The following is a 102,635-nucleotide window of genomic DNA, read 5'->3' on the forward strand; positions in this document are numbered from 1 at the left end:
AGGTGGAGCATTGCAAAAAGTCACCGCAGGGGTGAATTTAAATAGTGTGATAAAATCGCTCAACTTACTGGGTGCCAATCCGACCGAATTAATGTCAATCCTTGAAGCACTTAAAAAAGCCGGTTGTTTACATGCTTCGTTAGAAACCATTTAGATATAAAAAATAGAATATGAATAATCTGATTAATCAATCTGTTCACCGTTTTGCCTATGATGTAAATGGACTAAATCAATTAAAGCGCAATGTGGCAAAAGGGACTAACCAAAGTATTAAACAAGTTGCCGAACAATTTGAAACGCTATTTATTAATATGATGATGCAATCAATGCGTAAAGCAGTGCCAGACAGTGGATTATTCAATCAACCTGCAACCCAACTCTTTACCTCGATGTTTGATCAGCAAATTGCTCTGCAAGCAGCAGGTAAAGGGTTGGGGCTTGCTAATATCATTACCAAGCAACTCACGCATGGCAAACCTTTGTCACCAAATGTATCGTCATCGGGCACTATTCCTATTCAACCCCAAAAATCGTCGCAACAACCTAACCTTAAACTTGCACAATCTTTATTTAGCAACGCATCAGCGACAGTCACGCCCGAAGCATTAGGACAAATGCTTTATCATAGCCATAAAATCGATAATGCTTCAAAAATAAATGCATCTGAACTCACATCGTTAAAACCTGCCGATAAAGCAAATCAAGATCATGTAACCGCATTTATCAAAGAATGGCTTATTCCTGCTCAACAAGCTTCAAAAAGTTCAGGTATACCTTACGAAGTTATCATAGCGCAAGCTGCATTAGAAACAGGTTGGGGACAAAAACTGATTAAAACCACAGATAACCAATCAAGCCATAATTACTTTGGTATCAAAGCCACGCCAACATGGCAAGGTAATGCGACCCGCTTAACAACACAAGAATTTATCAATGACCGAATGATAAAAATTCAAGATAATTTCAAAGTCTATACCAGTAAACAACATGCATTAACTGACTATATCAATCTATTAACCAAAAGCCCTCGCTATCAAGCGGTGGTCAAAGCCCCCGATGCAAGAACCGCTGCCAAAGCATTACAATCAGCAAAATACGCAACCGATCCCAACTACAGTGACAAGCTCATACAAATTATTGCGCGTATAGAACAAATTGCTCAACAAAATTCAATAACGACCGTTTCAGGTTTCAGGAAAATAGCGTTTAATTAATTTTTTTGCCAGTAAAACCCTTCAATTCCACTGTGTGATTATTGACTCATTAAAAAAAGACATAAAAAAGGAGGCTTAAGCCTCCTAAACGTGTTGGATATATATTGTTGTAGTTATAATGAGTAGAAATAAATACTATTATCTGTTTTCACTCGACTATTTCATTTGAAACAGTGACATGCTTTGCATGTTCATAAATGTATACTGTGCTGCTTGTAAGTTAGCTTGAAGCATAACGTATTCTGAAATGGCATCGTACCAATCTACATCTTCAAGTTGGCTAATTTGCGTTTCAAACTCAATATCTAGCGTTTTACCCAGTGTTGTTAATCTTTCGACTTCTTGTAATACAGTTCCACCTTTTGCTCTAAGGGTCGAAACATTATCAAATGAGTTATCAACGCCACAACTTGCTTTAGATAAGCCTTCTCGATATTGCTTAATGGTATCTTCATTATTGTCATCTAAATCGAGCTTTAATGCGTCAAGCGCATAGTCGATACTCGCAAATAGATTACTTTCTGCTGGCGAACCGTCTGGCAACTTAACGGTAGAGCCTGTCATAAAGGCTTCAAGACCGGTAAAACTGAGTGGGACTTCGCGTGAATCATCAATAAAAATATTAATTGTGGTGGTGCCACCGACATAACTCACTTCGCCAGATTCACTAACCACAAAAGGGGGCGTATCATTTTTATTACCGGCAAACAGATAATTGCCGTTAGTATCTTTTGAATTGGCTAACGCGACAAGCTGATCTTTCAAACCTTGTAATTTATTTGCCAAATCACGTCGGTTTTCATCATTTAACGTTTCATTACCAGCATAAACCAATGTTTCTTGAATACTTTGTATGACGGTATTAACTTCTTTTAAGATAGTATCTTGACGACTAAGTGACTTATCGGTGCTTTCACGCGCGGCTTGAAATTGGTCGTTTCGAGATTGCGCTTGTTTTAATATTAATGATTGTGATGCGCCCATCGGATCATCAGAAGGCGATAAAATCTTTTTACCCGTTGCTAAATGTAACCCCGATTTTTGCCATTTATTATTGGTATTTAAAATACTATTTAAATTTTTTTGATACATTGAATTGGTACTTACACGCATTTTTTATCCTTTTATCACTTCGCTAAACCTAAAATAGTGTCAAATAGCGTTGTTGCAGCATCAATAACTTTGGCATTTGCTTGATAATACTGCATATAAACTTGCATTGAGATATACTCTTCTTCAATATTTACACCCGATATTGATTGATTTTGTTCGTCAATCTGCTGCGTTATATTTTGGCTTGATTGTGCCGAAATTTTAGCGGTTTGAGTTTCACTACCAATATAGTTAACTAACGTGCTATAAGCGCTGCTTAAGGTCGTTGTACCGTTAATTAATTTTTCATTTTGTATGTCTAATAATTTGCTCACATTGCGGTTATCACCCGCACCGTTTTCTTCATCATTAATTCCGGTTGCCAATTTATTCACATCTGTCACTAACAACGCTAATGACGATGCGATATCAGCAACAGGTTTAATTAAAAACGAGTCCCCTTTTACCGCATTACCCGTTATTTCAATCGATAAACCATCAAACATTAGTTTGCCATCTTCAATTTGAGGGGTAATAGTTTGATGATCAGACAGTCTTGTCACAACCCAATCAGTACCATTAAATTCAATTTTATAATCCGAGGCTTTAACTTCGGTGACTGAATCAAAATTGATTTTAGCGGTAGCATTACCTTGATTTTTAGCATTAGTGATACTACTTGGTTGACGGTAATCAAACATTTTTTCACCGGCATGACCATTAATATCAACCCCAGACATATGCACTTCGTTGAAACGTTCGGCTAAATTAAGTGCAATTAAGCCCAATTGGTTGCGAGCTTGAGAAAGTGGTCCGTCACGAAAAGTTAATAATCCATTTAATCGGCCTGATGCGATATTTTGACTTGTCAGTTCTTGAGTCGCACCAGAATTATGCGTGTAAACAATTGTATTCATTGCAGGATCTTGTTGTGACGGTTGAACAGATAGTAAGTTCACCGACGATCCCTGCACTAAACTTAAACCGTTAGCTAACGACAGATTATATTGTCCATTTTGCTCCGTCACGGTAATTCCTATAATTTCGCTCAATTCATTGACCAGCTGATCACGCTGATCAAGCAAGGCATTAGGTTCATTACCACCACTAACGGCTTGTAATTTTGAAATTTTTTGATTTAATTCGGCAATTTGCTCTAAATAAGTATTAACCTGATCGACATTATTCGTTAATTCAGTATTGATATTGGCAATTTGATTTTTAAGATTATTTTCGGTTTTATTAAATTGTCCAACCAACGACGTCAAATTACTGATAACCGATTGTTTTGTCGAGGCATCACCCGCATTTGACGTAAGCTTATTTAAGCTAGAAAAAAGATTATTTATTTGCGATGAAATGCTGTTTTCATTTTCAGCTAAAAGATTATCAACTTTTGATAATTCATTATAATAGGATTTAATCGATCCATTTTGTGATTGCGATTGTCGCAATTGCCCAACAACAAATTGGTTAAATGCACGATTTACCGCTGTCACTGAAACCCCATTACCGACAAAACCAAAATGATGATGAGTACCATTTGCCTGCGTTAATATCTGTTGTTGCCGATTATAGCCTGCGGTGTGGGCATTACTGATATTATTGCTAATTACATTAAGCATATTTTGCGCTGCATTTAATCCACTAATTCCAGTATTCATCAATGAATTTGCCATTAAAAAACTCCTTAATATAACTTAGTTAATAACATCATGATTATTTGTAAACTTAATTTTTATATCGGCACAATTCATTAAAGCTTTAATCATTTTTACTATTTTTTTGAATTTTTATTTTCAATCAAACAGATTTCTCTTTTTTGATCTATGCCTTTCATAATATAACGATAGGATTAATTCTGTTTAACTGGCTTAGCCTGTTTTAAAAAATCAATGCCAGTCATATTGTTTTCATCCTCAATATATTGTTGTGCCGATTTATTTAGAATTAAAATACTAATTCGTCGGTTAGCATCTTTACTATAATGTGGATTGTTCAATCCCACGGTATCGGCAAGCGCAACAATACGGATAATTTTATTTTTATCTAATCCACCTGCGATAAGTTCTCGTCTTGATGAATTGGCTCGATCAGCAGATAACTCCCAATTACTATAACCTCTATCACCGGTGACATATTGACGTTCATCGGTATGACCTGATAAGGTTATTTTATTAGGTAATGAATTTAAAATAGGTGCTAAGGCATGCAAAATGCTTTGCATTTCAGGATGTATAACCGCACTGCCCACATTGAACATCGGTTTATCATCTGATGCCAGAATTTGAATACGTAATCCCATTTCAGTGAGTTCAATAATTAAATTAGGTGCTAATTTTTTTAGACGAGGATCGAGTTTAAACATTTCAAAAATTTTACGTGCTGTTTCAATCAACTGAATTTTTTCGAGTTGTTTTTTTTCAAATTCGCTTTGTTGCTGTTGATTGGCAATATCGTTTTTTTCTTCACCTAGTTGCTGAGTGACATCATCGCCACCACCAGGAATCGGGCTTTCACTATCACTGATATTTTGACCGCCATTTTGCCCCATAAGTAACGGCGTTCTAAAATATTCAGCAATTCCTTGTAGTTCTTGTGGTGTCGATTTTGCGATTAACCACATGACTAAAAACAGTGCCATCATGGCGGTCATAAAGTCAGCATAAGCGATTTTCCACGAACCACCATGATGCCCATCACCATGTCCCGACTTTTTTCTTGTTATGATTCTTACAGAGCTATCTTTCATTGTTAATTGTTTTCATTTGAGTTGGCATTCTTATCTTTAGCTTCTTGTATATATTTTTCTAATTCGAAGAAAGATGGGCGTTCATCAGAAAATATCATTTTCCGACCAAATTCAATGCAAATTTGTGGTGCATAGTCGTGCATATTGGCGATTAATATGACTTTAGTACATTCAAGTATTTTGGTCATATCAGCATTTCTTTGTTTTAATAAAGCCGCTAATGGCGATACAAACCCATAAGCCAGTAATATACCTAAAAATGTTCCAACCATTGCATGTGCAATCAGCTCACCCAATTCGCTTGCTGGTCTATCGGCTTGAGCAAGAGTATTGATTACCCCCATAACAGCAGCAACGATACCAAAAGCTGGTAAACCATCACCAATACTTGAAATAGCATTAACGGGTTTTTCAAGTTCATGCTCTAAAGTTTCAATTTCCTCACTCATTAAGGCTTCGATTTCATAAACATTCATATTGCCACTAATCATCAGACGCATGTAATCAGTGATAAAATCTAAAATTCGAGGATTGGCTAAAATAAGCGGATATTGCTTAAACAATTCACTTTCATGTGGATTATCAATATCTCCCTCTATCGATAGTGCGCCATTTTGTCGGATTTTCGTTAAAATGGTGTACATCAAATTAATCAAGGTTAAATATAGATTTTTATTATATTTAGACGATTTAAATAACTGTCCTAATGCTTTAAGCGTCTTTTTGATCACTTTTTTTTCATTACTGACAATAAAAGCACCAATAGCGGTACCGCCAATAATTAAAAATTCTAACGGCTGAAAAAGTACCGCTAAGTAACCACCACTTAATACGTAACCTAACAAAGCAGAGGCGATAACAACAATATATCCAATTATGATTAGCATTGGCTTTCTTCTTTCTCCATAAAATAACAATAAATCGGTTCTGTGCCCTGTATATTTATTTAACTCGCCACCTGCTTTGCACTCGCTAAATCAAAATTATTAGGAATTGATAATACTTGTAAACATTTAGCGTGATTCTCTTTTTGTGTCTTTTGGTTTTTTTCTGCTCTTGATGGTGGTTGGCATAAGCTACAAACAAAACTGTTGATCGGTTGGTAAGCATGAGTAATAAAATGACCATGACACTCTTTACAACAAGATTGCTGCATTACATTACTTTCGACAAATTTGACTAAAATCCAAGCTCGTGTTAATCCTAATACTGGCTCTTCATTATGAGCAGGACATTGTTCAAGATAGAGCTGATAAGCTTTTAAAATCGATTGTATTCCAGGTTTGGTGCCATGTTTTACTAAAAAATGATAAGCATTATAAAAAATACTTGAGTGGATATTCGGTTCCCATGTCATAAACCACGTTGTTGAAAACGGTAACAATCCTTTTGGTGGTGGGCAACCTTGAATTTCTTTATAAAGTTTAATTAATTTGCCTCGACTTAAATTAGTTTCACTTTCAAGCATTTGAATTCTGGCACCGAGTGAAATTAAACGAATAGCGAGTTGAATCTCTTTATATGATTGAACGATACTTGTACATCTCATCTTATTTACCTACCTACTTATTGATTGAATCTAACAGTAAACTAGATAAAAGAATTCCTGTATGCATCTGTTTAATATCGCTAATCCGAGAATCTTCAGTCAGTTTTTTAATCATATCTGAATTTTCAAATCGTAGTTGAAATGTTAATTGATTTGTTTCAGATAACACTAACATCTGTGATGCTGTTAAATTACTTATTGCGTCAGCAGTTTCTTCATCAATACCTAATCTAAACATCGCCATCGCTTTGTCTTTCTCAAGCATTCGTTGGCTTAACAATAATGTTGAAAGATTTAAATGATGTATACATTTAAGAATATCGTCTTCTAGTATATTACCCAATTTAATCACCAATCCTATTTATTTTAATTCGCAGTAAAAAAACAAAAAACAATCAAAAATTATTATTAACTGTTTTTTTACACATAAAATTACATTTTTAAACGAGAAAGGTCAATAAAAAAATCATTTCAATTTATTTTCGTTTAATTACACTTTGTTTTACGCAGTTTATTTTTATTTTTCTATAGCGTCACTTTACTTTGTATTCTTTTTATCGCTTGGCTATGTAGTTGACTGACTCGTGACTCACTAATATCCATCACTTTCCCAATCTCTTTTAAATTCAGTTCTTCTTGGTAATACAGGGCTAAAATCATTTTTTCTTTTTCGGGTAACTTATCAATTTGTCGAGCGATTTGGTCACGAATTTCGTCATTGATAATAGTCGAAAAAGGATCACTATCTTCACCATGATCGACAATAGCATCAATGTTATCCCCTAATTTTTTCTGCATTTCGTCATAAGAACAGATTTGACTACAATTTGAATCCAACAACGCTTTACGATATTCAGAAATCGATAATTGCAAATATTCTGCAATCTGGTGATCATTAGGCGTGGTACCGAGTTTCTGTTCCAGTTGATTAATGGCTTGAGTAATATCTTTGATCTTTTTTCGAGTTTGTCTTGGTAGCCAGTCTCGACTACGGAGTTCATCTAACATTGCCCCTTTTATTCTCGGTATAGCAAAAGTGGCAAACGTATTGCCTTGAGATACATCATAACGCTTTATCGTATCTAACAGGCCGATATAACCAACTTGCAGTAAATCATCAAGTTCAATAGTATTTGGCAAACGAACGGCTAATTTTAATGCTTCATTACGAACTAAATGGATATACTGTTGCCAGTCAACTTGATTAATTATGCCTTGCGAGTTATATAAGCTATCATCCATTTTTTGGAGCCAAGGTTAAAAATATGCTTAATACTATTATGTCGTTAACAAGTAGATTTAATGAGATGAATAAAGATATAAAAAATAGGTAATTATCATTATTAATAATAACGGTATTAAAAATACCGTTATTACTCTGTCGTAAAATTAGAATAAGCAGAATATCAGATAAATTTAGTCTTATTGTAATAATGAAAGTACAGATTGTGGTACCTGATTTGCTTGTGCTAAAACTGAAGTACCTGCTTGTTGTAAGATTTGACCACGAGTCATGTTTGAAACTTCAGTTGCATAATCCGCATCTTCAATTCGGCTACGAGCAGAACTTAAATTGTTTACTGTGTTGTTGATGTTAGTCACAGTTGATTCAAAACGGTTTTGCACCGCACCTAATTGACCTCGTAATCCATCAATCTTAGATAGTGCTGCATCAAGTGTTTTTAACGGATCGGCAGTTGGGGTATCAGAAACATTAAAATCCGCTAAACCAAGCTCAGTACTGTCGATTTTTTTCAAATTGATTTCAATGGTTTCACCATCGTTTGCACCCACTTGAATTTTAAGCGTTTTATCTTCTGATAATACTTTTGAACCATTGAAATCAGTTTGTTTAGAAACACGGTCGATCTCTTGTAAACGTTGATCGATTTCATTTTGGATTGATACTAAATCGCTTTGAGAGTTAGTACCATTTGCAGCTTGAACAGTTAACTCACGAATACGTTGTACGTTGTTATTGATTTCGTTTAATGCACCTTCAGTAGTTTGTGCAAGTGAAATACCATCATTAGCATTACGAGCAGCTTGAGTTAAACCACGAATATTTGATGAAAAACGGTTAGCAATAGCTTGACCTGCCGCATCATCTTTTGCGCTGTTAATACGCATACCAGATGATAAACGTTCAATTGCTGTTCCAAGAACGCTTTGTGAATTATTCAGGTTATTTTTTGCCATTAAAGACATAGTATTAGTATTAATTACTTGTGCCATTTTTTTATCTCCTTAATATGATTAGTCAAATCAACGGCATATTGAAGCACGACGTCCAATATATTTGCTGATAATTAACTTATCGGTAGCAAAATAGGAAACTTTAATAATTTTTATTTTTTGTTGTGTTATCAAACTAAAAGCAACACCCATAGTTAAAATATCTTTTTATAATTCAGTTCATTAAATTAATAAGAAAGATATTTTGTTTTTTATATTTTTTAAAAGCCAGCAATCCGTCAAAAATTTCTTCTAAACTTTTTATGCTAAAAGCCGATATAACAGCTAGATGAGTTATGGTTGATAAATAGTGATTAAATAAGGGCAAAAAATTATGGCAATGAGCATTTTAGGGATTGGTTCTGGTATCGATCTTAATGAAGTATTAAGTCAGTTAGAATCCGTTGAAAAAACACGTCTAACCCCGATCACCGCTCAACAAAAAGCAATTAATGCCAAAATCAGTGGCTTCGGTAAGTTAAAAAATGCGTTAAGCTCGTTTAATTCTGCTACAGAAAAACTACAGAAAAAAGAACTTTTTTATAGTCGAGCATCAGCAGGTAATGACAATTATTTTACCACAACAGTTAATAATAAAGCGGCATTGGGTAATTATGCGGTGACTGTTGATCAGTTAGCAACTTCACACAGTATTGCAACATCAGCCATCAATGATAAGAATACTAATTTAGGTAATGACAATGAAACAAGAACCATTACCATTGAACAAGCTAATGGTCAAAAACTTGAAGTTAACCTGTCTAAGGACGAAACATCATTAGAATCCATTGCCAACGCCATTAATAATGCCAAAGTGGTTAATGAAGATGGGACAACTAGTCATTCAACCATGAGTGCAGCGATTGTTCGCAGTGGTTCAGATAGCTATCAATTAGTTATCACATCGAAAGAAACCGGTGAACAACAAGCCATTAAGTCAATTTCGTCAGACGATGAAAAACTCAATAAGATTATTGGATTTAATCATCAGCAACCCGACACAAGTAATATGGTAGAAGTTGCTAAAGCGCAAGATGCTAAATTAACATTTAATGGTGTTGCCATAACAAGTGCTTCAAATACCATTAAAGAAGTGATTGAAGGTGTTGATATCACCTTAAAAGCAACCACCACGACCAGTCAAAATTTAGCTATTACTGCTGATAATGAAAAAGCAGAAACGGCGATAAAAGAGTGGGTTGAGGCATTTAATCAATTACAATCTACCATTTCAAGCCTGACTCAATTTACCGCTAAAGAGACCAATTCTGACGAGTTAAGCAACAATAATGGCCCACTAATTGGTGATTCTACACTACGTAATATCGATCAAAGTATTCGTTCAATCTTTGCTAAGGGTCAATCAGGTGAGTTTTCTGTTCTTGCCCAAATTGGCGTTAACATGGATAACAAAGGTTCGCTTACTATCAATGAAAATCAATTAAAAAAAGCGCTAAGTGAAAATAGTGATGCTGTTGCTACGTTATTTACCGGTGACGGTGAAACTACCGGTATTGCTAATGAAGTATTCAATAAAGTCAGTGGATTTATAGATAGTGAAGGCATGATTGATTCAGCCACCACAGGATTAAATTCAACATTGAAATCGTTAGATAAACGATATGAACAAGTGAACAATTCAATTGAGCAAACCGTCGAACGCTATCGAGTCCAATTTACTAAATTAGATGTTTTAATTAGTTCATTAGATAGCATGAGTAATTACTTAACAACCCAATTCGAAATGATGGCAAACATGAAAAAATAAGGATTAACAACAATGTATAAATTAGGATCTCAAGCTTATGAGCAAGTTAATTTAGAAACATGTGTGAGCCAAGCCTCACCACATCAATTGATCGTATTGCTCTATGATGGCGCACTGAATGCGATCAAACTTGCTAAATTATACATTCAAAAAGGAAACATAGCGGGTAAAGGAATGGCGATATCAAAAGCAATCAATATCGTTGATAACGGACTAAAAAGCTGTTTAGATTTAGAAAAAGGAGGCGAAATTGCCGAAAATTTAGAACGCTTGTATCACTATATCAGCCAACAATTAGTACTGGCTAATTTATATAACGATCAAGATAAGCTACAAAACTGTTTTGACCTACTCAACAATATTGCTGAATCTTGGCGTGAAATTGCAAAATAAAAAAGAGATGGTTATGAAAGGAACAACATTATTAAGACACTATGAACAACTTGATTATGTGACAGAACAAATGTTAATTAGCGCACATAAGGAAGATTGGAATACGTTACTGAGTTGGCAAAGCCAATACTCACTATTATCCGAAAATATTAAGGAACTTGATAGTACTTTAACCACGGAACACGTCCCCACGCAATGTAAAGATAGAGTACGAATGTATATTCAAAATATTTTGAGTTACCAACAGCAAATCAGCCAATTGGTTACCACACGGCATGCTGAATTAGGTGAATTAATCGGAGAAAAAGTCCGTCAACAATCCAAAATTGAGAATTACCAACACGTCGCTAACTTAATTTAACAGATAAATTTATTAAATATTTGCTAAGTGCAAGATTGAAAATAATGACTAGACATTAACGATCTTGCACTTATATCAATGTTTAATGCATATTAAACATTCATATTCATGATTTCTTGATAAGCCGCAACAAGTTTGTTACGAACTTGAATACCAAATTGAAGTGAAACTGTCGATTTTTGCATATTCACCATAACTTCATTTAAGGCAATATTGGGTTCACCCAGTTCAAACGCTTTTGCTTGATTTTGAGCCTGTATTTGCGTTTGGCTAATAGAATCCAACGCCATTTTTAGTTCAGTGGCAAAACTGGATTGATTGGAAATTGATTGTTTCTTTTCAAGCAGATTGGGGGCTTTTATCGATGAGAGAACGCTATTATCAAAATTATTTAAATTATTCATATGGTTAAAATATTAATCTTATTTAAATTGCTCAACTAATCCTCAATTTACCATACAACCAAAAATTTAAATGCCACAAGTAAGGGGAAAATCCTTTTCTTTTTTAGCTATTGATTTTTCTAAATACACAGATAATAAACTCTAGAATTCATCTAATTAGTTTAGAATTAGGATATTTATGACTAGCCAAACTGTCGGTAAAAAAGGCGAATCAATACTAAATAAGTTACCTTTTATCAATCAATTAAAACAAAATCCAAAAATGTTAATGCTTATTGCCGGCGTGGTGATATTAGCAATCTTAAGTATGGCTTACCTATGGATGAAAAATGACAATTATGGGGTTTTGTTCAGTAATTTAAACGACAAAGATGGCGGCGAAATTATCAGCCAACTTGATAAGATGAATATTCCTTATAAATTCACTTCATCAGGTTCAACCATCTTAATTCCTGAAGAAAAAGTTTACGATACACGTTTGCGTATTGCCCAATTAGGATTGCCAAAAGGGGGGGCTGTTGGCTTTGAATTGCTCGATAAAGAAAGTTTTGGGATGAGTCAATTCAACGAGCAGATCAATTATCAACGAGCCTTAGAAGGTGAACTATCCCGCACAATTGCAATCATTAGCAGTATTGATGATGCCAGAGTGCATTTAGCCATGCCTAAACCTTCATTATTCGTCAGAGAACGAAAATTTCCTTCAGCTTCTGTCGCATTAACCTTATTACCGGGGCGTAGTCTATCACAACGCCAAATTGATGCGATTATTCACCTTATTTCAAGTAGTGTACCGGAATTACAAGCCGACAAAGTTACCATTATCGATCAGAAAGGTAATTTACTCACCGGTGAAAATTATCGAGATAAAACATTCAATGTTGCTCATTTAGAGTTTAGTGAACAAATTGAAAATAGCGTTCGTGAGCGTGTGGAAAAAATTATTATTCCGATTTTAGGTAAAAAAAATGTCATGGTACAAGTCAATGCCGATATTGACTTTAGTCGACAAGAAACCACATCGGAAACCTTTGATCCAAATAGTGATCTGGCTAACCAAACTATTCGTAGCAAACAGCGAATCGAAAATCGTCAAGTGGGTCATAATGCTGGTGTAGGTGGTGTGCCTGGTGCGCTATCTAATCAACCTGCGCCAACCGCAAGTGCCCCAATTGATGAACAAGCCGAGTCGAAAGAACAAGATGATAAGCAAAAAATCTATAATTTACAGTCAAATAATACTTTAAATTACGAAGTTAATCGACAAGTTGTTCACAGTAAGATACCCGAAGGCAGAATCAAACGTTTATCGGTTGCCGTGTTAGTCAATTATAAATATGTTGAGCAAGATGCTAATCATTCAGATTCTGATGAGACAAACACTGTCTCTACAACATCTGAAACAGACAACAAACAAAATCAAACAAAGAACAAAACACCTCAATGGGTCAAACTGGATAATGAAGAGCTACAAAATATTGAAGCATTAGCACGTCAAGCAATGGGATATTCTGATTTACGTGGTGATACCTTAACAGTGGCTAATTTAAAATTTAGTCATCAACTTGATGATGAAGATGACGGATTGGCATTTTGGGAAACCCACCAATTTTATGAAAACACTAAATCAGGCATTAAATATCTGATCTATATTTTTATTGCGTGGATTGTTTGGCGAAAAGTATTACGTGGCGTTTGTATGAAGTTACAACGACAGTACTTCAATACACATGATAATACATCAGATGCTCAAACCGGTATCGATGAAAAATTAGATTACAAAGCGCACAGTAAACAACAACAGAAGATATTTGAAGATAATATGCAACAACAGCAATACATCCGTAAAATTGTTGAGAAGGATCCACGTGTCATGGCGTTAATTATTCGCAGCTGGATCAGTAAAGAGGACAGCAACGAATGAATTTAAATGAATCACAAAAAGCCGCAACAGTTTTAATGGTGTTAGGTGAAGAAATTGCTGCACAAGTGATGCAATATCTCAATCCTAAAGAGGTGCAACAAATCAGTAGTGCGATGATGTCTTTGCCACAGCTTTCACAAGAACAGTTAAAAGGTATTCTTAATGAATGCCAAAAAACACTCGAAGAGTGTGCGGTACTTAATACAGATACCAATGGCTACTTACGTTCAGTATTAGAAAAATCTATTGGTAGTGAAAAAGCTGGTCGTTTACTCGATGAGCTGTTAGGAAAAGATATTGAAGAAGCCACCGACGGTCTTGAAATGCTTAATTTTGTTGATGCTGCTCGAGCTGTTGATTTGGTTAAAAAAGAACATCCACAAATTATTGCCACTATTTTAGTCCATTTACACCGAGATTTAGCGGCGGAAATTCTTAATCTATTCGATGACGATTTACGTAATGATGTGATGTTACGTATTGCCACTTTTGGTGGTGTTGAACCTTCAGCACTCCGATTATTATCTACGTCATTATCAACATTATTACACGGACAAAATATTAAACTTAATAACTTAGGCGGAATCAGAACCGCAGCCGAAATCATTAACTTAATGAAGAGCCAACAAGAAGAGTTGGTTATCAATGCATTACGTGATTACGACAATGAACTTGCACAGAAAATTATTGATGAAATGTTCTTGTTTGAAAATCTGGTTGAAGTGGATGATAGAAGCATCCAACGTCTACTTAAAGATGTCGATAACGAGACGCTCATTATTGCATTAAAAGGTGCATCAATTGCATTACGTGACAAATTACTTAGCAACATGTCACAACGCGCAGCCTCTATTTTACGTGAAGATCTTGAAAACAGACCGCCGGTGCGCTTATCACAAGTGGAAACGGAGCAGAAGAAAATCTTGGTTATTGCGCGTCGCTTAGCTGAAACCGGTGAAGTGATCTTAAGTAGCGGTGACGACGAATATGTGTAATAGTTCAGATAAATTAAGCTGGGAACCCCTCTGTTTTCAGGATTTATCGTCATCAGACTTTTCACCATTAACACAACAATCTATGGCTACTCAGGTTGACGAAGTAGAAAGTGAGCCTGAGCCAGAACACATAGATGTTGTACCGGCTCCCTTTATCAGTGAAGAAGAGTTAGAACAGTTAAAGCAAGAAGCAAAATCACAAGCCTATCAAGAAGGATTCGAACAAGGTCATAAAGAGGGCTTTGAAAATGGCAAGCAATCTGGGTATGACCAAGGATATTTAGTTGGTCAACAGCAAGGTCGTGAACAGATTGAACAACAACTTGATGATGAAAAAAAGCAAGCTGTTCAAGCCATCACAGATTTAATCAACAATTTTGAGCAATCCATTAAAGAGATTGATGAATTAATTGTGCCCCAATTATTTGATTTGGCATTAGTTGCAGCACAAAAAACGGTTGGTAGCCTATCAAAAGTTAAACAAAAGCAATTAATGCACACAATTAATCAATTAGTTGAACAATGTTCCATGCTATCAGATCCGATTGTATTACGTCTTAACCCTGCTGATTTACGCTGGTTAGAACCGATGTTAAATGATGATATTAATCCACACCAATGGCAATTTATTGCTGATGCAAATGTCGAAGTAGGCGGATGTAAATTATTAACAGATACCAATGAAGTGAATAGCAATATAAATCAACATTGGCAAATGATGTCTGATCATTTACTAGGCGAGAACCATTAACGTGCGATACTCAAGCCAATGGTCAACCAAACTCCTTCAAGCAACAAAGCAGCTTAAAGATTTATCATTAATTCGTCATTATGGTCGATTAGTGAAAGCGTCTGGGCTAGTCCTTGAAGCCGTGGGATTAAAATTACCATTAGGCTCCAACTGTTATATTGAAAGACAGTGCCAAGGTCATATCGATGCCGTTGAATGCGAAGTGGTAGGGTTTAATGCACATACACTTTACCTAATGCCATTCGAATCTACTGACGGTATTTTACTGGGTGCAAGAGTGTACACCGCACAATACGATTTAGCCCATTTTAGTCACAAATTATTACCGGTTGGTATGACATTATTGGGACGAGTTGTTGACGCAATGGGAAAACCGTTAGACGGAAAACCCTTACCGGAAAATGTCGAGTATCAAGGCTTATCGAGTAAAACACTCAATCCATTACAACGCACGCCCATTCATCAAGTGCTCGATGTAGGGGTTAGAGCAATCAATGCTCTACTCACCGTTGGGCAAGGACAGCGAATGGGTTTATTTGCCGGTTCGGGCGTCGGTAAAAGTGTGTTACTCGGTATGATGGCACGCTACACCCAAGCAGATGTTATTGTCGTTGGTTTAATCGGCGAACGGGGACGAGAAGTTAAAGACTTTATCGAAAATATTTTAGGCGAAGAAGGACTGTCACGTGCTGTCGTGGTAGCAGCGCCAGCGGATGTATCACCACTCTTACGTTTACAAGGGGCGACTTACGCCACCAAAATTGCGGAATCTTTTCGTGAACAAGGGTTAAATGTCCTTTTAATTATGGATTCGCTCACTCGCTATGCAATGGCGCAGCGTGAAATTGCCTTAGCTATCGGTGAGCCACCAGCGACGAAAGGTTATCCCCCTTCAGTATTTGCTAAATTACCCGCTCTGGTTGAAAGAGCCGGTAATGATAATCATGGTAAAGGCGCGATTACCGCATTTTATACCGTTTTAACCGAAGGGGATGATCAACAAGATCCGATTGCTGATTCAGCCCGGGCTATTTTAGACGGGCACATCGTACTTTCACGCTCACTTGCTGAATCGGGTCATTATCCAGCTATTGATATAGAAGCCTCCATTAGCCGTGTTATGACGGATCTCACCGCGCCTGAAGATGAGAAAAAATCACGTCTGTTCAAACAACTGTTTTCGAGTTTTCAACGCAATCGTGATTTAATCAATGTTGGTGCTTATGTCGCCGGTACTGATCCTTTATTAGATAAAGCAATTACGCTATTTCCGGCTATGCAAACCTTTTTACAGCAAGGAATTAATGAACATTGTAGTTATCAAGAAGCCTATCAACAGCTAGTTGCAATTGTTGATCCTAACGCCATGGGATCGTAAGGAAGTATCATGAACAATAAAAATTCGACACAACATGCTTTTTTAACCTTGAAACAGTTAGCGCAAAAATCGATTGATGATAGTTTGATTCGATTAAAAAAAGCAAACGAAAGTCATCAACAAGCACAATCACAACTTAAGGTACTTAATGATTATTACGCTGAATATCAACAGCAATTAAATAGCGCTTTATCGAATGGTATTAAAGGATGCGAATTAACTAATTTTACCGCATTTATAGCCAATATTGAGCAAGGTATCGAACAACAAAAAAAATTGCTACTCACATTAGCGATTAAACAACAACAGATAACCAACGAACTTAATCAATCCAATAAAAGTTTGAATACCTATACCACGTTATTAGAAAAACAGCACAAAAAGCAGTTACAACTTCAAAATCGATTACAACAAAAAATGACGGATGAATTTGCCCAGCAACAGTTATCAAGGAGAATATTACATGAATATTAATTTAAATAGTGATATGCAATTAATATCAACGAATCTATCTAAACAACTTGATGAGGAAGCTAATGTAAATGATGCGAATCTTTTTCAGCAGTTATTGGCTGACAATGAAAAGCCGTTATCGCATCCAGAACAGCCAAATAACCTAAATCAAATTGACTATGAGGGATGTGAATTTGATGATCAAAACAATAGTCTTGATGGATTAATCTTCCCTGTTTTCCCTTATGATACCAGTATGATTCAGTCCGAAATGCGTGACAAATTACAGTCAAGTCATCTTTCATATCATCTTAATAGTGCAATCACTAACCCATTAAATGATGCAATCAATAGATTAAATTCTTTCGCATCAGACATCACTGATGAAGAGCAACGATTACCCGTTAATAGCATTGATGACTGTGAAGCAATAATCGATGAACGTTCATTGCAAATCAATATGGCAATAAAAGAGAGTAACCAAAATCATTTTAGTGCGAACTTAAATAACACTGAAACAGCAACTTTAATAAAGAGTTCAAATCATCAATTATCTACCGTAGCTAATGATAGTTTTCAACTAAATAGTGTTAAACAGGAATTACAATACCAACAACGTCCTGTCTCGACGCCTCTTATCACTAACGATATAACTTTCAATCAAGAGGCAGCAATAACCACATCGTCGCATGGACAAGACCCAGCAGGGTTAACCTTGACGCCCCCCAAAATCACTACATCGATAAACTTGCCTGTCGCCGTCACAAATCAACAGTGGTCGTCATCACTTACTGAGCAGATCATCATGTTTAATCGGCAAGGGATTCAAACGGCGAATATTAAACTTAATCCTCAAGAGCTAGGTTCATTACATATAAAACTGGATATGATAGAGGATAAAATGAACTTGCATATGATGGCTGCTCATGCCGTAGTCAAAAGCGTATTAGAATCTGCCTTACCCTATTTGAAAAGTTCGCTTGAAGAACAAGGTATCACACTAGAACAAGCCGATATTAGTGACTTCTCGATGATGAATGATGCTGATCAGTCGGCGCAATATCAACAAACAAAGAATCGTCAAACACCAATAATCGAACATTCAAACGTCATTGAGGAAATTCATCAACCTAATCAGGTTAGTAATCATTTAGCAAAATCTGGATTGAGTATATTTGCGTAAAGCTGAGTAAGGCATTGCATTTATTTTTTTAAATGATGAGAGAATAAAAAGGCTGAATAGGTGATATTTTTATCGCCTATTCTTCAAATCAATTCTGTCAGCTTGATTTATTATTCTTGTATTTTTAACCATTCAATTGGTTATTATTTTTCCAAATTTTAACTGAGATAAGAATAAACATGCCAACTTCCAAGAAAAAAGTGAGTATTTTAAACCTAATACTTATTATCATCACAATGTTAGCATTAGCAACAACTGCCTATTTATGGTTCCAAAATCAGTCTAAAAATACAATTAAAGCTAAAGAAGAGCCACCTGTTTTATCACCGGTATTTTTAACACTAAAACCGTTTACAATTTCATTACCAACTTCAGAAGATAGTACAGAAATTAACAAAGTTCTCTATGTTGGTATGGTATTACGTGTTGCTGACGAAGAACAAAAATCTGTGCTATTAGAATATTTACCAGAAGTCAGAAGCGATGTATTACTGTTAACGTCTAAACAATATGTCAATAATTTAAAGCTTGAAACAGGTAAACTTGATTTACAAGAGCAAATCAAAGTCGCCTTATCCAGAAAGTATGATCCTAAACATACGGTTAAGGTTGACGAAGTATTATTCACTGATTTTATAATACGGTGATTAACATGCCAGATAAGCACGAACCTAAGCCAGAAATAGATGATTCTTCTGATGAGTTATCACATTCAGAAGACATACTGATAACGCAAAACAAGAAAAATCCTGACAATCATTTATCTGCCAAAAAAATTGAAGTTAAACCTTATGATTTGTCAGTCAAACATAGTTTTATTCCTGAACGTTTAACTGCGTTAGAAATTGTGAATGAGCGCTTTGCTCGTCAATTTAGAATAGGTTTATTTAACTTATTAAGACGGAATACGGATGTTATTGCTTCTCCCATTGAACCTCAAACTTTTAAAGAGTTTTCACAAATTTCAGCAGCTAACCATTTAAATCTGGTTCATCTCAATCCATTACGAGGTTCAAGCCTATTTGCGTTTTCACCAGAGATTGTTTATACCGTGGTTGATACTTTATTTGGTGGTGATGGTCATGCTTCAAAACTCGATACAGAAGAACGGGAATTTACTCATACCGAACAGCAAATTATTAAACGGGTGCTCGAATTAGCATTAACGTTTTATCAAAATGCCTGGACAGATATATATTCTATTGAAACTGAATACATTCGTTCTGAAATGCAGAGCAAATTCACCAACATCACAAGTTCACCTGATGATGTCGTTTTAACATCAAACTTTAAAGTTGAGATTGGTAACTCTAAAACCACGTTCAGTATCTGTATTCCTTATTCAATGGTTGAACCCATCAAAGAGCTGTTAATAAAACCACCAATTGAACAACAATCGCATCAAGATGATAACATTTGGATGAGTTCATTAACCAGCGGCATCAAACAATCTACCATTGAATTAGTCGCTAACTTTACGACAATTCAAACAACAGTAGATAGGCTACTGGCGCTCAAAGTAGATGATATTTTAGTAATCGAAAAACCAACTCTTCTCGATGTAACTGTTGGTGGCGTACCTATTTTAAAAGGACACTACGGTAAAATTAATAAGCAATATGCTATCCAAGTAGAACAAGTAATTAATCCAGTATTAGAACAATTGAATGAAGGGGAATTCAATGACTGATAACAAACAAAATAATGACGAAAACCAAGCGAATGATACGACCAATGATGAGCTCATTACCAAAGAGGCAATCTTTGAAACGCTATCACCAAATCATGCACAAGATAACAAACAAGATATCAATCTTATTTTAGATATACCCGTTCATTTAAGTGTCGAACTTGGTCGAACAAAGATGGCAATTAAAGATTTACTCAATCTCACTCAAGGATCGGTAATTGCACTCGACGGATTAGCTGGTGAACCTTTAGATATTTTGATCAATGGTTATTTGATTGCGCAAGGCGAAATTGTCGTTGTTGGTGATAATTACGGTGTCCGTATTACCGACATTATAACACCATCTGAGCGTGTACGCAGATTGAGCCGTTAATAGCGATAAATCCGAAAAATATGACTCAGATCTCAACTAGCCAAACTATCACGAGCAATACTGTATCGTCATCATCTGAATTAAATCTTTACAGTCAAATGGGCACATCAATTGGCTCGGCGCTAATTGGTGTTATTTTTATGATTCTATTGTTAGGTTGGATAGTTAAACGTCTGGGCCATAATAAGAAACGCAATGCATATATTCATGTTAAAGCAACACATTGCATTAGCCCAAAAGAACGAATCATTTTAGTTGAGGTGGATAAGCAATTATTAGTTGTCGGTATCACTTCCCATCATATGACGTTGCTACATACCATTGATGAACAACGAGCAGAGAAATTATTATCACAATCAATATCTGTCGAAAAATCAATGGATAACAACCGGTTCAAGCAAGTCCTGCAATCAGCGTTAAAATCTAAAAAGGAGTGATCTCTTGTGCGGTTAAAAATTTTTATATTACTAACGACGTTACTAAGCTTATTGTTTTTTAGCCGATTTTGTTTTGCCGATCCTTCATCACTCCCGTTTATGACTGAAACAATTCAAAATGGTGAACATAGTTGGTCATTACCTGTTGAAACATTGGTATTTTTAACGTTACTGACGTTTATACCGGCTATTTTACTTTTGATGACCAGTTTTACCCGAATCATCATTGTATTGGGATTATTACGCAATGCGCTTGGCACGCAATCAGCCCCACCCAACCAAGTTATTTTGGGCATTGCACTATTTATGACATTTTTTATTATGTCACCGGTGATCGATAAAATTTATCAAGATGCTTATGTTCCTTATTCACAAAATCAAATCACGATGCAAGAAGGCTTAACAACAGCTGCAAAACCATTACGCGAATTTATGCTAAGCCAAACACGGGAAAATGATTTAGCCTTATTTATGAATATGTCTCATGTCAACGAAGTTGAAACACGAGAACAAGTGCCATTGAATGTACTAGTACCTGCCTTTGTCGTCAGTGAATTAAAAACAGCCTTCCAAATTGGTTTTACGATTTTTATTCCCTTTTTGGTCATTGATTTAGTCGTTGCAAGTACGTTAATGGCATTAGGGATGATGATGGTACCGCCTGCAACCGTATCACTCCCATTCAAATTAATGTTGTTTGTGTTAGCCGATGGTTGGCATTTGTTGTTAGGTTCACTAGCACAAAGCTTTTTCAGTTGAAAAGTAGAAATTAACGATTTTTATATTAAGGAAAATTATGTCACCTGATTCGATTAGTACACTTGCCATTCAAGCTGTCAAAGTCGCAGCCTCACTTGCTGGCCCCTTACTTTTAGCTGCGTTGGTGACTGGCTTGATTATTAGTTTATTACAAGCTGCAACACAAATTAACGAAATGACCTTATCTTTCATTCCTAAAATTTTAGCAGTAATTGTCGTCTTAATTGTTTTAGGGCCGTCAATGCTATCAACAATGACTGACTATATTAAAATTGTTATTACCAACATTCCAAATCTAACCAGCTAAATTTAATGGAATTTGATATTAATTATCTATTTGATATTGATTTTTTTTCTTGGGTCAAAAATGCGTTTTTACCGTTTGTGCGTATTTTATCGCTAATTATGGTTGCCCCGATTACTGGCGAAAAAGAGGTACCTAACCGAGTCAAAATCAGTTTAGCTTTACTCATTGCTCTTTTACTACCATTACCCCCTTCCAATGAGCCTTTAACACTTTATTCGTTAATGGGTATTTGGATGATTGCGCAGCAAATTATTATCGGTGTGTTGATTGGTCTTGCTATGCAACTTGCCTTTATGACCATGAGAGTAGCTGGTGAATTAATTGGTATGCAAATGGGGCTAGGTATGGCTACTTTTTTTGATCCTATTGGTGGACCGTCAACTTCAGTATTGTCGCGTTTCATCAATATTATCGCTTTATTGATTTTTCTTAGTTTAGATTGTCATTTATGGTTATTGTATGGACTAGCCAATAGTTTTGACATCATTCCAATAACAACTTTACCGTTAAAAGCAAATGGCGTTCTTACTTTGATTGATATCAGCCGATTACTATTTATCAATGGGATAATGTTAGCATTACCCTTAATGGCTTTGTTATTAATTATCAATATGGCGTTAGGGCTGTTAAATAGAATGACTCCTCAACTATCCATTTTTGTTATTGGTTATCCCCTAACCTTATTATTAGGATTAATCATGCTAACTTATTTAATGTCGATGTTACCCGCTTTTGCCGAATTTGTTTTTGAACAGATATTTGAATATATATCAACAATGCTAACAGCATTAGCTGGTTAAATAGTTTAAGCAATGTATCTTAAGGTACGGCGATGAACAGTTATTACATATTGAATTTATAAAAATGATAATTCATTCTAAGTAATAAAACTATCGGAGGGAAACCTTTTGAAGGTTGGTTAAATAAAAAAATATCCATGCGGTAGCTTAACAAATAGAATGGGTATCTTCAGTTAAATTACCGCATAAATTATCATTATTTTTATCTACTTTTAAGCTCTTCTCGAGTCATTTTTTTCATTTTTTGTTCGATTCGTTGACGTTTTAAAGGAGAAAGATAATCAACAAATAGTTTACCTTTTAAATGATCCATTTCATGTTGAATACAAATCGCAAGAAGCTCATCAGCATCAATTTGGTAAGGATTTCCATTGCGATCGAGCGCATTGATTTTAATTTTTTCTGCTCTTGGTACAAATCCACGACAATCAGGTATCGACAAGCAACCTTCTTCTATGCCTGTTTCTCCTTCTTGACTAATCACTTCTGGATTAATGATTACATAAACATTACTGCGATCTTCTGATACGTCAATCACAATAATTTGTTCATGTACATTGACTTGAGTGGCAGCAAGCCCAATACCATTTTGCTCATACATGGTTTCTATCATATCATCAATGATGGTCTGTAATTCGGGCGTAAATGCTGTGACAGGTTTTGCAATTTTGCGTAATCGCTCATCAGGAAAACGTAATACCGGTAAAATAGCCATAAATTCTTCGATCTACTCCTCAAATGTAAGATTTTTCAGATTCAAGTACATTGTAAACATTTATGATGATGGTGAATAGCATTTGTTAGCTATTGATAAAATATATCTAACCAATTCACGAAATCACATCTAATTAAAATGAATAAACACTATGATGAGTAAATATGAGTTCTTATTACGAATTTCAATGCTTGGACAGGGAAAACTCGCTATTTTTAAGAAAATTAGTCACCTTTTTTCTAAAGGTTTACCAAATACAATTAAAGATGTTGCGTTTTTTCTGGATAAACTTGGATTAAATGCAACTCAACAAGAACGTTTTTTGGCAACCTCTTACCTTCATTTTGAACCTGTACTTGATTGGCTCAATAGTAATGGTTTACCTAAAACACTTATTGCCTATTGTGATCCTGATTATCCACCACTGCTCAAACAAATTAGTGCCTCGCCTTTATTACTATTTGTTATGGGCAATAAACAGTTACTGCAAACGCCTCAAATAGCGATGGTTGGTAGTCGGCAATTTAGTGATTATGGCGCACAATGGGGACGCTATTTTGCGGGTGAATTAGCGATTAATGGTTTAACAGTAACAAGCGGTTTAGCATTGGGACTAGATGCAATCTGTCATCGAGGAGCACTTGAAGTATCAGGACACACTATAGCTGTTTTAGGTAGCGGTCTAGCTAAAATTGCGCCACGATCAAACTTAAAACTTGCCCATGACATATTGGCGCAAAATGGCGCTTTAGTTTCTGAATTTTTGCCCTTTGAAGCAGCAAGATCAGAATATTTTCCAAGACGAAACCGGATAATAAGCGGATTAAGTCTGGGTACTTTTGTTGTTGAAGCCTCAGAAAAAAGTGGTTCATTGATTACCGCCCGTTATGCACTTGAGCAAAACCGTGATGTTTTTGCCTTACCTGGAGAAATCAACAATGAAAACAGTAGTGGTACTCATGCTTTAATCCAACAAGGAGCCTATTTAGTCACTAAACCAACCGATATTTTAGAGCACTATTGTGGTTATTTATCAACTATCAAGCCGTTAACAGTCCAATCTGTCGAAACCGTTGAAACTATTTTATATCCTGAAATTTTTGCTTTGATTCATCATCAGCCTATTCCCGTTGATATTATTGCTCAACAGCTAAATATATCAATTCCTGATTTGACAATTAAATTGTTAGATATGGAACTTGCTGGTTTAATTAAAACGATAACTGGCGGGTATATACGTAATCGAACGCTTTGATTTAAACATATCATAGATTCATGATATGTTACAGTTAAGACATCCGCCGATTTATAGCGACGGATGATTACTTATGAGCGTTTTACTCTTCTCCAATTTCTAAAGCGATTTCTGACAAAATAATACCGGTATTATCAGCATAAACAAAATCACCAGAAAAGAAAGTCACACCGCCAAAATTGACTCTAATGTCTACTTCGCCAATACCTTGATCTTCTGCACCTACGGGTATCGCCGCTAACGCTTGAATACCAATATCTGCTTCTGCCAGATAATCCACTTGTCGAACTGCGCCATAGACAATGATACCTTCCCACTGATTTTGAACAGCAATATCAATCAGCTCTGCATCAATCAATGCTCGACGAACTGAACCACCACCATCAATGACTAATATTTTACCAGCACCATTAGATTGCAAGATTTCGTATAATAATCCGTTATCCTCAAAACATTTAACTGTTACGGCTTGACCTGAAAATGATGCAACCCCACCAAAATTAGTGAAAATTGGTTCTACTACGTTAACATCTTCTGGATAATAATCACAAAGAATTGAAGTATCAAACTCCATTGCCAAGCCTCCTTTAGCCTTTATATTTTAGTTTATTTAGTATAACGCTTACCTAGAATTACACGATACCGAATTTAAATAAACGTGAGCTAGTTCAAAATAATACCCAAACAATAAAGTAAATTAGTGAATAATGCAAGTTTGACCATCTGTAATAATAAAGGGATAGCATCCTTAGCCACCTTAAATCGAAAAACAGCATAAATATGATAAATAAATAACGGTAGCGTTATCAAAAATAACCATCGCCAAATGGTGTGTAACTGATGACTGGCAAAGAGTACCAACAAAATAAATGCTGTCATGATTAAAAATAAATGATAAAAGCGAGCTTTGGTTTGTCCCATTAAGACCACTAACGTACGTTTATGGCAATTTCGATCGCTATCAATATCACGCAAATTGTTGATATTTAAAACCGCTACTGACAATAATCCACAACCTAAAGCAGGTAGCATAATTGCGCCAGTTAATGACTTTGTTTGTAAATAATAACTTCCCATTACACCAATAAGTCCAAAAAATATTAAAACAGATATATCGCCAAAACCACTATAGCCATAAGGTTTATTGCCAATAGTATAGGTAATAGCGGCAATGATAGATATCAAACCTAGTATTATAAAACTCAATAGTTCATATCGGTTGTTGCAAGCTACAAGTAATAGACATAACCCGGATAAAATACAAAAAATAATATTGATGATTAACGCTATTTTTAACTGTTTTAACGTGATTAACCCGAGTTGAATACCTCGGGTGTGGGCTTTTATATTGTATTTATCGCTTCCTTTTACTGCATCCCCATAATCATTAGCTAAATTTGACAAAATTTGCAATAACGAGGCTGTAATGATAGATAATAGCATAATCCAAAAATCAAATTGTTGTTGCCAATAAGCAAGCGCATTACCAACTAATATTGCACATAAAGAGAGGGGTAAGGTTTTTAATCGAAGACTAATAATCCATGGATAATATTTCATTAACAACAACACATTATTTATTTGATAACAACAAGCTAAAGATCATAACAGGAAAAACCAATAAATCGACATTGATAATGAAAATCTTTTTTAGTGATGCATTACGCAAATTAACATTCGTTAATTGTCATCACTTTTAAGACAATTAACGAATAATTTGAGGATTGAATCTTAACAAATAAAATTCAAATAAATAAAATGAAATTAACATTAAGATTTCAGACTAGTTTTTCTCTTTCTGAAAAATTTGCGAATTCGACCTTCTCTCAATGCTGCAACAAGAATACCCATTACACTGTATATCGCACCTAATAAGAGTATCATCAATATATTATGCCAATTATCAGTTAGTCCAAGTCCCATTTGATTCACACCTGCAATCATGTTAGTCGCCCATGTTGATGGTAGTAAATAAGAGACAAACTGAACCCAATGTGGCATTGCATCGATTGGCCAAATGGTACCGGATAGATAAAAAACAGGGGTCGTCAAAAATGCTAATGTTAAATATATCATTTCGGTTTTGCGTAAACACTCAGTCAATAATTTACTCAATCCCAATGCACCGAGTAATAATGGAAATGTCATAATTAATATTTCGGTGAGGCTAGCTAACTGACGATAACCCAGTACCCAAGGCCATAATCCAAAAAGCACGATGGATAAAAATAACCAAATTGGTAATAAACCACATAAACTACCAAAAATAACTATTCTAGGCGGCCTACCTTGTGGTAATGAATTTAACGTAATATTAGTCCGAGTTGCAGCAATTAAAAATGAATGTTGCAAAAGCATAACTAGTAAACCAGGAAAAGTAATAGCCGCAAAACTAATTCCTGCATTATACAGCGGTTCTGTTTGACCTTTTATAGGTGATAAGATGATATTAATCTGTTTACCCGAAAAACCCGCATCACGCATTATTCGAGTATTATATTCAGTTAATATTTGCTGATAAATTCCTCTTATATCAACTTGTATCAAACCATTAGCTAACCGACTGGATGCATCACCGTAAGCAGGTATAGTCACTTCTTCACCATTTAATAATTTTTTCTCAAAATTTCTTGGTATGGTAAATACTGCAAATAATTTGCGATTATTTATATCATTATAGGCTTGTATTGAATTTTCATAAGTAATTACATCAATTTTTGAACTGGTATTCAATGCACGGACTAAATTTCGACTTGTAGCGGAATGATCCTGATCGACTATTGCCACCGGTAAATTAGTAATAGTGCCATTAATATAAACTAAGCTCATTAATAAAACTGATAAAAGTAACAATAACCACATTGGTCGCATCAACATGTAGAAGAAAAGTTTTATAAATGAAGACCAAAATATTTTCATCATTTAACTGACCCTTTCTTGTTGATGTAAGCGTTTAACTAAACGTTTTCTGACTAATACGGTTATAATTATTGGATAAATCATTAAAATACCGCAGGTTTTCAAAATAGAAAGATAGCTTGAATGCCGTAAAAAGAGATCAAATAATTTATTTAGTGCATAAGTTAATGGCTCAAGTGAAGAAATAAATCTGGCTATCCATGGCATTGAAAGTTCGGGCACAACAATACCTGAATAGGTCAATGCCAATCCGACTAGCACACCGATATAGGTATACGCATCAATAGCCGTTTTCGTAAAGGTATACAGTAAAATACCAATACTTTGTGCCGCTATGACATAAAAAAACACCACCGTCATCATCGCAAACGGGGATCCTGATACCCTGGCATGCGAAAACAGAACTAACATCGCAATTTCGAAAATGAGTAACATAGTATACCAAATGGTATAAGGCGCTAATTTTCCAAGCACAAAGGGATAACTAGGACGTGTTCGTTTAGGTAATTGCGATAAAATATAAATTGTTGTGGTAACAACAAATAGCTGCAATAAATGGACTACCGCCGAAAACTGTTGAAAGTACATGGAATTACCACTGGCATTAAATAGCCCATCATAATTAAAATTTACTTTGGCTAGTGGAGGAACGGGTAATCCAATACTGGTGGCTAAAGTCGTTCGATATTCAGTATTTAAAGCGGCAATCAACCCCGAATAATCCATAATGGAGTATAACCCTGCGCTATAATATAACGCATTATAATAAAGCATAGGGGTTGGTTGACGACCAGATAATACATCCGCTTCAAAATTAGGTGGAATATATAATATGGCGTAAATTTTTGCTTCTTGCAAATCTCGTTCAGCGATTGAAAGCTGACTATCATAGTTAATCAGGTTTGCATGAGCGCCAGCATTCAAATTACGAACTATTTCACGTGACAATACACTTTTATCTTGATCTACATAACCAACAGGCAAATCAAATAAAACTCCTCGATAAAAAATACTGCTGATTAAAACAAAAATAATCAGTGGCAATATCCACATTAACCAATGAGAAGTGAAACGTTTAAAAATTTGTGCTACTTCATCATTGAATGCATCTTTAAAACGTGTCCAGAAATCCAACATTAGTTGTCCAATTTCCATAAAGTGCTCATCCCTGCACGTAAACCTTCAATCTGATTAACTGGATATAATCGAACTTCAAACGTTTTTAAATCAAAATCACCCGTTGCACGTGTAGCACGTTTAGTTGCATAGTCACCCATTGGGGCAATGTAACGAACTTCTGCTTCGATTTCTTTATTTCCTAGTGCAGGCACTTCTAATTTAATACGATCCCCTTTGTGAACATTTGGCATAATATTTTCTCGAAGATTAAACACAAAGTAGGCATCCGGTAAGCGAATCACCGTTAATAAAGGACTATTCGCATTAAATAGTTCCCCTACTTCAGCCGGTATTGAACCAACTTCACCACCAACAGGGGCTTTAACTTGTAAATCGTCGTACTGAATTTGGAGCTGTTTTAGCTGCTCTTCGGCCTCTTTTAATTTCGCTGCATAAATTTCACGCTGCTCAATACGATCACCATTTTTAGCTTGATCTAAATTAGCTTGTGCTGATTGAACTTGTTGAAAAGCTGCATCACGAGTTTTTAACGCACTGTCTAAGATTGACTGTGATACATAACCTTTAGCTGAGATAGTTTTATTACGATTATACTCTTTCAGCGCATTATCATAAGTTACTTTAGCTTGCTCAAGTAACGCTTCATAATAACGAATACTTTCTTCTCGTGTTCCATGATTTGATAACGCAACCTGAGCTTGGGCTTGATCACGAGCTGCTTCGGCGGCTTTTACTTGAGCTAGTAGCTCCGGACTATCAAGTGTGATAAGTAAATCATTTGGTTTAACATCATCGCCACGATTGACATGGATAAGCTGTACACGCCCCTTAGCTTTCGACGCAACACTAACATTAGGAGCATCCACCTCACCTTGCAAAATAAGCTGACTATTGTGTGAGCGTATTAAAATCGTCACTGAAATTAAAATAACGATTAACGCAAAACTAATAAATATTTTTTTATTCATAAAATTCTTTAGTGTGTGATATTAAATAGATAAGACATCGAGATGTTTAGAAAATTATATATTGACTAAAAATACATACAAGAACATTCTTTTTGCATTATACGAAAAGAGCTATATTTGTACAAGCTTACAAAACTTAATTCGAAATAAACACCTTATTTGCTTTCTATTCAATAAATATTAAACGCAGAGTATTTAATACAATAAATTATTTTTAATTATTGTAAATTAATATTTTAATAGGTTTTGTTTATAAATGTTATTAGTTAAAAGGCTATAGATAAAAACCTACTTATTTAGTATGATATTTTTAATTAGGATCGTAAGGTATTAAATATGAAAAAAATAATTATTGTAGGCGGTGGTGCTGGTGGATTAGAGCTAGCAACTAATCTTGGCGATAAATTAGGTAAAAATAAACAGGCAGAAATTACGCTCATCGATAAAAATAGTTACCACATTTGGAAACCGCTACTGCATGAAGTTGCAACAGGTGCCATGTATGAACAAGTTGATAACATCTTCTTTTCTGAACAAGCAAAACAACATCATTTTGAGTTTACTCAAGGTACATTTACCAATATTGATCGTGAAAATAAGCAAGTTCTGATCAAGGATATAAATGATAATCACATTTCTCTATCATATGATATTTTGGTTATAGCAGTAGGCAGTACTTCAAATGATTTTGGTACGCCTGGTGTTAAAGAGCATTGTATATTTTTAGATGACCAAAATGCTGCTATCCGCTTACGTGAAATACTGCTATCAAAATTCACAAATTTCTGTTCAACTCTCGATACAGACGCTGACACTAAAGATGAAAAACTTCGCATTGCTATTGTTGGTGGTGGCGCAACCGGTGTCGAGTTAGCTTCTGAACTACCTCATATGGTTGAAACATTTGGTGTGTGTCGAAAAAATAAAATGTGTGCTGATTTCTTAGATGTATCTGTTATTGAAGCAACCAATCGTATTTTACCGGCGTTACCCGAAAAAACGGCATTAAGTATTACTAAAACCCTTGAAAAACGCGGTATTCATGTCTTAACGAATACCATGATTACTAAGGCCGAAAGTGATGGATTCTATCCAAAAGAGGGGGAAACCATTAAAGCCGATATTATGATCTGGACTGCTGGCGTTAAAGCACCTGATTATCTGAAAGAAATAGCCGGTTTAGAATCGAGTCGTTCAAATCAATTAGTTGTTAAACCGACATTACAAACCACACGAGACGATAATATCTTTGTTATTGGTGATAGTGCTTATGCGATGCAAGATAGCGGTCGTGCATCTCCGCCCACAGCACAAGCAGCTAATCAAATGGCAAAAATTTGCGCTCATAATATTGTCAGAATGATTAACAATCAAGCCATGAAGTCTTTTGTCTATACCGATAAAGGAACCATCATTTCTTTACACGATACCGCCCAAGGCGTGGTTAAGTTGATCGGCAATAAAGAAATGAGTGTGAAAGGTTGGTTTGCGTTAATTATCCATCGATTATTATATCGTATGCATCAAGCTAGTTTATTGGGTATCTTTAAAACTATCCGCTTTGCTCGTGATTGCAAAGCTAAATATAAAAGTAAATTTGCTTCTATTTTTAATCAGCAAAATTAATTATTAACCGAAATATAAACAACAGCTACTTGATAATAAATAATCCTCAGTAGCTGTTTTTTTGTATAGGATATTTAGAGAGTACTTTTCAACTCAATTCAAAATGTAACCATAGGAATAATAGGAAATTATGCGATTTATTTTAATTTTTATATTGTTATTTTCCTGTTTTATTTGTGAAGCAAATTATCAACCCAAAGATGGCGATATTATTTTTCAATCGTCTCAATCCAGTCAAAGTAAAGCCGTTGAACAAGCAACAAATTCACCCTATAGCCATATGGGAATCATTTTTATAAAAAATGGTAAACCTTATGTTTTTGAAGCTGGGAGCAAAGTCACTTATACATCATTAAAAAGCTTTATTGAAAGAGGAAAAAAAAGAAATTATGTAATCAAACGTCTTAAAGATCATAATTTATCTCTTAAGGAAACCAATAAATTAAAGCTAGTTGCAAAAACTTTTGAAAATAAACCTTATGATATCTGGTTTGGTTGGGATGACAATTATATCTATTGTTCTGAATTAGTTTGGAAAATTTATAATAGAGCACTTAATTTAAAGATTGGTCAATTACAAAATATCAAAGATTTCAACCTTTCATCTGCCGCAGTAAAACAAAAATTAAAAGCGCGTTATGGCGATAAAATCCCTTTTCAAGAAACCGTTATTTCGCCTGTCGCTATGTTTAATTCACCGTTATTAATAACAGTAGACCAACATTGGTCGCCTTAGATAAGTAATAACTTTTTAACTGGAGCAAAACTTTTACGATATAGATGATTGATACCGTGCAGCTCAATTGCCATTAAATGATCCTTAGTGGGATATCCTTTATGTTTTGCCAGTCCATATTGGGGATACAATTTGTCTAATTCTACCATTTCACGATCACGCGTCACTTTTGCTAAAATCGACGCAGCACTAATCTCTGCCACCAGTAAATCACCTTTGACAACGGCTTGTGTTTGAATACCAAATTCAGGGCAACGATTACCGTCGACTAAAACAAAATCAGGTTGGATCGCAAGTCCAGTCACCGCTCGTTGCATAGCTAACATGGTAGCATGCAAAATATTTAATCTATCAATTTCCTCAACCGAAGCTCTTGCAATACACCAAGCTAATGCATTTTCTTTAATAACGTCAAATAATTGATCTCGTTTTTTTTCGGAAAGTTTTTTAGAATCCGTTAACCCTTTGATTGGTTTATTGGGATCTAAAATAACGGCTGCCGTCACAACATCACCACAAAGTGGTCCTCGTCCAACTTCATCAACTCCGGCAATTAAGGTAGCATCGGGATAACTAAATTCTAACAGCAAGGTGAATCCTCTAATACATCAAGTACAGCTTGAGCTGCTTGTTCATCAGCGTGACAACGAATTTGCTGATGTAATGATAAAAATGTTTTTTTAAGTTCACTATTATCTCCTTCTAAAAAAGGAATAATATGATTAGCAATATTTTCAGGGGTACAGTCTTGCTGTAATAACTCAGGTACAATTTCTTTACCGGCTAAAATATTAGGTAATGAAACATAAGGGGTTTTAACTAATTTTTTGGCTAACCAGAAAGTGAAAGGCTTCATTTTATAACCCACCACCATTGGACATTTGGCTAGCATGCATTCTAGTGCTACTGTTCCGGATGCCAAAATCGCTGCATCACTAGCAATCATTGCTTCACGGGCATGACCATCTAACAGCTGAACTTTCAGCTCTGGTGCTATTTGCGTTTTAATCTGCTCAAATTCCTGTCGTCTTTTTTCATTGACTAAAGGTAGGACTATATGCAAATCAGGGTAACGATCACGTAAAAGCTGAGCTGCTTGTAAAAAAGGGGGAGATAACAAGGTGACTTCCGCATGACGACTTCCCGGCAATAATGCTAGACAACGACCACTGAGCGGAATGCCTAATTGTTGACGCATTGCCATTTGGTCAGGTGCCAGCGGCACATCATCTGCCATTTTGTGACCAATAAAACGACAGGGCACATTAAACTTGTCATAAAACGCTTTTTCAAAAGGTAAAAAAGCTAATATGAGATTGGTATTACGTTTAATCTTGAAAACACGTTTTTGCTTCCAAGCCCATACCGAAGGACTCACATAATGGATTGTTTTAATCCCTGCTCGCTTTAACTTACCTTCTAAAGAAAGATTAAAATCAGGCGCATCAATTCCAATAAAAATGTCAGGTTTTAATTCAATTAAACGTTTAGTAATATCACGACGTATTGCTAAAATACGTCGTAATTTTCCCAACACTTCTACAATCCCCATCACAGAAAGCTCATCCATTTCATACCAAGCTTGACAGCCTTCAGCTTGCATTAAAGGCCCAGCAATACCAACAAATCGAATATTAGGATGACGTTTTTTGAGAGAACGAATCAATCCAGCCCCCAAAATATCGCCAGATGTTTCTCCGGCGACTAAAGCAATAGTTAATAATTTGTTCGTTTGTGATTGGTTTGTGAAAGATTGAATAGTCATTAACGAATGATGCCACGTGTTGAACGTGCAAAAAAATCATTGAATAATTTTACTTCAGAGTATTGATTTGCAATAACATCAATTTCGGCTTTCGCTTCTTCTAAAGTTAATCCATTTCGATAAAGAATTTTGTAGCTATTACGGATAGCTTGTAAAGCTTCTTTACTGAATCCACGACGTTTTAAACCTTCGTAATTCACGCCATGTGGAGTAGCATGATTTCCTTGTGCTATCACATAAGGTGGCACATCTTGCGCAACACCTGAACAACCACCAACCATGACATGCGATCCAATGACACAAAATTGATGCACCGCAGTCATACCGCCAATAATGACATGATCATCTAACTGAACATGACCACCAAGTGTTGCGTTATTTGCCAAAATACAATGATTACCAATTTGACAATCATGTGCAACATGCGCATTAATCATTAGTAAATTATCACTGCCAATTTTGGTAATTCCGCCACCTTGAACTGTGCCACGATGAATGGTAACGCTTTCACGAATCATATTACGATCACCAATTTCAGTGCGCGTTGGTTCGCCTCGATATTTTAAATCTTGGTTAACCTCACCAATCGATACGAATTGATATATTTGGTTATCTTTACCAATTTTTGTATGGCCATTGATGACTACATGTGATTTTAAAAATGTCCCTTCACCAATTTCAACATTTTCACCAATGAAGCAAAAAGGTCCAATTTTGACATTGTCGCCAATTTTAGCCCCTTTTTCTACCACTGAACTTGGATGTATTTCCGTTGCCATAGCATTTCCTTCATACTGTTTTTGGGATATTTAAAAAATCAAAATTATTTACGAGCACACATCATCTCGGCTTCGCAAACTAACTTACCATCAACAGTTGCTACACCATGGAATAATGCAATTCCACGACGCTCTTTTATATACTCCACGTCAAGCACAAGCTGATCGCCTGGTACAACAGGTCGTTTAAAACGAGCTTTATCAATGGATGCAAAATAGTACAATTGTCCAGGTGATAATTCTTCTATACTTTTAAAAGCTAAGATACCTGTTGCTTGGGCCATCGCTTCCAAAATTAATACACCAGGAAAAATGGGTTTATTAGGAAAATGTCCCTGAAAGAAAGGTTCATTAACCGTCACATTTTTGATTGCTTTTAACGTTTTACCTTTTTCATAACTAATCACACGATCAACCATTAAAAAAGGATAACGGTGCGGTAATAAACTAATAATTTCTTCGATATCAAGGGTATTCAGTTCGGTAGTCAAAATAGCTATCCTTATATATTAATATAAACTTTCGACATTATAACTGAGGATGCCACTTGCACTCAAGGATGATTTAATCATCTTGAATACATTACTGAAAATGTTAATAAAACGTAAAAAAATTTTTATTACACAAATGATTGGTAAATAATATATTATCCTTTGATAAATAAGATATAATATTCAAAATAATAGAAAAATTTCAATCTGGAGAAGAAAAGTGAAATCATTTTTAAAAGTGACGCTAATTAGTAGCGCAATTGTATTAGCCTTAACTGGATGTGATGCTAAAAGCAATCCTAAAGATGTTAATAGTGCCAATCAATCAGAACAGACTACACAACAATCCACAAACACTACTCAGCAAATTACGGCTAATTCTGAACAAGTCGTTAACTCAGCAGAGCCAAAAGCCAATTCTGAAAAAGTAACTTTATCAACTCTAGCACAAAAAGAGTCTTATGCCTTTGGTTCATCAATTGCAATGAACTTAAAAGATAGCGAATTTGAGATCGATCCTGAATATGTGATCAGCGGTTTAAAAGAAACATTTAATAATCAATCACAATTATCAAAAGATGAAGTAAATACTATTATTAATTCACTTCGTGAACGCCTTTTAGAAAAAGCAAAAGCACAATTTGAAAAAGAAAAAGCAGATAATATTGCAAATGGTGAAAAATTCCGTAATGAATTTGCAAAACAAAAAGGAGTTAAAAAAACTCAATCAGGTTTACTTTATCAAGTAATTCAAAAAGGATCGAAACAAAAACCAAATGAAAATGACACAGTTATCGTTCATTATGAAGGAACTTTAGTTGATGGACGTAAATTTGATAGTTCATATGATCGAGGTCAAACTGTAACATTCAAACTTAATGAGGTAATCAAAGGTTGGACTGAAGGACTACAATTAATTGGGGTCGGTGGTAAAATCAAATTAGTAATCCCGCCAGAATTAGCTTATGGTAGTCAATATTATCCAGCTCAAGAAGATAAAGCAGCGATATTACCAAATTCAACGTTGGTCTTTGAGGTTGAATTATTGGGTATCGATGGTAATAATAATGAACAGTCTCAACCATCATCAAAAAAATAAGTTGATGACGTCATTAAGCTATACACTTGTTGTTTTGGGTCCTGCTTATGGGACCCAATCTGCTTATTGTGCGTATCAATTTGCACAAGCCTTATTGTTAAATACATCCCACACCATAAAAAATATCTTCTTTTATGCTGATGGTGTTTATAATGGTAATCGATATACCGACCCTGCCAATGATGAATTTGATTTAGTTAGCGCTTGGCAAGAATTAGCAAAAAAATATGATCTACCCTTAACAATTTGTGTTGCAGCTTCGCTAAGACGAGGAATAACCGAAGAGAATATCGCTGATTATTTTCAATTAACCGGTTTAGGCGAGCTAACAGAATCAATCACTTTATCAGATCGTGTCATTCAATTTTAAACATGACGGTTAATGAAATGAAAAACATTGCCATTATTATTCATTCTTCTCCTCATGGTAGTGCCAAAGGTCGAGAAGCACTTGATTTAGCTTTAGCATTGTCTGCTTTAAATCATATTACGGTCATTTTTACCGATAAAGGCATTTTTCATCTATTACCTAATCAGCATCCCGATCTCATTTTGATGCGTGACTATATCGCCACATTCAATATGCTTGAACTTTATGATATTGAAGATGTTTATGTGAGTGAGTCAGCACTAAAATCGCATAACCTTTCTGATTTCACCTTTAATATTACCACTAAAGTAATTAACCATTACGATTTAAATCAATTGCTTGATGAGCAAGATGTCATTTTAACATTCTAATTTAATATTAAATTTTTAATCTGCTTCATTATTAAAAATTGTTTCGCCCACATCATCCTTTCAATTAAGACTAATCTCGTTTGATTAACATTAAACTAAGCCATATTTAGAAACGCAATAACTGATTATCAAATCAACCACAATGGAAAGAAATAAGAATATCGAAGGGTAATAAATAATTAAGAAAAATAAAAAAACCGCCTTATTTTGTCGTTAAGTATGACGAATAAGGCGGATTAATTAATAGTGATAGTTTAAGTAGTTATCGTTTAAACTAATTTTTTCATTTGATCTGCAATCTTTTCAGCTTGTTGACCTACAACGATTTGCACACCTGTTTTACCTAATTTAATCACAGCCATTGCACCTAATGCTTTAGCCGCTGCTTCATCAACTAAATCAGAATCTTTTACACTCAAACGTAACCGAGTGATACAAGAATCAATATTAGTCAGGTTTTCCTTACCGCCAACAATCGCTAAATATTGTTCAGCAAGCGCTGTGGTATCCGCTGCTGTCTGCGCTGGTTTATCCGCTTCGTTTGTAGATGATTGTGCAGCACTGTCTTCATCTTCACGACCTGGCGTTTTAAGGTTAAATTTAACGATGATAAAGCGGAACACAACATAGTAAACCACAAAGAACACTAAACCTTGAAGAATAAGCATATACCAATGCACTGCCAGAGGATTTCCAGATTGCAGTAACATATCGATTAAACCGGCACTGAAACCAAATCCACATATCCATTGCATCGTTGCAGCAATAAAGAGTGAAATACCCGTTAAAATTGCATGAATAACATAAAGTACTGGTGCAACAAACATGAACGCAAATTCAAGCGGTTCTGTAATTCCCGTAAAGAATGCTGCAAAAGAAGCCGCTAACATAATTGATGCGGTTTTATCTTTATTGCCTTTTTTCGCTGTGTGATACATGGCTAAAGCAGCACCTGGTAAACCAAACATCATAATTGGGAAGAATCCTGCTTGATAACGTCCAGTAATACCTACAACAGCTTTACCAGAATCTATCGCACTTTGACCAGCCAAGAAATTTGGAATATCGTTAATGTTAGCAACATCAAACCAAAATACTGAGTTAAGAGCATGATGTAAACCAACTGGAATTAATATACGGTTAAAGAAGCCATACACCCCTGCACCTGCTGCACCTAAATTCTTAATCGATTCACCAAATTTTACTAATGCTTCAAAAATAATTGGCCAGATAAAATAAAAGATGACAGAAATAAGTAGCATCACGATAGAAACAATAATCGGAACAAGTCGTTTGCCACTAAAAAAAGCTAACGCTTTATGTAACTCAACCGTACTAAATTTGTTATAGAGTTCAGCTGAGATAATACCCACTAAAATACCAATAAATTGGTTATTGATTTTCGCAAACGCTGGAGATATTTGCGTTTGCCAACCATCAACACTGGTATCGACACCTTCAAAAAGTGCAATTGAATTTGGCGATAATAATGTTGTAATAATCAAAAATCCGACCAACCCAGAAAGTGCAGCTGCACCGTCTTTGTCTTTCGACATACCATATGCAACACCGATAGCAAATAAAATTGGCATGTTATCAATGATAGCACCACCAGATTTTATTAAAAATGTTGCAGCAATACTATTTGCACCCCATTCAACGTTATTGATCCAATATCCTATCCCTAGAAGTATCGCAGCAGCAGGTAGAACTGCAACTGGCACCATTAATGAGCGCCCAACACGCTGCATATAAGCTAAAATTCCCATAAGTTTAACCTCTTATATTTATTTAAACTATATCTAAACATGATGATTTGTTATGCATCTTCAGATATCAGTAAACGATCCATTCTATTTCATATTATATTATTTTACTTCGCAAATTAATTATTCAATATATGTGATTTTTATCACGCTTTTTTTTGATTAATTGCTCTAATATAGTAAAATACAGTCAACATATTTTACTTCAAAAAAAAAGAAGTGGTTCTAATTATATCAGAAAAGGTGGTATCTAATGAGGCTTATTCCTTTAGAAAATGCTCAAGAAGTGGGCGCTTGGGTTGCTCAACGTATTGTGAATAAAATCAACCAATTTAAACCAACAGCGGATCGGCCGTTTTTGTTAGGCTTACCAACCGGTAGCTCGCCATTAGTGATGTATCAACAACTGATCAAACACTACCAAGCTGGTGATGTCAGCTTTAAACATGTGGTGACGTTTAATATGGATGAATATGTTGGCATTCCAGAAGATCATCCTCAAAGTTATCATACTTTTATGCATGAAAACTTTTTTAACCATATTGATATCGATAAAAACAATATCCATATATTAAATGGCAATGCAACCGATATTGCTCAAGAGTGCCGTCAATATGAAGAAAAAATCAAATCTTATGGCAAAATCAATATTTTTGTTGGTGGTGTTGGTCAAGATGGACATATTGCTTTTAATGAACCGGGCTCGTCGCTTTGTTCACGCACGCGTATTAAAACACTAACTGAAGATACACGTATTGCCAATTCACGTTTCTTTGATAATGATGTGAATCAAGTTCCAAAGCATGCATTAACTATTGGTGTCGCCACTTTAATGGATGCACAAGAAGTGATTTTATTAGTCTGTGGTCATAACAAAAGTTTAGCATTACAAGCCGGCGTTGAAGGTTCAATTAATCATTTATGGACAGTATCAGCATTACAAATGCACCCAGCATCTATTATTGTTTGTGATGAACCAAGCACTGATGACCTTAAAGTAAAAACATTAAAATATTTCAAACAAATGGAAGCAGACAATCTTAAAGTGACCATTTTATAAAGGATAACTCAATGTATGCATTAACAAATTGTCGTATTTATACCGGTTATGAGATTCTTGAAAATCATGCTGTTATTATCGACGGTGATAAAATTGACAAAATTTGTAAACAAGATAATTTACCCGACAATATCAAAATTGAAGATTTACAAGGAGCGATCGTTGCGCCTGGATTTATTGATATTCAAGTCAATGGATGTGGCGGTGTGCAATTTAATGAGACACTCGACGCATTAAGTGTTGAAACATTAGAAGCGATGCAAGCTACCAATCTTATTTATGGTTGTACTAGCTATTTACCGACTTTAATCACATCAACAGATGAATTTATGATAAAAGCGGTCGCGGTAATGCGTGAATACTTAGCTCGACATCCTAATCAAGCATTAGGTTTACATCTTGAAGGTCCTTATATTAGTCCTGAAAAGAAAGGGATTCATGACGAAAACATTATTCGTTTACCTTCGCAAAAAATGATTGATTTCCTATGTGAAAATGCTGATGTAATTAAAATCATTACTCTTGCGCCAGAAAGAGTTGAAAGCCATTTTATTAAACAATTAGTTAATGCAGGAATTCATGTTTCTGTCGGTCACTCCAATGGTCATTACGATGACTGTCGTCGTGGCTTCAATGATGGAATTCGATTAGGCACTCACCTATTTAATGCTATGCCTTATATTTCAGGACGTGAACCAGGCGTAGTTGGTGCAATCTATGATGAACCAGAAGTATATGTTGGTATTATTGCCGATGGACATCATGTAAGTTGGGCAAACATTCGCAATAGCCATAAAATTAAGAAAGATCACTTAATTTTAATTACGGATGCAATGTTGTTAGCCGGTTCTAATTTGTCTTCTGCTGTTTTTGCAGGTAAAACCATTTATTATAAAGATGGGCTATGCGTTGACGATAAAGGCACGCTTGGCGGCTCTGCATTAACCATGATTGATGCAGTTAAAAATGCTGTTGAATATGTGGGTATTGCTTTAGATGAAGCCTTAAGAATGGCGACACTTTACCCAGCAAAAGCAATCGGTGTGGATAAACAACTTGGTAGTATTAGTGAAGGTAAAATTGCCAACTTAGTTGTTTTTAATCGAGACTTTACGATAACTAAAACGGTTGTTAATGGAGAAATCACCCGTTAGAATATCAGATAATTAATGATAGTATTGAGAAAAAATATGACATTTAATTATCTGAATTTAGTTGGAAATGCTGAACTAATTAAACAATTAAATTATGCTATGATTTATCGTTTAATTGTTCAGCAAGCTCCCATTTCTCGTATCCAGTTAGCCGAAATCAGTCATTTAGCTCCAGCCAGCATTACCAAAATTACCCGACAGCTACTTAAGAATAAACTAATAAAAGAAGTTGATGCCCAGCAATCAACTGGTGGAAGACCAGCGGTTTCCATTCAAGCCAAGTTTGACTATTATCAAGCCATTGCTATTCAATTAAGTCGTTCACATGTCACCATTGAACTCTATGATCTTGGAGCAAACAGCTTAGTTTCTGAAGTGTATCCTCTTACCGTTTTTATACAGCAACACGCACAAGAATATTTAATTACATTAATTGAACAATTTATTCAAAAAAATAGTAAAAAGATTAAGCATCTTATTGCTATATCGGTGGTTCTACCAGGATTGATTGATTCTGTAAGAGGAATTGTTCGATATACACCTCATATTCAAGTTAAAGTATGGCCTTTAGCCGATATATTGCAGAAACAATTTAATGTTTCTATTTTTTTAGGTAATGATATCCAAAGTCTAGCATTAGCCGAAAATTATTTTGGCTCTACGCAAGATGTCGATGATTCAATTTTGATTCGTGTTCATCGTGGTGTCGGATCAGGTGTTATTGTCAATCAACAATTACTGACTAACCATAATCAAAGTGCTTGCGAAGTGGGACATATTCAAGTCGATGCGTTAGGTGAACGCTGTCATTGTGGTAATTTTGGTTGTTTGGAAAACCGAGTTGTTAATGATGCCATTGAACGACGAGCAAAACAGATGATTGATCAAGGTTATACGACTAAATTAACAAAAGATTGTTGTGATATCGTCAACATTTGCCAATTAGCCAATCAAGGGGATGAGCTTGCCATTAAGTTAGTCAAAGATGCAGGCGAAAATCTAGGTCGAGCAGTAGCGATTATGGTCAATATTTTTAACCCACAACGAATTGTATTAGCAGGTGAACTCACCAAAGCGACAGAAATACTTTTAGATACAGTAAATAGCGCTTTAAACTCACTGAGTTTAGAAGATTTAAGAAAGAATCTTTCAATCAACTGCTCTTCACTCAATGACCGCTCGGCAATTGGTGCATTTGCTTTAGTGCAACAAGCGTTATTTAATGGATCACTTTTGATGATTTTGCTCGAACATGATGCAGCATAAATAACTTTTTAAATTCAAAAACAGCCCGAAAAAATCGAGCTGTTTTATCATGCCATCGGTTAACCATTATGCTAAGATGCGTAACATCCTCCGTAACGGTTCTGCTGCCCCCCACAATAACTGATCCCCAACGGTAAATGCTGATAAATAGTCTTTACCCAGATTTAGTTTACGCAAACGACCAACAGGAGTGGTTAATGTACCAGTAACGGCTGCTGGGGTTAACTCTCTCATTGATAATTCTCGATCATTGGGTATCACTTTTACCCAATCATTATGTGCAGCAAGTAATTTTTCAATTTCCGGCACGCTAATGTCTTTTTTCAGCTTGATGGTAAATGCCTGACTATGACAGCGCAAAGCACCAATACGAATACATAGTCCATCTACAGGAATAATTTGATTGGTACCTAATATTTTGTTGGTTTCAGCTTGCCCTTTCCACTCTTCTTTACTTTGTCCATTATCCAATGCTTTATCGATCCAAGGAATTAAACTCCCAGCAAGTGGTACACCAAAATTATCGGTTGGCAAACTTCCATCACGCATTTTTTGGGTTACTTTACGTTCAATCTCTAAAATAGAAGAATGTGGATCTTGTAGTTCTTTGGCAACTTCGGCATTTAACATCCCCATTTGCGTTAAAAGTTCACGCATATGGCGAGCACCACCACCAGAAGCTGCTTGATAAGTTGATACCGACACCCAATCAATCAAATTTTCAGCAAATAAGCCACCCAGTGACATTAACATTAAACTGACTGTGCAATTCCCGCCGACAAACGTTTTAATACCTTTGTCCAATGCAGTTTGAATATTCGCTTTATTGACAGGATCTAATACGATAATGGCGTCATCTTCCATACGCAATGTAGATGCTGCATCAATCCAATATCCTTGCCACCCCGAAGCACGTAATTTTGGATAAATTTCGGAAGTATAATCTCCACCTTGACAAGTCACGATAATATCTAACGCCTTTAATGCTTCAATATTATCGGCACTTTGCAATGTTCCTGTTTTACCGCCAAAACTAGGTGCAGCTTGCCCTGCTTGTGAGGTCGAAAAGAAAATAGGATTAATATAATCAAAATCGTGTTCTTCAACCATACGTTGCATCAGAACCGACCCCACCATTCCACGCCATCCAACAAAACCAACATTTTTCATATTTTATTTCCAAAAGTAGATGTTATACCAAGAGACTTTTTTACTATTAAAGCAAAATATCATCATAAAACAAGCAAGATAAGAATTATTTTTGTAGGTTATAAAATAATAACATGGCGTTATATTTAACTCGTTTTTAGAACTCAATATTTCGTTTAAAATAATGGTGTTTTTATTGCTAATAAGAAACAACTAATGGCGTTATAAATATAATTTTAGTTATCTTTTTTCATTAAGATTTATATAAGATTACTATTCACTATCTGTTTTCCAAAAAAAGAATGTCATCATATATAAAAAGTTATCCATAAAATGTCCACCATACTTATCGGTAATAATAAAAACCCTTTCATCTTGTTGACGCTTAATATCATTAAGTCTTGCTGCAAATTTTGCACTTTGCCATGGTGAAACGCGATCATCTTGTAATCCTACCGACACCATGACATTAGGATATTTAACACCTTCTTTTAAATTAAGATAGGCATCAATATTAATTAAATTTTCTAACTCATGTTTTTTAAAGGGTGAACCAAATTCCTCAAAATTAGCCATTCCTATTGGAATTTTATCTAATCGACTCATATTCAACATGCCAACCTTAATTGATGCAGCAGCAAAAAGATCCGGACGTTTTATTAATGCCATACCTATAACAATACCGCCAGCACTATTTCCACTTATCACCAATTTAGAGGATTGAGTATAATGATAATGAATTAAGTATTCAGCGCATTTTATAAAATCATTAATTGAATTTTGTTTTTTATAACCTGTACCATCATGATGCCATTTCGGACCTAATTCTCCCCCGCCTCTCACATGAGCTATAGCAATTATGCCACCTTTTTCAAGCCATATTAAACGTGAAGCATCATAATTGGGGAATTCACTTTCACCATAGGCACCATACACTGTTAACCAAGTTGGTGCACTACTATCAAATTTCATTCCTTTTTTATAAATGAGTGTTAATGGAATAAGCGTTCCATCATTTGATTTAACCCATTTTTGTTCAGATTCATATTCTGAAAATAAAGCATGATCTGAATTTAAAATTTTAGAATCTTCAATTAACTGATTATTCGAATGATAACGAAATATTTTGGGTGGGCTAGTCCAACTTTGTTGCGTAAATAAAATCTCATCTTGATCTGAATTCGTAAATATAGCCGTTACTTCATTATTATTTGAAATAGGAATTGATTTGATATTATGAATATCTGAAAAAGGAATAGACACAAATTTTAATTGCTCAGAATCATGATAGGTGAGATAAATAGCATCTTTATTGGCGACAAAATTCGTTAATTCTCCATTTTGCCATTCAATAATTTTTTCTTCTGACTGATTGATATCATTAAGATTAACCCGAAAAATACTATAGCCTGAATAATCATTATATTTAACCAAATATAACCAATTATCTTTTATCAAAAAATCCGTAACATTCTCTTTTCTATCGATAATTTTATTCCAACTAACATTATTTTTATTAAGGTTCTCTCGAGGTAATTTGTATAAATCAAGATTATAGCCTGATAATGAAGATGAAGAGCAAGCAATCGCCCAATTGGAAGAAAGTGATAAAGATGTATTTTGATCGGTTCTGGCGTTATAGTTTGACAGCTGATCTTTACCAAAAATTACGATATCTTTTTTTGTATCAGAACCTAAGCGATGTAAATAAATTTCCTCGATTCCGGCTTTAATATTTTTGGCTTCAAATAAATTATTTCTATGGTAGAAAAAAGATAAATTATCCTCCGCCCACAATAAATTTGTGTCAGTAATGCCCGATAAGTTATCTGGAAGATGTGTTCGAGTTTTTAAATTAAACACTTTTATTGTAGAAATATTCGAACCATTTTCAGAAATACTATAAGCAATATATTGCCCATCATAAGAAGGATAGTAATCATAGATACCGTAACCAACAGGAGGATCAATCAATAGTGTTTCTTTACCAAAACGATCTTTCACAAAGAGACGATTATAAGGATGCTGAGCTGTTTGTTTAAAATAAAAAGAGTTATTACCTTGTAATCTAATTTGAAAAATTACTGGTTCAGCTGCATATTCAGTTAATTCTTCAAGTCGTTTTTTAATCGGAGCAAACCAATCCAACTTTTCAAGAATATTGACTGAACGATCGGATTCAGATAATAACCAATTATGCGTTTTTTCTTGCTCAGTTTCCATCCAAGCATATTTATCAAACGCTTTCATTGGATCTAATTGAGTATCGCTATCTATTGCAAAGCAATTAAATACTATTATGAATAACAACAAGATAATAGAAATATTTTTATTAAGTATAATCGATGGATATCTTCTATTTATTTTGTCTAATATTGATATATGAAATTCTAAATTTGATCTATTTTTTCCAATCATTATTATTCATTACCAAACTTATCGTTACCTAGCTTCGTTCATATTTGAACATACTTCTATCAAAAAGATAAGTGATATTAGATATATCGTTGTTTGAAACGAAATATAATTTAAGAATATTTACTAAACAATTCAATTTTTCAATTTTGTCTAACGCTTTTTGCTTATCAAATATCTGTTTCAGCGGATTATTCGCATTCTCAGTATCCCGACTTAATTCATTGATAGCCTGTTTTTGCTGCTCTTTATTGCGGATGATTAACTCGCCTTTTTCTACCGCCGATTTTGTCGTGCTTAAGTCACTATCACTGTTTTGATAAGCCGTTGTCGGTGCCATGCCTCCAGTACGGATACTGATTGAAACAGCGTTAAATGAAGAAATGGCGCAGCTTATAGGTCATGAAAAACATCAGAAAAAACGAGGTAGTAACACTCGAAATGATTATAGTAAAAAGACTGTTATAAGTGATGATGGTGAGTTATAGCTTGCCATTCCACGAGATAGAAAAAGCAGTTTTGAATCCCATTTTGAGGAGGTTTGGGATGATAAGCACCCGTATATTGGTCAATCATGACGCAGACATTGGGAAAATCTCAGCACCTTCTTTGTTTATCCAAACGATATTTGCAAAGCGATTTATACACTAATGCAATAGAGTCTTTAAATAGTGTTATTCGTCATGCTATCAAGAAACGTAAGGTTTTCCCGAACGATGACTCAGTTAAAAAGGTCATCTATTTAGCGATACAACAAGCTTCTAAAAAATGGACAATGCCTATCCAAAACTGGAAAAGTGCGATGAATCGATTTATTATAGAATTTGGTGACAGAATGACTCGTCATCTCTAACTATCAAATAAACAAAATCTAGGATAGGGTCAAGCTAACTTAAGGGTTGGCTTTATGGTTTATTTTTATCGTTTTTTGATATTACTCTTCATATTCATATACTCCAAGAAAAAATACATTACTATTCTGTTTAACTTCTCCATCATATTTATATTTATAAACAGCAATTAAGGAATTATAATTTTTTTCTTCACTTTTTATTTGGTTTATAAATGTTTCTGAATAAGAGATAGGTTCAATAAGATTTTCAACTGAAAGAAAATCTTCAGCACAATAAGCTTCTTGAAAATCTTGATCATAATAGTCTATTTTAAAATCTTTAGTGAATTGAGATCTAGGTAAATCTTCATTGTCTAGATATTCCATTAAAAGATAATTTTCTAATTGTTCATCATCTTGAAAATTACCAACCCAAATTGAAACATTGTTTTTCATAATTATTTTTTTACATGAGAATAATCCTGATGGTAGAGTATTTCTACCTCCTTTAAATCTATAGTCAGCCCAGTTATTTAATCTTCTTTTAAAAGTATTTCTATAAATTTTTTAATTGCATTATTTTGCTCTTGGAATTCAGAAGGATCCAACAAAAGATTCATTATTTGATCATCGACAACTAAATCATAAATATCAATCTCAAGCCAACCTTTCGACCAAAAATCAATACCTGCAATTTTATTGTATCCTTCTATTACAACTCTTTCCAAAGAACCAAAATCTCCATTAGGAAATGAACTATAAGTTAATTTATATTCTTTTAACTTTGGTGCCAATTCCTTTTTGAAATAATTTATATTCATATTTTTAACTTTCTATTTTTTGCCAACCACTTTAATATTACTAACATCTGGAGTCAAAGATCCTTTCTGTTTATTTAAAAGATATTTTTGTGAAGGTTTGGCGTCTGGACCAAGCATTTTATACAACCCATCTTTACCTCCTTGAATTAGGCTATGTTAATTATTTTTGTTTCACCCTGTTTTAAGAAAGAAGCAATATTATTGGCGCTCGTTCCCTCTCCAACATTAATCTCTTTTTCTTTTTTTACATGTTCACCAAATTTACTACTTTCGTTGGCTTTCTGATTGGTAGCCTGATTATCCAGTATTTTATCTTTAGTCTCTTTTGACCATTAAGGGGAGATGGCTAGAGCAATTTGGTTTTTATGTGGGCTACCCTGTTATTATTAAGATTGAACAGGGCAAGTTAGTTGTTGAACTTGTGATGCAGATCTAAAAATAGGTAAGAAGAATCCCACTGGTTAAGGCGGGGATTCATTAATTTTATAATTCATGATTTATAAATAACTAGATGCAAATTATTTACCACTATAAATTCCGTAAAATGGATAGTATATGTAATAACCAATCTTTACATGATGACCACTCATTCAGATAATAATAATTACAGTCAATATCATCTAATATAATTCTTTGTAATTCCTTTTCATTATATGAATGATTCGATCAACGATTGAATTTCTTTTATCATTTCGTGTTGTTCTTCATTAGTTTCTGTCTTTTTATAGGACAACAAAGCTTCTTTAGCCCCACCAAAGATTTCTTCAAAATCTTGATTCAAATAACATCTCAAATAATAAGATAATGCAGGATATTTTTCTGTTGCAATCATGGTGTTGGGTACCCCGTAATAATTCTATAACCAGTAGGCATTGAAGGATCTCTAGCTATAATAATTCTAGCATTTGATACCTGAGTTGCACTAGTTTGACCTTTTGAAACACTAATACCTATTGTCGATGATGATTTATAGTTGATCTCTAAATAGCATTTTTGGCTTCCTGATAAATAGTCATTTATCTTAGATTGATTTGCATCAATCGCTTTGCTTGTAATAGCTTCAGCTGTCACTCTGTCTGTAAAGTAGATCGCATAATCAATAGATGATTAACCCAGTTCTATGACAGAAATCTCAGATATAAAAATCTCTGTTTTTACGCTCTTTTTTGTTAACTATAAAGATAATAATTTTTGGATCAACTTTTCATCTTTTTTTTGAAAAACGACTTCAAGATCATGTTGATCATTTTGTTTCCAATCTAAAACAGAACTGTTTAAAATCTCTAAGTAGATCTGCAAATCACGCTCATCTATTTTGGGTATATTATCATGAGCTATAACTATTTTTGATTCAGATAGCCAATTAAAATCAGTTAAACAATCTTCTAATGCATTCCAATTAAAACCAAAATAACCAGGGAACCATAATAAATAGTAGATAGACTTCAATAATTCATCTGTCGATGCAATTGTAGGATCTATCCTTGCAAAAAAAACTTCTGCAGTATTATAAGATGCAGAACCTTCAATAAACTTAAAATTTAACCCCATTTTTATTCCTATTTAATTCTAATGAACGTTTTATAATGATCATTTGTATAATATATTTCCTTTTTTTTCTCTTATTATTCTGTCTAAAGATAATTTCTTTAGTTCATAAAGATAGCTTACTAAGCTGAAGTGATTTGAGTAAAGATTCACACTATGATAGAAATTGTAATGATGAACTATATCTTTTCACCTCATTAACAATAATAGCCAATTCCTTTTTAGAAATAATTATCTGTTTAATATCTGGTTTTTCTATATATTGCCAATATCGATCACCTTTATTGTCCTCTTTAAGTTCATTATATTTAGCACCAAGAATTTTTATCATATCGTCATTTGAAACTGCAAAGACAATGAAACCTGAATCATTAATATTTTCTGTTGAAGCTTGATAACAATAGTTTTGATTAAAATTACTAGCTTCTTCAAAACCTATAGCTTCTGGTGAAATCATTCCTAACATTACTCTAAAAGCATCAGAAATATTCATATTAAATAATTTTTTATTTTCAGGATAAGAAATTAGAGCGTTAGATCTATCAATTAAAGAAGATATATCGACCCAAAGAGTTGATGTTTTTAATTTATCTGGAAAAAAGTAGCCATCAATACAAAAATGAAAAAGACCGTTTTTAAAACTGTCATTACTCCATTCTGGAATATTCTCTATAATAATTGCAAAACGATACGGGTCACCAAAAATCATTCTATTTTCCCTTTACTCCTAATTGTTTCTTGATACCATTTGGAATATCATTTTTATTTAGTGGATTTTTTTATCTCCAGTGATACCAGACCAGTTATATACACCATTATTACTTGGTGAATATCTCCTTCTGAGTCTATCCCATAACGATAACCGAACAATTCTTCACCATCACCACTAAAAAAGGCAAACTGATTATTGAACTTGCGAAATAGATCGCATAATCGGTAAATAGTTAATCCAGTTCTGCGATAGAGATGACCGGTATAAAAAATCCCAGTTTTTACACTGGGATCTTAATTCAGTAAATACTAAAAATCAGACCATTCCGAGTATTCTATATCTTCAGGTGTTAATTCGGTGAAACCATCTTGTTTTAAGATTTCATTAAAGTAATTTATTGTATCCTCTAATGTTTCTTCAATAGTACCTCCCCAACCAATAGCACCTTCCGGACTACCATCAAATTTCCTTTTTATTCGCAAATCCGTTGATCCCGTAAATCCCCCTGATTGATCTTCATAGATTTTAATTTTCATTTTTGCATATGGTAAAATAGGCATCCAAATAACAAATTCTGCAACACTTTTCTCAATTTTTACCACATTATCAATAGCTAAATCATGCCACATGTTTCATGTTCCTTTGCTGTTTACCAAATGAGATAATTTTATCACCTAATTTATCTAAATATTTTCCATTTTTATAATATCTAATCACACCAGGAGTAGGATTGTTAAGTTTTACTGTTCTAGCTCCTCTTAGATTTTTAGCAAATTCTGTTGCTTTACGAAGATTTTGCTTAATATTCTCAGCACCAACTTCTTTGCCATGTTTATTAAAATGATAGTCTAATGACCCTTCGGGTGAATCAAAACTACCTTTGTCCTAAGATTTATCTTTATCATCGTCATCATCAGACGATAAACTTGTTCCTCCACTAACAGTATCCGAGCCACTTTGAGTATCAGCTGACACCTGACTATCTCAAGTTACTATTTGATTTACTCGCTAAATTATGAAATTCAACATAAATTTAATAAGTTTTTAGTACTTCATTTCCGAAGTTACTATCTCCCATCGGATCAATTAATGCAAAAACCGTTAGACTGATTAAAAAAGATTCGGGTTGAGCAATATTTAATCGCCTTCCAACTAGTACATCTACTCTTGTAATTGTTACTGGTTACCCCTGTGTTTCTGGTTGAAGAACTCGCCAACCAATCATAGCTGCTTGAGCCAAAAAGCAGTAAAACCCAAAACAGAGCCACTAAAGATGAACCACGCCATTACACCGTTGGCTATTGCCCTAACCTTGGTAAAGGCATTCCTGCTCCACAGCACACCATTAAAGGCAACTAGCTGAATGAACTCGGATTCACCACAATACTACTCGTCACCATTTCAGCTAAAAAAGATAAGTTTATTGTTAAACTTTCTAAGTAGATCGCAGATATAAAAATCCCAGTTTTTTATGCTGGGATCTTAATTCTGTAAATACTAAAAATCAGACCATTCCGAGTATTCTATATCTTCAGGGGTTAACTCCTCAAAACCATCTTCTTTTATCTTTTCATTAAAGTTTTTAATTGTATTTTCTAAAGCTGCTTCAATAGTTTCACCATCACCTAAAGCATTTTCAGGACAACCATCAAATTTTCTCTTTATAGCTAGATCTGATATTCCTGTGTAACCGCCTTCTGCATGTTCTCTAATTTTTATTTTCATTTTTGCATAAGGTAAAATAGGCATCCAAATAATAAATTCAGCAACAACTTTTTCAAGTTCTACGCCATCTAATTTCAAATTACGCCACATATATGTTTTCCTATTGTTTACCAAATGAGATTATTTTTTTACCTACCATATCAATATATTTACCATTTTTGTAATATCTAACAACATTTTCTGTTGAACCTTTTATATTTACTTTTTTTGCTCCTTTCAAATTATCAGCAAAAACCCTAGCCTTTTCAAGATACTGTTGAGGTGTTGTTGCTCCAACTTCTTTGCCATGTTTATTAAAATGATAGTCTAATGACCCTTCGGGTGAATCAAAACTACCCTTATCCCACGATTTATCTATTTTATTTTGAAACTCAGAATCATTTTTTGATGTTTGAGAATTATCATGTGTTTTAGACTTCTTATTATTATCGTCATCATCAGGTGGTAAACTTGCTCCTCCACTAACAGTACCCGAACCAGTTTGAGTACTTGCTGATGCTTGACTCTTATCCTTATCATCATTAGAAGTTTCATTTAATGATATTACATTCTGTGTTTGATTATATAAATCAATTACAGCTTGTGAAAAGCTTGCATTATACTCATCATCAGTCATTTCAGGACGGTAAACCACAAGCCCTGACAAAGTATCAGATGGTAATGAATTAAGATATTGCTTAACCTCCTCCTCTGTCAAATCTAAACTAGATATTAATGCTGTTTCTGCAACCAATTGCGGAGTAGTCACTGCATTCGGAAGCATTCCACTCCCAAGTTCACTTGGTCTAAGCAACATTTCAATTAACCCTAAAGGTCCTGGCGCTTTTGGAACAGCCGAAGCATTATTCTCAACCGCATTCTTACCTGCTGCTATACCCGTGCTGACATCACCAACATCACCGCCTACACTGGCTACAGCCAGTCCGGTGGCAAGTTGGGCTAGGGCACTGATATTTTGTTTTTCAGCTTCGGTTAAGTCCTTAACGTCTTTTCCATAGAGCTGCTTGCGTATGATATCCGCAGCAAGTTCACCGGTTACGGCACCAGCACCGCCGGCTAGTCCTGAGTTGCCTTGTAGTTCAGCTACCACTGCGCCCAAAATCGCATGGGCAATAAGATTACCGGCGACATCATCGGTCTTCCAGTTTCCGTTTTCTTCCTTATGACCGGTATGCTTTTTGATTTGCTCGGCGACCCAAGGTGCACTGGCACCGGCTAGTCCGCCTGTGATGTTGCCGGTGATAATGCCGGTCACTATCGATATCGCACTGTCTATCCCTTTGCTAACATCACTCCCCATTCCGCCCAGATTTTTATTATTTTCTCTATTCGTTTTTAACTGCTCATCAACCGCAACGTAATAGAAGTAGTCTTTATTCTGATTATAATAATCCTCAACAGTTTTATATTTGGCTTTTTCTTCATCACTCAGCTTATTATAGGCCTTTTCCGCTTCCAGCTTTGATAACGCATCTTTATTTTTATCTACTTCATTTTGCGCCTGAATTCGGTCATACTTATTCATTACACTTTTTGCCTGCTGTGCAATGTCTTTGATAAGCTCGACTGTTTCTATTTTGTCTAACTCTTTTTGCTTATCAAATATCTGTTTCAGCGGATTATTCGCACTCTCCGTATCCCGACTTAATTCATTGATATCCTGTTTTTGCTGCTCTTTATTGCGGATGATTAACTCACCTTTTTCTACCGCCGATTTTGTCGTGCTTGAGTCACTATCACTGTTTTGATAAGCCGTTGGGACACCCGGACCTCCGGTTCCCCCACTCACCGAAACATGCGTCACTTTAAAGTCTGCCTTGTTTTTTATATCACTGAAGCTGATGGTGCCGGTATCAAGTTTGTTCTTACTTTTATCTTCCGCTTCCGACGCTATCACCGCACCTTTTAAGTCAGTATTATTGCCCACATAAATATCATAACCGCCTTTTCCGGCAAATATCCCCGACTGGTCTGTCACACTTGCCCATTTACTGTCTATATTCGTTGCTGATATCGAACCATTGGCACTAAATCCTGTGCCTCCCGTGCCACTGACCGAGGCACTGATTTTCTCGTAGTCGTAATCATCCGTATCTTGCAGTGACTGAATATTCAGTTTTAAAACTGAAAGCTTTTAAAGTTGTTTCAGGAGATTAAGGAGTTAACGAAAGAAGATTAAATTGTGATTAAAATATTTTTGGATATCTTTTTAACCAAGAAGTTGATTCAACTGCGGGCTAACTAAAGCACTGAAGTAAAACAATACGAACAAACAATAACCAGCTACTATTGCTATCCACAACTAACTTCAAAAAAGTTAACTATGACTAAGACATATTCTAAGCTACAATCAACCACAGACAAGACGCCTACACAGCAAACCACTGAGCGATTTTATACCGTGGGTTACGTACCACAACGCCCCCCCCTCCAGACCGCAACTAACCATTAAAGGCTGGTGGCTGGAGCAGATAGGATTTTATGTCGGCTGCCCTGTTATCATTAAGATTGAACAGGGCAAGTTAATTGTCCAACTTGCGAAGTAGATCGCAGAGTTGATAAATGATTAGATGAATATTGCGACAGATGTCGCAATATTCAAAATGATCTAATTAGATAGGTAATGTTGTCAATGTTACAGCTGAAAACCTGTCATTTTGATTAAATTCAAATCGCAATGAATAACTATCATCTATATAATATGCAATCCAGTTATTGATATAGCCTAATAACTTATCAGGATAACCTCCCCCATCATTAACTGGGATACCTAATAAGCTAATTATTTTATTTTTATCATATGATGAATCTATGCCTAAAGGTAATTCACCACAATATTCTGAATAATCATTATCGCTTATTAAATATAAGTGTATTTGTGTCAGCTTATTATTTCGAAAATTTATTAATATTCCTTTCTTCATAAACTCATAATATTTAGTACTATTGGGATCACTATATTCTATAGGCTCTTCTGAAATTTGAGCTTTTTCTCCAATTGATTCTTTTAAAATAGAAAATTCTTCTGAATTTTCAGACCTTCCTAAGGTGTTAATAAATTTTTGCCATTCTATCATTATCAATAAATCCCCATTTCTTTATTACGTTCTAATATCTTATTTATTGCATCTTCGACTTGTTTTGGGTCATAACCCTTTTCAATCATATTTTTACGTAATGCATCAGTGTCTCTACAAACAGCACCACAAAGATCTTTCGCATCTTTTTGAATTTGTTCTGGTGTATTTTTACCACCATAAGTAGGTCCTGCTTGATGTACATCTTTAGGAACCTCAACAGCAGTAGCATTTTGATATAATTCTCGTTCTTCTTTCTTAGTTAATTCGCGTCCTATTTCTTTTTCCTTTTTTGCTTTTAAAGCAGCAAAAGATGGAATATGGTCATGCTCCAACATATCACCAACTTTTTCTTTGGCTTTTAATTCTCTATAAGAACCGACGTCAAGTGCTTTAACCTGTTGTTGAGCATCGTGAATTAGTTCATTGGCTTTTTTAACATCACCTAACTTTAATGCAACTTTGGCTTCGTTTAAAAGTTTGGCTGCTAAATCTCCAACGCCTGGAAGCACTCCAGCAGTAGCAATCGCATAATCAATTGCATCTTCTGCCTCAGCAAAAGCCTTCATATCTCCCAGTATGGGGGTAAAATCAGCAATGATATTACCTAAAAAGGCTAATGCGTTAACAGCTTCTTTATAAGGTTCAACCATTTGCTGTTGGATAACAACTGTTTCTTGAAGAATCGCTAGTTCACGAGTATCATCGGGTAAATTATTACAAAAACTATCAGTATAACATTTATACTCAGCTATTTCTTTGGAAGCTTCAAAAAAATCCTTTAGGTCATTATTCTCAACCGCATTTTTACCTGCTGCTATACCCGTGCTGACATCACCAACATCACCGCCTACACTGGCTACAGCCAGTCCGGTGGCAAGTTGGGCTAAGGCACTGATGTTTTGTTTTTCAGCTTCGGTTAAGTCCTTAACGTCTTTTCCATAGAGCTGCTCGCGAATGATTTTCGCAGCCAGTTCACCAGTTACGGCACCGGCACCGCCGGCAAGTCCTGAGTTGCCTTGTAGTTCAGCGACCACCGCACCCAAAATCGCATGGGCAATAAGATTACCGGCTACATCATCGGTCTGCCAGTTTCCATTCTCATCAGCATGACCGGTATGCTTTTTGATTTGCTCCGCGACCCAAGGTGCACTTGCGCCAGCCAGTCCGCCCGTGATGTTGCCGGTGATAATGCCGGTCACTATCGATATCGCACTGTCTATCCCTTTGCTAACATCACTCCCCATTCCGCCCAGGTTTTTATTATTTTCTCTATTCGTTTTTAACTGCTCATCAACCGCAACGTAATAGAAGTAGTCTTTATTCTGATTATAATAATCCTCAACAGTTTTATATTTGGCTTTTTCTGCATCACTCAGCTTATTATAGGCCTTTTCCGCTTCCAGCTTCGATAACGCATCCTTATTTTTATCTACGTCATTTTGCGCCTGAATTCGGTCATACTTATTCATTACACTTTTTGCCTGCTGTGCTATGTCTTTGATAAGCTCGACCGTTTCTATTTTGTCTAACTCTTTTTGCTTATCAAATATCTGTTTCAGCGGATTATTCGCACTCTCCGTATCCCGACTTAATTCATTGATATCCTGTTTTTGCTGCTCTTTATTGCGGATGATTAACTCACCTTTTTCAACCGCCGATTTTGTCGTGCTTGAGTCACTATCTTTTGTTTGGTTGATATCTGATAAAGGATAAATGAAAAGTTTTGAATTAACTTAAGGTTATGGGAAAGCTTTAGCAGATAAGTAAAACACTACAGTAAATAACATATAACAGCAAAGATTAACGATAAACTGCTAATCATAATAAATAGCGAGAAGCCTCCCGCAGGTTAATGCGGGGATTATTATAAAGTCATTTATATAAATATTAATCTGGCTGATAACTTTTATCTTGAACTACATAAGGTTCAGCTATTTCATTCCAAACTACCTGAGCCATTTTTTGTCATTCGATTAGTTGTTTTATAAAAAATGATTTATAGCATTCATTCTTTCCACATCTTCTTTTAAAACATTTTTTGCTGTATCACTCAATACTCCTGACGTTTTTTCTGCAAAATATTCAAGTAATCCAAATGTTTCTTTTGTGATAGATCCCTTGACCTCATGACCAACTAATACTCCTAAAGCATCAATTAAAGACGGAGTCGGACTTAACTTTAATTCTTTAACGATCTTTTCTTCTGCTTTATCAGGGGTAATTCTATATAAAGCAATACAGGCTGCATAAATAAAATCTATTGCGTCCACTTCTTCATGGATTTCTATGTGTGAATATCTTATTACATTAAGTAAACCCAAAATAATTAATTGCTTTTCTTCAGATGAAAATTTTCCATCTTTATATGCTCCCCATTCAGTTGAATTAAATTGTGGAGATTTTAAAAAAAATAATGCGCATAGTCCTACTAATATGTAGCCGATATCTTTTCTTTCTGGACATATATTAAAAATTTGCCTCAAGGACAAATTTGTCATATTCGCTAAGGAATGGAGAATAATATCGACTTCAGTAACTGCCCCAGGCTTTGAAAGATCTATTTTTTTTAACTCATTAATCATAATCAATTGATAACCTCGCTAGTTGATTTACTTTTAATATTCATATTTGACAAATGTGATTCTAATTTCTTTAATGAATCACTTGATTGTGCACGATAGCGACCTGACTGATTATTTATTAATAAAGTCCCATCTGAATTCATTTTTAGCTCTCCAGCACCTTTTACTGGCTCACCACCGCTGAGTTGAGTATGTTTTACTCCTGTTCGTCCAGCGCTACCTCTAGGTGCTATTTGTATATTATTATTTGCATCTATAATATAAATATATACTTCTTCTTTATTTAGCTTTGTTATACTTGTTTTATCTAAAACAAATTGACCTGGTGCCGGGTCTATTTTATCTATTGAACGAGGCTTGACTAAAGGTAATTCCTCAAATGATCTATTCGTTCCCTTTCCAGCTGTTGGTGTCTTGACATTATGTATTTTTGCTGCCGATAAAGCACCAGCCATCTCAGCGAAAGCAAAAGATAAATTACCCCAATAATTATTGAAAGCTCTATCCATATGCGCTTCTGCATCAGCTCTTGTTTTATTGGGATTATGACGTAGATATTCTGTTATTCTTTTTTCATAATTGAGGACGTCATAATCGATATCTCCTAATAGGTTTTTAATTTTTTGATATTCTTGGGGATATAAAAGCGCATCACTATAGTAAACTCCAGATTGACCATGCAAGCCCTCATATGAATACTTAGTTTTTAACGCTGGCACTATAACATTCATACATGCTTCATTACCAAGACTACCATTAAAACAATTATCAATTATATCTTTATCTCTTTTATAATCAATCTGAACCAGTTCCATATACCGTTCGAATTCGGCTTCTGTTAATTCTACTGTTCTTGATTTATTTACAAGTTTTCTTTTTTCTTCAGCTTCCGGACTATGTAAATAGTTATTCTCAACCGCATTCTTGCCTGCTGCTATACCCGTGCTGACATCGCCCACATCACCACCTACACTGGCTACAGCCAGTCCGATGGCAAGTTGGGCGAGGGCACTGATGTTTTCTTTTTCAGCTTCGGTTAAGTCCTTAACGTCTTTTCCATAGAGCTGCTTGCGTATGATATCCGCAGCCAGTTCTCCGGTTACGGCACCGGCACCGCCGGCTAGTCCTGAGTTACCTTGTAGTTCAGCTACCACGGCACCCAAAATCGCATGGGCAATAAGATTACCGGCTACATCATCGGTCTTCCAGTTTCCGTTTTCTTCCTTATGACCGGTATGCTTTTTGATTTGCTCCGCGACCCAAGGTGCACTTGCGCCAGCCAGTCCGCCCGTGATGTTGCCGGTGATAATGCCGGTCACTATCGATATCGCACTGTCTATCCCTTTGCTAACATCACTCCCCATTCCGCCCAGGTTTTTATTATTTTCTCTATTCGTTTTTAACTGCTCATCAACCGCAACGTAATAGAAGTAGTCTTTATTCTGATTATAATAATCATCAACAGTTTTATATTTGGCTTTTTCTGCATCACTCAGCTTATTATAGGCCTTTTCCGCTTCCTGCTTTGATAACGCATCCTTATTTTTATCTACGTCATTTTGCGCCTGAATTCGGTCATACTTATTCATTACACTTTTTGCCTGCTGTGCAATGTCCTTGATAAGCTCGACCGTTTCTATTTTGTCTAACTCTTTTTGCTTATCAAATATCTGTTTCAACGGATTATTCGCGCTCTCCGTATCCCGGCTTAATTCATTGATATCCTGTTTTTGCTGCTCTTTATTGCGGATGATTAACTCGCCTTTTTCAACCGCCAATTTCGTCGTGCTTGAGTCACTATCACTGTTTTGATAAGCCGTTGTCGGTGCCATGCCCCCGGTAACGATACTAATCAAGACTTGTCTTACTTTTGTTTAGTGGATATTAGATAAATGAAAAGCTTAGAATTAACTTAAGTTTGGAAGGAAGGTTTAAGAAAATATAATGAATAACGGCATAGATTAACGACGAACTGCTAACCACAACAACTAATGACGCTAGTTATTATGGTTAAAACACATTCTAAACTAAAATCAACCACAGACAAAACACCGGCACTACAACCCAATGAGCGATTCTATACCGTGGGTTACGTGCCACAAGGCACAAAACCCAACCGCAGACCAGAACTGACCATTAAGGGCAGATAGCTGGAGCAATTCGGCTTTTATGTAGGCTGCCCTGTTATCATTAAGATCGAGCAGGGCAAGTTAATTATTGAACTTGCTATATAGTTCTAAAAAATAATAAAAGGTCCCCTACTGGTTAGGCGGGGGTTATTCATTAGTAGATGGTTTCACACTGTATGCTAGATAGTTTTATATTTCTTAAAAAACCACTCATTCTATCTAGATACCAATTAAAATCTGGAATATCTTTCCCAGATAAATACTGACGATTTATTGACAATGACATAGATAAATAATTAGGGTAAATTAATAAATTACCTCCTGATTCATTATCATAAACCATCACTATACCAATTTTATTCATAATATTATGAGAGTTTATAAACTCATCTAAATTGAACAGGTTCATGTCCATATTCAGCCAGTCATAATCATCAATATCATTTGACGATAGATAAGTAACTATATTTTGATAATAAATATTCCAGCCATTATTTATTAGGCACTTTAATATCTCTTTAGGAGAATATTCTTGTGCAAAATTTATATCTATGCTGACTTGCATTCCCATATTAATATTCCTTAAACGGTATGTTTTTCGATGTTAACCAATCTTTAACATGCTGAGGGATAGGTGTGTTAGAATGTACTTCAAAAGAAGTACCGTTTTGCTTGGCAATACTCGCATAAGATCCCACATCGGATTTGAATTTCTCAAATCCTTTACTACCTGCCTGAGCATGGTCTTGCCAATAGCGTCCTGATTTAGCCTCATACCAGATTGAATTATTTGGACCATAAGCGCCATCAAACTCTCGTCCTTTAAATGTAAAGCTACCTTTACCACCTAAAGTTTGATTCAAATAATTTTCAAAATCCTTACCGACAAGTCCTTGAGCACTATTCGTCCCCTTTCCAGCATTAATCTCTTGTTCTTTTTTTACATGCTCACCAAATTTGCTACTTTCGTTGGCTTTCTGATTGGTAGCCTGATTATCCCGTATTTTATCCTTAGTCTCTTTATAATTTCCACCACCTTGTTCAACATTTCCTTTGCCGTGTTGCATTTCTAAGGCTGTTTTATCTAATGGTTTGTTAGCACCCGTACACTTTCCGGTAGCAATCGCCGTACCGGCATCGCCTGTATCACCACCACTGGCGACAATTGCTAGACCAACTGCCAGTTGCGAGAGAGTGCTGATGTTTTCTTTTTGGATTTCAGTGAGTTTTTAATTTTAAAGGAGATTATGACAAATATCACAACATCCTTTATTTACCAAAAATTTTTACTCCCAAGCGACGGCATTCTAGATACCACATTCCTACCCCAGTAAGAATACCAAGGGGAGCTAATTTGCAAGCATTGTAGATATCATTAACATCAATAATAAATTCTTTTGTTTGTAAATAAGTAATATATGAAAATATTAAACTTATTATTACAACAAAAAGGAATAAAGATACCGACATTACGGTACAGACAAACAATAATGCTTTATATTTTTTATTTATTTTCATGATTAAACGATTTTATTTGTTGTTCCATTTTCTTATTAATCCATTCGCTAGTAGATGAATTAAAAAGATTTCCACCGATAGCTGGATAAGGTGATTCAACAAAATGCCCTGTTATACCTAAAACCCCTTTATTTGTTTCATGGATATATTTATTTGCTACTGGATTCATCCAAGATTGTAATGGTTTTTCTACTAATTTTCCTGCGCCATATCCAAAAGATGATGAGCCTGCACCGATTACCCCACCAATTAAAGGATTTTCATCATTTTGTTACCGGAAGAAGATAAAATCATGATTAAGATATTTTAGATGCTTTTTTTAGTAAGAAGTAGATTCAACTACTGGCTAACTAAAGCACTGAAGTAAAACAATCAGTACAAACAATAACCAGCCACCACGGCTATCCACAACTAACGTCAAAGAAGTTAACTAAGGCTAAGACATATTCTAAGCTACAATCAACCACAGACAAGACGCCTACACAGCAAACCACTGAGCAATTTTATACCGTGGGTTACGTGCCACAAGGCACAAAACCCAACCCCAATTCACCATTAAAGGCCGGTGGCTGGAACAGATAGGGTTTTATGAAATTATGCTATATAATTTTTATATGCAATATTACCTTTTTCACTACTATTAAAATAATTTTTAGAAAAATCATATTCTAAAAAATTAGAAGAAATATTATTTAGATCTAGCTGAGCAATATTTCTATTTTTTATTTTTACAATTAATGCTTGGTATCTATTAATAATATCAACTTCATGATCTGTAATATAATCTTGAAAGTCTATTGTTTGAATTAAAATATCTGATTCTTCAAAAATAAAATTTAATCTACCTGAAAAAATAATTTTTAAATTGACTTCTTTGTTGAAATAATCAGCACTTTTTCCTGCTAACCAAATATATTTATCGCCTATATTAAAATTAGAATCTACAGAATGAAAATATTCATTTTCTTCATCATTTATTTTCAAATATAAGTTTTTTTGCTTTTTTATAATTAATTTTGCTTTTCTAATCAAGACAACTAATATACTACTTAGATCACTTAAATCAATTTCATTTAAAGCTTTATTCAGGATAGTTTGAGGATTTTGTTTTATGATAGGTAAATACCAAAAATCCTCACTCATATTAACTGCTATATTCTCCAATGTGACTTCAAAATCATCGGTGCTATTTTCTAAGTCAAACGATAAATAGTTTTCTATTCCTATATCATTATCCAAGCATATGAACTTTTGATAACTATCTGTTATGTCTAATTTATATTTCATAATAAACCTTCATTAATTTCTAATAAATTTATATTCAGTAATAGTAGGATTCTGTATTGGTTTACCGTTTGATTGTAAATAACCTTTACTTGGAATAATATTTTTTTCAACTAAAGTGAAACCTTTGCTCTTTGCAATTTTTTCTATATTATTTATCGACGGATTATTCCAACTACCTTTGACAATAATTGTTCCATTTTTATCTAAAACTCTTAATACCTCATCATTAAAAGGCTTATATTTATATGGATTTTCCATAATAATGACTTTTTGAGAACCTGTTGCAATATTTGACAAATCATTAGCATTGCCAGGATAAACATTTTTTCCCATAGGATAATCAGGATGAGATATATTATAAGCGCCTTCAATCGGTTTATTTCCTGCACCGATATTTAATGTTCCTCCTTGTTCGGGTTTGTTTAAATATCCTCCAGTCCCCTTTCCAGAATTAATTTCTTGTTCTTTTTTTACATGGTCACCAAATTTGCTACTTTCGTTGGCTTTCTGATTGGTAGCCTGATTATCCAGTATTTTATCCTTAGTCTCTTTATAATTTCCACCACCTTGCTCGACATTTCCTTTGCCGTGTTGCGTTTCTAAGGCTGTTTTATCTAATGGTTTGTTAGCACCCGTACTCTTTCCAGCATTAGCGTTATAACCCATCGATGCAGCTAAAGATTTCGATACAGAATCCGCTATTAAAGCCCAACTATATTCCTTTTTTACTTCAAGTAAAGGTCTACCACTTACTTTTGATATTGCTTCAATGTCTTTCCAATAACTTACTGAATCCTTGTCTAATCCTAATAATATATTATAAAGGTTATTCGAATCTTCCCTGTAAACATCACTATATCTTATAGTTCTTGCAGCTTCTTTGGCATATTCATTTTGTATTTGCCATGCTTCTTGTAGTAATCCTTGACAAGCTGAACTTGATATATTGCCTGCATAACAAGTTTCTAGCAAAACCAGATCACGTTTTTTATCCAATTTTTCAATGTACTCTAATTCTTTCTTTTCATCTTCCGTTAACTCCTCACCTTTCCAGTTCGGTTTTATCCAAGATAACTCAGCTTTTCGTCTTGCTTCGGAAACTTTTAAATAATTATTCTCAACCGCATTCTTACCTGCTGCTATACCCGTGCTGACATCACCGACATCTCCTCCGGCACTGGCTATAGCAAGTCCGGTGGCAAGTTGGGCGAGGGCACTGATATTTTCTTTTTCAGCTTCGGTTAATTCCTTAACGTCTTTTCCATAGAGCTGCTTGCGTATGATATCCGCAGCAAGTTCTCCGGTTACGGCACCGGCACCGCCGGCAAGTCCTGAGTTGCCTTGTAGTTCAGCTACCACCGCACCCAAAATCGCATGAGAAATTAAACGGGCAGTTTCATTATCTCCTGTCTGGATTTTTATCTGCTCCGCTACCCAAGGTGCACTTGCGCCAGCCAGTCCGCCTGTGATGTTGCCGGTGATAATGCCGGTCACTATTGATATCGCACTGTCTATCCCTTTGCTAACATCACTCCCCATTCCGCCCAGATTTTTATTATTTTCTCTATTCGTTTTTAACTGCTCATCAACCGCAACGTAATAGAAGTAGTCTTTATTCTGATTATAATAATCCTCAACAGTTTTATATTTGGCTTTTTCTGCATCACTCAGCTTATTATAGGCCTTTTCCGCTTCCAGCTTTGATAACGCATCCTTATTTTTATCTACTTCATTTTGCGCCTGAATTCGGTCATACTTATTCATTACACTTTTTGCCTGCTGTGCAATGTCTTTGATAAGCTCGACCGTTTCTATTTTGTCTAACTCTTTTTGCTTATCAAATATCTGTTTCAGCGGATTATTCGCACTCTCCGTATCCCGACTTAATTCATTGATATCCTGTTTTTGCTGCTCTTTATTGCGGATGACTAACTCGCCTTTTTCTACCGCCGATTTTGTCGTGCTTGAGTCACTATCACTGTTTTGATAAGCCGTCGGGACACCCGGACCTCCGGTTCCCCCACTCACCGAAACATGCGTCACTTTAAAGTCTGCCTTGTTTTTTATATCACTGAAGCTGATGGTGCCGGTATCAAGTTTGTTCTTACTTTTATCTTCCGCTTCCGACGCTATCACCGCACCTTTTAAGTCAGTATTATTACCCACATAAATATCATAACCGCCTTTTCCGGCAAATATCCCCGACTGGTCTGTCACACTTGCCCATTTACTGTCTATATTCGTTGCCGATATCGAACCATTGGCACTAAATCCTGTGCCTGCCGTGCCGCTGACCGAGGCACTGATTTTCTCGTAGTCGTAATCATCCGTATCTTGCAGTGACTGAATATTCAGGTTATTCCCGACATCCATCTTCACCGTATCGCCTTTCAACTGACCACCCACCACATTGACATCATTGCCCGTTTTGATATTCAGTTTGTTCTTGGCATCAATAACGCTTTCCGTCCATGCACTGCCATCAGCAACTTCCCGCTCCCGACTAAAATTACCGTTCGCTTTAAACCGCAGGCCACTTTCATCTCCGCCTACCTGGAATTGAATACCTGCCGCCGCACCATAACTTTTTTCATCCCGGTCACTGTGCTGCGTATTTACCGCACCAATCACATTCAAATCACGATTTGCCGTCAGGTTAATATCATTGCCGGCTTTGATATCACTGCCTTTTAACGTGATATCACCCCCATTTTTATTCGCATCACCCGTAGCAACAATATTGATATTTTTACCCGCTGACACGCCGCTGCTAATCACATTATGTTGTTCCTGATTGACTACACGCTCAGTCCGTTGCGTTCCCACCATGGCACTGACGCCAATCGAGGCTTGACTTTGACCTTTATCGTTCTTCAGCTGTAAATTTTGTATCTCTTCTGTAACTGTTAAACCTGACTTTATCGATTGCAACGCCATTATCTTATCGTTGTCTTTATGTTTCGCCCGCTCAAGAGCTTGCGCTGCTTCATAAACATTAGCAGCCGTCCCCGTTAACGCAACCGTTAATCCGGATTTTTCATAACTGTACTCTTCTTTATAGGTCGTTTTCGCATCAAGAGATGTGATTTCAACATTTTCCGCTTTTAAATTAACATCCTGCTGCGCAATAATGTCACTTCCACGTACCTTGATATCCTTGCCCGCCTGAATGTTGACATTACCTTGAGTACTGCCTACCACACTGCCAACATAAGCTTTTTCCGTATCGGTTTGTTTTAAATCTTCTTTCGTTTTACCAATCGTGACACCCAGTCCACCACTGCTCATTAAGCCTGATTTTTTATTGATGGTCTGTTGGTATTTATAGTAAGACTCTTCTGCAGCATCGATATTAACATTATTCCCCGCCTGCAAATTCACATCATCTGTCCCGACAACCTGACTACCGCTCACCGTTAAATCATGACCGGCATTGAGTGTCACACTTTCACCGCTCAGACTGCTACCAATGGCCGTTTTATTATGCTCTTCACCATAGTGTGAATATTTGCTTTTCGAAAAGGTTGATTTCGTGCTCGATTTGGCGCGTGCTTCATGGTCATACGTTGCCTGCCCGGCGGTAATAAGAATATCATTTCCGGCTTGCGCAACTATGTTCCCGTCGCTGTTGATATCGCTGGCTTTTACCTTCACATCATGCCCGGCTTTCAGGGTTAAATTACCGGCCGTACTGATAGATGAGCCTACCTCCTGCGTCGACTCGCGGCGGTCATAGTTTTTGCTGTTTAGCGTGTAATCGGTGGCATGACTGATGGTTTGGGTACCCAGAGATATATCGTTCCCCGCAATTAGCGTAGTCTCCTTACCGTTACTGATAATATCCGCCGCATTAATGTTAATATTGCGCTGACCGGTTAACCGTAATGTCCCTTCTTTGTCAGATACATACACGGTTGCCGTGTTATCTAACCAGCGCTCTTTGCCGGACTGATGTTGTTCCGTTGTTAAAATAATGTCCCGACCGGCATAGGCATCAAGCTCAGTTTTTGCCTGCAGTAAACCACTTTGGTTAATAATATCCTGTTTGGCCTCTAACCAGACACTGTCGCCGGCAATCGTTCCCCGGTTAATGATATTATGACCACTCGCCGCTATCTTATCCCCGCTAATTACGCCCTGATTATTGATATCCTCTTGTGTCTGAATATTCACCTGACCAGCATGCACAACATTCCCTTGCAGGTTAACGCCGGTATGCTTGCCCACCAGATATAATTTAGGCACGCTGACCACTTCCACCCGACCATCCGGTAACGTGATAGCCTGATTGACCATCCACACCATATCCGTGGTTAATGCCGCCATCTGCTCTTCGCTTAAAGCAACCCCCGGTTGCAGCTGATATTGTTTGCTATATAACTGACCGGCTAAGAGTAAATCCCGGTACTGGTCATCACTGTTGTTATAACCGGACAGGTAACTTTTACCGGTCAGTGCAATCAACTGGTCCTGAATCAATTTCTGTTCATAGTAACCATCACCTAACCGTTTTTGTAAACTGTCAGAATCAATAAAATCTAAGCTACTTATCCATTTTTTACGGTTAGTAAAGCGAGGGTCAGTTTCAATTAAATATAAACTCTCTTTTTCCGGTCTGATTTGAAAAATGGTATTATCCGGCAATTTAATCGGCACCACTGTCGGGTACTGAACAAATTCCGGTGGTAATACCGTTACCCCCTGTTTATCAGCAACGGTTGATACCGGGGAAAGCTGGGTGTTTTCCGCCACCGTTAACGTGCCCAGTGACATCGCTTCGGTGGTATTGACCCCTTGATAAGCGCCGTACTTTTGTTTGGTTTTCCAGTGGTGATCGTCTTTTTCTTTTTTGTAATGAGAAATCCTTCCGCGATTTTTATGACCTTTTGAATCCACCTCTTTAATCCAGCGTTCACCTTTGGTTTCCAGATTATCAAACTGCCTTGCATTAATTTGCATGGTCTGACCTGAAAGCAGTTGACTGTCCTGATCGGTCACCACATCGCCCTGAATGATCAGATTTTTACCGGCCTGTATTTTGGCCGGGTCCTGATTGAGCAGCTGGCTTTCGTAAATAACCCGGTCATAGAAATACTCTATAAAATGTTTACTGTGCCCCAGTCCCTTGACATAAAACCTGACGTGATTACCTTTGTCAAATTTAAGATGCCCCTCTCCGGTCTTTTTGCCATTTTCATCAATAATATAGCGATATTTACCTTCACGATTGTCACTGATACGGTAACGTTTTTGATTTCCACCAAAACAACTGTATTTATCTTTGTCACCCGAGCACCATTCATATTCATGATAACTTTTGCGGTCAACCTCAACCGGGCTGCTGATTTTGACATATAAGTCCCGGTTATCTAACTTATCCGCCGCTAAATAGAGCGAGCCACCGGCCTCTATTGTGGCACTGTGGTTACTGACCTGCTGACTGCGACCGGTCACCCCTTGTGTGCTGGCTTGCCCGCCAATAAACATCTCCCCCTGACTTAATAATAATGCATGGTCTTTATTCAGCAGCTCCCGGGCACCGATAAGTAACCGGTCACGGGCACCAATCACCGGCGCCACCGAGCTGGCAGCGGACTTCAGGTTAGTCAGCTTGCCGGTATTAATCACCACCGCATCCCCATAAATACGACCGTTGTCGAGATTATTGAGCGTATCGGTCTGAATATCAGTCAGCCCGCCATCAATCACACCATAATTGGTGAGTGCTGTGCCCGAAATCCGGGTACTGCCCCCGGCAATATCGCCATCCTGTTGATTATAAATTTCACGGGCGGTCAGGGTTAATTGCCCCCCGGATTTAATTTGTGACTGATTGTCAATGCGGCCACTGGCAGTAAGGGTTAGCTGACCATTGGCCAGAATGGTTTGTTGATTAATCCAGTCAGATACCACCGTCAGGAACATATCCTGACCGCTTTCTATACGACCGTTGCGATTACCGGCTAATGTGTGGCTGCCTATTTTTAACGTCGAAAGCGACGATATCGTCCCATCCTGATTATTCAGCGTATTCAGATACGCCTGAGCAAACCCGGCTATTGTTAACTGCCCCTGACTTAATACCTTCCCTTGCTGATTATCAAGATATTGCGTGGTGAGATTAAGTGCGGTTTTACCAAATAAGGTTCCTTCCCGGTTATCTATCGTTGACCCGTGGAGAGTCAGCGAATCGGCACTGAGTGTGGCGTGTTTTGCCGACACGCCGTCAATGCCATGTATCGTTGCCTGACCGTCAACATACACAGCGGCATTATCAAGATTGACAGCACCCGCACGGGCATTTAATGTTAAGGTATCACTGCTTAGCTTAAGCCCCTGTCCGTCAATGGCTTTCGCGCTGATGATCGCGTTTTTTGTCGCCTGCACCGCACCGTGTAAATGCATGTGCTGCCCAGCCCTTAAGGTTAAATCGCCACCCTGTGGCACTTCACCGTCAGCGGTTACACCACTGGCCATTAACCCGGATTCGGTTTGGACAATGTCATTAGCCGTCACAACAATATTCTTTTTGGAAAGTATGCGACCTTCCTGTTTAAACGTTTTATCACTGCCAAGTGCGATATCACCATGCGCCTGAATATTGCCTGAGTTATTCAGGTCTCCACCGGTGTTAATCTGTAAGTTGGTCTGACTGTTAATCACCCCGGCATTACGGATGTTATCCGTCGCCTTGAGCGTTAAGTTTTCCTTGCTCAGTATCTTACCGCTATTGCTTACCTGACCGGTGGTACTGACCTGAAGACCGGCTTGACTGCCGATTGACCCGGCGTTAGTAATGCGACCTTTTGCCTTAACCGTCATATTGCCCTGACTGACCCATGTACCGGTATTGACGATTTTCCCTTCCGTTGTCAGGCTAAAATGACCTTTACTGCTCCCTAATTCACCGGCATTACGAACCCCAACCCCTTTCTCGGTGCCCACCATCTGGATTTTACCGGCATACATCCCGCCCAGTGCTGACACATCCAGTGCCACTTCCGGTTTTGGACTGTTATCCTCCGCTAACGGGGTGATAGTCTGTGCATTGCGGCTGACTTTATTACGACCGGTCACCACATTTAAATCATTGGCCCATACCGCCGAATTTATTGACACCGAACGCGCAATTAAATCCGTGTAACTTTGTCCGGTGCTGTCGAGCCCTTTACCGGCTACCGAAATATGCCCCTGCTCAACCTGATAACCGGTTAACTCTCCGTTGTCTATTATCGGTTTACCTGTGGTGAGTGTGCTTCGGTCTGCGTTAATAAAACCACACCCGTGACAGCTAATCCCGGACGGATTGGCGATGATGACCTGCGCTTTTTGACCGGCAACCTCAATGACCCCATTTAACTGGCTCGGGTTACGGGAGTTGACTTCGTTTAAGATGATTTTTGCTGAGCCTGTTTTTAAGTACTCATTACCTTGTACATAACCGCCAATCTGAGTTTGAGTGATTTTGCCGCTGTTATTTAAAATCACCCCACGCTGTGAAACATCAAACTGCTTGTATTTATTATGAGAAAGCCCTTTTTTGTTTGGCGTCTGAATATTGACTTGTGTGACCCCATTCGCCGCCTGAATAACCTGCGCCTGCTGCGTTTTCTTTGCCTGCGGGTCGGCAATAATTTGACTGCCATGTGCCGGTAAAGAGAGGGTGACAAACCCGAATGATATCGACATCAACAAGGTAACCGGTTTTAATGTTGCCAACACGGATTTAGATGAAGTCTGACCTAAACCTGATGTTGATTTTTCGTGACCGGTAGGGGTTTTTGCTATGTCAGCCACCACCATCTGCATGCCACGTTTTTTATTAAAGATAACCCGATATAAATCCTTATTCATGCTAATACCCTTATATAACCTTATACTGTAATTGTTTTGTTTATTATTGTTTTATGATGTTATTGTTTTTCTGTTAATCTATTGTTGTTTTGCTAATGTTTTCTTGAGTGAGTTATTGGCTGACGTTGTCCGGGACTAATCCTCTAAATTTGCAACGTCAGGCAATAAGATTAAAAACTCCAGTTAAGTGAAAAGCCTAATGTCATTGGATTAGTTTTAAATCCTTTTGGCTTACGAACAGGCATGCCGGCAAACAGGTCATAGTACATGCCAAAGTTACTGCCACGCACCCCCACCACACTGCCGGTTAAATGCCGACCTAACAGATATTCACTTTTTGCCCCGGATACTTCGCCGGTATCAAACCCTAAATACGGCTCATGATTTAACGGTGCCTGCCATGACAACTCATTACGGACATACCAACCGCGGTCAGCTTTTAACGTCAACTCGCCATCAAAGCCACGTACACTCCAGCGTCCGCCAATCGAAAACTGGTCAGGTGAGGTTAAATTCCCTTTGCGCGTATATTGTCCCTGATAATCCAGACGATAACGGAACTGTTGTGAGCCCAGTGTAAAAGGAATGTTGGAGGAGAAATTAACGGAAATAATTTCCGCTAATGGAGTGATATTGGCCTCCCGGTCATACTCTTCCGGTGCCTTTTGGGCATTAAACCATCGTACCCCTTTTTGGAAAGAGACGCCGGCATCAAAAACCATATCATTGACATAATGACGATGTTGCAGTCCCAGCTGCCAGTAAGTCGTTTTTCGGCGCTGGATTTCAATTTCATTATCATCAATATAGTTATGCGATTGCTTTAATGTGATGCCATAATTAAGGGTGGTTTTTTGCGATTCATTTCGATGAATGACCCGACTTAACTGGAAATTGGCATTACGGCTGCGACCACTGTATTTGTAATCGACGAGTTGTCCGGCGACGGTTTGATGGTACTTATTCCCCGATAACGAGGCGCTGAATAACCAGTAGCCAAACGGGACGGAGTAAGAAAACAGAAAATTCCGTGAGCCATATTTACTTTTGCCACTTAAATCCCGACCACCGGTGACATAAAAAGCATCACTTAACGATAATAAATTATCTAAATATAAAGTCACGCCTCCCTGGTCTCGCCCGGTGCTTTTAGTCCCTGAATCATCGACTGATAAGCCTAAACGCCACATCTTAGACTGTTTTCGGCTGATAACAATATCACTTTCACCCGGTTTATCGCCCGGCACCAACTCCATCTGTGCGCTGACGGTTGGCAAACGTTGCAGATTTTCAAGTCCCTGTTCAATATCACGTAAATTCAGCGATTGTCCGGCATGTGCGGGCATAGCGGTGTATAACTGTGCATATTTATCACTCTCAGGGGCATAATGCACGTCACGAATTTTCCCTTCGACTAACAATAATTTCAGTTCACCCTCGTTCAGGTCTTGTTCGGGGGCAACCACCCGGGTTGTGATATAACCATAACTGATTAAGCGATCTTGAATCGCACTCATTAACAGGTTAATCCCTTCCGCCCCTAAACAGCGCTGTTCGGCTTGCTGTGCTAATTTTTTTAAGGGAACAAACCAGGCTAACTTATCACGTTCAACCAAATTAACTTTTTGAATATTGAAGCATAAAGGCTCCTGCGGGAATTGCATTTCCCCTAAGCTATCAATCGGTGGTAATAAGCGAATATCTGGCGAGGCAGGCGTTAATGTTTCCTGCAAGGCTTTATCATGCTCTTGCTGACGAATAAGCTGATTATCACTGAGGATCTTTAACCCTTCAGGCGGTTGAGCAGCAAACAGAAACGATGAGACAGAACAGAGTAAAACTGAGACGGGTAAATAAACCTTTAATAACGAATTCATCACAATACTTATATTATTTTAACAATTGTTACAATTTCTTAACGAATGGTTATGGTACTGTAAAAACGTTTGGTTTGTCTACAATTATTTTATAATTAATAAACTGAAATAGTTTATCATCCATTCTCAGTTGAATTACTATCAGTTAGTGAAGAGGATGAAATACAGAGTAAAGGAGGGCATAGATAAGTAATTTGATTATACCTTATTTTTATAATCAAAAGTAGCTATAAATTATATATTTTTTCAATGGTAAAAGGCAAATTTTTTATTGATATAAAAAATCTGCCTAATTCAAAAAATTAAAGAGAATCAAAAAATCTTTAAAACTCCTCATTTTGATACGTGTTGTTGGTTAATGAGGTAATGTTATAGCGTTCAATACCATTCATAGCTACCTCAATTGTTTCTGGTATTAACTCATTCAAATTATTTATATCCGATCTGAGCATGAATGTGGTTAATAGCATTGGAATATTAACGCCAGTGATAATTTCCATCGTCGGGTAATTTGGGATCAGCTTAACAAGAGTATTAAAAGGCGTACCACCCTTTAAATCAACTAAGCATAAAATGGCTGATCCCGATTTAGTTAACATTACTAACTTTTGTTCAATTTGCTGTTGAAAATCATCTAGCGATTGTCCCATTAAAAAGGGAACAGCTTCACATTGAGTTTGCTTACCGCATATCATTTCAGCCGTTTCAATTAAACTGTTAGCCATTGTGCCGTGAGTACTTACTAATACTGCAATCATGCACGACTCCTTTTAGTAATCTAAGCAACGATAATAACGACGGATTGACATTGGATGACGATTGAGGTGTTCGACATAAGCATCAATTCGGTTATTAATAGCACGAAAAACAAATGGAGATAAGTGCCCCCGATATTTTTCCGAAATACCCGGCAATTCATAATCTTTAGTATCAATTATGGTGTAATTAGCGCAGATTTGTGGTAAAAATTTAGCTACTCTTTCACTAAGTGAGCGCTGACTATCTTCACCAACGTAGACAGTAACAGCCGTATCCCTGTCTATAATTTCTAATGTTCCATGAAAAAATTCAGCAGATTCGATTGATTTTGAACGTAACCAATGCTGTTCTTCCCAGTAACACATAGCATGTGAATAGGTTGCTCCCCATTGATTACCTGCTCCAACAAAGTAATGCATGGCATCATCGTGATGTTTTTGCGCAACTTCTTGCCCAAAGGCATCGGCTTTTTTGGCAACAGCAACAATATTTTTGGCAAAATGTTGATCCATTTGTTGATAAAATTCATCATAGTCTGGAAATTCACCGGCTAAATACATTAGTCTGTCTGCGGTCATAAAGAATTTTAACTGTTCATTCATCGGATAAGAAATAACGTGATCTACCATTTTACCTAATGGTGAATCAGCATTATCTAAAAAGGCTAATACCGTTGAGCCGACTTCTTTTTGAATTTTATCGATAGCCTCAACGACTTCTTGTGTTGAGCCAGTCACTGAGGAGATGATTATTAAAGAATCTTTGGTTATTCGCTTATTGCCAGTTACCAAATATTCCGCAGCATGTTGCACAAAAGTTTCTAGTGCAGATTTTTCTTTCATATGAACGACGGCTTGCATTGATGAAGCATAAGTGCCACCAATGCCTAACCAACAGATATTACGATAACCTCGTTCATGAATCTGATCAATAAACTGATTAATAAACGGACGTAATTTTAATGCGCCATTCATACTGTTAAGTTCTTTTTGTTCGTCAAATTTTCTCATACGGTGACCCTCTTAATTTTGGATTTAGTGATTTCATCAAATTCTGGATATGTTGATTTTTCTAGATTATGACCCTTTAACAGGGATAGCTGGTAACTGAGTAGATGAATAGGAATAGTCATAAATAATGATGTTAATAATTCATCACAATGGATATCAAAGTTTAGATCGTGCTCAGTAATAGAATGCGAGTGGTGTGCATATAGGGTTATTACCTGTTTTGCATAGCGATTCAAAAAGGTTTTTAATGCTACGGCTCTTGCTTCTAATAACCCTTTTGGTTCAATAAATATGATGTAATCATCAGGATGTAAGCCGAGATAAGGGCCATGCATGTACTCTTCCAATTCTTTTCCGAACGCCGTGTTACGAACCGTTTCGGTGAATTTAGTTTCTCCTTCACGAACGACACCATAAGTTGCACCATAGCCAATAAAAATCACTCGTTTAGCGTGATCAAATTGTTTGAGATGATGATTTACCCATGATTGTGATTGTAGGATAACTTGTGGCAATGATGTCGTAACATTCTGTATTTGTTTAAGATAACTTTCAAATTGTTGCTTATCCAAACACCCTGTTTTTTGACCAATAATTAACGCAATCAACATTAAATCAAGAATAATGACACTATAGCCAGCACTCACATAGGGCATTTCTTCAACTGGCATCCCCATTGATAAAACATGATTGCTGATGTTATATATCGGACTGTTAGAATTACTAGTGAGGGTATAAATAGTTCGATTTTCTTTAATAAATTGTTCAACCAAATGAATGGTGGAATAGCTTTCCCCACCTTGTGATATGGCAAAATAGAGCGTATTAGCGTCATTATAGTGTAAGTAGTTTGCTGCCATGGAAGGATCTTCAATATAAACAGGGAGTTTTAATATTTTACTCATCAATGGTCTGGCACTATAAGCGGCGTTGGCACTTGATCCTGTGGCAAAAATGACAATCGATTGAAGTGACTTTTCAGTATTTAAATCAATCTGATCAGCAAATAACGATTGATAATGATCTAATATGCTTTGATAAAATTCAGGCACTAAGGCGACATAGTCTGCGATACTTTTCATTTTTATTTCCTAATTATCCCAATAATCCACTCCATGCCCCTAAAATCCCGATTGCGGCAATAAGTAGAAGTATCCAATGCGCTTTAATCCCTTTTTTGACTAACATGAAGATGAATAACGTAAACATCAAAGGCAAAATTTGCGGTACAATTCCGTTGAAGATATCTTGTAGTGAGGCTGAATCATCGCCAGACCCAATTTTTAACGGCATATTTAATGTCACCATAGTAGCAACCATGGCACCGACCACACATAGCCCTAACACAGATGCTCCATAGGATAATTTATCCATTAAACCTGTCTTTTGGACCTTTTCAATAAAAGATGTGCCAATGTTATAGCCTATCAGTAAACCAAAATAACGGGCTAAAATGGCAGGTACATTAAAGATAAGCAAAAAGAGAAGTGGGCCTAGAATATTACCTTTTAGTGCTAAAGAGGTACCAATACCTGTTGCAATAACGCGTAATGTTCCCCAAAAAAACGAATCCCCCAGACCACTTAAAGGCCCCATTAGTGCAATTTTGACATCATTGATAGCGCTTTTATCAAAATCACTATCGGTGGCATTTTGTTCTTCCATGGCAATACAAATACCTAGTGGAAAGGTGATTAACCATGGTGTGACGTTATAAAATTCTAAATGTCGTTGATAGGCATCAGTGAGTTCGATTTTATTATGACTGTAAATCTTATCTAAAGCTGGTCTCATCGCATAGGAATAGCCTAAGTTCATTTGTCGTTCATAATTCCATGACCATTCAGCGGTAAATGAACGCCAAAACGTTCTGGATAACTCCTTATTGGTTATTAGTTTAGAACTCTTCATTTTCATAATCGATCTCCTGTGCAACTACCGCATTTCCCATAGTGGTACTGAGTTTTTGCCCACTTTCTTCTGTAATCATCTTTTTGCCATTAAATGCCGAATAACCCGTTAAAATGAGCGCAAGACATCCCCCAAAGATTGCCACACCGGTAACGGGTACTTTCATATAAACGGCAAGTGCAAAACCAAAAATAAAGAAGGTAGCATTGGTCTTTTTAATCATGATTTTCATTAACATTGCAAATCCAAATGCCGGCAATAAACCAGTTGCAATACCTAGTCCTTCAATAATAAATTTAGGTATCATTTCCAATAGACCATTCACCGCAGAACTGCCAAATAGATAAGAAAGTCCTACGACTAAACCGATTGGCAGATTGATTGAAAAGAATCCACCTAATAAATTCATTCGATCCATACCTTTACCATTGCCTTCACTGGCGTATTTATCCGCTTTATGAACAAAGTAAGGAAGAATAAAAAGAAAACATAAGTTTTTAACCAATAAAACTAATGAAGCAATAGGAATACCTAACGCCAAAGCAATTTCGGTACTTTTACCTGCCCCAATGGCGAACGCGGTACCCAGTATACTGCCTGATATAATTTCGGGTGGAATAGAAGCGCCAATAGAAAACGAACCTACAAATGCGAGTTCTAATGTAGCACCAATAACAATACCTTGTGTGATGTCGCCCATGACTAAACCAGCTAAAGTACAAGTAACAAGTGGTCTGGATAACATTGATGAACCTAATAAGTATTCACCATTGGCTAACATCGCAATCAAAGCTAAAACAATAGCTGTTAATTCGATACTCATATTTTTGTCCCTCTTAACTATTTTTCAAATTTTTGCTTTGATTCGCTTGGGACTTGTTGAATATAGATCTCAATGCCGTCTTGTTGTAATCCTGTTAATAAATCCGCCTCAGTATCAGTTAAATTGATTGTTTTAGAGTAATTTTTTGTCCCTTCTCGAGGTTTAGTACCGCCTAAATTTAGGCTAGTGACTTTTCCTTGCGTGGCTCGTATGAGTTTTTCAGCATCTGCAACGGATTCAACGACAATTAACATTTGATATTTATCTGTTACGCCTGAATTGATCGCCTCAATACTGTCATCAATTGACTTCATCACTAATTTTGCATTTTCTGGTTTAGCTAAACGAATAGCAGATTTACGTAATTCGTCATTAGCCACGACATCATTAGCCACTAAAATAGTGTTTGCACCAACATTTTCGAACCATGAAACAACTACCTGACCATGTAATAAACGGTGATCTACACGTAATAATTTAATCATTGATATACCTCCTAGGTGAAATCGACCACATATTTAGTATTACTAGCAAACTTGTACTCAAGCGCAATCGGTTCGTTATTAATATCAAAATAGTGATTAGTAATTTTAAAAAATGGGGCGTTAATATTGATACGTAATTGTTTGGAAAGTTCAGCATTGGCTACCATCAATTGCAAATCTTGCTCTAATTTATCGACTTTTTTCTTTCCCGAATTAATGATTTCAAGTGCTGATAGTACCTTGATAATGGAAAGCTGAAAGTCAGGAAAATTAGTTAACGGTAGCAAAAAAATGGTTTTCGTTACGCTATTTGTTGCTATCTCCAAAAAACCAATAAAGTAGATAAGTTCCGTTGATTTTATTTTTAATAATTGGCTGTAATAACAACCTGCTTGCCTGAGATAGGCTTCTTTGATCTGCTTTTTATGATTTGAATAAGCTTGAGGTTTAATTATGCCTGTCATTTCTAAAATCGTTTGAGTTGAAAGTGTAGGAGCGACAAATAATCCAACCCCTTTCTTTCTGACCACCATATTTTTTTCAACTAAACGATCAATCGCTTTACGGACTGTGGTTCGACTGACATCATAATCTTTTTGCAACTGACCTTCTGGCGGTAACTCTGCACCCACACTATATTGTCCTGTACTTATCTGCTCCATTAATTGGAGTGCTAATTTTTCAAATAACTTCATTTGTATTCTTCCTGATAATTAAAGATATTTTTTGCAGATAAGTGATATTTAAATCGATTACCAATTAAGTACTGGTCGGTGTGTTCAAACGGTTCAAAGTCATGATCATAACTGTAACTTGATACTTTATAGATAGGTGTGCCTTCAGTAATTGCTAAATATTTGGCTTTATCGTTGAGAGCGACTTCATATGCGATCTCTTCTCGACCATGACTGGGTATAACATGAAAATGTGTTTTTAAATATTCATAAAGCGAAACATCATTTAAATCTTGTTTAACTAAATCTTTAAATTTTTTAGAAGGAAGATAACTTATTTCATAAGATAACGGAGTTTTATTCAATAAACGTTGTCTTGCTATTCTGATTAATCGCTGATTTGATTTAAAAAAGGTGTTTAATTCGGTAGGCATTGGGATGATATCATTAGAGAGTACTTTAATTTTGATGTGAACATCATCTTCTTTTTGGCACTCTTCAGTAAACGAAGACATTTTTAGCATATTCATTTCAAAGACAGTATGATTAGGGAGATGGTGATCTTCCTGAAAAACATCACCTTCCATCATTAAATCACTTAATGCTCTTCTAACTGTCGTTCGGCTTACCCCAAAATATTCGGCAAGCCCTCTTTCTGTCTTTATTTGACTGATTATTTTAGGATTTGCTCTAATTTGTTCTTCGACTTCAGTTTTGACTGCAATATCACGGTATTCCAAAGATCACGCTCCATATTTGGGCTTTTTTATCCAATAGATATATCTTTAACAACCAATTACTGATTAAAAATTATCTAAAAAAATACATGCCGTCAATTTTAAGTACCAAAAGTGTAGCCGAGATCACAATATTTATTATTAACTACATAAAATCAGGACAATAACTATTTAGTGTGAATTAACTAATAGGTGAAGTAATTAAAATAGAATAATTACAGATAATTTAGACAAGATAGGTGCAAGCTTATCTATGATTAAAGTGGAATCGCTTCCACCTCAATCTATTAAAATTATGGACGAAAATAATATTTATAAATTTGTTGAACTTGGTGTGAGTTATGTTTTATCAGATAAAGTGTAAGCGATTATTCTCGATTCTCTTCTCATCAAAACCTAGATAACAAAAAAGCCCGCTCATAAGAGCAGGCTTTTTGTTCAAATTGGTCGGCGAGAGAGGATTACTCGCATTTCATGCTCGCCCTTCGGGTCGTTGCTGAAGCAACGCTGTTTCGCTTCGCTCAGCTCAAACCTCCAGTCGGTTCTCATCCTCTTTAAACGTAGATAACAAAAAAGCCCACTCATAAGAGTAGGCTTTTTTGTTCAAATTGGTCGGCGAGAGAGGATTACTCGCATTTCATGCTCGCCCTTCGGGTCGTTGCTGAAGCAACGCTGTTTCGCTTCGCTCAGCTCAAACCTCCAGTCGGTTCTCATCCTCTTTAAACGTAGATAACAAAAAAGCCCACTCATAAGAGTAGGCTTTTTTGTTCAAATTGGTCGGCGAGAGAGGATTCGAACCTCCGACCCACTGGTCCCAAACCAGTTGCGCTACCAAGCTGCGCTACTCGCCGTCAGATTTATTATGCATTGCATAAATGGGGTGGCTAATGGGACTCGAACCCACGACAACTGGAATCACAATCCAGGGCTCTACCAACTGAGCTATAGCCACCGCTGAAGTAGGACGAAATATTACGCATAAAAAATAATATTGTCCAGTATATTTTTAAAAAAAATCTTCAATTGGTTATATAAAAACCGCCTTATGGTTTAACCCTCTAGTATATTTAAACTTTATGCGACATGATATGAATAATCTGTGTATCAGTGGCTTTCATGCTGTTACTGACAATTGCCCCTAAATTATTAATTGACGTTTCAACGCTATCACACACAATCCCTTCTTTACCGGTGACCCGAATACGATTTAAAGCCATGAGAACGGCTTTGAAAGCTGAAGATACGGATGTTGAAACTTTCATAGCGCAACTATTAGATGCACCATCACAAATAATACCAGATAAATCCCCAATCATACTACAAATAGCCATATCTACCGGTTCATACTCTCTTTTGCCTAACAACCATGCCATTCCTGCTGCTGAGCCCATAGCAGCAGTTGAAGCGGCACAAAGCGCAGATAATGGCGGATATTTACTATGGATATAGATTGCTATGGTGTGCGATAAAATAAGCGCTCTGGCTAATTGCTCTTGAGAGGCTTTTAAATGTTCAGCCACAACAACAACAGGCATGGTTGCCGTAATACCTTGGTTACCAGAACCTGAATTACTCATTGCTGGCAATGTAGCTCCGCCCATTCGAGCATCAGATGCTGCTGTGGTGCGAATAATCACTTTAGACAGTAAATCATCCGCCATTAATCCATTTTTTGTATGTTCATGTAATGTAGCCGCAATACTTAATCCGTATTCTCGTTTTAACCCTTCTTCAGATAAAGCATTGTTTAATTTAGCAGCCTGTAAAATAAATTTTATATCATCAAAATTTGCATAGGTAGCAAATTCATAAATAGATTTTACCGACATTTGTTTTATTATTGGATTTTGATTTAATTGATCGGCACAATCCGAATCAGATTGATAAATTATTTCACTATTTTTTTCGATTAAAACTAAATTGGTATGTGAATTTTCAACACAAACTCTAACATGATCTGTTTCAGTGTAAATATTAGCTTCGGAGTAGATAGCTTTGTGATTTTCAGCTATATGGACACTAACTTTATTATCGGTAAGCATTTTTTTTGCTTGTATAAGTTGCTGTGAAGTAATTTTTTTTAATACTTCCAAACCAGCATCAGCGTCACCACCGATAGCCCCAATCGCAGCAGCAATAGGTAAGCCAACCATACCAGTACCAGGAACAGTGACACCCATTCCATTCTTCATCAAATTAGGGGAAACATAAGCCTCTATTTTTTTTATTTTGCTTTTGTCTATATACTGAGTTGCTACAGCTGAAGCAAATGCCAGAGAAATAGGTTCTGTACAACCAAGTGCTGGTAAAACTTCATGCTTTATTAGTTCAATTAATGCCTGCCATTGCAATTGTTGTCCAAACTTATCCATTGATTAATCGTAAAATTATTAGGTGAAAATTTAACAAATTCTTTATTATTATTTTATTATATCTTAAGTCATATTTGAATGATGATATTACACAATCTCTATATAATAGTGCAATTTTATAGCAAATAAATTAATTAAAATAGAACATTATTCATTTTCGTTTAAATTTTAATTAAAGCTATAGTTAAACTAAAGTTTTTGTTATCAACCAGGTAGTAAATTAAACAGCCAGTAATTGTTCAAAATATGTAATATTTTAGTAAAGTTACCTGACATTTTTTTTATTATTGTAATAATGTAACTACCTATAATTAAATAATAATGGCGATTATGATAAATATTTTATTAATTGATGATGATGTTGAATTATCACAAATGCTTAGTGAATATTTGACCAACGAAGGGTTTAATATCAAAAGCGTTTATTTAGGTAAAGATGGTATCGAAGAGGCACTATCAGGCAAATATCGAGCAGCTATCCTTGATGTGATGTTACCCGATATTAATGGTATTGATGTTCTAAAAAGTATCCGTCAACAATGTAATATGCCAGTTATTATGCTAACGGCAAAAGGTGACAATATCGATCGCGTTTTAGGCTTAGAACTCGGTGCTGATGATTATATTCCTAAACCATGTTATCCACGCGAATTATTAGCGAGATTGCGTGCTGTTTTGCGTCGCTTTGATGAACGTTCAGTTGAAACCGTCGACGACAAAAAATACCATTTTAATGGTTTAGTATTAGATTTACCGCAACGGTTATGTACTTGGAATGGTCAAGTTATTGATTTAACTTCTACTGAGTTTAATTTACTTGTTTTACTTGTAAAACATAGTGAACGGGTTGTCACAAAAGAAGAATTGTCCGAGATAGGACTTGGCCGTGCACGTGAGCTTTATGACCGCAGTGTCGATGTGCATATCAGTAATATTCGTCAGAAATTACATCAAGTCGCACAAAATGTGGTAACTATCGAAACCATCAGAGCGGTTGGTTATCGTATTCGTTAATATCATAATAGGCTTAAGATGAATCGTCGATTATTTTGGAAAATACTCATTATATTTTGGGTGATTTTCTATCTTACTTTCCAGTTAACCTGGATTGCATTTTCTTATTATATAGAAAATAAAAACCAACGATTTCTCAACCATATGCCGACAAAAGTCGACATGATTGCCCAATTATTACATGTAGCAGGTGAGAACGAAACCCTCAATTTTGTTGCTCATCTACCTGAACGTGAGCGAGTTTTGTTATCGATAAAACTAATCTCGCCTCAAAATGATCAGGTTAATATCATTACTGATGAATTAGAACCACCAAATTATATTTACCAACGTACTGCGGTTGCACCTGATGGTACTCTTTATGCGGTGTCGTTTAGGGAAGATAAAGATAAAGACGATCAAGTCAAAAAAGCCCTGTTTAATATGCCAATGCCAATTTTATTAATGGGTATTTGTGTCGGATTAGTATTCAGTCTTTTCTTAGCTTGGAATCTAACCAGACCAATGAAGCTACTAAGACAAGGCTTTTTTCGGGTGTCTCAAGGCGATCTTTCTGTCCGGTTATTCAATAAATTAAAACCTCGACGAGATGAACTTAGCGAATTGGGCAAAGATTTTGACATGATGGTTGAACAGCTTAATATTCTAATTTCTGATCGCCAAGCTTTACTTCACGATGTTTCGCATGAACTTAGAACACCACTTGCGCGCTTACAATTAGCCATTGGTTTAGCCCAGCAAAATAAGCAAAATATTGATAATTCCCTTGCTAGAATTGAATTGGAATCTCAACGGTTAGATCAGCTTATAGGTGAAATTTTGAATTATTCACGTGCTGAAATGAACAATCGCACTGACGAATATTTTGATTTAAAAGATTTACTTCGGGTAGTCATTAATGATGCAAACTATGAAGCAAATCACCAATCGATTAATGTCCACTTTATTTCTTCACCTATTATCCATTCAATTGTTAAAGGAAATTCCGAACAAATCCGTCGAGCTGTTGAAAATATTATTCGTAATGCGATTCGTTTTTCTAAAGCAGGTCAAGTCGTAGAAGTTTTATTAAAAGAAGTGGGTAAATACTTACAAATTGAAGTTAAAGATCGTGGTCCTGGCGTTGATCCAAATAAACTATCCAGTATATTCGAGCCCTTTGTCCGTATACAATCGCCTCAATTAGGTAAAGGATATGGTCTAGGTCTTGCTATCGCAAGAAAAACCTTTACCATGCACAATGGTACAATTCAAGCGACTAATCGTGATGGTGGTGGATTGATTGTCACTATTCGCTTACCGTATTGGCGAAAACACTAAAAAGAGCGACTTTTTAATTAATAACACTCGATATTAACGGTTAGTACATATTCTTTAATTAGTCTCTCTAAATCAATTTTATCATGACCGATAAAATTCAACACTTGTGTGATAATATTTGGTTCATTTTCCAATATAGCCTTATATTGTTTGATATATTGACTAGCAATAGGCTTATATGACCAATGCCACTCTTCTGGCTGATAGCCTCCATGTCTTCCTTCGTTAAACGCTTGGCAAAAGCCATATTTAGGTAAATTGTCCTGAAGCCATTTATATAAAATGATACCTTTTTTATCATTTTGAAAGTATTCAGATGAAACACTGGTAATATCGATATCTGTTCCCCAATGATGACGAGAAGTACCCGGCATTGATGAATATTTTAAAATCTCGTCGGCAATCTGTTGAGGATCATTAAGCTTATCTGACAAATTACCCCACTTACGCTGCCAAATTGAGTTTTGGTAGGTATAATTACGTGTTGCACTAACAATGATAAACGGAATATCAGGATGCTCTTTTTTAAAGGCTTGATAGGCTTTAATCAGTTGCTGCGTTGGTTCTTTTTGAAGATACATGCCCTTTTTATTGACAGGTAATATTGTTGAATCTAATGCAACAAAATTACTATCTATTTTTTCATCAAACTGTCCAATTAATTTATTTAAAGGTATTGGTTGTGCCATAGTAAAATTTGAATATAAAAGTAAAGTTAATGTTTGGATTAAGTAGGAAATCTTGACGTATTTTACTAATTTTTTTTTCATTGTTGATATCACTAATATTCTATTAGCCAGATAAAAGGAAAACCAGTATAATTCTTCCCTTATATTTTAAACAGCCATAATGTGTAAAAACGAGGCCATATGTTAACACCTGCTACACCAAATACGTCTGTTAATTCTTCAGATACAATTAATCTTAATACAAGTAATCTCAAAAGTGAAAAAATAAATTTACTTGATTTAACTCGTCAACAATTAAGAGAGTTTTTTATTTCATTGGGAGAGAAGCCATTTAGAGCTGATCAAGTCATGAAATGGATCTATCATTTTGGAATCGACGATTTTGATCAGATGACCGATATCAATAAAAAATTGCGTGAACATTTAAAGACGATTGCTGAAATTAAAGCTCCAGTTATTGCTCTAGAACAACGTTCAGCTGATGGGACTATTAAATGGGCGCTTGATGTAGGGAATAATCAGATGATTGAATCCGTTTATATTCCTGAACGAGATCGCGCAACGTTATGTGTTTCCTCGCAAGTTGGTTGCGCTTTAGAGTGCAAGTTTTGTTCAACCGCTCAACAAGGTTTTAACCGTAATTTATCCGTATCAGAAATTATAGGTCAAGTATGGCGTGCCTCGAATGCCATCGGTGTGACTGGAAAGTTAGCAGATAGACCAATTACTAATATAGTTATGATGGGAATGGGCGAACCATTACTTAATTTATCAAACGTTGCACCTGCAATGGAAATAATGTTAGATGATTTTGGTTATGGTTTATCAAAACGACGTGTAACGCTTTCAACTTCTGGGGTTGTTCCTGCTTTAGATAAATTGGCCGGCATGATCGATGTTGCACTTGCAATATCACTACATGCACCAAATGATAATATTCGTAGTGAAATTATGCCAATAAATCAAAAATATAATATGGCGATGTTACGGGACTCTATTTTACGTTATCTATCAACCTCTAATGCTAATCATGGTAAAGTAACAATAGAATATGTATTACTTAACCAAATCAATGATAGTGTTGAACATGCTCACGAACTTGCTAAATATTTAAAAAATGTTCCTAGTAAAATTAATTTAATCCCATGGAATCCTTTTCCTGGTGCACCTTATTCAAGATGTTCGAATACTCGTATAGACCGTTTCATGAAAACGTTAATGGGTTATGGGTTTACAGTAATTGTCAGAAAAACACGAGGGGATGATATTGATGCGGCTTGTGGCCAATTAGCGGGTGAAGTTGTTGATCGAACCAAACGTACATTATATAAAAAACAGAATCTTGTCCAACAGACAATATAATATTACTTAAGGAAATAAGGAAAATGATGAAAAAATTAATAATATTGTTAGGCTTTTTGGCATTATCTATGCTAACAGGCTGTCAAATGAATAATAATGAAGAGTTCGATCCTGAAACCGCAGCTTTAGCTAGAATGCGATTAGGATTAGGCTATCTTGCTAAGGCTTCTGAATCAGAAGAAAATGTCAAAGCTGCACATTATAATCTAAAATTAGCAAATCAATATTCACCTAATAATCCAAAAATAATGCTAGCTATGGCAATGTTTGATCAGCATGTTGGTGAGTATAAAGAAGCGGAAATGATTTATAAGCGTATTACCATGATGGAACCTGGTAATGGTTTATATCATGTTCATTATGGTTCTTTTTTATGTGGACTTGGGCGTTATCAAGAAGCACAAAAAGAGTTTGAAAAAAGCTTAGAATACGATCGTCATAATTGGAAAGCGGATACTTATGAACAATATGGATATTGTGCTATCCAAAATAATGATAAAAAAACAGCTAATCTAATGTTTAAACAGCTTTTTCAATATGATCCAAGTCGGCGAGACAGTGTACTAAAAACAGCGAAACTTTATCACAAAAAAGGTGATATTAAAATTTCAAACTATCTATTATCAATAGTAAAACAATAAATCATAATATTAATTATAAAGACTTAACGTTATGAATTTTTTAGCGCTTTTATTATTAGCTTTGGCGATGTCCACTGATGCCTTTGCGGTTGCTGTTTGCCGTGGAGTTTCATTTCAATCTACCCCCTTTATCGGCGCCTTAAAAGTGGGTATTTTATTTGGTATCGTTGAAGCAATTACACCATTGCTAGGTTGGCTCATAGGCATGTTGACACTGCAATATATAGAACGTTGGGATCATTGGGTAGTATTTGCTGTCATGCTATTTTTAGGCGTTAGTATGATTTACAATAGTTTTAAAGAAGAAGATGAGGATTTTTCTGAAAAAGAAATAGCTTCTTCTAAAAAATCTTTTCTTATCTTAATTTTTACCGCTATTTCGACTAGTCTGGATGCTTTTGCTGTCGGAATTAGTTTAGCATTAGCTAGCGTTAATATTTATATCGCAGCAAGCATGATTGGATTAGCAACCTGTGTCATGGTGACTATAGGTTTATTATTAGGAAAAAAAATTGGTTGTTTTATCGGGAAACAAGCTGAGATTTTAGGCGGATTGGTGTTAATTGCGATTGGCGTAATAACACTTTATCAGCATCTTTCAAATTAAGTTCGCAAAATTCAATACTCTTTTTTCACATTCCAACATACATTTAATTTCAATTTGTTAATTTATTCAAACTTGTAAAAAGTTTTTTGATAAAAAGAAAATGAAAAGGTGAAAAAAAAAGATTTGTGAATACAAAAAAACTATCCGCGTAAACGGATAGTTTTTCAAATTATTAGTTTGTGTGTAAAGATAGAATTACATCATTCCGCCCATACCACCCATGCCGCCCATACCACCAGCAGCACCTAAATCAGCTTTATCATCTTTAGGTAAATCAGTAACCATACATTCAGTTGTGATCATAAGACCAGCGACAGATGCAGCATATTGTAATGCACTACGAGTTACTTTAGTTGGATCTAAAATACCCATTGCAATCATATCACCATACTCTTCAGTTGAAGCATTGTAACCATAGTTACCTTTACCACCTTTAACTGCGTTAACAACAACAGATGCTTCTTCACCACAGTTAGTGACGATTTGGCGTAATGGTGCTTCCATTGCACGAAGTGCAACTTTGATACCTACGTTTTGATCTTCATTCGCACCTTTTAGCTCAGCAATCGCTGAAGCAGCACGAACTAACGCTACACCACCACCGGCAACAACACCTTCTTCAACAGCAGCACGAGTTGCATGTAATGCATCTTCTACACGTGCTTTTTTCTCTTTCATTTCAACTTCAGTTGCTGCACCAACTTTAATTACTGCAACACCGCCAGCTAATTTAGCCACACGTTCTTGAAGTTTTTCTTTATCGTAATCAGAAGTTGATTCTTCAATTTGTTTACGAATTTGTTCAACACGAGCATTAATTAAAGACTCTTCACCCACACCATCGATGATAGTGGTATTGTCTTTATTGATAACAACACGTTTAGCTTGACCTAAATCTTCTAAAGTTGCTTTTTCAAGCTCTAAACCGATTTCTTCTGAAATAACAGTACCAGCTGTTAAAATAGCGATATCTTGCAACATTGCTTTACGACGGTCACCAAAGCCTGGTGCTTTTACTGCTGCAACTTTAACAATACCACGCATAGTATTCACAACTAATGTTGCTAATGCTTCACCTTCAACATCTTCAGCAATAATTAATAGCGATTTACCCGCTTTTGCAACCGCTTCTAATACCGGTAATAATTCACGAATATTAGAGATTTTTTTATCAACTAATAAGATATATGGACTATCTAATTCAACCGTTGCTGTTTCTGGTTTATTGATGAAATAAGGTGATAAATAACCACGATCAAACTGCATACCTTCAACCACATCAAGTTCGTCTTGTAAACCTGTGCCGTCTTCAACAGTAATAACACCTTCTTTACCTACTTTTTCCATTGCTTGCGCAATTAAAGTACCCACAGTTTCATCTGAGTTAGCAGAAATAGTACCAACTTGTGCAATTGCTTTAGAGTCTGCACATGGAGCTGATAATTTTTTAAGTTCTTCAACGGCTGCAACGACTGCTTTATCGATACCACGTTTTAAATCCATTGGATTCATTCCTGCAGCCACTGCTTTTAAGCCTTCGTTAACAATAGCTTGAGCAAGCACAGTTGCCGTTGTTGTACCATCACCAGCAGCATCATTTGCTTTCGATGCCACTTCTTTAACCATTTGTGCACCCATATTTTCGAATTTATCTTCTAATTCGATTTCGCGAGCAACTGAAACACCATCTTTAGTGATTGTTGGAGCACCAAATGATTTATCTAAAACAACGTTACGCCCCTTAGGACCTAAAGTCACTTTTACTGCATCAGCTAATACATTCACGCCTTGAAGCATTTTAACGCGAGCATCATTACCAAATTTTACATCTTTAGCGGCCATCTTCGTATATCTCCTAAATTCTGTATATAATTTTAAATTAGTTGCCAGTTATGCTTGTACAATAGCTAAAATATCGCTTTCAGACAGGATAAGCACTTCTTCATTATCGATTTTTTCTGTTTTAACGCCATATCCTTCATTGAAAATTACGATATCACCAACTTTAACATCTAGCGGTTGTACTTGACCATTTTCTAAAATGCGACCATTACCAACAGCTAAAACTTCACCACGTGTTGATTTACCTGCAGCTGAACCTGTTAAAACAATACCGCCAGCTGACTTTGATTCCACTTCTTTACGTTTAATGATCACACGATCATGCAATGGACGAATTTTCATTAGTTATCTCCTAGCACTAATATTTAAATAGATGATAATTAAAAATAAATCTTAAAATTACGATTTAATAATGTAGTGAAGCTTACATGGGGATCTTTTTATATTCTTCAAGAGATGAATTTCAAAAAAAAGACTAATTGATTATTTATTCATCATTTTTGTGGCGAAATTCTCCTTCAATAAACTCATCAAACTGATTAACGGTTGTTGTTTTTGATGAAACAATAATCGTTTTACTAAATACTTTTTCTAATATTAATTTCGTTATATACCTTTTTACGTTGGGAATTAATAAAATTCCCCCAAATATATCACTTAAAAAACCAGGAAGGAAGATAAGAAAAACACCAACTGTTGTTAAAATATTTGAAAGTCCTTCAATTTTTAAATTTTCCAGTTTTATCCCCTTTAGATTCGTCTCTTCCTGTTGCATAAATCGATCATTTTTTATAATTTGTTTTTTAGCGAATTGATAAACAATAATGGATTTAGCAATCACGAAAATTAGGGTTGTCCATAAACCGAATACAGAAATCACCTGTTTAAATAAACTAATTTCGCAATAAAAATAAAACAAAATAAGAAAAAGAATAAGATAGGTAAAAAATCGCATTTAGTCATTCCCTAAAAAGAACGTGATATAGAAAGATTATTTGCAATAATATAAAACTAATAAGTTATTTTTCAACCAAACAACCTATTTTTTTAAAAATATATCACAAAAAGAATTGACGAATTATCACAGATCGTGTTTAATGTGCATCCATTGTTGCCCGGATAGCTCAGTCGGTAGAGCAGGGGATTGAAAATCCCCGTGTCCGTGGTTCGATTCCGCGTCCGGGCACCAATCCTAAAAGAACACCAGCGAAAGCTGGTTTTTTTGTGTCTGAAAAAATTTCTTCATGTTTCAACCCACCTACTGGACTTAGTCTAAATCAATTTAAACCGTAATTTTCATAATTATTTTAATGATTAATTTATCTACATTAATTATAATACATTCTTTAAAAATCAATAAGTAAGTAAAAAATAATATAATCAGTTAAGTGCCATAATAATAAGTTCAACTTAACTAAAAAGCGTATTCATAGATTTTTAAATCTATTTAATTAATATTGTTTTGATTAAAAATGGCACTATTTTTGCAAATTCATTTGTTACACAGCACTTAACGGTCGTTATGCTCGTGTTAAAAGTTTATTTCTATAAAAAATGGATTATGTTACGACTTATTGAGTAATGACATAATTTTTAATTATTGTGCAATTTGCACTATAGTTGTGCAATAAATGTTGAAAAAATTTTTTAATAAAATAAAAGTTAATCGTTCTGACAATATATATTAAGACCTTTTAATAAAAAATTTATCTAAAAATATCAGTAAAATAATACCTTTAACTTTGTTTGAGTAACATAAAAATAGATTTACAATTCAATAATTGGAGTAATTATCATGAAGAATTTAAGGAAATATAAGCGTAAATTTTTGTTAGGTGTTGGGTTGATGACGATGCTTGCGAGTGCACAGCTTCATGCTGCCCAAACATTAGTATATTGTGCTGAAGCTTCACCTGAAACATTTAATCCACAGTTAGTGACAAGTGGAATTTCAATGGATGCTAGCGCTGTACCTGTTTATAACCGTTTAGTAGAGTTTAAATTAGGTACAACCGAAATTGAACCTTCTTTAGCTAAATCTTGGGATATTAGCCAAGATGGTTTAACTTATACCTTTCATTTACGCGATGATGTGAAATGGCATAACAATAAAGAATTTAAACCAACACGAAATTTAAATGCTGATGATGTTATTTTTACATTTATGCGACAAAAGGATAAAAACCACCCTTATAATAAAGTTTCTGGTGGTCAATACGAATATTTTGAAAGTATGGGATTACCTGATTTAATTAAAGAGATTAAAAAAATTGATGATCATACCGTTGTATTTGTGTTAAAGCATCAAGAAGCGCCTTTTTTAGCTGATTTAGCGATGTCATTCGCTTCAATTTTATCTGCTGAATATGCCGATGCAATGCTTAAAAAAGGCACTCCCGAAAAAGTTGATTTAGTTCCCATTGGAACAGGACCATTTACTTTTGTTCAATACCAAAAAGATTCAAAAATCCTTTATAAAGCTAATCCGGATTATTTTGGTCCAAAAGCTAAATTGGATCGTTTAGTTTTTTCAATTACACCGGATGCTGCTATTCGTTATGCTAAGTTGCAAAAAGGAGAATGTCATGCTATGCCATTTCCAAATATAGCCGATGTTGAACGAATGAAATTAGATAAGAATATTGTAGTGAAAGAAATGGCAGGGGTTAACATTGGCTATTTAGCCTACAATATGGATAAACCACCATTGGATAATTTAAAAGTTCGACAAGCATTAAATATGGCTGTAAATAAGGATGCGATTATTAAAGCAGTTTTTCAAGGTGCAGCTGAACCGGCTAAAAACTTTATCCCTCCATCTATGTGGGGTTATAACGATGAAATAAAAGATTACCCTTATGATCCAGCGCAAGCAAAAGAATTATTAAAATCAGCTGGCCTAGAAAACGGATTTACTATCACTTTATGGGCAATGCCAGTACAACGTCCATATAATCCAAATGCGCGCCGCATGGCTGAAATGATTCAAGAAGATTGGGCTAAAATTGGTGTAACTGCTAAAATTGTTAGCTATGAATGGGGAGAGTATTTATCCCGTATTCGTGATGGTGAACATGATGCAGTATTAATGGGATGGTCTGGAGATAATGGTGATCCGGATAACTTTTATACTGTTTTGATGAGTTGTGATGCGGTTAAAGCAGGTTCTAACTATTCACATTGGTGCTATAAACCATTTGATGATTTATTACAACAAGCTCGCATTGAGCCTGATCATGAAAAGAGGGTCAAGCTATACAAACAAGCGCAAGTTGAAATGCGTGATCAAGCACCTGCGCTAATGATTGCTCATTCCATGGTTTATATGCCAATAAGTAAAAAGGTTAAAGGCTATATTATGGATCCTTTAGCATTACATAATTTTAACCAAGTTTCTCTCGAAAAATAGCATCAATGCAATTAACCATAAAAAGGTGGTTAATTGCGGCATTAGCTTTTTTGAGGTTGAAATAGTAAATATTATTTTTATAAAAAATTATCTATCATATAAACAATAAGTTAGAAGAAAAATTTAAGAGCAATTATATGTTCCAATTTATTTTAAAGCGGTTAGGTGTACTGATAACGACGTTTATTTGTATCACGCTGCTTACTTTTATTTTTGTCCACCTTATTCCAGGGGATCCTATTACAGTGCTTGCTGGAGAGCGAGGGTTATCCCAAGAACGCCATGCTGAATTAATGATTCAACTGGGTTTGGATAAGCCACTTTATCAGCAGTATTTTCAATATATTATCAATATGTTTCATGGAGATTTAGGAATATCTTTCAAAAGCCAAACTCCTGTATGGGACGAATTTGTACCCCGATTTAAAGCAACATTTGAGCTGGGATTTTGTGCAATGTTGTTTGCTATCTGTTTTGGCATTCCAATCGGCGTTCTTGCCGCAGTCAAACGTGGCTCAATATTTGATCACACAGCTATAGGCTTGTCTTTAACAGGTTATTCCATGCCAATTTTCTGGTGGGGGATGATGCTAATAATGTTAGTCTCAGTACACTTAAACTTAACCCCAGTATCTGGGCGTGTCAGTGATATGCTATTTTTAGATGAAAGTAACCCTTTAACTGGTTTTATGTTAATTGATACTTTCTTATGGGGTGAAACAGAGGATTTTATCGATGCTGTTACTCACCTAATTTTACCCGCTATTGTGTTAGGTACCATACCTTTAGCAGTCATTGTCCGAATGACCCGTTCTTCGATGTTAGAAGTATTGAGTGAAGATTATATCCGAACAGCACGTGCTAAAGGAGTTAGTCGAATTCGTATTATTCTTGTTCATGCGTTGCGTAATGCGATGATTCCTGTTATTACAGTTATCGGTTTACAAGTTGGTTCAATGCTAGCTGGGGCAATATTGACCGAAACAGTTTTTTCATGGCCTGGAATTGGCCGTTGGCTCATAGAAGCGTTACAACGCCGAGATTATCCCGTTGTGCAAAGTGGTGTATTAATTGTTGCAGGTATGATTATTTTGGTGAATTTATTAGTTGATATGTTATACGGTGTTATCAATCCACGTATTAGACATAAATAAGAGTATGAATACAAATGAATAAACAGAATATTACTGAAAAAACCAATACACAGCCAGACGCCAATTCTATTGCACCTAAACCTTTAACACCTTTTTGTGAATTCTGGTTCTATTTTTCAAAAAATAAAGGAGCAGTCTTTGGTTTAGTTTTTATTGCTATAGTTGTCTTGCTAGCTATATTTGCTAATTTTATCGCTCCCCATTCACCTTCTGAACAATTTAGAGAGGCTTTATTAGCTCCTCCTGTCTGGATGAAAGATGGTAATTGGCAATTTATTTTAGGAACTGATGATGTAGGTAGAGATATTTTGTCTCGGCTCATTTATGGTGCTCGTCTATCTTTATTAGTAGGTTGCTTGGTTGTCATCATTTCACTTATTTTGGGCATTACTTTAGGCTTAATTGCTGGGTATGTTGGTGGCTTCATCGATAACATTATTATGCGAGCGGTTGATATTATGCTCGCTTTACCGAGTTTACTACTTGCACTGGTTTTAGTTGCAATCTTCGGTCCATCTATTACTAATGCTTCAATTGCATTAGCTTTTGTAGCATTACCACATTATGTTCGTTTAACTCGCGGTGCGACGCTTGCAGAAATTAATAAAGATTATGTTATTGCTTCCCGGGTTGCTGGTGCTGGAGCCTTACGGCAAATGTTTATAAATATCCTACCAAACTGTTTAGCGCCGTTAATTGTTCAAGCCTCGTTAGGATTTTCCAATGCAATTTTAGATATGGCCGCATTAGGTTTTTTAGGTATGGGCGCACAACCACCAACACCAGAATGGGGAACAATGCTTGCTGACGTATTGCAATTTGCACATTCTGCATGGTGGGTTGTCACCTTCCCCGGCTTAATCATTTTAATGACAGTGTTAGCTTTCAACTTAATGGGAGATGGTTTGCGGGACGCACTTGATCCTAAATTGAAGCAGTAATGGAGATACAGTCATGGCATTATTAGAAGTAAAAGAATTATCAGTAGAATTTAGTGGCTTTAAAGCCGTAGATCATATTAGTTATAATGTTGAAGAAGGAGAAGTAGTCGGAATAGTCGGAGAATCTGGCTCCGGTAAATCAGTTAGTTCACTCGCCATAATGGGATTAATTGATTTTCCTGGCAACGTAGCTGCCAAAGCATTACATTTTGAGGGCAAAAATCTTCAACAACTTTCCAACAAAATGCGTCGTAAAATTGTGGGTGCAGATGTGGCTATGATCTTCCAAGATCCAATGACTAGCTTGAATCCATGTTTCACCATCGGTTATCAAATTATTGAAACATTAAAAATTCACCAAGGTGGCAATAAAAAAGCACTTAAAGCAAGAGCGATTGAGTTGCTTAAATTAGTGGGTATTCCAGATGCTGAAAATCGTTTAAGTGTTTATCCGCATCAGTTGTCAGGCGGGATGAGCCAACGTGTAATGATCGCAATCGCAATTGCATGCAATCCTAAACTCTTAATTGCTGATGAGCCGACAACCGCATTAGATGTTACCATTCAGGGGCAAATTATTGAGTTATTGCTTGAGTTACAACGTAAAAATAACATGGCATTAGTTCTTATAACCCATGATTTAGCATTAGTTTCCGAAGCCGCACAAAAAATTATTGTGATGTATGCAGGCCAAGTTGTAGAGATAGGTAATGCTGAAATTATCTTTAAAGAACCGTTACATCCTTATACCCAAGCATTATTACGCTCACTTCCTGAATTTGCTCAAGATAAAGAACGGTTAGAATCGTTAGCAGGTGTTGTACCGGGTAAATACGATCGACCTACGGGCTGTTTACTTAATCCTCGTTGTCCTTATGCAAATGAGCGCTGTTATACCGAGGAACCAATATTAATCAGTTATTCAAAAACAAGGAAAGTAAAATGTCATTATCCATTATCGCGCGAAGGAATACCTCAATATGAACAACAATAATATGGAAAATAGCGAATTATTGCTTGATGCCAGAAACTTGAAAAAATATTATTCTGTAAAAACCGGTTTCTTTTCGGAACCAAAACAAGTCAAAGCGGTTGATGGTGTTTCTTTTACATTAGGTAAAGGCAAAACCCTTGCGATTGTTGGGGAATCAGGATGTGGTAAATCCTCATTAGCCCGATTACTAACCATGATTGAAAAACCAACTTCTGGTGAAATGTATTTTAAAGATCAGAATCTATTGAATGATGATCCTCAAGCGCAAAAATTACGTCGACAAAAAATACAAATCGTTTTCCAAAACCCCTATTCATCATTAAACCCACGTAAAAAAATCGGCTCGATATTAGAAGAACCTCTTATTATCAATACAGATTTAACGGCAAGTGATCGTAAAGCAAAAGTACTATCAATGATGCAAAAAGTTGGATTAAAAGAAGAGTTTTATAATCGTTATCCTCATATGTTTTCGGGTGGACAACGCCAGCGTATTGCTATCGCAAGAGGTTTAATGCTGGATCCCGAAGTCGTGGTTGCTGATGAACCCGTTTCAGCATTGGATGTTTCAGTGCGAGCGCAAGTACTCAATTTAATGATGGATTTGCAACAAGATCTTGGGTTATCTTATATATTTATTTCTCACGACCTTTCGGTTGTTGAGCATATTGCTGATGAAGTCATGGTGATGTATTTAGGTCGTTGTGTTGAACAAGGTCGAAAAGATGAAATCTATCATCATTCTCAACATCCATACACACAAGCACTTTTATCGGCAACACCAAGATTAAATCCCGATCTAAGGCAAGATAGAATTAAATTAGAAGGAGAATTACCAAGCCCACTAGATCCACCTTTAGGTTGTGCTTTTCATGCTCGATGCCGTTGGGCATTTTCACGTTGTACATCTCAGCAACCAAAGCTTATTAATTATAATGAACATAAAGTTGCTTGTTTTTGCGTAGAAGAAAAAATTAATAACGGCTTATTCAACAAACATATGAATGAGTTAACCGTTAAAAATAATGTATAGATATGAATTTTTATTAATACGAGTTTTTACTAAACATAGATAATTTATGACTTATTATACTAATATATTTTCCCCTGAAACCTATCATGCTTTCACGCATTCCGATAAATCAATATCCGGTTTTCGTATTCGGCAAGAAGGGCTCGCTAAAAAGCTTAAGCCTGGAGATATTTTAATTTGCTATATAACACGATTATCTCGTTGGTGTGGTTTACTTGAAATTATTGATGGTCCTTTTCACGATTCTACACCCATTTTTTTAGATGAAGATGATCCTTTTACAGTTCGTTTTCATGTCTGTACTAAAGTTTGGTTACCGTTGGCTGAAACAATTCCTATTCATATTGATGAACTTTGGCAAAAACTTACTTTTACAAAATCACATAATAAAAAAAGCAGTGCTTGGACAGGGCTATTAAGAACCAGTTTAAATAAACTTAATGATAAAGATGGTAAGTTACTAGCAAGCACATTATTAAAACAGTCAAATATTGCCATACCCTATCTTTTAGATGAAATTGATAAGAAAAAACTAAAAATTCATACTGTTAATCGTGAAGATAAAGTAATTGAAGTTTCTATCCCAGAAAATGATGAATCTTTAGTGGAGAATGAACAAACTCAAACTACTGAAGTCCGCGAATCGATTAAAATGCAAGCTCTAATTGCTCAAATCGGGGCTTGTATGGGGCTTAAAGTTTGGCTGCCAAAAGCAGATCGAAGTCGAGTTTTAAAAGAATGGAAAAAAAACACTGAAGTTTTATTAGATAAATTACCGCTTAATTACGATGAAACAACATTAAGTACCATTGAACAAATTGACGTAATTTGGCTAAAAGGTCGCTCAATTGTTCGAGCTTTTGAAGTAGAGCATACTACATCTGTTTATTCAGGTTTATTACGTATGGCTGACTTATTAGCATTACAACCGAATATGAATATTAATTTACATATCGTTGCGCCCGATAACCGACAAGAAAAAGTCTTTCAAGAAATCCGACGACCAGTATTCTCTTTACTCGAAAAAGGTCCTTTATCTGAAAGCTGTAGTTATATTTCATACAGTAGCCTAAAAGAGCTTAGTAAACAAAAACACTTAGATCGGATGACTGATAACGTATTAGATGATTATGCTGAATATCAAGAATAATAATAAAAACAGTAATTAAAGTGCATTTATGAAAAGCTAGATAGGTGTAATGAATATAAAAAGATAACATACAATCTTTTAAAACTAATTACACCTGCCTTTTCAATTTTATATTTGAATTATTATTTACTCACCTATGGGGATTAATCCCTAAAATTTAGAGCATTCTTCTCCAATTGCATATGCAGTTATGCCTATCCCTCTGACAAATCCCATATATGCTTAAGCCAGTCAATACTAACTTTAATAATTAGATCATTGACTGAAAATGGAGTTTCATAAGGATCAAATAAAGGCACTTCCGGTTGTAATTTATTATCAATGACTTTTACGTCAAACAGTTCACGATAAGGTTCTATAACTTTATTAAGTACGTATAAATCTGGTCCGATAAGGTGAATAATAATAGAAAATATACCTTCCTCACATAATACTAGCTATTGCTGGCTTTTTATCAAATACGATTTGGAAGTAAATATTCTCATTTGTTCTGTAATAAACTAATTTTTTACAGTATGTTTCATATTTTTGTGAACTAGATCACAAAAATAATTTTATTTTTATAATAATGTCCAATCTTTATCTTTACATTAATTTATCAAAAATAATGGATTGCAAACAATTACAGAAAAAAATCATTGATATCACCATTTGGAAAAAAGGCGAACAACGAGCACCACATAAACCTTTATTACTTCTGTATGTCTTATCAAAATATAAACAAAGTCATACACGTTTATTTAATTATAAAACTGAAATTGAGGAACCATTGCTTGATCTGTTGATGCGTTTTAGTCCTCGACGTACACATTACTATCCTAATATGCCTTTTTGGCGATTGAAAAATGATGGATTCTGGCAATTAACCAATATCGAAAATTGCATAAATATCAATAATCCAAGTAAAGAACCAACCAGTAAACAGCTAGCCTTATCACAAGTTTATGGGGGATTTGATGAACCATCCTATCAATGTCTAATAAAAAATCCATCAGCTATCGATCAAATAGCAGAACAGATTTTAAGTCAGCATTTTCCTGAAAGTGTGCAAGAAAATTTAATCAATCGACTTGATTTTAGTTTAATAAATTTTAATCGCCAACGAGATCCAAAGTTCAGACAGTTAGTCTTACGAGCTTACAATTACCAATGTGCAATTTGTGGTTTTGATTTAAGGTATGATTCAGTATCCATTGGTCTTGAAGCAGCTCATGTAAAATGGAAACAGCATGGCGGTCCTTGTGTTATCAATAATGGTTTAGCGCTTTGTTCATTACATCATTCGGCTTTTGATATGGGAGTAATTGGGCTTGATAGTAGTTTAAAAATTAAAATATCAAATGGTATTAACGGTAATCAAATTGTCGAGAGATTATTTTGGAATTTTGAAGGAAAAGATATTAAGCGACCTAGATCGAAGGAAGATCATTTACATTATCGGTTTGTTGAATGGCATTTGAGAGAAGTGTTTAGGAAGTAAATATGACTAAAATTGATAATCTAATGCATACTTCTGTTTTAAATAATCTATCCATTAATCAAAATAACTATCAAAATATACTCATTAGAAATATTCAATTAATCAGTTATTCCATACTTATTTGTAATGCTGATTTTTTGAAATGAATCATGAATACTTTATTAATATTCATACTTTTATGATTCAGCTAATTCATATCAACTTGATATTGTTTCTCATAATTTTAATATTTCTATAATTTTATTATGATTATTTAACTTTCCATCAAATAACATAGAACATCATAAAAATCCTTGTTCCTTTGACAACAAAACACTTTTTTATGATATTATCCGCTCTTATCTTGTTCAACATTAGAAAGTGCCTAGATATGTCAAAAACATTCAGTCCAACAAAGCGCCTTTTAGTTAAAGGTATTCTTGCGACTTGTTTATTGTCTGTCACTCGTGTTGGTCTTGCTTCAGCAATGGCACAAGTGGTCGCTGTTCGTATTTGGCCCTCCTCTACTTACACACGAATTACGTTAGAATCCAATAGTAAGCTTAAATATAAAAGTGCTGCATTATTTAACCCAGATCGATTAGTGATCGATATTGATAATATCAATTCTAATCCTGTTTTAAAAAGTATTTCATCGAAAGTATTAAGTCACGATCCTTACATTAAATCAATTCAAGTTACCCAGCTAGATGCTAAAACGGTCAGAATCATGATCGAGGCTAAGCAAGGAATAGACCCCAATACTTTTACGTTACCCCCTGTAGCCGAATTTAAAAACCGTTTAGTCATCGATCTTTATCCTTCAAAACAATCTTCAATAACAGATGATGATCCTTTATTAGCACTGTTAGAAGAATATACAAAAGGTGATCTAAACCAACAGCAAGCTGAGATCAAACCACCCATTAATAAAAAGAAAAATAGCCCGATTATTGTGATGCTCGATCCCGGTCATGGCGGTGAAGATCCGGGTGCGATTGGCTATAACAAAACCAGAGAAAAGGATATTGTTTTACAAATTGCACGCAGAACTTTTAATTTATTGAAAAAAGAGCCGAATGTTAAAGTCTATATGACCCGTAATGAAGATGTGTTTATTCCATTGAAAGTGCGAGTGGCTAAAGCGCGATCTTTACATGCCGATCTTTTTATTTCTATCCATGCAGATGCATTTACTAGTCGATCAGTTAAAGGATCTTCTGTGTTTTCATTATCCACCCGTGGGGCGACAAGCTCGGCAGCAAATTATTTGGCTCAAACACAAAATAATGCCGATCAAATAGGTGGTGTGAGTCGCAGTGGTGATAAATATTTAGATAATACTATTTTAGATTTAGTCCAAAAAACAACTATTAGCAACGGGGTATTATTAGGTAATGCTATATTAAATCGACTAAAAGGCGTCAATAGTTTACATAAACCTTCACTTGAAAAAGCAGGTTTTGCTGTTTTGAAAGCCCCTGATATTCCTTCTGTTTTGGTCGAAACCGCTTTTATTAGTAATATTAACGAAGAAAAAAAATTAAAAACCGCTTCTTTCCAGAATCAAGTATCAAAAGCGATTGTTAGTGGTATTAAAGATTACCTGAAAAAGCGTAAAAATTAATATTTCTTTTTCAGGTAAGAATTAAAATTATCGTCAATTAAACTTTAGTAATAATCGTTAAACATCTATCCGCATTTAATTGTGGAATAGTCAGTTTAATATTCTGTTTAAGTTCAAACCCTTCAGGAATAGGATCTTGTTCACTACCTTTTAAAGCATAAAACGATCCCTGTTGATTGGGTAGATGTTGACACCAAGTAAGCATATCTTGTAATGAAGCAAACGCTCGGCTAATGACACCATCAAATTGTTGTTCGGTATAGTCCTCTATGCGGCTTTGCACCGGATTAATATTATTCAGTTTTAATTCAAATTTTACCTGTTTTAAAAAGCGGATACGTTTTCCTAAACTGTCAACTAAATCAAATTGTTTATCAGGATTGATGATCGCTAATGGAATACCAGGTAACCCAGGTCCTGTTCCAACATCAATAAAATGTTCGCCCACTAAATAGGGCGATACCACTAAACTATCCATAATGTGTTTTACTAACATTTCGTTGGGATCACGCACAGCAGTTAAATTATAGGCCTTATTCCACTTATTCAGCATTTCAACATACTCAATAAGCAGATCAATTTGCTGATCTGTGATAAAAAGATCTGTTTGATCAATCAGATTAGTGAGTTTCTTTTTTAACATAATTCTTCTTTTTTAAATAAACTAATAACATTGATATTGCCGCCGGTGTTATGCCTGAAATACGTGAAGCTTGCCCAATCGATACAGGTTTATGCTGTTTCAATTTAGCGACAACTTCATTTGATAATCCAGAAATTTCAGCATAATCAATATGCTCAGGAATTAATGTTTCTTCGTTACGTTTTTGGCGCTCGATTTCTTCAATTTGAAGTTTGATATATCCATCATATTTAACTTGAATTTCAACTTGTTCTGCAGCACTAGGATCAGTTAATCCAGGCGCAAATAGTGATAATGATTTCAATGTGTTATAGCTCATTTCAGGGCGTTTAAGTAACTCTTCACCATTTGCTTCTTTGGTTAAATTAGCACTTAAAACGGCATTCACTTCATCAATAGTTTCAATATGTGGATGCACCCATATATCACGTAAACGCGCTCTTTCTTGTTCTATCGCTTCAAATTTTTCGTTAAATTTTTGCCAACGATAATCATCAACCATGCCTAGCTTACGACCAATTTCAGTTAAGCGTATATCAGCGTTATCTTCACGTAACATCAAACGATATTCAGCACGAGAAGTAAACATTCGGTAAGGTTCATTGGTGCCTAACGTACAAAGATCATCAACCAGTACACCTAAATAAGCTTGATCACGCGTTGGATACCATTGATCTTGATCATAAACAAACCGTGCGGCATTTAAACCTGCTAACATGCCTTGAGCAGCTGCCTCTTCATACCCTGTTGTTCCATTAATTTGTCCGGCTAAAAATAGTCCTTTGATCACTTTACTTTCAAGTGTAGGTTTAAGATCACGAGGATCAAAATAATCATATTCGATCGCATACCCAGGTCTGATGATATTAGCCTTTTCAAGACCTTTCATACTACGTACAAAAGCAAGTTGTGTATCAAATGGTAAACTGGTTGAGATCCCATTTGGGTATATTTCGTTACTATCTAATCCTTCTGGCTCTAAATAGATCTGATGTGAATTACGATCTGAAAAACGCATAATTTTGTCTTCAATTGAAGGACAATATCTTGGCCCTACGCCTTCAATCACCCCTGTGTACATTGGACTTCGATCTAAGCTATTACGAATGATCTCATGTGTCGTTTCGTTTGTGCTTGTTATATAACATGGGATCTGTTTTGGGTGCTGATTAGCATTACCTAAAAACGAAAATACCGGAACAGGATCATCACCATATTGTGTACCTAATTTAGAAAAATCAATTGTTCGGGCATCAATACGCGGTGGTGTACCTGTTTTTAATCGTCCCATTCTAAATGGGTATTGATGTAATGATTTAGATAGTCCAATTGAAGCAGGATCGCCTGTTCTTCCTCCACTGTAATTATCTAAACCAATATGGATTTTTCCATTTAGAAAGGTTCCTGCAGTTAAAACGACAGCTTTAGCTTTAAAAGAAACGCCCATTTGCGTTTTAACTCCAGTGATCTGATCGTTCTCAATGATCACATCTTCTACGGATTGTTGAAAGAGCATTAAGTTTTCTTGGTTTTCAAGTGTTGTTCTGATCACTTTTCGATAAAGCGATCGATCTGCTTGTGCACGTGTTGCCCTAACAGCAGGCCCTTTGCTGCTATTAAGGATCCTAAATTGGATCCCTGCAAGATCAATAGCGTGAGCCATTAAACCACCCATGGCATCGATTTCTTTAACCAAATGACCTTTACCAATACCACCAATAGCAGGATTGCATGACATTTGTCCTAATGTATTGATATTATGGGTTAAAAGTAGTGTTTTTCGGCCCATTCTTGCTGATGCCATAGCGGCTTCTGTGCCAGCATGACCACCGCCGACAATAATGACATCAAAAAGATCCGGATAAAACATATAAAGCCTCGTTGTTAATTTCTATATAGATGATCGTTATTTCAGAAATGTTGTTTTGATCTAAATTAGCGTTAGCGATTTTACTCATCTTTTTGAATACGTCAAATGATCTAATTTGATCGCCATTTAAATTAAATAAGATCTTTTATGTGATCTTTTTATTTTTATTACTACTAATGTGGATCCTTTCTGTTGATAACTCGATATAGTAGTTATTTTATAGGATCTTATTGATCGTGCAACGTTGTTAATTGATCGGATCTTTGTCGATCTAAACTTGTT

At 35.8% G+C, this 102,635-nt stretch carries 104 protein-coding genes, 3 tRNA genes, 2 other RNA genes and 2 pseudogenes (1 of these 111 running past the window's edge); 47 read left to right on the top strand and 64 right to left on the bottom strand.

Annotated elements, in window-relative coordinates; all coding sequences use genetic code 11:
• Both GYM75_RS11745 and flgJ read left to right on the top strand, forming a co-directional pair.
• Positions 1–154, top strand: partial view of a flagellar basal body P-ring protein FlgI gene (locus GYM75_RS11745; protein WP_220216106.1) — the 3' portion only. It extends 956 nt beyond the left edge of the window; only the last 154 of its 1,110 coding nucleotides appear in the window; its start codon lies beyond the left edge, outside the window; it ends in the stop codon at positions 152–154.
• Positions 155–170: 16 nt separating this feature from the next.
• Positions 171–1,214 (top strand): flagellar assembly peptidoglycan hydrolase FlgJ, encoded by a 1,044-nt coding sequence (flgJ, locus tag GYM75_RS11750; protein WP_220216107.1) that lies wholly within the window; start codon positions 171–173, stop codon positions 1,212–1,214.
• 156 nt (positions 1,215–1,370) lie between these two features.
• Here flgJ and flgL read toward each other — a convergent pair whose 3' ends face one another.
• The 8 genes from flgL to GYM75_RS11790 all read right to left on the bottom strand — a co-directional run bounded on the left by flgL (position 1,371) and on the right by GYM75_RS11790 (position 8,842).
• Positions 1,371–2,327: a flagellar hook-associated protein FlgL gene (flgL, locus tag GYM75_RS11755; RefSeq protein ID WP_220216108.1), complete on the bottom strand. Its 957-nt coding sequence runs from the start codon at positions 2,325–2,327 to the stop codon at positions 1,371–1,373.
• Positions 2,328–2,341: 14 nt separating this feature from the next.
• Positions 2,342–3,985, bottom strand: a complete 1,644-nt coding sequence (gene flgK / locus GYM75_RS11760; protein ID WP_220216109.1) for a flagellar hook-associated protein FlgK — start codon at positions 3,983–3,985, stop codon at positions 2,342–2,344.
• 176 nt (positions 3,986–4,161) lie between these two features.
• Positions 4,162–5,058, bottom strand: coding sequence for a flagellar motor protein MotB (gene motB, locus GYM75_RS11765; RefSeq protein WP_220216110.1), 897 nt, complete (start codon positions 5,056–5,058; stop codon positions 4,162–4,164).
• Positions 5,059–5,060: 2 nt separating this feature from the next.
• Positions 5,061–5,945 (bottom strand): flagellar motor stator protein MotA, encoded by an 885-nt coding sequence (motA, locus tag GYM75_RS11770; protein ID WP_220216111.1) that lies wholly within the window; start codon positions 5,943–5,945, stop codon positions 5,061–5,063.
• A 59-nt stretch (positions 5,946–6,004) separates the two neighbouring features.
• The gene (flhC, locus tag GYM75_RS11775; RefSeq protein ID WP_220216112.1) at positions 6,005–6,607 is read right to left on the bottom strand and encodes a flagellar transcriptional regulator FlhC; all 603 of its coding nucleotides are present in this window, start codon (positions 6,605–6,607) and stop codon (positions 6,005–6,007) included.
• A 13-nt stretch (positions 6,608–6,620) separates the two neighbouring features.
• Positions 6,621–6,941 carry a flagellar transcriptional regulator FlhD gene (flhD, locus tag GYM75_RS11780; RefSeq protein ID WP_363317382.1) on the bottom strand — a complete coding sequence of 107 codons (321 nt, stop codon included), beginning with the start codon at positions 6,939–6,941 and terminating at the stop codon, positions 6,621–6,623.
• Between the two features lie 191 nt (positions 6,942–7,132).
• On the bottom strand, positions 7,133–7,849 hold the full coding sequence (locus tag GYM75_RS11785; RefSeq protein WP_220216114.1) for an RNA polymerase sigma factor FliA: 717 nt from the start codon (positions 7,847–7,849) through the stop codon (positions 7,133–7,135).
• A gap of 180 nt (positions 7,850–8,029) precedes the next feature.
• A complete protein-coding gene (locus GYM75_RS11790) occupies positions 8,030–8,842 on the bottom strand; it encodes a flagellin (protein WP_065558122.1) in 813 nt (270 codons plus the stop codon).
• A gap of 334 nt (positions 8,843–9,176) precedes the next feature.
• On the opposite strand from GYM75_RS11790, the gene fliD reads away from it, so the two are divergent.
• The 3 genes from fliD to fliT are packed head-to-tail and all read left to right on the top strand — an operon-like array spanning position 9,177 to position 11,364.
• A complete protein-coding gene (gene fliD / locus GYM75_RS11795; RefSeq protein WP_220216115.1) occupies positions 9,177–10,610 on the top strand; it encodes a flagellar filament capping protein FliD in 1,434 nt (477 codons plus the stop codon).
• Positions 10,611–10,622: 12 nt separating this feature from the next.
• A complete protein-coding gene (fliS, locus tag GYM75_RS11800) occupies positions 10,623–11,003 on the top strand; it encodes a flagellar export chaperone FliS (RefSeq protein ID WP_065558120.1) in 381 nt (126 codons plus the stop codon).
• Between the two features lie 13 nt (positions 11,004–11,016).
• The gene (gene fliT / locus GYM75_RS11805; protein WP_220216116.1) at positions 11,017–11,364 is read left to right on the top strand and encodes a flagellar protein FliT; all 348 of its coding nucleotides are present in this window, start codon (positions 11,017–11,019) and stop codon (positions 11,362–11,364) included.
• A 92-nt stretch (positions 11,365–11,456) separates the two neighbouring features.
• Here the strand turns inward: fliT and fliE are convergent, their stop codons facing one another.
• Complete coding sequence (gene fliE / locus GYM75_RS11810) at positions 11,457–11,768, bottom strand: flagellar hook-basal body complex protein FliE (RefSeq protein WP_220216117.1); 312 nt, start codon at positions 11,766–11,768, stop codon at positions 11,457–11,459.
• Between the two features lie 178 nt (positions 11,769–11,946).
• Between fliE and fliF the strand changes: the two genes are divergently transcribed.
• The 13 genes from fliF (at position 11,947) to fliR (ending at position 22,818) form a co-directional block, all read left to right on the top strand.
• Positions 11,947–13,692, top strand: coding sequence for a flagellar basal-body MS-ring/collar protein FliF (gene fliF / locus GYM75_RS11815; RefSeq protein WP_220216118.1), 1,746 nt, complete (start codon positions 11,947–11,949; stop codon positions 13,690–13,692).
• On the top strand, positions 13,689–14,687 hold the full coding sequence (gene fliG / locus GYM75_RS11820; RefSeq protein WP_220216119.1) for a flagellar motor switch protein FliG: 999 nt from the start codon (positions 13,689–13,691) through the stop codon (positions 14,685–14,687). Before fliF ends, fliG begins: the two co-directional genes overlap by 4 nt.
• Entirely contained in the window at positions 14,680–15,438 is a 759-nt protein-coding gene (locus GYM75_RS11825; protein WP_220216120.1) for a FliH/SctL family protein, read from the top strand. The genes fliG and GYM75_RS11825 overlap by 8 nt, the downstream gene beginning before the upstream one ends.
• On the top strand, positions 15,434–16,816 hold the full coding sequence (gene fliI, locus GYM75_RS11830; protein WP_370632185.1) for a flagellar protein export ATPase FliI: 1,383 nt from the start codon (positions 15,434–15,436) through the stop codon (positions 16,814–16,816). The genes GYM75_RS11825 and fliI overlap by 5 nt, the downstream gene beginning before the upstream one ends.
• A 9-nt stretch (positions 16,817–16,825) precedes the next feature.
• Positions 16,826–17,290 (top strand): flagellar export protein FliJ, encoded by a 465-nt coding sequence (gene fliJ, locus GYM75_RS11835; RefSeq protein WP_220216122.1) that lies wholly within the window; start codon positions 16,826–16,828, stop codon positions 17,288–17,290.
• The gene (locus GYM75_RS11840; protein WP_220216123.1) at positions 17,280–18,452 is read left to right on the top strand and encodes a flagellar hook-length control protein FliK; all 1,173 of its coding nucleotides are present in this window, start codon (positions 17,280–17,282) and stop codon (positions 18,450–18,452) included. Before fliJ ends, GYM75_RS11840 begins: the two co-directional genes overlap by 11 nt.
• 179 nt (positions 18,453–18,631) lie before the next feature.
• Positions 18,632–19,099, top strand: a complete 468-nt coding sequence (locus GYM75_RS11845) for a flagellar basal body-associated FliL family protein (protein WP_220216124.1) — start codon at positions 18,632–18,634, stop codon at positions 19,097–19,099.
• A 5-nt stretch (positions 19,100–19,104) separates the two neighbouring features.
• Entirely contained in the window at positions 19,105–20,142 is a 1,038-nt protein-coding gene (fliM, locus tag GYM75_RS11850) for a flagellar motor switch protein FliM (protein ID WP_220216125.1), read from the top strand.
• The gene (fliN, locus tag GYM75_RS11855) at positions 20,135–20,515 is read left to right on the top strand and encodes a flagellar motor switch protein FliN (protein ID WP_220216126.1); all 381 of its coding nucleotides are present in this window, start codon (positions 20,135–20,137) and stop codon (positions 20,513–20,515) included. The genes fliM and fliN overlap by 8 nt, the downstream gene beginning before the upstream one ends.
• A 20-nt stretch (positions 20,516–20,535) precedes the next feature.
• On the top strand, positions 20,536–20,952 hold the full coding sequence (gene fliO, locus GYM75_RS11860) for a flagellar biosynthetic protein FliO (RefSeq protein ID WP_220216127.1): 417 nt from the start codon (positions 20,536–20,538) through the stop codon (positions 20,950–20,952).
• A gap of 6 nt (positions 20,953–20,958) precedes the next feature.
• A complete protein-coding gene (gene fliP, locus GYM75_RS11865; RefSeq protein WP_370632129.1) occupies positions 20,959–21,711 on the top strand; it encodes a flagellar type III secretion system pore protein FliP in 753 nt (250 codons plus the stop codon).
• A gap of 37 nt (positions 21,712–21,748) precedes the next feature.
• The gene (fliQ, locus tag GYM75_RS11870) at positions 21,749–22,018 is read left to right on the top strand and encodes a flagellar biosynthesis protein FliQ (RefSeq protein WP_065558107.1); all 270 of its coding nucleotides are present in this window, start codon (positions 21,749–21,751) and stop codon (positions 22,016–22,018) included.
• A 5-nt stretch (positions 22,019–22,023) separates the two neighbouring features.
• Entirely contained in the window at positions 22,024–22,818 is a 795-nt protein-coding gene (gene fliR, locus GYM75_RS11875; RefSeq protein ID WP_220216128.1) for a flagellar biosynthetic protein FliR, read from the top strand.
• 202 nt (positions 22,819–23,020) lie between these two features.
• Here the strand turns inward: fliR and def are convergent, their stop codons facing one another.
• On the bottom strand, positions 23,021–23,533 hold the full coding sequence (def, locus tag GYM75_RS11880) for a peptide deformylase (protein ID WP_220216129.1): 513 nt from the start codon (positions 23,531–23,533) through the stop codon (positions 23,021–23,023).
• Between the two features lie 151 nt (positions 23,534–23,684).
• Between def and dprA the strand changes: the two genes are divergently transcribed.
• Entirely contained in the window at positions 23,685–24,788 is a 1,104-nt protein-coding gene (dprA, locus tag GYM75_RS11885) for a DNA-processing protein DprA (protein WP_220216130.1), read from the top strand.
• 82 nt (positions 24,789–24,870) lie between these two features.
• Here the strand turns inward: dprA and rraA are convergent, their stop codons facing one another.
• The 5 genes from rraA to GYM75_RS11910 all read right to left on the bottom strand — a co-directional run bounded on the left by rraA (position 24,871) and on the right by GYM75_RS11910 (position 29,815).
• Complete coding sequence (rraA, locus tag GYM75_RS11890) at positions 24,871–25,362, bottom strand: ribonuclease E activity regulator RraA (RefSeq protein ID WP_220216131.1); 492 nt, start codon at positions 25,360–25,362, stop codon at positions 24,871–24,873.
• A gap of 89 nt (positions 25,363–25,451) precedes the next feature.
• On the bottom strand, positions 25,452–26,348 hold the full coding sequence (locus tag GYM75_RS11895; protein ID WP_220216132.1) for a 1,4-dihydroxy-2-naphthoate polyprenyltransferase: 897 nt from the start codon (positions 26,346–26,348) through the stop codon (positions 25,452–25,454).
• A gap of 210 nt (positions 26,349–26,558) precedes the next feature.
• Positions 26,559–27,707 carry an ABC transporter permease gene (locus GYM75_RS11900; RefSeq protein WP_363317406.1) on the bottom strand — a complete coding sequence of 383 codons (1,149 nt, stop codon included), beginning with the start codon at positions 27,705–27,707 and terminating at the stop codon, positions 26,559–26,561.
• A gap of 3 nt (positions 27,708–27,710) precedes the next feature.
• Positions 27,711–28,862 (bottom strand): ABC transporter permease, encoded by a 1,152-nt coding sequence (locus GYM75_RS11905; RefSeq protein WP_220216134.1) that lies wholly within the window; start codon positions 28,860–28,862, stop codon positions 27,711–27,713.
• Positions 28,844–29,815 (bottom strand): HlyD family secretion protein, encoded by a 972-nt coding sequence (locus tag GYM75_RS11910; RefSeq protein ID WP_220216135.1) that lies wholly within the window; start codon positions 29,813–29,815, stop codon positions 28,844–28,846. Before GYM75_RS11910 ends, GYM75_RS11905 begins: the two co-directional genes overlap by 19 nt.
• 336 nt (positions 29,816–30,151) lie before the next feature.
• Here GYM75_RS11910 and GYM75_RS11915 point away from each other — a divergent pair, with 336 nt between their 5' ends.
• Positions 30,152–31,441 carry an NAD(P)/FAD-dependent oxidoreductase gene (locus GYM75_RS11915; protein WP_220216136.1) on the top strand — a complete coding sequence of 430 codons (1,290 nt, stop codon included), beginning with the start codon at positions 30,152–30,154 and terminating at the stop codon, positions 31,439–31,441.
• 130 nt (positions 31,442–31,571) lie between these two features.
• The gene (locus tag GYM75_RS11920; RefSeq protein WP_220216137.1) at positions 31,572–32,177 is read left to right on the top strand and encodes a YiiX family permuted papain-like enzyme; all 606 of its coding nucleotides are present in this window, start codon (positions 31,572–31,574) and stop codon (positions 32,175–32,177) included.
• On the opposite strand, the gene rnhB is transcribed toward GYM75_RS11920, so the two are convergent.
• Genes rnhB through fabZ form a run of 4 tightly spaced genes read right to left on the bottom strand, consistent with a single transcriptional unit; the run spans position 32,174 to position 35,212 of the window.
• Positions 32,174–32,764, bottom strand: coding sequence for a ribonuclease HII (gene rnhB / locus GYM75_RS11925; protein WP_370632186.1), 591 nt, complete (start codon positions 32,762–32,764; stop codon positions 32,174–32,176). The two genes, GYM75_RS11920 and rnhB, sit on opposite strands and share 4 nt — an antisense overlap.
• Positions 32,758–33,942 carry a lipid-A-disaccharide synthase gene (gene lpxB, locus GYM75_RS11930; RefSeq protein ID WP_220216138.1) on the bottom strand — a complete coding sequence of 395 codons (1,185 nt, stop codon included), beginning with the start codon at positions 33,940–33,942 and terminating at the stop codon, positions 32,758–32,760. Before lpxB ends, rnhB begins: the two co-directional genes overlap by 7 nt.
• A complete protein-coding gene (gene lpxA, locus GYM75_RS11935; protein ID WP_220216139.1) occupies positions 33,942–34,721 on the bottom strand; it encodes an acyl-ACP--UDP-N-acetylglucosamine O-acyltransferase in 780 nt (259 codons plus the stop codon). The genes lpxB and lpxA overlap by 1 nt, the downstream gene beginning before the upstream one ends.
• A gap of 44 nt (positions 34,722–34,765) precedes the next feature.
• Positions 34,766–35,212 (bottom strand): 3-hydroxyacyl-ACP dehydratase FabZ, encoded by a 447-nt coding sequence (fabZ, locus tag GYM75_RS11940; RefSeq protein WP_255556783.1) that lies wholly within the window; start codon positions 35,210–35,212, stop codon positions 34,766–34,768.
• Between the two features lie 220 nt (positions 35,213–35,432).
• Between fabZ and fkpA the strand changes: the two genes are divergently transcribed.
• The 3 genes from fkpA to tusC are packed head-to-tail and all read left to right on the top strand — an operon-like array spanning position 35,433 to position 37,052.
• Complete coding sequence (gene fkpA / locus GYM75_RS11945; RefSeq protein ID WP_220216140.1) at positions 35,433–36,311, top strand: FKBP-type peptidyl-prolyl cis-trans isomerase; 879 nt, start codon at positions 35,433–35,435, stop codon at positions 36,309–36,311.
• Positions 36,312–36,315: 4 nt separating this feature from the next.
• Entirely contained in the window at positions 36,316–36,681 is a 366-nt protein-coding gene (tusD, locus tag GYM75_RS11950) for a sulfurtransferase complex subunit TusD (RefSeq protein WP_363317407.1), read from the top strand.
• Positions 36,682–36,698: 17 nt separating this feature from the next.
• Entirely contained in the window at positions 36,699–37,052 is a 354-nt protein-coding gene (tusC, locus tag GYM75_RS11955; protein WP_220216142.1) for a sulfurtransferase complex subunit TusC, read from the top strand.
• 269 nt (positions 37,053–37,321) lie between these two features.
• On the opposite strand, the gene nagE is transcribed toward tusC, so the two are convergent.
• Positions 37,322–38,821, bottom strand: a complete 1,500-nt coding sequence (gene nagE / locus GYM75_RS11960) for an N-acetylglucosamine-specific PTS transporter subunit IIBC (protein WP_220216143.1) — start codon at positions 38,819–38,821, stop codon at positions 37,322–37,324.
• Between the two features lie 250 nt (positions 38,822–39,071).
• Between nagE and nagB the strand changes: the two genes are divergently transcribed.
• The 3 genes from nagB to GYM75_RS11975 are packed head-to-tail and all read left to right on the top strand — an operon-like array spanning position 39,072 to position 42,298.
• A complete protein-coding gene (gene nagB / locus GYM75_RS11965; RefSeq protein WP_220216144.1) occupies positions 39,072–39,878 on the top strand; it encodes a glucosamine-6-phosphate deaminase in 807 nt (268 codons plus the stop codon).
• 11 nt (positions 39,879–39,889) lie between these two features.
• Positions 39,890–41,032, top strand: a complete 1,143-nt coding sequence (nagA, locus tag GYM75_RS11970; RefSeq protein ID WP_220216145.1) for an N-acetylglucosamine-6-phosphate deacetylase — start codon at positions 39,890–39,892, stop codon at positions 41,030–41,032.
• Between the two features lie 36 nt (positions 41,033–41,068).
• Complete coding sequence (locus GYM75_RS11975; protein WP_220216146.1) at positions 41,069–42,298, top strand: ROK family protein; 1,230 nt, start codon at positions 41,069–41,071, stop codon at positions 42,296–42,298.
• A 66-nt stretch (positions 42,299–42,364) separates the two neighbouring features.
• Here the strand turns inward: GYM75_RS11975 and asd are convergent, their stop codons facing one another.
• From asd to GYM75_RS11990, 3 genes are all read right to left on the bottom strand, one after another.
• Positions 42,365–43,468 carry an aspartate-semialdehyde dehydrogenase gene (gene asd, locus GYM75_RS11980; protein WP_220216147.1) on the bottom strand — a complete coding sequence of 368 codons (1,104 nt, stop codon included), beginning with the start codon at positions 43,466–43,468 and terminating at the stop codon, positions 42,365–42,367.
• A gap of 252 nt (positions 43,469–43,720) precedes the next feature.
• Positions 43,721–45,697, bottom strand: a complete 1,977-nt coding sequence (locus tag GYM75_RS11985) for a prolyl oligopeptidase family serine peptidase (RefSeq protein WP_220216148.1) — start codon at positions 45,695–45,697, stop codon at positions 43,721–43,723.
• 196 nt (positions 45,698–45,893) lie between these two features.
• Positions 45,894–46,202 carry a hypothetical protein gene (locus GYM75_RS11990; protein WP_220216149.1) on the bottom strand — a complete coding sequence of 103 codons (309 nt, stop codon included), beginning with the start codon at positions 46,200–46,202 and terminating at the stop codon, positions 45,894–45,896.
• Here GYM75_RS11990 and GYM75_RS11995 point away from each other — a divergent pair.
• Together GYM75_RS11995 and GYM75_RS12000 are read left to right on the top strand one after the other, a co-directional pair.
• Positions 46,201–46,350: a hypothetical protein gene (locus GYM75_RS11995; protein ID WP_220216150.1), complete on the top strand. Its 150-nt coding sequence runs from the start codon at positions 46,201–46,203 to the stop codon at positions 46,348–46,350. The two genes, GYM75_RS11990 and GYM75_RS11995, sit on opposite strands and share 2 nt — an antisense overlap.
• 42 nt (positions 46,351–46,392) lie before the next feature.
• Positions 46,393–46,715: pseudogene (locus GYM75_RS12000) on the top strand (transposase); the annotation flags it as partial.
• Between the two features lie 81 nt (positions 46,716–46,796).
• Here GYM75_RS12000 and GYM75_RS12005 read toward each other — a convergent pair.
• Positions 46,797–47,150 (bottom strand): immunity 22 family protein, encoded by a 354-nt coding sequence (locus GYM75_RS12005; protein WP_220216151.1) that lies wholly within the window; start codon positions 47,148–47,150, stop codon positions 46,797–46,799.
• A 77-nt stretch (positions 47,151–47,227) separates the two neighbouring features.
• The gene (locus GYM75_RS12010) at positions 47,228–47,515 is read right to left on the bottom strand and encodes a hypothetical protein (protein WP_220216152.1); all 288 of its coding nucleotides are present in this window, start codon (positions 47,513–47,515) and stop codon (positions 47,228–47,230) included.
• A 325-nt stretch (positions 47,516–47,840) separates the two neighbouring features.
• On the opposite strand from GYM75_RS12010, the gene GYM75_RS12455 reads away from it, so the two are divergent.
• Entirely contained in the window at positions 47,841–47,951 is a 111-nt protein-coding gene (locus GYM75_RS12455) for a SymE family type I addiction module toxin (RefSeq protein WP_220216153.1), read from the top strand.
• A gap of 213 nt (positions 47,952–48,164) precedes the next feature.
• Here the strand turns inward: GYM75_RS12455 and GYM75_RS12020 are convergent, their stop codons facing one another.
• From GYM75_RS12020 to GYM75_RS12050, 7 genes are all read right to left on the bottom strand, one after another.
• Positions 48,165–48,347: a contact-dependent growth inhibition system immunity protein gene (locus GYM75_RS12020; protein WP_220216154.1), complete on the bottom strand. Its 183-nt coding sequence runs from the start codon at positions 48,345–48,347 to the stop codon at positions 48,165–48,167.
• Positions 48,344–48,616, bottom strand: coding sequence for an RNase A-like domain-containing protein (locus GYM75_RS12460; protein WP_294828524.1), 273 nt, complete (start codon positions 48,614–48,616; stop codon positions 48,344–48,346). The genes GYM75_RS12020 and GYM75_RS12460 overlap by 4 nt, the downstream gene beginning before the upstream one ends.
• Before the next feature lie 72 nt (positions 48,617–48,688).
• Positions 48,689–49,066 (bottom strand): barstar family protein, encoded by a 378-nt coding sequence (locus tag GYM75_RS12030; protein WP_220216156.1) that lies wholly within the window; start codon positions 49,064–49,066, stop codon positions 48,689–48,691.
• Between the two features lie 151 nt (positions 49,067–49,217).
• A complete protein-coding gene (locus GYM75_RS12035) occupies positions 49,218–49,772 on the bottom strand; it encodes an immunity 42 family protein (protein ID WP_220216157.1) in 555 nt (184 codons plus the stop codon).
• A 311-nt stretch (positions 49,773–50,083) separates the two neighbouring features.
• The gene (locus GYM75_RS12040) at positions 50,084–50,404 is read right to left on the bottom strand and encodes a hypothetical protein (RefSeq protein WP_220216158.1); all 321 of its coding nucleotides are present in this window, start codon (positions 50,402–50,404) and stop codon (positions 50,084–50,086) included.
• Between the two features lie 868 nt (positions 50,405–51,272).
• Positions 51,273–51,590: a hypothetical protein gene (locus tag GYM75_RS12045; protein WP_220216159.1), complete on the bottom strand. Its 318-nt coding sequence runs from the start codon at positions 51,588–51,590 to the stop codon at positions 51,273–51,275.
• 10 nt (positions 51,591–51,600) lie between these two features.
• Positions 51,601–53,478 carry a VENN motif pre-toxin domain-containing protein gene (locus tag GYM75_RS12050; protein ID WP_220216160.1) on the bottom strand — a complete coding sequence of 626 codons (1,878 nt, stop codon included), beginning with the start codon at positions 53,476–53,478 and terminating at the stop codon, positions 51,601–51,603.
• A 484-nt stretch (positions 53,479–53,962) separates the two neighbouring features.
• Between GYM75_RS12050 and GYM75_RS12465 the strand changes: the two genes are divergently transcribed.
• Positions 53,963–54,046: a hypothetical protein gene (locus GYM75_RS12465; RefSeq protein WP_370632187.1), complete on the top strand. Its 84-nt coding sequence runs from the start codon at positions 53,963–53,965 to the stop codon at positions 54,044–54,046.
• A gap of 66 nt (positions 54,047–54,112) precedes the next feature.
• Here GYM75_RS12465 and GYM75_RS12060 read toward each other — a convergent pair whose 3' ends face one another.
• The 4 genes from GYM75_RS12060 to GYM75_RS12075 all read right to left on the bottom strand — a co-directional run bounded on the left by GYM75_RS12060 (position 54,113) and on the right by GYM75_RS12075 (position 59,018).
• Positions 54,113–54,577, bottom strand: a complete 465-nt coding sequence (locus tag GYM75_RS12060) for a hypothetical protein (RefSeq protein ID WP_220216161.1) — start codon at positions 54,575–54,577, stop codon at positions 54,113–54,115.
• Between the two features lie 2 nt (positions 54,578–54,579).
• Positions 54,580–56,049 (bottom strand): VENN motif pre-toxin domain-containing protein, encoded by a 1,470-nt coding sequence (locus tag GYM75_RS12065; RefSeq protein WP_220216162.1) that lies wholly within the window; start codon positions 56,047–56,049, stop codon positions 54,580–54,582.
• 513 nt (positions 56,050–56,562) lie between these two features.
• Positions 56,563–57,162, bottom strand: a complete 600-nt coding sequence (locus tag GYM75_RS12070) for a hypothetical protein (protein WP_220216163.1) — start codon at positions 57,160–57,162, stop codon at positions 56,563–56,565.
• A 2-nt stretch (positions 57,163–57,164) separates the two neighbouring features.
• Positions 57,165–59,018, bottom strand: coding sequence for a VENN motif pre-toxin domain-containing protein (locus GYM75_RS12075; protein WP_220216164.1), 1,854 nt, complete (start codon positions 59,016–59,018; stop codon positions 57,165–57,167).
• A 135-nt stretch (positions 59,019–59,153) separates the two neighbouring features.
• Here GYM75_RS12075 and GYM75_RS12080 point away from each other — a divergent pair, with 135 nt between their 5' ends.
• The gene (locus GYM75_RS12080) at positions 59,154–59,312 is read left to right on the top strand and encodes a type I toxin-antitoxin system SymE family toxin (protein WP_220216165.1); all 159 of its coding nucleotides are present in this window, start codon (positions 59,154–59,156) and stop codon (positions 59,310–59,312) included.
• Entirely contained in the window at positions 59,313–59,396 is an 84-nt protein-coding gene (locus tag GYM75_RS12470) for a hypothetical protein (protein WP_370632188.1), read from the top strand.
• A gap of 49 nt (positions 59,397–59,445) precedes the next feature.
• Here GYM75_RS12470 and GYM75_RS12085 read toward each other — a convergent pair whose 3' ends face one another.
• The 21 genes and pseudogenes from GYM75_RS12085 to GYM75_RS12180 form a co-directional block, all read right to left on the bottom strand.
• Positions 59,446–59,862 carry a hypothetical protein gene (locus GYM75_RS12085; RefSeq protein WP_220215593.1) on the bottom strand — a complete coding sequence of 139 codons (417 nt, stop codon included), beginning with the start codon at positions 59,860–59,862 and terminating at the stop codon, positions 59,446–59,448.
• Position 59,863: 1 nt separating this feature from the next.
• Positions 59,864–60,358 carry a hypothetical protein gene (locus GYM75_RS12090; protein WP_255556784.1) on the bottom strand — a complete coding sequence of 165 codons (495 nt, stop codon included), beginning with the start codon at positions 60,356–60,358 and terminating at the stop codon, positions 59,864–59,866.
• Between the two features lie 54 nt (positions 60,359–60,412).
• Positions 60,413–60,508, bottom strand: a pseudogene (locus tag GYM75_RS12475) (VENN motif pre-toxin domain-containing protein); the annotation flags it as partial.
• A gap of 52 nt (positions 60,509–60,560) precedes the next feature.
• Positions 60,561–60,809, bottom strand: a complete 249-nt coding sequence (locus GYM75_RS12095) for a hypothetical protein (RefSeq protein WP_220216166.1) — start codon at positions 60,807–60,809, stop codon at positions 60,561–60,563.
• Positions 60,796–60,978 (bottom strand): hypothetical protein, encoded by a 183-nt coding sequence (locus GYM75_RS12100; protein ID WP_220216167.1) that lies wholly within the window; start codon positions 60,976–60,978, stop codon positions 60,796–60,798. The genes GYM75_RS12095 and GYM75_RS12100 overlap by 14 nt, the downstream gene beginning before the upstream one ends.
• 425 nt (positions 60,979–61,403) lie before the next feature.
• Positions 61,404–62,096: a hypothetical protein gene (locus GYM75_RS12105; RefSeq protein ID WP_220216168.1), complete on the bottom strand. Its 693-nt coding sequence runs from the start codon at positions 62,094–62,096 to the stop codon at positions 61,404–61,406.
• Between the two features lie 12 nt (positions 62,097–62,108).
• Positions 62,109–69,950, bottom strand: a complete 7,842-nt coding sequence (locus GYM75_RS12110) for a hemagglutinin repeat-containing protein (RefSeq protein WP_220216169.1) — start codon at positions 69,948–69,950, stop codon at positions 62,109–62,111.
• 170 nt (positions 69,951–70,120) lie between these two features.
• Positions 70,121–71,827, bottom strand: a complete 1,707-nt coding sequence (locus GYM75_RS12115) for a ShlB/FhaC/HecB family hemolysin secretion/activation protein (RefSeq protein ID WP_220216170.1) — start codon at positions 71,825–71,827, stop codon at positions 70,121–70,123.
• Positions 71,828–72,150: 323 nt separating this feature from the next.
• Complete coding sequence (locus tag GYM75_RS12120) at positions 72,151–72,585, bottom strand: PTS sugar transporter subunit IIA (protein ID WP_220216171.1); 435 nt, start codon at positions 72,583–72,585, stop codon at positions 72,151–72,153.
• 12 nt (positions 72,586–72,597) lie between these two features.
• Positions 72,598–73,596 (bottom strand): SIS domain-containing protein, encoded by a 999-nt coding sequence (locus GYM75_RS12125; RefSeq protein WP_220216172.1) that lies wholly within the window; start codon positions 73,594–73,596, stop codon positions 72,598–72,600.
• Positions 73,593–74,678 carry an SIS domain-containing protein gene (locus tag GYM75_RS12130; protein WP_220216173.1) on the bottom strand — a complete coding sequence of 362 codons (1,086 nt, stop codon included), beginning with the start codon at positions 74,676–74,678 and terminating at the stop codon, positions 73,593–73,595. Before GYM75_RS12130 ends, GYM75_RS12125 begins: the two co-directional genes overlap by 4 nt.
• A 13-nt stretch (positions 74,679–74,691) precedes the next feature.
• Positions 74,692–75,513: a PTS system mannose/fructose/sorbose family transporter subunit IID gene (locus tag GYM75_RS12135; RefSeq protein ID WP_220216174.1), complete on the bottom strand. Its 822-nt coding sequence runs from the start codon at positions 75,511–75,513 to the stop codon at positions 74,692–74,694.
• Entirely contained in the window at positions 75,494–76,330 is an 837-nt protein-coding gene (locus GYM75_RS12140) for a PTS sugar transporter subunit IIC (protein WP_220216175.1), read from the bottom strand. The genes GYM75_RS12135 and GYM75_RS12140 overlap by 20 nt, the downstream gene beginning before the upstream one ends.
• Positions 76,331–76,347: 17 nt before the next feature.
• Positions 76,348–76,815, bottom strand: coding sequence for a PTS sugar transporter subunit IIB (locus GYM75_RS12145; protein WP_220216176.1), 468 nt, complete (start codon positions 76,813–76,815; stop codon positions 76,348–76,350).
• An 11-nt stretch (positions 76,816–76,826) separates the two neighbouring features.
• Entirely contained in the window at positions 76,827–77,510 is a 684-nt protein-coding gene (locus GYM75_RS12150; RefSeq protein ID WP_220216177.1) for a GntR family transcriptional regulator, read from the bottom strand.
• Positions 77,507–78,229, bottom strand: coding sequence for a GntR family transcriptional regulator (locus GYM75_RS12155; RefSeq protein ID WP_220216178.1), 723 nt, complete (start codon positions 78,227–78,229; stop codon positions 77,507–77,509). Before GYM75_RS12155 ends, GYM75_RS12150 begins: the two co-directional genes overlap by 4 nt.
• A gap of 441 nt (positions 78,230–78,670) precedes the next feature.
• A non-coding RNA gene (locus tag GYM75_RS12160) (RtT sRNA) lies at positions 78,671–78,796 on the bottom strand.
• 39 nt (positions 78,797–78,835) lie between these two features.
• Positions 78,836–78,961, bottom strand: a non-coding RNA gene (locus GYM75_RS12165) — RtT sRNA.
• Positions 78,962–79,000: 39 nt separating this feature from the next.
• A tRNA-Pro gene (locus tag GYM75_RS12170) sits at positions 79,001–79,077 on the bottom strand.
• 25 nt (positions 79,078–79,102) lie between these two features.
• A tRNA-His gene (locus GYM75_RS12175) sits at positions 79,103–79,178 on the bottom strand.
• Between the two features lie 115 nt (positions 79,179–79,293).
• Positions 79,294–80,598: a serine dehydratase subunit alpha family protein gene (locus GYM75_RS12180; protein WP_220216179.1), complete on the bottom strand. Its 1,305-nt coding sequence runs from the start codon at positions 80,596–80,598 to the stop codon at positions 79,294–79,296.
• 333 nt (positions 80,599–80,931) lie between these two features.
• Here GYM75_RS12180 and GYM75_RS12185 point away from each other — a divergent pair, with 333 nt between their 5' ends.
• Positions 80,932–81,612: a response regulator transcription factor gene (locus tag GYM75_RS12185; RefSeq protein WP_363317373.1), complete on the top strand. Its 681-nt coding sequence runs from the start codon at positions 80,932–80,934 to the stop codon at positions 81,610–81,612.
• An 18-nt stretch (positions 81,613–81,630) separates the two neighbouring features.
• Entirely contained in the window at positions 81,631–82,932 is a 1,302-nt protein-coding gene (locus tag GYM75_RS12190) for an ATP-binding protein (RefSeq protein ID WP_220216181.1), read from the top strand.
• 17 nt (positions 82,933–82,949) lie between these two features.
• On the opposite strand, the gene GYM75_RS12195 is transcribed toward GYM75_RS12190, so the two are convergent.
• Entirely contained in the window at positions 82,950–83,702 is a 753-nt protein-coding gene (locus GYM75_RS12195; protein ID WP_220216182.1) for a M15 family metallopeptidase, read from the bottom strand.
• A 99-nt stretch (positions 83,703–83,801) separates the two neighbouring features.
• Here GYM75_RS12195 and GYM75_RS12200 point away from each other — a divergent pair, with 99 nt between their 5' ends.
• Genes GYM75_RS12200 through GYM75_RS12210 form a run of 3 tightly spaced genes read left to right on the top strand, consistent with a single transcriptional unit; the run spans position 83,802 to position 86,231 of the window.
• Positions 83,802–84,983, top strand: a complete 1,182-nt coding sequence (locus GYM75_RS12200; protein ID WP_220216183.1) for a bifunctional tRNA (adenosine(37)-C2)-methyltransferase TrmG/ribosomal RNA large subunit methyltransferase RlmN — start codon at positions 83,802–83,804, stop codon at positions 84,981–84,983.
• 23 nt (positions 84,984–85,006) lie between these two features.
• The gene (locus tag GYM75_RS12205) at positions 85,007–85,624 is read left to right on the top strand and encodes a hypothetical protein (protein ID WP_220216184.1); all 618 of its coding nucleotides are present in this window, start codon (positions 85,007–85,009) and stop codon (positions 85,622–85,624) included.
• Between the two features lie 31 nt (positions 85,625–85,655).
• Positions 85,656–86,231, top strand: a complete 576-nt coding sequence (locus GYM75_RS12210) for a manganese efflux pump MntP family protein (RefSeq protein ID WP_220216185.1) — start codon at positions 85,656–85,658, stop codon at positions 86,229–86,231.
• Between the two features lie 195 nt (positions 86,232–86,426).
• On the opposite strand, the gene groL is transcribed toward GYM75_RS12210, so the two are convergent.
• From groL to GYM75_RS12225, 3 genes are all read right to left on the bottom strand, one after another.
• Entirely contained in the window at positions 86,427–88,073 is a 1,647-nt protein-coding gene (gene groL, locus GYM75_RS12215) for a chaperonin GroEL (protein WP_220216186.1), read from the bottom strand.
• Between the two features lie 48 nt (positions 88,074–88,121).
• Positions 88,122–88,415 (bottom strand): co-chaperone GroES, encoded by a 294-nt coding sequence (locus GYM75_RS12220; protein WP_034915350.1) that lies wholly within the window; start codon positions 88,413–88,415, stop codon positions 88,122–88,124.
• Between the two features lie 145 nt (positions 88,416–88,560).
• Positions 88,561–89,028, bottom strand: a complete 468-nt coding sequence (locus GYM75_RS12225; RefSeq protein WP_220216187.1) for an FxsA family protein — start codon at positions 89,026–89,028, stop codon at positions 88,561–88,563.
• A gap of 158 nt (positions 89,029–89,186) precedes the next feature.
• Between GYM75_RS12225 and GYM75_RS12230 the strand changes: the two genes are divergently transcribed.
• The 7 genes from GYM75_RS12230 to GYM75_RS12260 all read left to right on the top strand — a co-directional run bounded on the left by GYM75_RS12230 (position 89,187) and on the right by GYM75_RS12260 (position 96,754).
• Positions 89,187–89,262, top strand: a tRNA-Phe gene (locus GYM75_RS12230).
• A gap of 606 nt (positions 89,263–89,868) precedes the next feature.
• Positions 89,869–91,482 carry an ABC transporter substrate-binding protein gene (locus tag GYM75_RS12235; RefSeq protein ID WP_220216188.1) on the top strand — a complete coding sequence of 538 codons (1,614 nt, stop codon included), beginning with the start codon at positions 89,869–89,871 and terminating at the stop codon, positions 91,480–91,482.
• A 137-nt stretch (positions 91,483–91,619) separates the two neighbouring features.
• On the top strand, positions 91,620–92,636 hold the full coding sequence (gene dppB / locus GYM75_RS12240) for a dipeptide ABC transporter permease DppB (RefSeq protein ID WP_220216189.1): 1,017 nt from the start codon (positions 91,620–91,622) through the stop codon (positions 92,634–92,636).
• A gap of 14 nt (positions 92,637–92,650) precedes the next feature.
• Positions 92,651–93,577: a dipeptide ABC transporter permease DppC gene (gene dppC / locus GYM75_RS12245; RefSeq protein WP_220216190.1), complete on the top strand. Its 927-nt coding sequence runs from the start codon at positions 92,651–92,653 to the stop codon at positions 93,575–93,577.
• Positions 93,578–93,590: 13 nt separating this feature from the next.
• Positions 93,591–94,571 carry a dipeptide ABC transporter ATP-binding protein gene (gene dppD, locus GYM75_RS12250; RefSeq protein ID WP_220216191.1) on the top strand — a complete coding sequence of 327 codons (981 nt, stop codon included), beginning with the start codon at positions 93,591–93,593 and terminating at the stop codon, positions 94,569–94,571.
• Positions 94,558–95,604: a peptide ABC transporter ATP-binding protein gene (locus GYM75_RS12255; RefSeq protein WP_220216192.1), complete on the top strand. Its 1,047-nt coding sequence runs from the start codon at positions 94,558–94,560 to the stop codon at positions 95,602–95,604. Before dppD ends, GYM75_RS12255 begins: the two co-directional genes overlap by 14 nt.
• A gap of 46 nt (positions 95,605–95,650) precedes the next feature.
• On the top strand, positions 95,651–96,754 hold the full coding sequence (locus tag GYM75_RS12260) for a hypothetical protein (RefSeq protein WP_220216193.1): 1,104 nt from the start codon (positions 95,651–95,653) through the stop codon (positions 96,752–96,754).
• 194 nt (positions 96,755–96,948) lie between these two features.
• On the opposite strand, the gene GYM75_RS12480 is transcribed toward GYM75_RS12260, so the two are convergent.
• Positions 96,949–97,170: a DUF6389 family protein gene (locus GYM75_RS12480; protein WP_220217323.1), complete on the bottom strand. Its 222-nt coding sequence runs from the start codon at positions 97,168–97,170 to the stop codon at positions 96,949–96,951.
• A gap of 191 nt (positions 97,171–97,361) precedes the next feature.
• Between GYM75_RS12480 and GYM75_RS12270 the strand changes: the two genes are divergently transcribed.
• Positions 97,362–98,234: a phosphorothioated DNA-binding restriction endonuclease gene (locus GYM75_RS12270; protein ID WP_220216194.1), complete on the top strand. Its 873-nt coding sequence runs from the start codon at positions 97,362–97,364 to the stop codon at positions 98,232–98,234.
• A 370-nt stretch (positions 98,235–98,604) separates the two neighbouring features.
• Complete coding sequence (locus GYM75_RS12275) at positions 98,605–99,840, top strand: N-acetylmuramoyl-L-alanine amidase (protein ID WP_255556787.1); 1,236 nt, start codon at positions 98,605–98,607, stop codon at positions 99,838–99,840.
• A gap of 37 nt (positions 99,841–99,877) precedes the next feature.
• Here the strand turns inward: GYM75_RS12275 and rsmG are convergent, their stop codons facing one another.
• A complete protein-coding gene (gene rsmG / locus GYM75_RS12280) occupies positions 99,878–100,483 on the bottom strand; it encodes a 16S rRNA (guanine(527)-N(7))-methyltransferase RsmG (RefSeq protein ID WP_220216196.1) in 606 nt (201 codons plus the stop codon).
• Positions 100,461–102,353, bottom strand: a complete 1,893-nt coding sequence (gene mnmG / locus GYM75_RS12285) for a tRNA uridine-5-carboxymethylaminomethyl(34) synthesis enzyme MnmG (protein WP_220216197.1) — start codon at positions 102,351–102,353, stop codon at positions 100,461–100,463. Before mnmG ends, rsmG begins: the two co-directional genes overlap by 23 nt.
• Positions 102,354–102,635 lie beyond the last annotated feature (282 nt).

Origin of the sequence: Gilliamella sp. ESL0441, from assembly GCF_019469185.1 — a bacterium.
GTDB lineage: Bacteria > Pseudomonadota > Gammaproteobacteria > Enterobacterales > Orbaceae > Gilliamella.

Bases quoted from the DNA above. Each gene is read 5' to 3' on its own strand.
- asd (WP_220216147.1), bottom strand. From the start codon at position 43,468: ATGAAAAATGTTGGTTTTGTTGGATGGCGTGGAATGGTGGGGTCGGTT.
- GYM75_RS12200 (WP_220216183.1), top strand. From the start codon at position 83,802: ATGTTAACACCTGCTACACCAAATACGTCTGTTAATTCTTCAGATACA.
- GYM75_RS12100 (WP_220216167.1), bottom strand. From the start codon at position 60,978: ATGAATCCAGTAGCAAATAAATATATCCATGAAACAAATAAAGGGGTT.
- GYM75_RS11990 (WP_220216149.1), bottom strand. From the start codon at position 46,202: ATGGCACCGACAACGGCTTATCAAAACAGTGATAGTGACTTAAGCACG.
- GYM75_RS11975 (WP_220216146.1), top strand. From the start codon at position 41,069: ATGACATTTAATTATCTGAATTTAGTTGGAAATGCTGAACTAATTAAA.
- mnmG (WP_220216197.1), bottom strand. From the start codon at position 102,353: ATGTTTTATCCGGATCTTTTTGATGTCATTATTGTCGGCGGTGGTCAT.
- GYM75_RS12125 (WP_220216172.1), bottom strand. From the start codon at position 73,596: ATGAGAAAATTTGACGAACAAAAAGAACTTAACAGTATGAATGGCGCA.
- nagA (WP_220216145.1), top strand. From the start codon at position 39,890: ATGTATGCATTAACAAATTGTCGTATTTATACCGGTTATGAGATTCTT.
- flgK (WP_220216109.1), bottom strand. From the start codon at position 3,985: ATGGCAAATTCATTGATGAATACTGGAATTAGTGGATTAAATGCAGCG.
- lpxB (WP_220216138.1), bottom strand. From the start codon at position 33,942: ATGACTATTCAATCTTTCACAAACCAATCACAAACGAACAAATTATTA.
- GYM75_RS12090 (WP_255556784.1), bottom strand. From the start codon at position 60,358: ATGCAACACGGCAAAGGAAATGTTGAACAAGGTGGTGGAAATTATAAA.
- GYM75_RS11785 (WP_220216114.1), bottom strand. From the start codon at position 7,849: ATGGATGATAGCTTATATAACTCGCAAGGCATAATTAATCAAGTTGAC.
- GYM75_RS12210 (WP_220216185.1), top strand. From the start codon at position 85,656: ATGAATTTTTTAGCGCTTTTATTATTAGCTTTGGCGATGTCCACTGAT.
- nagE (WP_220216143.1), bottom strand. From the start codon at position 38,821: ATGGGAATTTTAGCTTATATGCAGCGTGTTGGGCGCTCATTAATGGTG.
- GYM75_RS12105 (WP_220216168.1), bottom strand. From the start codon at position 62,096: ATGAAATATAAATTAGACATAACAGATAGTTATCAAAAGTTCATATGC.
- GYM75_RS12020 (WP_220216154.1), bottom strand. From the start codon at position 48,347: ATGATTGCAACAGAAAAATATCCTGCATTATCTTATTATTTGAGATGT.
- GYM75_RS12005 (WP_220216151.1), bottom strand. From the start codon at position 47,150: ATGAAAAACAATGTTTCAATTTGGGTTGGTAATTTTCAAGATGATGAA.
- dppB (WP_220216189.1), top strand. From the start codon at position 91,620: ATGTTCCAATTTATTTTAAAGCGGTTAGGTGTACTGATAACGACGTTT.
- GYM75_RS12120 (WP_220216171.1), bottom strand. From the start codon at position 72,585: ATGATTGCAGTATTAGTAAGTACTCACGGCACAATGGCTAACAGTTTA.
- GYM75_RS12030 (WP_220216156.1), bottom strand. From the start codon at position 49,066: ATGGGGTTAAATTTTAAGTTTATTGAAGGTTCTGCATCTTATAATACT.
- tusC (WP_220216142.1), top strand. From the start codon at position 36,699: ATGAAAAACATTGCCATTATTATTCATTCTTCTCCTCATGGTAGTGCC.
- GYM75_RS12070 (WP_220216163.1), bottom strand. From the start codon at position 57,162: ATGATTAATGAGTTAAAAAAAATAGATCTTTCAAAGCCTGGGGCAGTT.
- GYM75_RS12190 (WP_220216181.1), top strand. From the start codon at position 81,631: ATGAATCGTCGATTATTTTGGAAAATACTCATTATATTTTGGGTGATT.
- nagB (WP_220216144.1), top strand. From the start codon at position 39,072: ATGAGGCTTATTCCTTTAGAAAATGCTCAAGAAGTGGGCGCTTGGGTT.
- def (WP_220216129.1), bottom strand. From the start codon at position 23,533: ATGGCTATTTTACCGGTATTACGTTTTCCTGATGAGCGATTACGCAAA.
- GYM75_RS12065 (WP_220216162.1), bottom strand. From the start codon at position 56,049: ATGAATAAGTATGACCGAATTCAGGCGCAAAATGACGTAGATAAAAAT.
- GYM75_RS12225 (WP_220216187.1), bottom strand. From the start codon at position 89,028: ATGCGATTTTTTACCTATCTTATTCTTTTTCTTATTTTGTTTTATTTT.
- GYM75_RS12040 (WP_220216158.1), bottom strand. From the start codon at position 50,404: ATGTGGCATGATTTAGCTATTGATAATGTGGTAAAAATTGAGAAAAGT.
- GYM75_RS11825 (WP_220216120.1), top strand. From the start codon at position 14,680: ATGTGTAATAGTTCAGATAAATTAAGCTGGGAACCCCTCTGTTTTCAG.
- GYM75_RS11845 (WP_220216124.1), top strand. From the start codon at position 18,632: ATGCCAACTTCCAAGAAAAAAGTGAGTATTTTAAACCTAATACTTATT.
- GYM75_RS12060 (WP_220216161.1), bottom strand. From the start codon at position 54,577: ATGATAGAATGGCAAAAATTTATTAACACCTTAGGAAGGTCTGAAAAT.
- GYM75_RS12275 (WP_255556787.1), top strand. From the start codon at position 98,605: ATGTCAAAAACATTCAGTCCAACAAAGCGCCTTTTAGTTAAAGGTATT.
- fliT (WP_220216116.1), top strand. From the start codon at position 11,017: ATGAAAGGAACAACATTATTAAGACACTATGAACAACTTGATTATGTG.
- GYM75_RS12150 (WP_220216177.1), bottom strand. From the start codon at position 77,510: ATGAAGTTATTTGAAAAATTAGCACTCCAATTAATGGAGCAGATAAGT.
- flgJ (WP_220216107.1), top strand. From the start codon at position 171: ATGAATAATCTGATTAATCAATCTGTTCACCGTTTTGCCTATGATGTA.
- GYM75_RS12260 (WP_220216193.1), top strand. From the start codon at position 95,651: ATGACTTATTATACTAATATATTTTCCCCTGAAACCTATCATGCTTTC.
- fliS (WP_065558120.1), top strand. From the start codon at position 10,623: ATGTATAAATTAGGATCTCAAGCTTATGAGCAAGTTAATTTAGAAACA.
- fliJ (WP_220216122.1), top strand. From the start codon at position 16,826: ATGAACAATAAAAATTCGACACAACATGCTTTTTTAACCTTGAAACAG.
- dppD (WP_220216191.1), top strand. From the start codon at position 93,591: ATGGCATTATTAGAAGTAAAAGAATTATCAGTAGAATTTAGTGGCTTT.
- flhC (WP_220216112.1), bottom strand. From the start codon at position 6,607: ATGAGATGTACAAGTATCGTTCAATCATATAAAGAGATTCAACTCGCT.
- GYM75_RS12035 (WP_220216157.1), bottom strand. From the start codon at position 49,772: ATGATTTTTGGTGACCCGTATCGTTTTGCAATTATTATAGAGAATATT.
- rsmG (WP_220216196.1), bottom strand. From the start codon at position 100,483: ATGTTAAAAAAGAAACTCACTAATCTGATTGATCAAACAGATCTTTTT.
- GYM75_RS12235 (WP_220216188.1), top strand. From the start codon at position 89,869: ATGAAGAATTTAAGGAAATATAAGCGTAAATTTTTGTTAGGTGTTGGG.
- GYM75_RS12130 (WP_220216173.1), bottom strand. From the start codon at position 74,678: ATGAAAAGTATCGCAGACTATGTCGCCTTAGTGCCTGAATTTTATCAA.
- GYM75_RS12255 (WP_220216192.1), top strand. From the start codon at position 94,558: ATGAACAACAATAATATGGAAAATAGCGAATTATTGCTTGATGCCAGA.
- dppC (WP_220216190.1), top strand. From the start codon at position 92,651: ATGAATAAACAGAATATTACTGAAAAAACCAATACACAGCCAGACGCC.
- GYM75_RS11900 (WP_363317406.1), bottom strand. From the start codon at position 27,707: ATGAAAATATTTTGGTCTTCATTTATAAAACTTTTCTTCTACATGTTG.
- GYM75_RS11920 (WP_220216137.1), top strand. From the start codon at position 31,572: ATGCGATTTATTTTAATTTTTATATTGTTATTTTCCTGTTTTATTTGT.
- GYM75_RS11895 (WP_220216132.1), bottom strand. From the start codon at position 26,348: ATGAAATATTATCCATGGATTATTAGTCTTCGATTAAAAACCTTACCC.
- GYM75_RS11790 (WP_065558122.1), bottom strand. From the start codon at position 8,842: ATGGCACAAGTAATTAATACTAATACTATGTCTTTAATGGCAAAAAAT.
- fliO (WP_220216127.1), top strand. From the start codon at position 20,536: ATGACTCAGATCTCAACTAGCCAAACTATCACGAGCAATACTGTATCG.
- GYM75_RS11915 (WP_220216136.1), top strand. From the start codon at position 30,152: ATGAAAAAAATAATTATTGTAGGCGGTGGTGCTGGTGGATTAGAGCTA.
- GYM75_RS12135 (WP_220216174.1), bottom strand. From the start codon at position 75,513: ATGAAAATGAAGAGTTCTAAACTAATAACCAATAAGGAGTTATCCAGA.
- GYM75_RS12205 (WP_220216184.1), top strand. From the start codon at position 85,007: ATGATGAAAAAATTAATAATATTGTTAGGCTTTTTGGCATTATCTATG.
- fliM (WP_220216125.1), top strand. From the start codon at position 19,105: ATGCCAGATAAGCACGAACCTAAGCCAGAAATAGATGATTCTTCTGAT.
- tusD (WP_363317407.1), top strand. From the start codon at position 36,316: ATGACGTCATTAAGCTATACACTTGTTGTTTTGGGTCCTGCTTATGGG.
- GYM75_RS12095 (WP_220216166.1), bottom strand. From the start codon at position 60,809: ATGAAAATAAATAAAAAATATAAAGCATTATTGTTTGTCTGTACCGTA.
- GYM75_RS11995 (WP_220216150.1), top strand. From the start codon at position 46,201: ATGCCTCCAGTACGGATACTGATTGAAACAGCGTTAAATGAAGAAATG.
- fliD (WP_220216115.1), top strand. From the start codon at position 9,177: ATGGCAATGAGCATTTTAGGGATTGGTTCTGGTATCGATCTTAATGAA.
- GYM75_RS12195 (WP_220216182.1), bottom strand. From the start codon at position 83,702: ATGAAAAAAAAATTAGTAAAATACGTCAAGATTTCCTACTTAATCCAA.
- fliQ (WP_065558107.1), top strand. From the start codon at position 21,749: ATGTCACCTGATTCGATTAGTACACTTGCCATTCAAGCTGTCAAAGTC.
- motB (WP_220216110.1), bottom strand. From the start codon at position 5,058: ATGAAAGATAGCTCTGTAAGAATCATAACAAGAAAAAAGTCGGGACAT.
- GYM75_RS12085 (WP_220215593.1), bottom strand. From the start codon at position 59,862: ATGGGAATGCAAGTCAGCATAGATATAAATTTTGCACAAGAATATTCT.
- flgL (WP_220216108.1), bottom strand. From the start codon at position 2,327: ATGCGTGTAAGTACCAATTCAATGTATCAAAAAAATTTAAATAGTATT.
- GYM75_RS12180 (WP_220216179.1), bottom strand. From the start codon at position 80,598: ATGGATAAGTTTGGACAACAATTGCAATGGCAGGCATTAATTGAACTA.
- groL (WP_220216186.1), bottom strand. From the start codon at position 88,073: ATGGCCGCTAAAGATGTAAAATTTGGTAATGATGCTCGCGTTAAAATG.
- lpxA (WP_220216139.1), bottom strand. From the start codon at position 34,721: ATGGCAACGGAAATACATCCAAGTTCAGTGGTAGAAAAAGGGGCTAAA.
- GYM75_RS12010 (WP_220216152.1), bottom strand. From the start codon at position 47,515: ATGAATATAAATTATTTCAAAAAGGAATTGGCACCAAAGTTAAAAGAA.
- GYM75_RS12145 (WP_220216176.1), bottom strand. From the start codon at position 76,815: ATGATTAAATTATTACGTGTAGATCACCGTTTATTACATGGTCAGGTA.
- fliE (WP_220216117.1), bottom strand. From the start codon at position 11,768: ATGAATAATTTAAATAATTTTGATAATAGCGTTCTCTCATCGATAAAA.
- GYM75_RS12080 (WP_220216165.1), top strand. From the start codon at position 59,154: ATGACGCTAGTTATTATGGTTAAAACACATTCTAAACTAAAATCAACC.
- GYM75_RS12220 (WP_034915350.1), bottom strand. From the start codon at position 88,415: ATGAAAATTCGTCCATTGCATGATCGTGTGATCATTAAACGTAAAGAA.
- GYM75_RS12140 (WP_220216175.1), bottom strand. From the start codon at position 76,330: ATGAGTATCGAATTAACAGCTATTGTTTTAGCTTTGATTGCGATGTTA.
- fliR (WP_220216128.1), top strand. From the start codon at position 22,024: ATGGAATTTGATATTAATTATCTATTTGATATTGATTTTTTTTCTTGG.
- fliF (WP_220216118.1), top strand. From the start codon at position 11,947: ATGACTAGCCAAACTGTCGGTAAAAAAGGCGAATCAATACTAAATAAG.
- GYM75_RS11840 (WP_220216123.1), top strand. From the start codon at position 17,280: ATGAATATTAATTTAAATAGTGATATGCAATTAATATCAACGAATCTA.
- GYM75_RS11905 (WP_220216134.1), bottom strand. From the start codon at position 28,862: ATGGAAATTGGACAACTAATGTTGGATTTCTGGACACGTTTTAAAGAT.
- GYM75_RS11985 (WP_220216148.1), bottom strand. From the start codon at position 45,697: ATGAAAGCGTTTGATAAATATGCTTGGATGGAAACTGAGCAAGAAAAA.
- fliG (WP_220216119.1), top strand. From the start codon at position 13,689: ATGAATTTAAATGAATCACAAAAAGCCGCAACAGTTTTAATGGTGTTA.
- fliN (WP_220216126.1), top strand. From the start codon at position 20,135: ATGACTGATAACAAACAAAATAATGACGAAAACCAAGCGAATGATACG.
- dprA (WP_220216130.1), top strand. From the start codon at position 23,685: ATGATGAGTAAATATGAGTTCTTATTACGAATTTCAATGCTTGGACAG.
- GYM75_RS12110 (WP_220216169.1), bottom strand. From the start codon at position 69,950: ATGAATAAGGATTTATATCGGGTTATCTTTAATAAAAAACGTGGCATG.
- motA (WP_220216111.1), bottom strand. From the start codon at position 5,945: ATGCTAATCATAATTGGATATATTGTTGTTATCGCCTCTGCTTTGTTA.
- GYM75_RS11910 (WP_220216135.1), bottom strand. From the start codon at position 29,815: ATGAATAAAAAAATATTTATTAGTTTTGCGTTAATCGTTATTTTAATT.
- rraA (WP_220216131.1), bottom strand. From the start codon at position 25,362: ATGGAGTTTGATACTTCAATTCTTTGTGATTATTATCCAGAAGATGTT.
- GYM75_RS12115 (WP_220216170.1), bottom strand. From the start codon at position 71,827: ATGAATTCGTTATTAAAGGTTTATTTACCCGTCTCAGTTTTACTCTGT.
- GYM75_RS12045 (WP_220216159.1), bottom strand. From the start codon at position 51,590: ATGTGGCGTAATTTGAAATTAGATGGCGTAGAACTTGAAAAAGTTGTT.
- GYM75_RS12270 (WP_220216194.1), top strand. From the start codon at position 97,362: ATGGATTGCAAACAATTACAGAAAAAAATCATTGATATCACCATTTGG.